Origin of the sequence: Mesorhizobium sp. LSHC412B00, assembly GCF_000503035.1 — a bacterium.
Taxonomy (GTDB): domain Bacteria; phylum Pseudomonadota; class Alphaproteobacteria; order Rhizobiales; family Rhizobiaceae; genus Mesorhizobium.
In genome coordinates this window covers 168577-283919 of sequence record NZ_AYWB01000002.1, presented here as the reverse complement: position 1 = coordinate 283919, position 115343 = coordinate 168577, and the positions used below count along the sequence as shown (strand labels likewise).

Here is a 115343-nt window from a genome sequence, read left to right as displayed (position 1 = left end):
GGGCAAGGCGACGAAGGCGCCGCTGGAGAGTTCGTTGGCGACGACGCCTGTCGATATGATCCAGACCGCGTTGCTTTGGCGCAGGAAGGCACGGCCGAAGGAATCCGAGACGGTCTCGATCTCGGTCGCAGGCGCCGTCATGCCGTTGGTGATGAACAGGCGGTCGACGAACGGGCGGATGACCGATTCCCGCGTCGGCATCAGCACCGGAAATTCATCGAGCCGGGCGAAGATGTCCTGGCCCGGCTGCAGCAGCGGATGGCCGGCCCTCACCACGAACAGCACCGGTTCGGAATAGAGATGCTCGAAGAAGAAGCCGGTCATGTTTTCCGGCGCCGCAAGCCGGCCGACGACGAGATCGAGCGCACCGACGCGCAACTGTTCCAGCAGGACCGCGTTCTCGCCGGTGACGATCTTGATCGCAGCACCGGTATTTTCACTCAGGAACAGGCTTATGGCGCGTGGCATCACCTTGGCCGACACTGTCGGGAGCGCCCCGATGCGGATCGGATGCCGGTTGATGGCGCCGTCCTGGCGGACGGAATCGACGCCGCGCTTCAGTGCCGTGATCGCCGTGCCGGCATGGCCGAGAAAGATTTCGCCAAGCCGCGTCACCCTGATGCCGCGGCCGTCGCGTTCGACGACAGCGATGCCAAGCGCCTCCTCCAGTTCGCGCAGCGTCTTCGTCACGGCCGGTGGGCTGACATGGAGAAAGTCGGCCGCCCTCGCCACGCTGCCTTGCCGCGCTACCTCAAGGAATGCCTGCAGGTGGCGGAACCTTATGCGGCTTTCGGACATGTTCTCATAACCTAGCAGTTAATGAAACGGCGTAAAATATCATTTTACCAAACCAAATGCCTTGTGCAATGTGAACACGGAGGATCGAAATCGTGCCATTCGTCAACATTGGCGGCATCACGCTGCACCATCGCCATATCAAGGCGAAGGGAAATGCGCGGCCGATCGTGTTCATCAATTCGCTGGGCACCGACTTCCGCATCTGGGACGAGGTGTTGTCCGAACTGGGTGGCGAAATGCCTGTGTTGGTCTACGACAAGCGCGGCCATGGCCTGTCCGACATTGGTGGCGTCAGCTCGATCGACGAGCATGTCGATGATCTGTCGGGCCTGATCGATCATTTCGAACTGAACAATGCGGTGCTGTGCGGCCTGTCGGTGGGCGGCCTGATTGCGCAAGGGTTTTATGCCCGGCGCCCCGAAATCGTCGACGGCCTCATCCTGTGCGACACCGCCCACAAGATCGGCACGGCCGACAGCTGGAACACCCGCATCGAAACGGTCGAAAGCAAAGGCATCCAGGCCATCGCCGATGCCGTGCTCAAAATGTGGTTTACGCCTGCCTTCCACGCGGACCGTGTCGCCGAGCTCGACGGCTACTGGAACATGATGACCCGGCAAGCCGTCGCCGGCTATGTCGGCACCTGCGCCGCGGTGCGCGATGCCGATTTTACCGAGGCTGCGCAGGCGATCGCGGTGCCCACGCTTTGCGTCGTTGGCGACCAGGACGGCTCGACGCCGCCGGATCTCGTCCGCTGGATGGCCGATCTGATCCCAGGCGCACATTTCGAAATCATTCGTGACGCCGCGCACATCCCTTGCGTCGAACAGCCCGAGGCGCTGACCACCCTGATCCGCGATTTCGTCGCGGCGCTTCCCCTGAGAAAGCAGACCCATGGATGAACTGCCCAAAAACGAAACCAGATACCGAACCGGGCTGACCGTCAGGCGCTCGGTGCTCGGCGACCCTCATGTCGATCGCAGCGAGGATGCCGTCACCGATTTCGACCGGCCGTTCCAGGAGCTGATCACCGAGGCAGCCTGGGGCACTGTGTGGGCGCGTCCGGGCTTCAGCAGGCGCGAACGCTCGATCGTGACGCTGGCACTGCTGGCCGCCCTTGGCCATGATGAAGAGGTCGCCATGCATGTGCGCGCCACCGCCAACACCGGTGCGTCGCGCGACGATATCTGCGAAGCGTTCCTGCATGTCGCGATCTATGCCGGCGTGCCGGCCGCCAACCGCGCCTTCAGGATCGCCAAGGAGGTGTTTTCGGAAATGGACGGAAGCAGGGCTGGCCATGCCAGCTGATGCCGGCTCGAACCGCAGGCCCGAGAGCGGAGCCTTCTTCCAGCGCGACCGCGGTTGGCACCCGCCGGCGCTGACGCCCGACTACAAGACGTCGGTGCTGCGCTCGCCGCAAAAGGCGCTGCTGGCCTTCGACAACACGGCGTCGGAGATCACCGGTCCGGTGTTCGGCCACGCCGTGCTGGGCGAACTCGACAATGACCTGATCCACAATTTTGCAAAGTCCGGCGAGAGCGCCATCGGCGAGCGTATCATCGTCTATGGCCGCGTGCTCGACGAGCGCGGCCAGGGCGTCTCCGGCGCGCTGCTCGAATTCTGGCAGGCCAATGCGGGCGGCCGCTACCGCCACAAGAAGGACGGCTATCTGGCGCCGCTCGATCCGAATTTCGGCGGCTGCGGCCGCACCATCACCGATGCCGACGGCGGCTATGCCTTTCGCACGGTGAAGCCAGGTCCCTATCCCTGGCCGAACGGGCCCAATGACTGGCGGCCGTCGCACATCCATTTCTCGGTGTTCGGCCACGGCTTCGCACAGCGGCTGATCACCCAGATGTATTTCGAGGGCGACCCGCTGATCTGGCGGTGCCCGATCGTGCGCGGTATCCGCGACAGGGCGGCGATCGAGACGCTGGTCGCGGCGCTCGACATGCAGGCGACGATCCCGTTCGACGCGCGCGCCTACAAGTTCGACATCGTGCTGCGCGGGCGCCGCGCCTCGCTTTTCGGAAACCGGCCGGAGGGCAATTGATGGCGCAGTCGCTCAGCCGGCTGAAGGAGAGCCCGTCGCAGACGGCGGGGCCTTATGTGCATATCGGGCTGACGCCGAATTTCGGCGGTATCGGCGGCGTCTATCCGACAGACCTCGGCGCGACGATGCTCAACGACAAGACCAAGGGCGAGCGCATCGGTTTGCGCATCCGCGTGCTCGACGGCACCGGCACGCCGCTCAAGGACGCGCTGATCGAGATCTGGCAGGCGGATGCCAATGGCTTCTACAATTCGCCGGCCGAATTGCGCGGCGATGCCGATCCGGATTTTCAGGGCTGGGGCCGTCAGCCGACCGACATGGAAACCGGCCTGTGCAGTTTTCAGACGATCAAGCCGGGACGCGTGCCGTATGGCGACGGGCGGCTGATGGCGCCGCATATCAGCTTGTGGATCGTCGCGCGCGGCATCAATATCGGCCTACATACGCGGCTCTATTTCTCAGACGAGGCCAAGGCCAATGCCGAGGATCCGATCCTGGCCCGCATCGAGCACAAGGTGCGCGTGCCGACGCTGATCGCCGAGCGGCAAGGCGACAACTATATTTTCGACGTCCATCTCCAAGGGGAGAAGGAAACGGTCTTCTTCGACAGCTGACGGTCAGGAAACCAATGACATGACCGTATCGCCCTTCGACCATCCGCTGCTCTCCGGCCTGCTCGGCGACGAGGAGGCGGCTCGGCATTTTTCGGTGGATGCGGAAATCGCCGCCATGCTCGATTTCGAGCGCGCGCTGGCGCAAGCGGAAGCCGAAAGCGGGACTATCGGCACGGATGCCGCCGCGGCGATTGTACCTGTCCTGTTGTCATACAAGCCGGACACCGCGCGGCTGCGGGCCGGTGTGGCGAAGGATGGCGTGATCGTGCCCGAACTGGTGCGCCAGTTGAAGGCAGCGGTCGGGGCGCCGCACGACGCCGGCGTGCATTTCGGCGCAACCAGCCAGGACGTCATCGACACTGGCCTGGTGCTTCGGCTGCGCCGGCTCATTGAACATCTCGACCTGCTGCTGACTGAAAACATTCTGCGGCTGGTGGGGCTGGAAGAACGTTTTGGCAGCCGTGCATTGACAGCGATGACGCGCATGCAGCCGGCGATCCCAATTCAGGCGTCGGACCGCGTGGCGGTGTGGCGCACGCCGCTGCAACGGCATCAGCAGAGACTGTCGGAGCAATCCAAGCGTCTGATCGTGGTGCAGTTTGGCGGCGCCGCCGGCACGCTGGAGAAGCTGGGCGACAAAGGACCTGCCGTGCGCGCGGCCCTTGCCGCAAAGCTCGGCCTTGGCGACGCGCCGCAATGGCACAGCCAGCGGGATGCGCTGGCCGAATTCGCCGGGCTGCTATCGCTCATCACCGGCAGCCTCGGCAAGTTCGGCCAGGACATTGCGCTGATGGCTCAAGATAGAACCGACATCAAGCTGTCCGGCGGCGGCGGCTCGTCGGCCATGCCGCACAAGCAGAACCCGGTGAAGGCGGAAGTGCTGGTGACGCTGGCGCGCTTCAACGCCACCCAGCTTTCCGGCATGCATCAGGCGCTGGTGCATGAGCAGGAGCGCTCCGGTGCTGCCTGGACGCTGGAATGGCTGCTCTTGCCGCAGATGGCGGTTGCGACCGCGGCTGCGCTACGGCTCGCCGCCGAACTCGCCGGACAGATCGAAAGCCTGGGACACTGATGCGCACCCGGATTGTCATTGTCGGCTCCGGACCGTCCGGGCTGCTGCTTGGCCAGCTTCTCGGCACCATTGGCGTCGAGACGGTGATCCTCGAACGTTCGAGCCGGGAGCATGTGCTTGGCCGGGTGCGGGCAGGGGTGCTCGAACAAGGCACCGTCGAGTTGCTCGAAGAGGCGGGCGCAGCTGCAAGGCTGCATGCCGAGGGCCTGCTGCATGCCGGCATCTCGCTTGCCTTCGGCGGCGGCCTGCACCGGCTCGACCTCACGGCACTGACTGGGGGAAAGCATGTCACCGTCTATGGCCAGACCGAAGTGACGCACGATCTGATGGACAAGCGCGAGGCGGCCGGGCTGACCACCGTCTATGAGGCGGCCAACGTCGCGCTGCATGGTTTCGATGGCGAAGCGCCTTACGTCACCTATAGCAAGGACGGCGTCGGCCATCGCATCGACTGCGACTTCATCGCCGGCTGCGATGGCTATCACGGCGTCAGCCGCAAATCGGTGCCTGAGCGGGCGCTGAAAACCTTCGAGCGGACCTATCCCTTCGGCTGGCTCGGCGTGCTGGCCGAAGTGCCGCCGGCCGATCACGAACTGGTCTACGCCAACCATGAGCGGGGCTTTGCGCTGTGCTCGATGCGGTCGACGCATCGCAGCCGCTACTATGTGCAGGTCCCGACTGACGAACAGGTCGACGCCTGGAGCGACGGTCGCTTCTGGGACGAATTGCGCAGTCGCCTGCCGGAACAGACCGCAGCCGCCGTCGTTACCGGACCATCCTTCGAAAAGTCCATCGCGCCGCTGCGTTCCTTCGTTGCCGAACCGATGCGCTTTGGCCGGCTGTTCCTGGTCGGCGACGCCGCCCATATCGTGCCGCCGACGGGCGCCAAGGGGCTCAACCTTGCCGCCAGCGACGTGCGCTATCTCTTTGCCGGGCTTCGCGAATTCTATCTGGACAAATCACCAAGCGGGCTCGACGCTTATTCAGCCAAGGCGCTGGCCAGAGTGTGGAAGGCGGTGCGCTTCTCCTGGTGGATGACGACGATGCTGCACCGCTTTCCCGATACGGGCGAGTTCGGCCAGCGCATCCAGGAAGCCGAGCTCGACTATCTCGTGCATTCGCAAGCGGCGTCGACCGCGCTGGCTGAAAACTATGTCGGTTTGCCCTATTAGGGCGGTGCAAACTCAAACCCGTTCGAGCGCCACCGCGATGCCCTGGCCGACGCCGATGCACATGGTGGCCAGCGCATAGCGGGCGCTGCGCTCGCGCAGCTCCAGTGCCGCAGTGCCAGTGATACGCGCGCCCGACATGCCCAAGGGATGACCAAGCGCGATGGCGCCGCCATTCGGATTGACGTGCTCCGCATTCTCGGAGATGCCGAGTTGACGGAGCACGGCGATCCCTTGGGAGGCGAAGGCTTCGTTGAGTTCGATGACATCGAATTGGTGCGGTGTCAGGCCGAGGCGGGCGCAGAGCTTTTGTGTCGCCGGGGCAGGGCCGATGCCCATGATGCGTGGCGCCACGCCGGCAGCAGCGCCGCCGAGGACGCGGGCGATCGGCGTCAGGCCGTATTTTTTCACAGCCGCCTCGGAGGCGATGATCAGCGCTGCCGCGCCGTCATTGACGCCGGACGCGTTGCCGGCGGTGACGGTGCCGCCCTGGCGGAACGGCGTCGGCAATTTGGCCAGCGACTCGACCGTGGTGCCGGCGCGCGGATGCTCATCCTTCGATACGATAATCGCATCGCCCTTTTTCTGCGGGATCGTCACCGGGGTGATCTCCTTCGCCAGCCGGCCATTGGCCTGTGCTACGACGGCCTTGTCCTGGCTGCGCACGGCAAACGCATCCTGGTCGGCGCGCGACACCTGGAAGTCCTCGGCGACGTTCTCGCCGGTCTCCGGCATGGAATCGACGCCATATTGTTTCTTCATCAGCGGGTTGATGAAGCGCCAGCCGATGGTGGTGTCATGGATCTCGGCATGGCGTGAAAAGGCGGTCTCGGCCTTGGGTATGACGAAGGGCGCGCGGCTCATCGATTCGACGCCGCCGGCGATCATCAACTCGGCTTCGCCCGCCTTGATGGCGCGGGCGGCAATGGTGAGCGCGTCCATGCCGGACCCGCAGAGGCGATTGACGGTCGAGCCTGAAATTTCCTTCGGCAGTCCGGCCAGGAGCAGCGACATGCGGGCTACATTGCGGTTGTCCTCGCCGGCCTGATTGGCGCAGCCATAGACGACGTCGTCGACAGCCTGCCAGTCGATGCCGGCATTGCGCTCGACCAGCGCCTTCAGCGGGATGGCGCCAAGATCGTCGGCCCGCACCGACGACAGCGAGCCGCCGAAACGGCCGATCGGGGTGCGGATGTAATCGCAGATGAATGCCTCGGTCATGTCATGCGGCCTTTTCTTTTCCGCTTCCCTCATGCGCCGCCTTGGTGCGGGCCTGCAGGTCGCGCAATGTCGTCAGCTCGAGTTCCGTCGGCGCCGGCGTTTCGTCAAGCGCCTCGGCGAACTTTACGATCCAGCCACAGCTGTCCTGCACCTCAAGCCGCGTTGCGCCGGGATGCAACGACACCACGGTGAATTCCTTGCTCACCGGATCTGGCTTCCAGATGGCAAGGTCGGTGATCAGCAGCGTCGGCCCTGATGTCTCGATGCCGAGGCGCTGGCGATGGTCGCCGCCATCGCCATGGCCGAAGGAGGTGAAGAAGTCGATCTTCTCGACCATGCCGCGCTTGGACTGCGCCATGGTGATGTAGATCTCCTTCGACGAGGTGGCGATCTCCGGCGCGCCGCCGCCGCCGGGCAGGCGGGTCTTGGGATGCGCATAGTCGCCGATGATGGTGGTGTTGATGTTGCCGAACTTGTCGAGCTGGGCGGCACCGAGGAAACCGATCGAAATGCGGCCGCCCTGCAGCCAGTAACGAAACATCTCCGGCACCGAGACGGTCGTGACGGCGGTGTCGCAAAGTTCGCCGTCACCGATCGACAGCGGCAAAACATCGGGCGCGGTGCCGATGGTGCCGCTTTCATAGATCAGCGTGATGTCGGGCGCATGCGTCAGTCGCGCGACGTTGCAGGCGGCCGACGGCGCGCCAATGCCGACGAAGCAGACATCGTCGTTTTTCAGGGCTCGGCTGGCGGCAATCGTCATCATCTCATTGGGAGTAAAGCCGCTCATGCCGCGCTCCTCAGATGCTTTACGCGGCCGGCGAAATCGTCCGCCGTGCGCTCGAGGACATTGGCCTGCATCCAGGCCTGGAATTTTTCACGGTCGGCGGCGATGTCGTCCCATTCGAGATAGGCGGCGTTGTCCCTGGCATAGTAGCCGTGCGTGTAGGAGGGATGCGAACCGCCTGATACCACCGAGATCGCAGCGATGGTCCAGCGCGGCAGCACGGTGAGGTTGGGATGCAGGTCGTCGAAATTGTCGACGACTTCCTCTACCGTCACCACGGCGCGCTTGGCCGCGAGCACCGCTTCCTTCTGGATGCCGATAATGCCTTCGACCAGCACATTGCCTTTTTTGTCGGCCTTCTGAGCGTGGATGAAGGTCACGTCCGGTCGGATGGAAGGAACGGCGGCAAGCACCTCGCCGGTGAACGGGCAGGTGACCGAGCGGATGTTGGGATTGACTGCCGCCAGCCCGGCGCCGCGATAGCCGCGGAACACCGCGCAAGGCAGGCCGGCAGCTCCCGCCTCGTAGGCGTTGGCCATGCCGGCATGGCTGTGCTCCTCGATCTCGATCGACCGGGGGAAGCCGTTCTCGATGGCGTCGCGGGCGCGGCGCAGCAGGCCGACGCCGGGATTGCCGACATAGGAGAAGATGATCTTCTTGGCCATGCCCATGCCGATCATCTGGTCGTAGATCAGGTCGGGGGTCATGCGGATGAGCGTCAGGTCGCGAAAGCCCTGGCGGATGGCCTCATGCGCCGCCGCCGTCGGGATCAGATGCGTGAAGCCTTCGAAGGCGACCGTATCGCCATCATGCAGGTTCTCAGCCACGGCCTGTTTGAGCGGCAGGAAATTGACCATCGCCAAGAACTCCGAAGTTCAAAAAGTTCGTATTGCGAACATTTGTTTTGTATGAGATATTTTTACATCGCGCCGCCGAGACGAGTCAAGGCGGCGCATTGTCTTGCGGAGGCCGCATGGAGGACGAGGCAACGACACGCGACCATGTCGGCTCGCTGGAGCGCGGCCTTGCAGTCATGGAGATACTGGCCCGGCATCCGGCCGGGATGACGCTGACCGAAATGGCGGAGGAGGCGGGGCTGACCCGCGCCGGCGCGCGTCGCTTCCTGCTGACGCTAACCGCGACCGGCTATGCCACGCAATCCGGCCGGCAGTTTTCGCTATCGCCGCGCCTGCTCACCATCGTGCGCTCCTGGCTCGGCGGCGCCTCGCTGTGGACATTCGCCGCACCCATCATGCGCGACGTGGCCGCCCAGTTCGACGAGGCCTGTAACGCGGCGGTGCTGTCGGGCGAGGAAGTCGTCTATGTCGCGCGCATTCCTGGCCGCCGCATCCTCAGCGTTTCGCTCGATGTCGGCACCAGGCTGCCGGCGCATTGCACCTCGATGGGGCGCGTCCTGCTTGCGGGGCTGGGCGCGGATGAGCTGAAGGCCTTGCTTGCAGAGGCGAGGATCGAACGGCGCACGCCGAAGACGATCACCAGCCGCGCCGCGCTGGCCAAGGCCATCGACGCAGCGAGGGCGGATGGCTTTGCCGTCGTCGATGAAGAGCTGGAACTTGGCCTGCGCTCGATAGCGGTGCCGATCTATGACCGCGCCGGCAAGACCGTGGCGGCGATCAACGTCTCGACGCAGTCGGCGCGGTTCTCCGTCGAGGCGATGGAGCGGGATATCCTGCCAGCGCTGCGGACGGCCAAGCAACGGATTGAGGAATTTTTCTTCGTGTGAGCGCAAGGCTAATCGCCTGAGGGAAGCGCTGCCCCCGCTCTGTCTCGGAGACGCGACGCCCTGCGCGGTTAGCGTCGCCATGCGAACAAACGATGCCCGGGGCACCTGAGCACAACGCATATGCGTGAATCCAAATATATCGTTGACGCCGCCCTTCAACTCCAATATCGAACAGGACTATACAGGTTTACTGAACAGGTACCCATATGAAGCGGCGCGCGGTTCAACTTTCTCCCGGCACGGGCAAGCCCGAGCAGATCGCCACCGTTCTCGAACATGAGATCCGCTCCGGCGTGCTTGGCTTCGGCGACCGCCTGCAAAGCGAGAACGAACTCGTCCAGCGCTTTTCCGTCAGCCGCAACACGGTCCGCAAGGGCCTCGAGGAGTTGTCCAGCCGTGGGCTGATCACGACCAAGGTCGGCATCGGCTCCTTCGTCACTTTCGACGGCAAGCCGGTCGATGACAGCATTGGCTGGTCGCGGGCGCTGGCCAATGCCGGCGCCAATGCCGAGACGCGGACGCTGCGGCTTGAAGTGATCGAGGATGCCGATCTTGCCGCGCTGCTTGGCATCGAAAGCCCGTTCTTCATCGCCGTCGACCGGGTGCGCACCAATGCCAGCGACGGCCATGCGATCTCCATCGAACGCAGCCGCCTGCCGCTGTCGCCCGAACTGGAGGACGTGCCGCTGCGCGGTCTGCGCGAAGGCTCGCTGCACCAGACGCTGCGCGGCGCCGGCCTCATCCCAGACCATGGCGAGGAATGGGTCGGCATCGAGATGCTGAATGCCGAAGACGCCGCCATTCTCGGCTGCCCGCAAGGCACGCCGTTCCTGCGCGGACGCCGGCTGACGCGTGCGGCTGACGACCGGCCGATCGAATATGTAACCAGCCTGCTCAACCCGGCGCATTTCGCGCTGCATATGAGGTTTTGAGCGATGCCGGACAGAACCAACGACACGCTCGATCGCGCCATGGGCGCGCTTGTCGGTGGGGCGCTCGGTGATGCGCTGGGCATGCCGACGCAGCTTCTGTCGCCGGCACGGATCGCCGAGCTATACGGCCATGTCGAGGATTTCGTGGCGCCGTTTGCCGATCATCCGGTGTCGAAGGGGCTCGTTGCCGGCACCATCACCGACGATACCGAACAGGCGCTGCTGCTTGGTCGCATTCTCGTCGAGTCCGGCGACCGCTTCGATCATGCGCGCTGGGTGAACGCACTGCTCGACTGGGAGCGCGAGGTCAAGGCGCGCGGCAGCTATGACCTGCTGGGACCATCGACCAAGCGCGCCATCGACGCCATCAATGACGGCGTGCCGGCGGAAGAGGCGGGAAGCCGGGGCGACACCAATGGCGCGGCCATGCGCATCGCGCCGGTCGGCATCATGATGCCGCTGGAACCGCTCGACGCTTTTATCGCCAAGGTGGCGGAGACCTGCCGCGCGACGCACAACACCTCGATCGCCATTGCCACGGCTGCCGCCGTCGCCGCCGCCGTCAGCCGTGGCGTCGCCGGCGGCGACTGGCGTGCCGCTTCCGACAGCGCGGTAGCAGCCGCGCGGCGAGGCGCCAGGCTCGGACATTGGGTGACTGGTGGCGATATCGCCGCGCGTATCGCCTGGGCGCAGGAGCTCGTGCGCGGCAAGACCACGCGGGATGCGATCGGGCTCATCACCGATCTCGTCGGCACCGGTGTGGCCAGCCAGGAGTCCGTGCCGGCAGCTTTCGCCGTGCTTGAAGTCGCGCAGGGCGATCCCTGGCAAGCGGCAATCATCAGCGCCAATCTCGGCGGCGACACCGACACGATCGGCGCGATTGCCTCAGGCATGGCCGGCGCCTGCGTCGGCTTTTCGCAACTGCCGCAACAACACATTGCCGGGCTCGTCGGCATAGATATGGGGGAGGTGCGCTCGCTTGCCGAAGACCTCGTCGCGGCGCGCACGGCAAAGGCCAGCAAGGATGCCGCGGCATGAGTGGGCGTCTGGTCCATATCGGCAGCGCCGTCGTCGACTATGTCTACCGCATCGACGCCTTGCCGGCGCCGGGCTGCGAGAAGACCGCGTCGAGCTTTGCGCAGGTCGCCGCCGGCGGCTTCAACATGATGGTCGCGGCCAGCCGCACCGGCATGACGGTTGTGTTCGGCGGCCAGCTCGGCAGCGGACCGAATGGCGATTTCTTGCGCGCCGCGTTTGCGGCCGAAGGCATCATAACGCTGACGTCGCCATCGCCGGTCATGGACAGCGGCAATTGCGTCGCCATGATCTCCGGGGATGCCGAGCGCACCTTCGTGTCGTGGCCCGGTGCGGAGAGCTTTCTCAGCCTCGAGATGATGAGGCCCGTGGTGGTCGCGCCTGATGATTGGGTGTTCACGTCGGGCTATACGCTGAGCTATTCCGGCAGCCGCGACGCGCTGACCGACTGGATCGAGGCGCTGCCAGAAAACATTCCCTTCGTTTTCGATCCAACGCCGGTCATCGCGGATATCCCACGTCCCATCCTTTCGCGGGTGCTTGCCCGTACGACATGGCTGAGCTGCAACATGACGGAAGCGGTCGAGATCGCTGGGCAAGGCGATGTCGAGGCACTCGCCGCCCGGCTGCTCGCCGACCACTGCCCAAAGGCCGAAGGCGTCGTTATCCGCGCCGGCGCCAAGGGCTGTTTCGTGAGGTTGGTCAATGGCGAGACGCAGACCATTGCCGGCTTCAAGGTCGATGCCATCGACACCAATGGCGCCGGCGACACCCATATCGGCGGTTTCGTCAGTGCACTCTCGCGCGGCGTGCATCCCTTCGAGGCGGCGCGCTATGCCAATGCGGCGGCAGCACTTTCCGTCACCCGCCATGGCGGCTCATCGGCGCCGACCGACAGCGAGATCCAGACTTTCCTGAGCCAGGCCGCCACGGGCGAGCCGGGCCAGAACCAGAAGGCCCATCAGACAGCCTGACCCGCCAAGCGGGCAAACAAGAGAGGAACGAACATGCGCATGCCAAGACTGACTGCCCTGCTGACGGCGACCGCCGTCATCACCTCCGCGCTCACGCTGGCCGCCAGTGCCGCCGAAGTGCATGTGCTCAACTGGAAGGGCTACGGCGCTGACGAGCCGTGGGCGATCGAAGCCTTCGAAAAGGCGACCAGCAACAAGGTCGTCAACGACTTCTTCAATTCCGAACAGGAAATGCTGACCAAGATCCGCACCAATCCGGGCCTCTATGACGTGGTCATGATCAACGCCGCCTTCAACGATCAGGCGATGGCGGAAAAGCTGATCCAGCCGATCGATGTCTCGAAGCTGCCGAACTATGCCGACATCAGCAAGGACAAGGCGCAATCGCCGATGCTCGACCATGACGGCAAGGTCTATGGCGTGCCGTGGGTGTGGGGCCTGACGGCGCTGGCAATCAACGAAAAGTCCTTCGACAAGCCACCGACCTCGATCGCCGAAATGTGGGACCCAGCGCATAAGGGCCGGGTCGTCATTCGCGACGACGCTGTCGAAGCGGTGCAGTTCGGCGCCATCGCCACCGGTCAGAATATCAACGACATCAAGGATATGGAAGCGGTCAAGGCGAAGCTGACCTCGCTGATGCCGCAGATCAAGACGTTCTGGAGTTCGGAGAACGACTGGAACCAGATGGTCGCCTCCAACCAGATCGACATCGGCACCTATTGGAGCGGCTCGGCCGATCGCGCCAAGACCCACTTCAAGCTGCCGGTCTCGCTGGTCGTTCCGCAGGAAGGCGCCGTCGCCTGGCTCGACGCGTTCTCGATCCCGGTGGGCTCGAAGAATGTCGAAGGTGCGCAGGCCTTCATCAACTGGATGATCGATCCGAAATTCTATGTCGAATGGGTCACCAAGGTCGGCGCTCCGGTGTCGGCCAACACCAAGGCGGTGGAAGCGCTGCCTGAAGACTCCTTCAACCGCAAGGTGATGGGCGATCCCGAGGTGGCCAAGCGCATCCAGTTCCAGGCGCCGATCACCGACGCGCAGCGCGAGGCCTATCTGGCGCTGTGGCAGCAGCTCAAAGTCGACGTGAAGTAACGCTCACGTCCGGACCAGCCGGCGGTTGGCGCCGGCTGGCCCTTCAATCCTGGGGAGGAGGGTATCATGGCGGTACAGGGTGCGGTCGCGTCGCGCAGCGGGCTGAGATCGGCCCTGCCGCTGCTGGCGCCGGCCTATCTCTGGCTGACGGTGGCGATCTTCCTGCCGCTCTCGGCCATGGTGTTCTTCTCCTTCATGACCGACCTGCCGCTGTCGGGAAAGCCGTGGGCCTTGACCCTTGGCAATTACGCCGCCTTCTTCTCGCAGAGCCTGTACCTGACGCTGCTGCTCGCTTCGCTGCGGCTCGGCCTCGAAGTGACTTTGTGGTGCGTCGTCATCGGCTACCCCGCCGCCTATGTGCTGGCCAAGGTGCTGAAGGGGCGCAGCCGCGAGGCGATCTTCCTGCTGGTCATCCTGCCGTTCTGGTCGAACGGGCTGGTGCGCATCTTCTCCTGGGCGATGGTGCTGCGCGAGGGCGGCATCCTCGACACGGCGCTCAACGCCGTGCTGCCGTTCAAGATCAACATCGACCTGATGTATTCCTATCCCGCAATCATCATCGGCCTGGTGCACTCCTACGTGCCCTATATGGTGCTGACCTGCTATCTCACGCTGCAGGCAATCGACGACTCGCTGATCGAGGCCGGGCGCTCGCTCGGCGCCTCGCGGCTGCAGGTGCTGAAGCGGGTGATCATCCCGCTGTCTATGCCCGGCCTGGTGGCAGGTGCGGCACTGATCTTCGTGCCGGTCGTCGGCTCGTTCATGGAGCCGCGCATTCTCGGCGGCCGCACCGGCACGTTCTATGGCACGGTGATCGAGGACCAGTTCGTCGCCGTCTTCAACTGGCCGCTGGGGGCGGCGCTTTCCTTCATCCTGCTGGCGGTGGTGCTGGTGATCCTGGCGGTTGCCTCGCCGGTGCTGCGGAGGGCTGCTTGATGATGACGACCCGCATAATCGAAGGACTAGGCCGCTTCTACATCGGACTGCTGCTCGTCTTCCTCTATCTGCCGATCATCATCATGGCGCTGATGTCGTTCAACGTCTCGCCCTTCTACCAATTGCCGTTCGAATGGACGACGGAATGGTATGCCTCGCTCTGGCAGAACGACCAGCTGATCGCGGCGACCTGGAACAGCCTCGAGATCGCGGTCATCACCACGCTCATCTCAGTGGTGCTTGGCTCGGCCGCTTCGCTGGCGCTCTTCCGCTACGACTTCCGCGGCAAGAAAGTGCTGCAGGCGCTGCTGTTTCCGCCGATCGCCATTCCGTGGCTGATCACCGGCACGGCGATGCTGATCTTCTTCTTCGGCGTCGGCATTGGCCGCGGCCTGTTAGCCATCCTGCTCGGCCATGTGGCGCTGGCGCTGCCCTATGTCATCGTCGTCGTCTCGGCCCGGCTGCAGACTTTTGCACCGGAGCTGGAAGAGGCGGCGCGCTCGCTCGGCGCCAACCAGTGGCAGGTGACCGCGCGTGTGACGCTGCCGTGGATCATGCCCGGCGTCATTGCCGGCGGCTTGTTCGCATTTGCCGTGTCGTTCGACCAGTTTGTCGTCTCCTACTTCCTGGCGACGCCGGGGCAGACGACGCTGCCGGTCGAAATCTACGCCGCGATCCGCAAGGGGTTCACGCCCGAGATCAACGCGGTCTCGACCATCATCATTGTCGTGTCGATGGCGCTGATGCTGTTCACGGCGCGCTTCTTCAAATTCGGCGGAGAGAAATAATGGCCGGCGTGCAGGTATCGAACGTCTCCCGCAGTTTTGGCGCGCACAAGGCGCTGGACCACGTCTCCATCGATTTCGCCGATGGCGGTTTCTATGGGCTGCTTGGCCCCTCGGGCAGCGGCAAGACCACGCTGCTCAGGCAAATCGCCGGCTTCGACTTTCCCGACTCCGGCCGCATCGCCATTGGCGGCGAGAGCGTCGAACGGGTGCCGGTCGAAAAGCGGCGCATCGGCATGGTGTTCCAGAACTATGCGCTGTTTCCCAATATGAGCGTCGCCGATAATGTCGCCTTCGGCCTGTCGGTGCGCGGCGAAACGAAAGCGACGATCGCCACCGAAGTGCAGCGCGCGCTCGATCTGGTTCAGCTCGGCAAGCTCGGCGAGCGCCGGCCGCACCAGCTCTCCGGCGGCCAACGCCAGCGTGTGGCGCTGGCGCGCGCCATCGTCACCAAGCCGCGCGTGCTGTTGCTCGACGAGCCGCTCGGCGCGCTCGACAAGGCGCTGCGCGTCGACATGCAGATCGAGCTGAAGCGCATCCAGCGCGAGATCGGCATCACCACCATCTTCGTCACCCACGACCAGGAAGAGGCGCTGACGATGAGCGACCGCATCGGCATATTGCGGGACGGCAGGCTCGTGCAGGAAGGGCCGCCGGAGGAAATCTACGACCGGCCGAAGAGCGAATTCGCCGCCATCTTCCTTGGCGACGCAAACATTTTTCGCGGCGATGCGACCGGCAACGGCATCCGGCTGCCTGACGGCACGGCGATCGCCGCCGGGGTGGGTGATCGGCTTGCCGCCGGTACGAAGGCCAGCTGCGCCGTGCGTCCCGAACGCATTCGCATCGCGACCGATGCCGGGGTTGCGGATGCGGCCAATGCCAACGCTCTGAAGGGCCAGATCTCCAAGCGCATTTTCGCCGGCAACAACAGCACCTATTTCGTCGAGCGTGCCGGCCAGACGCTGAAGGTGATCGTCCAGAACACCGGCAATGACCGGCTGGCGGAAGGCCAGGATGTGGTGCTCAGCTGGTCGCCGGAAAGCACCGTGCTGATTGCTGCAAACTAGTTCGCACCGTCACCCCGTCATGGTTCTGATGGGAATTGATGGAGCGGACCTTGGCTGATGGGCCGGCCATGGCGTTATATCCTGTCGTCCAAGGGAGGAATGGATGGCAGGCCAGGGTTTCGAGCCGGATGTGAGGGTTCGCACCAGCGAATACCGGATCGGTTGCATCGGCGCCGGCATGATCATGGCCGAATGCCATCTTGCCGCCTATGCGCAGGCCGGTTTCCCAGTCGTCGCCATCGCTTCGCGCACCAAGGCCAGNGGCCGAATGCCATCTTGCCGCCTATGCGCAGGCCGGTTTCCCAGTCGTCGCCATCGCTTCGCGCACCAAGGCCAGCGCCGAGAAGGTAGCTGCACGCTGGAGCATTCCGACCATCCACGACACACCGGAACAGCTGATCGAGGATTCTGAGGTCGAAATCGTCGACCTTGCCTTTCCGCCCGATCTGCAGCCGGCGCTGATCCGCCATGCGCTGAAGCAGCCTCACATCAAGGCGATCCTGGCGCAGAAGCCGCTGGCGCTGTCAGTCGATGAAGCCGTGAAGCTGCGCGACGAGGCAGCCAAGTCAGGCAAGATCCTCTCGGTCAACCAGAACATGCGCTACGACCAGTCGATGCGCGTCCTGAAGCAGATCATCGACAGCGGCGCACTGGGCGACATCGTCTTTGCGCAGATCGACATGCATGCGATCCCGCACTGGCAGACTTTCCTTCAGGACTACGACCGGCTGACGCTGGCCAATATGAGCGTGCATCATCTCGACGTGCTGCGCTTCCTGTTCGGCGATCCCTCGGAAATCACCACGCTGACACGCAAGGACCCGCGCACCACATTCGAGCATAGCGACGGCATCACCGTGTCGACGCTGCGCTTTCCCTCCGGCGTGCTCGCCGTGTCGCTGGAGGATGTCTGGTCCGGACCGCGCCAGGAGGGCTATGAGGACGACCAGCACATCAACTGGCGCGTCGACGGCACCAAGGGTGTCGCCAAAGGCACGATCGGCTGGCCGAAAGGTGTGGCCTCGACGCTGACTTATGCGTCGACCGAGACGACGGATGGCAAGTGGGTCAGCCCGAGCTGGGACACGATGTGGTTCCCGCATGCCTTCATCGGCGTGATGGAGCAATTGCAGCATGCGGTGNCTCGACGCTGCGCTTTCCCTCCGGCGTGCTCGCCGTGTCGCTGGAGGATGTCTGGTCCGGACCGCGCCAGGAGGGCTATCTGGACGACCAGCACATCAACTGGCGCGTCGACGGCACCAAGGGTGTCGCCAAAGGCACGATCGGCTGGCCGAAAGGCGTGGCCTCGACGCTGACCTATGGCTCGACCGAGACGACCGGCGGCGAATGGGTCAGCCCGAGCTGGGACACGATGTGGTTCCCGCATGCCTTCATCGGCGTGATGGAGCAATTGCAGCATGCGGTAGAGACAGGCGCGCCGCCGGCGCTCTCCGTCGCCGACAACGTCAAGACAATGGCACTGGTCGAGGCGGGCTACCGCTCGATGGCGCAAGGCCGCACCGTCAAACTGTCCGAGATATCGATCGACTGAACATGCCGCCGAATAGTGTGGCGGCTGAATCGCTTACCGGGAGGAGTTCACATCATGATGCAGGCAGGTATCTTCACCGGCTATTTCCCCTATGAGCTCGCGGAGGCCGCCCGCCGCATCCGTGCACTCGGCTTCAACACGGTGCAGCTCGACATGCATTTCAGGGATGTCGATCTCACGGCCGGGCAGATCACCGGGGACAAGGCGAGGACAGTGCGCGACACGTTTCGCGACCACAATCTGCCGGTCTGCTGCATCTCGGGCTACACCAACATCATTCATCCCGACAAATCCGAGCGCGACAAGCGAGTCGGCTATCTCAAGGAAATCATCCGCAATGCGCGCGCCTTCGGCTCGCCCTACGTGATCTCGGAGACCGGCACCTACAACACCGAATCCGACTGGGTGCATCATCCCAAAAACAAGACCGAGGAAGGCTTCGAGGAATGCCGCAAGGTGATCTCGGATCTTGCCCAGACGGCTTACGACCATGGCGCGGTGTTCCTGCTCGAAACCTATGTCAACAATGTCGTCGGTTCGGTCGAGGAGACGGTCAAGATGTTCGCCCAGGTCGACCATCCGGGCCTCGGCCTGCTGATGGATCCGACCAACTATTTCGAAACCCACAACATCGACCGGATGGACCAGATCCTGAACCAGGTGTTCGATACGCTGACCGACAAGATCAAGATCGCGCATGCCAAGGANCGACCGGATGGACCAGATCCTGAACCAGGTGTTCGATACGCTGACCGACAAGATCAAGATCGCGCATGCCAAGGATGTGAAACGCTCCGGCAGCGACAAGACGGAAAAGCATGCCGATATCGGCGATGCGGATGCGCATGAGGGGCTGACCTTCCGCGGCGTCGGCGAGATCGAATTGCCGGCGCCCGGTCTCGGCTCGCTCAACTACGACCTCTATCTGAAGCGGCTCAGCGAAAAGCACCCGAACATCCCGGTCATCATCGAGCATCTGACCGAGGACGACGTGCCGCGCGCAAAGACATTCCTCGACGGGAAATTCCGCGCCAACGGTCTCTAAGGGCAGGGCGAGACGGTGATGGCGACGGCCAAGACAAAGCGCGATTACGGCCTGGTCGGCGAAAGCACCCGCCGGGCGATCGAGACCGGGCTGGCCTCGGCCGAGTGGTATCACACCGACGTGCCGCGCAAGGCAATGAAGGAAATGATGCAGCGCTCCGACGGGCCGGCGATCCGCGATACCATCATCTGGATCGCAGCCATCCTGGGCTCGGCCGCCGGCATCGTGTGGTTCTGGGGCACGTGGTGGGTGGTGCCGTTCCTGCTCGTCTATGGCGTGCTCTATGGATCGTCGAGCGACTCGCGCTGGCACGAATGCGGCCATGGCACCGCCTTCCGCACACGCTGGATGAACGATGCGATCTACGAAATCGCCAGCTTCATGGTGGTGCGCAATCCGGTGCAATGGCGCTGGAGTCATGCGCGGCATCACACCGACACGATCATCGTCGGCCGTGACGCCGAGATTGCGGTAATGCGGCCGCCAAATCTGGTCAAGGCGGCGCTTGCCTTCACCGGCATTCTCGATTTCCGTTATTCGCTGCCGATCCTGGCGCGCCAGGCGTTGGGCAAGCTGTCGGACGACGAAAAGAGCTACATTCCTGAGACCGAACAGGGCAAGGCCATCACGGCGGCGCGCTGGCATGTCGCCGTGTACGTTGCGACGATCGCCCTCGCGATCGCGCTGGGTTCATGGCTGCCGCTGGTGCTGATCGGCCTGCCGCGTCTTTATGGCAGCTGGCACATGGTTCTGACCGGCCTGCTCCAGCATATCGGGTTGGCCGACAATGTCGTCGACCACCGGCTGAACACGCGCACCGTCTACATGAACCCGGTCAGCCGCTTCATCTACTGGAACATGAATTACCACGTCGAGCATCACATGTTTCCGATGGTGCCCTACCATGCGCTGCCGAGGCTGCACGAGCTGATCAAGCACGACCTGCCGGCGGCGAACCCGTCCATGTGGCATGCCTATCGCGAGGTCTGGCCGGTGCTTTTGAAGCAGCTGCGGTACGAGGATTATTTCCTCAAGCGCGAATTGCCGCCGACGGCGCGGCCCTATCGCGGTGAATTTCACGAGCTCGATATGTCGTCGGCGGCCGAGTAGCGGATAAACCACCCGCCTTCTATCCGACCTGTTACGGGGCCGGTAAGGTGACCGGGAAAATCAACCAGCAAACAGGGACATCCCGATGAGCCGAAAGAGACCGACCGTCGCCGATCTGCGCGCCATGAAGGGCAAGCGCCAGCTGACCATGCTGCGCGTCCTGACCATGGACGAGGCCGAGGCTGCCGAGCGGGCAGGGGTCGATATCGTCTCGGTGCCGCCCGAGCTGGTGCTCAACCCTGAGTATCGCGATGCGGCGCCCAGCCTGTTCACCATGCCGGGCGAGAACTTCTATGAAATCGGCACGGCGGACGATTTCCTGCGCTGGGCGTTCCGGCTCTACAAGGCCGGAGCCGACGCCGTTTATTGCAGCGCCGGTTTCGCCACCGTGAAGCGGCTCGCCGACGACGCGATCCCCGTGATCGGCCATGTCGGCCTCATTCCGTCCCGCGCCACCTGGACCGGCGGCTTCAAGGCCGTCGGCAAGACCGCCGACACCGCCATGCAGATTTTTGAGGCGGTCAAGCAGTATGAGGCCGTTGGAGCGCTTGGCGCCGAGATCGAAGTGGTGCCGGTCGAGGTGGCGAAGGCGATCTCAGAACGGACCTCGCTGATCATGCTGTCGATGGGTGCCGGCACCGGCTGCGACGCGCAGTATCTGTTCGCCGACGATATTCTTGGCCAGAACCGGGGCCACATGCCGCGCCATTCCAAGGTCTACCGCAACTTCGCCGCCGAGTACGATCGCCTGCAGGCCGAACGCGTCGCGGCGTTTTCCGAGTACGTTGCCGACGTCGATAGCGGCGCCTATCCGGAAGACAGGCATGTCGTGCGCATGGATCCGGCCGAGCTCAGCCTGTTCATGAAACGGGTGGACGCAAAGGGCTGACTACTCGGCCTCCTTGCCGATCATCGCTGCACCTTGCCATGTTCCGTCGGCGAGCATGGCATGGAGCACCTCGGCATCCGTTCCCAGCGGCCGGTCCTCCCTGAGCATCGCTACATGCGCGCGCACCGCGGTATGGACCGCTGCTGTGCCGGGCGCCAGCTTAAGACCGTCGCGCAGGTCCACGGCCTGTGCGGCGGCCATCAGTTCGAAGGCGATCAGCCGTCGCCACAGCGCGATCATCCCGGCGCATTTCGACACCGCAAGCGGCGTCTGCGTGGCGTGGTCCTCTACGCCTTCGGACACGGCCAGGAAATCCAGCATCACCGGATTGGCCTTGTGGCGGATGCCGGCCAGGATTGCCGTTGCGGTCTTTTGCAGCGGCACGAAACCGGCCGAGGCGCCGCCGACCGGTGACAAATATTTTGGCAGGCCGTTGCGGCCGGAGCCGGTCAGCTGGATCAGGCGGGCAGCACTTGCGCCGGCGCATTGTGCGATCGCCAGGCCGAGCGTCTCGAAGGCCAGCGCCAGCGATGCGGTGTGGAAATTGCCGGTCGACAGAGCCAGCCCGTCATCGCCCAGCACCAGTGGATTGTCGGCGGCGGCATTGAGTTCGATCTCCAGCGCCAGCCGCGCCTGGTCGATCGCCTGGATCAGCGCGCCATGGATCGACGGCATGCAGCGGATCGACAGCGGGTCCTGCAAGGTGGTCGGCGCCGGCTCCTCGTCGCGGGCAAGCAGGTCGCGCAGGCCCTTGGCCGCGAGTTGCTGGCAGGCTGCCGGCCGCGCCAGATGCAGGCGCGGATCGAGGATGGTGCGGTTGGCGCCAAACCCTTCCATGGTCAGCGCTCCCGCCTGCTGCTGTTGCACAAAGGCAGCCAGCGCGTCGGCCAGCGCCAGCGCACCGCTGCCGGTTGAAACCGCCGAGGCGTTGATCAGCGACAGGCCGTCTTTCGGCGCCAGGCTGATCGGAGCCAACCGCGCCATCATCAACGCCTTGGCCGCCGGCATGCGCCGACCCTGATAGTCAGCTTCGCCGTCGCCGGTCAGCAGACGGGCGAGCGCCGTCATCAGCACGAGATCGCCGGCGCCGATCGAGCCCAGCTGCGGCATTATCGGATGCACGCCGGCATTGAGCGCATCGACAAGGGCGGTGAAAGCCGCCGGCGAAATGCCGGAACCGCCAACAGAGAACATCGCCGCACGGGCAAACATGGTCGCCCGCACCGCTTGTTGCGGCAGCGGCTCGCCGACAGCGCCGCTTCGCCCTTCCAGCAACTGGCGTTGGAAGGCGCTGGCATCGCCCTCGACCGACGTGCCGAGATTGGCGCCGAGCCCGGTGTTGAGGCCGTAAATCTGCTGGCCGGACGCGGCGACCTGGTCGAGCACTTTTCGCGCTTTGTCGAGCCTCTCGATGACTGTCGGTTCAACCTCGACCTTGCGGCCGCCGCGGGCGACCGCCGCGACATCCTCGACGCTGACGCCGGCGCCGGTGAGGACGAGCGCGCTCATGCGAAGCGCAGCCTCTGGCCGATACCTTTATCTCCTGCTTTGGTCAGCATCGCCTTGCCCAGCGCAATGTCGGACAGCGACAGGCCGCGATGCCAGAACAGGATCGTCTCGTCGTCGCTCTGGCGTCCCGGCTTGAGACCGGCAGCGATCTGGCCGAGCTCGGCGTGCAGCGTCGCTTCGCTCAGCCGCCCGGTCTCGACATGGGCGCGCAGCGAGCCGAACTTGCCGCCTTTGCACTGGCCCCAGTCGTCGACGACCATTTTCTGCATGATGTCGGTCAATGACAGCTCCACCGCGCTCATCGTACCATAGGGCACGACCAGCGCACCGGGCTTGATCCATTCGGTCTTGAGCAGCGGCTGCGGCTCCGGCAGCCGCGAGGCCTCGACGACGATGTCGGCGCCCTTGATGCAGCTTTCCCAGTCGGCAACCGCGGTAACTTTCTTGCCGAGATCGGCCGAGAGTTTGGCGGCGAAGCCGTCGCGGCTTTCCGGGCGGCGCGAATGGACGCGGATCTCGTCGAAGTCGAAGAGATGGTCGAGCAGGCGCACATTCCAATAGGCGGTGCCGCGCGCGCCGATATGGGCCAGCACCTTGGAGTTCTTGCGCGCCAGATGTTTGGCGCCAATGGCGGTGACGGCGCCGGTGCGCATGTCGGTGATGACGGTGGCGTCGAGAATGGCGCGCGGCGTGCCGGTGCGCGGATCGAACAGGTTCAAAATGCCAAATTCTGAAGGGAGCCCGTGCAGATAGTTGTCGACATAGTCGCCGACGATTTTCACGCCCGCCGTATCGAGCGGCGCAACGTAGCCGCGCAGAACGTTGAAATGGCCATGGAAGGAAGGGGCGGGTTCAAGATGGACGCGCGGCTCGATCACCGTCTGGCCATTGCCTTGCGCGATAAGCCCGGCTTCGACAGCGGCAATGATTTCGCCGTCGGTCATCTCCAGGGCTTCGATATCGAGGCCATTGAGGTAGTCGATATAGATAGGCTTCATGCAATGTCCTTGGCCGCCCGCCCATCCATAACAGGCTGCGAGCCGACACGGAAGTTTGTTGGATAAGCTCTGGACGGGGCCAGCCATATGCTGTTCAACGCGGTTCGCCATGACTGCCGTTCCCGACACCGAGGCCTCCGCCGTAACCGCCAGCAATGCGCGGCGCGTGGCGTTGATCGTTGCCATCGCCTTTTTCATGCAGCTGCTGGATTCGACGATCATCTCGACCTCGCTGCCGCAGATGGGACAATCCTTCGGCGTGCCGGCGGTGGCGATGAGCATCGGCATCACCGCCTATATGCTGACCATGGCAGTGTTCGTGCCGCTGTCGGGCTGGCTTGCCGACCGCTTCGGCGCGCGCAACATCTTCCTGCTGGCGATCGTACTGTTCACGCTGGCCTCGCTGGCCTGCGGCTTCTCGCAAAGTCTGCCTCAGTTCGTTGCCGCTCGCGTCGTGCAAGGCCTTGGCAGCGCGCTGATGACGCCGGTCGGGCGAATTCTGGTGCTGCGCAATGCGTCGAAATCGGAGCTGCTCAACGCCACGGCGCTGATCACCTGGCCGGCGTTGTTTGCGCCCGTGGTCGGGCCGGTGCTTGGCGGCTTCATTACAACCTATCTCTCCTGGCACTGGAATTTCTTCATCAACGTCCCGCTTGGGCTCGTCGGGCTGGCGCTGGTCGCGCGCTTCATTCCGGGCGACCGCGCGGCCGATCCCAAGCCGCTGGATTGGCCGGGGTTTTTCCTCACGTCGCTGGGGCTCGCGCTGCTGCTCTACGGCCTTGAGCGCATCGCACATCCGGAAGACGGCGCCTTGCCCGCCGTGCTGCTGGTTGCCGCCGGCATCGTCATCGGCTGGCTGGCGGTGCGGCATCTCCGGCGCGCGCCGCATCCGCTGCTCGATCTCAGCGCGTTCAGGGTGCAGACCTTCGCCATCTCTACGCTTGCCGCCGGCACCATTTTTCGCGTGGCGATCAACGCCACGCCGTTCCTTTTGCCGCTGCTGTTTCAGGTCGGCTTTGGCCTTTCGCCGGTCGATGCCGGCTTGATGATCCTGGCCTATTTCCTCGGCAATCTCGGCATGAAGACGGTGACGACGCCGACGCTGCGGCGCTTTGGTTTTCGCACGGTCATGGTCGTCAACGGCCTGATCGCCTCGGCCTCGATCATGGCCTGCGCGGCGATCTCGCCGGAGACGCCGCAGGCGCTGGTGGTAGCGCTGATGCTGATCGCCGGCCTGACGCGCTCGATGCAGTTCACAGCGCTGAATACTCTGGCCTTCGCCGATATCGATGCGGCGCAGCGCAGCTCGGCGGCAACTTTGTCGTCCATGCTGCAGCAGATGTCGATGCTGTTCGGCGTAGCGGTGGCGGCTGCCATTCTGAACCTGTCGCAGATCGTCAGGCACCGGCCGGCGCTCGACCTCGTCGATTTTCGCATCGCCTTCCTGGTCATCGGCGCCATCGGGCTGGCGGCGGCGTTGCGGTTCCTCGTGCTGCCGCCCGGTGCAGGCGCCGAAGTTTCAGGCCACACGTCCAGGACCTGAATTCGCAATTTTCGCCGCTCAGGCGGCAATTAATTCCGCCTTGTGCTTTCGCCTCAGAACGGCACCTTCGCGCATACGCGCAATGGTGCAACCAAATGCCAAAAGCGCAGCCTTTTCCTAGGATTGCGCCAGTTCTAGCAATCGGTGCGTCCACTGGAAGATTATCACTGCCAACGGGTGTTCCGAGCGCGGATTCATTTGACGAAGCGGCGCCGAGCCGATTAGCTTTCTTCGGAAGGGGTGGCAGAGCTGCCATCGGGGCGAATGCAGACATGAACACGATTGGCTGGCCAAATGTCAGGAGCCTGAATCAGGAAGGCATTGTCTTTGCCATCGCCGTGGTGCTGTTCGTCGCCGCTGCCATTGGGCTGCCTGGTTTCATCGCTGCCAACAATCTCGTTGCCATCGTCCGCTCGGTGTCGGTGCTGGGCATTTTGGCGCTCGGCATGGCGGTCGTCATAATCGGCAGGGGCATCGACCTGTCGGCGGTGGCGATCATGGCGATGTCGGTCGCCTGGTATCTACAATTGCTCAACGCCGGAACGCCTGATGGGCTCGCCTTCGCCTATGTGCTGGCAGGCGTGCTCGCCATCGGCCTGCTCAACGGTTTTCTCGTCGCTTATGCCGACGTGCCGGCGATCTTCGTGACGCTGGCGACCGGCTCCTTCGTCTTCGGCTATGTCCGCTCGCAACTGATCACACAGGATGCGGTGCCGGTGCCTCAGGGCCATTGGGTGGAGTTGCTCGGCGGCCTGCGTTTCCTCGACATTCCGATCGAAGTGTTCGTCTTCGCCGGGCTCGCCTTCCTGTTCTTCCTGTTCCTGCGCTACACCAAATGGGGCCGCTACATCTATTTCGCCGGCGACAATCCGGTCGCCGCGCGCAACATCGGCATTCCGGTGCGGCCAATGCTGGTGCTGCGTTATGTGGTTTCGGCCTTCGTCGCGCTGATCGCCGGCCTGCTGACGGCGTCGAGCCTGCACTCGATCAACACCCGCGTCGTCAACTCGACGCTGCTCTATGACATCGTGCTGGTGGCGGTGATCGGCGGCATCGGCCTGTCCGGCGGGCGGGGCGGAGTGCGCAATGTGCTGGTGGGCGCTGCACTGATCGGCATCCTGTCGAACGCGATGACCATCATCGACATTCCGCTGCTCTATCAAAACCTGATCAAGGCGGCGATCCTGCTCGGAGCCATCATCGTCGACGGCATCATCAATCCGCGTGACGAACAGACCGCGCAGCAGGGCGACATCTAAGGGGTACCCGACCGGGTCATGCCGACCGGCCGGCAATAAGTGAAAAACAGAGGATGTGACATGAAACTGATCAGAACACTGATGGCGGCCGCCACGGCGCTTGCCGCTACCGCCTTCGTCGCGCCGACCTTCGCCGCCGACGATCCGGGCCCGGCCGCATACGCGCAGGCGCTCAAGGGCAAGCGCGTCATGCTGGTGCCGCTGGCGATGGGCTTCGACCTTGCGCAGGGCTGGTCGCACTATCTGAAGACGGAAGTCGAGGCCTGGGGCGGCACCTTCGAAACACGCGATCCGAACTGGGTCGTCGATGCCGGTGCACAGGCGATCACCGACGCGATCTCGTCCGACACAAGGCCGGACGTGTTGATCATCCATGCGCCGGACCTCAACTCCTATTCCAAGCTGATGAAGAAGGCACAGGCCGCCGGAACCTACGTCATACTGGTCGACAACCCCGCCAACTTCCCGGCCGACGCCTTTGTCGGCAGCGACTGGGACCGGCTTGGCCAGCTCGAAGCCGAAGCGGCGATCAAGGGCTGCGGCGAGAACTCGTCGAAGAAGATCGGCCTTGTGCAGGGTGATCAGGCCAACTCGTCCAGTCTCTACCAGTATGCCGGCATCATGAAGGTGCTGGAGAAGCACCCCGACTTCAAAGTCGTGGCCAAGCCCGACTCCAACTGGGATCCGACGACGTCGCGCAACGTGACGACGACAATGCTGCAGCAGAACCCCGACATCTGCTCGATCATCGACTTCTGGGATGGTGACGCCACCGGCGCATCCGCCGCCATCCGCGACGCCAAGCTCGACGGCAAGGTCTTTTTGGTCACCACCGGCGGCGGCGAGAAGGCGGCCGATTGCGACAAATTGCAGGACGGAACTTACGGCGCCGTGGTGATGACCGATCTGGCTCGCCAGTCCGGCGACATGAACGCTATCATCAAGTTCCTGCTGCAGAGCGGCCAGCCGGCCGGCACGTCGCACACCTACATCTACACACTGGAGAAGGCTACGACCAAGGCCGACCTCAAGCCCGACAGCTGCTGGGACCTGAAGGCGCTGCAGGCCGAAGCGGCGGCGAAGTAAGCCGCGCTTTTTTCGACTGAAACAAACGAGGTGACTGGACAATCCGGTCACCTCGTTCCCTCATGGAATAGCAGCCGCCGATGTCCTTTCGCGAACGCCTCCAGTCCTGGCGCTACAATCTCGTGCCCGACCATCTGGTCGGCGAGATCCTGACAAAACGCTGGACCGACAACGCCATTCCGTTCCTGGCGCTGGTGGCGACGCTCAGCGTGTTCGGCTCGATCATTCCCGGCTTCTTCAAGCTGACCTCGCTGCAGGAATCGACCCGCCAGCTCGGCGAGTTCTCGATGGTAGTCACCGGCATGACGGTGGTGATGCTGGGCGGCGGCATCGACCTGTCCGTCGGCTCGATCTTCGCGCTGTCCTGTTTCTCCGCCGTCTATGTCTTCTTCATTCTCGAACAGTCTATCTGGCTGGCGCTGGCGGCATCGCTCGCCACCGGCCTGATCTTCGGCGCCGTCAACGGCTACCTCGTCGGCTACCTCAGGCTGCGCGCCTTCCTCACCACCCTGGTGACGTTCATCTTCGGCCGGGCGCTGTTCGATATTCTCGTCACCACCTACGCCGCCGACGTGCAGCTTTCCCAGGCGACATCGGATGTGCTCGACTTCATCGGCGACAGCACCTTCTGGGGGCTTTCGGTCTCGGTGTGGCTGGCGATCATTCTTGCCATCGTCACCCATATCGCGCTGACGCGCTCACGGCCGGGCTGGCATGTGCTGGCGGTCGGCGGCTCCAGGCGCTCGGCGCACAATGCCGGCATTCGCGTGCGCCGCACCGTGTTCATGACCTATGTCTTTTCCGGCTTCTGCGCCTCGATCGGCGGCTTCCTCATCGCTTGCCGCCTGAGTGGGGCAGGGCCGGGCACCGGCCTCAACCTGGAGATCATGGCTCTGACGGCGGCGGTGGTTGGCGGCGTCAGCCTGGGTGGTGGCCGCGGCTCGGTCATCAAGGGGCTGATGGGCGCCATCATCGTGCTGACCATGACCAACGGGCTGATCCGGCTGGGCTATGGCACCGGCACCAACCAGATGGTGCTGGGCATCATGCTGGCGGTGGCGGTGACGATCGACATCCGCTGGCTGAAGAACCGCCATAAGGTGCTCAACGAAGTCTATGTCGCGCCGGTCTATCTCAAGATGGGCGAGACACAGTCTGCGGTGCCGGGCTCAGGCACGCCCTACGCGCTCGACAACCGGCTGTCGGCGGCCGACCATATCGGGCTCGGCGAGTTGGAAGGGCCGGAAGACGTCATCCTCGACCGCGACGATCACCTCTATTGCGGCACGCGCCATGGCGAGATCGTCCGCTTCTTCGCGCCGGATTACGTTAAGTCGGAGGTGTTTGCCCATATCGGTGGTTTTCCGCTAGGCCTGGCCTTCGACAAATCGGGCAATCTGATCAGCTGCGTCGGCGCCATGGGGCTCTATTCCGTCTCACCGGATCGGGAAGTGAAGCGCTTGTCGGCCGAGACGTCACGCTCCTGGACCTCGATCGTAGACGATGCGCGGCTGCGCGACCCCAATGATTGCGACATCGCGCCGGACGGGCGCATCTATTTCACTGACTCCACCAAGCGCTATGACGCGCACGATTGGGCGCTGGACTCGATCGAGAACCGCGCCACCGGCCGGCTGCTGGTCTATGACCCGAAGGACGGTTCGACGAAGACACTGCTCGACGGCTACCGCTACACCAATGGCGTGTGCATGGCGCATGACGGTAAGTCGCTGTTCTTCGCTGAGAGCTGGGCCTGCCGCGTCCACCGCTACTGGCTGGAAGGGCCAAAGGCGGGCGCCGCCGAATGCGTCATCCGCGACATGCCGGGCTATCCCGACAACATCAACCGCGCCTCCGACGGCAATTACTGGATGGCGTGGCTCGGCATGCGCACGCCGAGCTTCGACCTGTCGCTGCGCCATCCCGATATGCGCAAGCGCATGACGCGCCGGCTGCCGCAGGACGAGTGGCTGTTCCCCAACATCAACACCGGCGGCGTGGTGAAATTCAACGACAAGGGCGGCATTGTCGAGGCGATGGGCGACCTCACCGGCGGCGCGCATCCGATGGTCACCTCGATGCGCGAGCACAAGGGTTTCCTGTTCGTCGGCGGCATCCTCAACAACCGCATCGGCCGCTACAAGATTGCGGGCGCGGACCCGACCTGGACCAGCTCCGCTTCTTATTGGGGAACGCAGCCATGATCCTCGATCCTATCTTGGACATGTTTCGCGGCAAGGCCGTCACCATCCCGCCGCTCGACGGCGCCTTCCGGCCCAACACGCGGCTGGACGAGGCGCCAGTGTTCGCCGATTTGACGGAGCCCGACAATCTTCTGGTTGCCGATGGCCGGCTGCTCGTTTCCAGCGGCAATGCGGTATATTCGCTTGCCGCAGGGGTGGAGCCGAAGGTTGTCGGGACCTTTCTTTCCCCCATCACGGCGCTGGCTCTATCACTGTCGGGCGAACTGACGGTGGGGTTGGAAAGCGGCAAGCTGCTGGTTGCCGGCAAGGAGGTTTCGCTGCCGGCCGGCGTCAGCTGCATCACCGCGCTTGCCTATGCAGACGACGGCACGTTGTGGCTGGCCAATGGCTCGGCTGAGCACACGCCGTCGCAATGGGCCGCCGACCTGATGAAGAAGGGCGCGTCCGGTTCGCTTTGGAGGCGGGACGCGGCCGCCGCCGAGTTCCGCAAAGTGGCCGGCGATATCGCCTTTCCCTATGGGCTGCATCCCATTGGGCGGGATGTGCTGGTCAGCGAAAGCTGGCGCCATCAGCTCGTTCGCTTCGATGGTGCGACCGGTAGCCGCTCGACCGTGCTGACGCATCTGCCCGGCTATCCCGCGCGCCTCGCGCCGGCCGGCGATGGCGGCGCGTGGCTGGCTCTGTTCGCGCCACGCAACCGGCTGATCGAATTCGTTCTCCAGGAAACCCACTATCGGCGCGACATGCTAGACCAGGTGGCGCCGGCCTACTGGATCGCGCCGGCTTTGGCCTCCAATCGCAGCTTCCTCGAACCGCTGCAATGCGGCGGCATCCGCACCATGGGCATCCACAAGCCCTGGTCGCCGAGCCGCTCCTATGGGCTGGTGGTCAGGCTCGATCAGAACATGCAGCCGCAATTCAGCCTGCACAGCCGCGCCGACGGCACGCGCCATGGCATCTGCAGCGTGGCGGAAACGGACGGCCGCCTGTTCATCGCCTCCAGGGGCGGCGATTGCGTGCTGGCCATCGACGCAGGAGGTCTCTGATGGAACCGATCGTGCGCCTGGAAAATGTCACCAAGAACTATCGCGGCGTGCCCGCGGTCAGACAAGTCAGCTTCGAACTGCGCAAGGGCGAAATCCACGCGCTGCTCGGCGAGAACGGCGCCGGCAAATCCACGCTGACCAAGATCATCGCCGGCGTCGTCGACGCCACCTCAGGCAAGATGTTCCACAAAGGCCGCGAGATCGCTTATGCGTCGCCGCATGCGGCGCTCGAGGCCGGCATCGCCATGGTGTTCCAGGAGACCAGCCTGGTGCCGTCGATGACGGTGGCGCAAAACCTCTATCTCGGCACCGAAAAATTCCTCAACCGGCTGCGCGGCACCTACATTTCGGCGCAGCAGTTTTTGCAGTCGCTGAACTTTCCGGTCGACCCCAACGCCATAGTGGCGACGCTGGGCGCGGCCAAGCGTCAGATGGTCGAGATCGCGCGCGCCGTTCACCACAATGCCGAGATCATCATCTTCGACGAGCCGACGGCGACGCTGACGCCGGAGGAGAAGCGGCACTTCTTCGCGCTGATCCGGCGGCTGAAGGCGAACGGCGTCTCGATCGTCTTCATCAGCCATGCATTGGAAGAGGCGCTGATGATCGCCGACCGCATCACAATCCTGCGCGATGGCGAGCTGGTCATAACCGACGACACATCGGCCTTCGATCGCGACAAGATCGTCGCCGCCATGGTCGGGCGTACACTGTCGGGACAGATCTATCGCCAGCGCGACGAGGCCAGGCTGCGCAAGGCCGGCAAGAAGGTGCTGTCGGTGCAGGACATTTCGATGAGCAATGTCGTGCGCAACACCTCCTTCTCGATCTTCGAGGGACAGATCACCGGCGTGTTCGGGCTGATCGGCTCCGGCCGCACCGAGACCTTCAAGATCGTCTCCGGCATCTACAAGCGCGATTTTTTGCGCGGTGGCGCGATTGAACTCGACGACAGGCCGGTGCGCTATCTCGTGCCCAGTGAGGCGGTCGCCGACGGCATCGTCTATGTTACCGAGGACCGCAAGAGCGAGGGCATTTTCGAGACGATGGGCATCGCCGAGAACCTGTTCGGCGGGCTGCTGGCGGCGGGCCGCGAAAAGGCCTGGGTGATCAACCAGCAGGAGATGCGCACGCTTTCCGCTGAATGGACGAAGACGCTGAACATCAAGGCGATCAACGACAATGCCCGCGTGGTCGAGCTTTCCGGCGGCAACCAGCAGAAGGTGGTGATCGGCAAGGGGCTGGTGCAGCAGCCGCGTATCGTGATCTTCGACGAGCCGACGCGCGGCGTCGATGTCGGCGCCATCGCCGAGATCCACCAGATCATCAACCGGCTGGCCGATGAGGGGCTGGCCGTGGTCGTTATCTCGTCCTACCTGCCGGAAATCATGAACCTGTCGGACCGGATTCTGGTGTGCCGGCAGGGCCGCATGGTCGAGGAGTTTTCGCCCGCCGAGGCGACGGAGGAGAAGATCATGTATGCGGCGGTTCATTAGGTTTCTGGTCGGTGTTTGAGGGTGCGCATACGTCGCCAATTGGCGAAGGCCTCAGCGCCTTCGTCATCCTCGGGTCTCCGCGACGGCGCTTCGCGCCTGCTTCGCCCGTGAATGACGAAGCTGAGATGCTTCGGCCAATCGCCATGGTTCTGTCAGCATCAAAAACCGAATCGGAATAGCCGGTTAGCCGCCCTTGCTCGAGACCTGATTCAACCCTGATCCACCGATTCAACGAAAGGAAACGCCATGGCCGCCACAAAACTCCTCAGCGATGCTGAGGTCGAAAAAATCCCGGTTGCGAAGGCTGTGTTCGATGACATCCGCGCGACGCGCAAGTCGGACTTCGTCAACAATTTCTGGCGCGGGCTGGCCAACGATCCGGCCTTGCTGAAACGGACATGGGACCAGGTGAAGGTGGTGATGGCTACGGAAAGCGCCATCGACCCGCTGACCAAGGAAATGATCTATATCGCGGTGTCGACCGCCAATGGCTGCTCCTACTGCGTCCACTCGCATACGGCAGCTGCCCGCGCCAAAGGCATGACCGATGCGCAGCATGGCGAGATGGTGTCGATCATCGGGCTGGCCGGGCAGACCAACCATCTGGTGACTGCGATGCAGATTCCGGTCGATCCTGAGTTTGAAGTGAAGTGAGGGGCGGCTTTCGCTTCTCCCCTGTGGGAGAAGGGAAAGGGTGCGCTATGCCGGTCTGTAAACCTTCTCTGCTGTATTCCAAAAGATATCCACTTCCGCCACCGGACCGTGCTTCGCCACGGCTGCACGATGCGCCTTGATCAGTTCGGCGTGGCTGGTCCAGAGTTTTTCGATCGGGAAGTTGGAGCCGAACATCAGGTGGTCAGCGCCCAGAATGTCGATTGCATTGTCGACGATGAAGGCAATCAACGCCGGATCGTTGCGGTGGACGAAGGTGCCGAGGCCCGACAGCTTGGCGTAGAAGTTCGGCGCTGTTGATAGAGTACTCAGGCCGGCTTTCCAGGCCTCGGTGGTTTCCGGCTCCATGCCGGTCAGCATGCCGGCATGGGTGAGGATGAAGTTGGTCTCAGGATTCTCGCCGACCAGCGTCAGCCCATCCTTCATCTGGGCAGGGAAAAGCTGCAGGTCGAAGGACAGGCCATAGTCTTTCAGCCGCGCCACATTAGCGCGTACCTTGGGGTCGATGACTTGATCGGCCGAGGCAGCGAAGCGGAAGGCCGGCGTCTCGTGCCAGTGTAACTGCATGCGCACGCCGCGCAGCAGCGGGTACTTTTTCAATCGATCGATCTGGGGCCGGACATCGTCGACAGTCATATCGGTATAGCCGACGATAGCGTGCGGCCAGCCGGTCTCGTCGGCCGTCTTCTGCAGGAAGGCCACCTCCTTCTCAAAATCCTCCTTGGCCCAGTTGGTCTGGACATAGACGGCCTTTCCGACACCGGAGTCTTTCTGGTCTTGGAGGAATTCCGTAATTGGGTAGTCGCGGCGGATCGGCTCGTAGGGGCCGAAGATGCGCGGCACCATCGGCCCGACCAGCCATGGCTGATCCTGCTGGCGCCAGATGTGGAAATGCGCGTCGATGGCTTTCTGCATCACGATACCCTTTTCCAGATAGCCGACGCCGCCGGGGCAGGGCGGGCGAGCGACAGGATGAAATCGGTGAGACTGCTGAGCGACGAGCCGTCGATGAGATCGTCGAGATCAGGCAGGATGGCGCGGAGTGCTGCCGTGGCTGGGCGAAAGCGCGGATCGCCGGCCAGCGGTGTGGCCAGCGACAGCCGGAAGGCGCGGGCGCTCAGCCGGCGCATTGCGGTCTCGAGATCGGCATGGTCGCCGCGCTCCAGCGCGTCCGACAGGATCACCACCGCGGCACCGCGCGCGAAGGCTGAGAAGCGCGGCACCGAGAGGAAGGCGAGCAGGGTCGGTCCCATGCGCGTGCCGCCGTCCCAGTCGTCTACGAGTGCCGCCGCTCGGGCGAGAGCCTGGTCGCGATCGCGGATACGCAGTGCGGACGTGATTCGGGTGAGCTGCGTGCCGAAGGTGAAGATTTCGGCACGGTCAGCACCTTGTACGGCGGCGTGAGCCAATTTGAGATAATCCGATGTATGCAGCTTCATCGAGCCGGAGACGTCGATCAGGATCAGCAGTTTGCGCGGCACCGTCTGGCGGCGGCGGAGCTGCGGCGAGGGGATATCGCCATCGGCGCTGACGATTTCCCTGAGCGAGCGGCGCAGGTCGAGCTTGCCGCGCGAATGGGTGCGCACGGTGCGGAAGGAGCGGCGCGCGGGGAGGGCTGAAGCGAGCTTGCGGCGGAAGGCGGTCAGCCTGTCATCGTCACGCTGAAAATCGCGCGTGCTCAGTTGCTCCAGGCCCGACGACAGATCGCCGCCTTTCTCCTGGCGCGTGGTCTGTTTCTCCTCCTGGCGCGTGCCGTGATCGTCTTTGATGCGGGTTTCCTCGTCTTCCTCGCCTTCGATCGAGGGTTGGCCATCGCCATGGAAGTGATTGCGAAAATGCGCCTCGAATTCGCCGCGGCGATCGGGCGGGGGGGCAAGCGTTGCGAGCGCCGCCTCGCGGATGTCGGCCATCGAGCGGGGACCGAGCAGGGTGACCGCCTGCATGAAGCTGGAGACCTGCTCGGGGGCGACGGCAAAGGCGTGGCGGCGCAGCAGCCGGGCGAAGTGGAGGAAGGGCGCGGAGGCGAGAGGAAGGGTTCCCTGACGCATCATTCCTTCGCGCCCCCCTCTGTCCTGCCGGACATCTCCCCCNGAGGAAGGGCGCGGAGGCGAGAGGAAGGGTTCCCTGACGCATCATTCCTTCGCGCCCCCCTCTGTCCTGCCGGCGTTGCGCATTGCCGAAGTCCCGGCTCACCCCAGCGCCTCCTCGACAATCTGGCCAAGCTCCGGCGCGATCGCGGACAAATCCTCCTCGTCCTTGATCAGCACGCCGATGGCGCGGCGGAAGGCTTGCGGCCATGGGCTGCCGCCTTTCTCCAGTATGGTGGCGGCGTTGGCCCATTCGACGGCCTCGGAGATGCCGGGCGGCTTGGCCAGCGGGCGGACGCGGATCTCCTGCACGGCATTCGCCACGGCGCGCGCGGTGGTCTCGGCGACATCGCCGGCGCGCAGCATGATGATGGCGGCTTCTCGCTCGGCGTCGGGATAGCCGATCCAGTGATAGACGCAGCGCCGACGCAGCGCCTCCGCCAGTTCGCGGGTGCGGTTCGAGGTCAGGATGACGATCGGCTGCGCTTCGGCGCGGATGGTGCCGCGTTCGGGAATGCTGATCTGGAAGTCGGAGAGGAATTCCAGAAGTAGCGCTTCGAATTCGTGGTCGGAGCGGTCGATCTCGTCGACCAGCAGCACGCGCTGCTCCGGCGCCCGCAGCACCTGCAGCAATGGCCGCGCGATCAGAAAGCGGTCGTCATAGATGTCGATCTCGTGCTCGCCGGCATGGCGGATGGCGAGCAACTGGCGCTGGTAGTTCCATTCATAGAGCGCGTGTGCTGCGTCGATTCCCTCATAGCATTGCAGCCGCACCAGATCGCGGCCCAGCAGCTGCGCGATCGCCTTGGCCGCTTCGGTCTTGCCGACGCCGGGCGCGCCTTCGAGCAGCAACGGCTTGCCCAGCCGTATGGCCAGGAAGATCGCCGTCGCCAGGCTGTCGTCGGCGAGATAGCGCGATCCAGCGAGGTGGCGTGCCACCGCCTCCGGTGAGGTCGCGACAGTCTCGGCGTTCACCTCTGGCATCCTCAGTTCGCCGCTTGCGCTTTCAGCGCGCGCAAGATGCGTTCCGGCGTGATCGGCAGCGTGTCGATGCGCACGCCGACGGCGTCGAAGACGGCATTGGCAACCGCGGGGATCTGCGGGTTCGCGCACATTTCGCCTGGCCCTTTGGCGCCATAAGGCCCGTCGGCCGAAGGCCGCTCCAGCACGATGATCTCGGTTTGGGCGAGATCGCCCGGTCCCGGCATCAGATACTGGTTGAAGTCGGTGCCGCCATGGTCGCGGTTGGGATAATAGGGCTCGGTCGTTTCGTAGAGCGCGTGGCTGATGCCCATCCAGGAACCGCCGACCAGTTGCTGCTCGACCATTTTCGGGTTCAGCGCGCGGCCGATCTCGAAGACGTTCTTGACGGTCAGCACCGTAACCTCGCCCGTCTCGTCATCGACCTCGACCTCGGCCACCGTGCAGGCATGGGCGTAGCAGGTCGACGGCTTCATCGCGCCGGTCTCTTTCTCCGGATAGGAGCGCGGGATCAGGAACATACCGCGGCCTGAGATCGAGCGGCCACGCTTGAAATGAGCCGACAGCGCGACATCGAAGATCGAGATCGACTTTTGCGGCGCGCCCTTGACCAGAATGTTGCCCTCGCCATCAGTTTCGAGATCGGAGGCGTTCACCTCCAGCTCTTCCGCCGCCACTTCCAGCATCACCTGGCGCGCTTCCTTGGCCGCCTGGATGACGGCGTTGCCGGCGCGGTGGGTGCCGCGCGAGGCGAAGGTGCCCATGCAGTGCGGACCGGTGTCGGTGTCGGCGGTGTCGATGGTAACCCGGTCCGTCGGCACGCCGATGGTCTCGGCGCAGATCTGCGCCATGATCTGCTTCAAGCCCTGACCGAGATCGACGCTGGAAAGCGTCACCATGAAATTGCCGGTCGGCGTCGAATGCACCAGCGCCTGCGTCGGGTCGCCGCCAAGGTTCATGCCCGTCGGATAGTTGATCGCGGCGACGCCGCGTCCGCGCCTTAGCGCCATCTCAAGCTCCCTTCTTGTAGGAGGACATCGCCATATACTTCTCCGCCACCGGCCAGTTGGCGGCGCGCGACGCCTCCTGCATACACTCGATCAGCGCCGCTCCTTCGGTCGGCTGGCGATGCGCCTTCATGTCGCCATCGCGATAGGCGTTGATGAAGCGGAATTCGAGCGGGTCCATGCCGATCAGCCGCGCCAGCTTGTCCATCTGCACCTCAAGCGCGAAGTCGCCGATGGTGACGCCGAAGCCGCGCATCGCGGAGGAGGGTGTGCGGTTGGTGTAGACGCAGTAGGTGTCGATCCAGACATTGGGAATGGTGTAGGGGCCGGGATAGTGCGCCGCTCCCTTCTGCGCGCCATAAGGCGAGTGACGCGAATAGGCGCCGGCATCGGTGTAGCCGGTGACCTTGCGCGCAACGATGCGGCCGTCGTTCATCACGCCGTCCTTGATGATTATCTTTTCGGCGGCGCGCGGTGAGGAGATCTGCATCTCCTCCTCGCGGCTGTAGATGAAGGAGACGGCACGTCCTGTGAGCTTGGCGCCAAGAATGGCGATCGGCTCGACGATGACGTCGACCTTGCCGCCAAAGCCGCCGCCGACAGTGCCGCCGACGAAATGCAGTTTTGAGCCGGGCATCTGCAGGATGATCGACGCGTTGTCGAGGGTGAAGAACATCGCCTGGGTGTTGGTGTAGCAGGTGAAGCGGTCATTGCCTTCCGGCACCACGACGCAACCCGTGGTCTCGGTCGGCGCATGCTCGATCGGCGAGGACTGGTAGCTCTGTTCCAGGATGTGGTCGGCGCCGGCGAAGCCCGCCTCGACATCGCCAAAGCGCACCTTGCGGCATTCGCCGCTGTCGTAGAGGTAATAATTCTGGCCGTGATATTCGTTGACCAAAGGCGCGCCGGGCTTCAGCGCTTCTTCCATGTCGAAGACGGCCGGCAGCACCTCATAATCGACCTTGACCTTGGCTGCCGCTTCCTGAGCCGCGCGCTCGGTCTCGGCCAGCACCGCCACCACCGCCTCGCCCTTCCAGCGTACCTTGCCGTCGGCCAGCACCGTTTCGTCTTCCGGTCCGACCTGGATCAGGATCAGGATGGTGTAGACATTGTGCGGCACATCCTTGGCGGTGAGGATTTTCACCACGCCGGGATGCTTCTCCGCTTCGGAAGTGTCGATCGAACGGATGCGGGCATGGTGGTGCGGACTGCGCACCATTTTCAGGTGAAGCATATTCGGGACGTTGCGGTCGGCGAAATAGGCGGTCTTGCCCGTCACATGTCCCGGCGAATCCAGCCGAGGCCGCCCATGGCCGATCTCGTGCAGGCCGTCCTTGCGCTGATCGGCGAAATAGTTTTTGCGCAGTTCCATTCTTTTGGTCCTTAGGCCGCGTTCTGCGAATTGGCTCGGGCCGCGGTCAGCACCGCCTGGATGATCGGCTCGTAGCCGGTGCAGCGGCAGATATTGCCGGACAGCGCCTCGATCACGTCCTCGCGGCTCGGATTAGGCGTGTGGTCGAGCAGCACCTTGGCGGCCATGATCATGCCCGGCGTGCAGAAGCCGCATTGCGTGGCGAAGGCGTCGAGGAAGGCACGCTGCAGCGGATGCAGGACGCCGGCCTCAGCGAGGCCCAAGGTGGTGCGGATGTCGGCGCCGCTGCAGGTCTCGGCCAGCGTCAGGCAAGAGAGCCGGAGTTCGCCGTCGATGATGACCGAACAGGCGCCGCAGGTGCCCTGGTGGCAGCCGCCCTTGGGCGAGGTGTCGCCGATCTTGTCGCGCAGCGCGTGCAGCAGCGTCGTGCCGCTGTCGACAAATTCGGCCTTCTCCGAGCCGTTGAGCGTGAACTGAACCGGAACCTTTGCCATGTTTTCCTCCCAGCGCGCCTGCCCGGTTGATCGGACAGACGCGCGCCCCCCAAGCGGTGGTTAAGTAAGCAGCAGCCGGCCGAGATGGACCGGCAGAACCTCGGCGCGATACCAGGCGCTGGCGATCGGGTCGGTGATTGGCGAGGTGCCTTCACCGGCTGCAGCCAGCGCCGCTGCGACGCCGTCCTGCTCGAGCCTGCTGCCGATCAGTGCCTTTTCCGCAGCACGGGCGCGCATCGGCCGGTCTGCCATGCAGCCGAGCGCGATCCGCGCCGAGGAGACAGTGCCGTCGCCGGCCTGTTCGAGAACGGCGGCGATGCTGAGCACGGAGACGCCCTTCGGCTTGACCCGCGACACTTTCAGGAAGCGGAAATTCTCGGCCTTCGGCAACGCGAAGGCGACTGATGTGACGATGGCGCGGCTGTCGTCCCGCCTGGCCAGAAAATCCTCGATAGGCAATTCCCCATCATCGGTGCCGACCGTCGCATCCAACGCCAGCAGGGCGACAGCGAAATCACCGTAGGGCGCGGGTGCGAACAGATTGCCGCCGACAGTCGCCATATTGCGGATTGCCGGGCCGCCGACGGCGCGTGCGGCCTTGGACAGCGCCGCAAGCTCCGGATGGCGGGCGATAGCCGCCATCGTCACCGAAGCGCCTATGCGGACCTTGCCGCCGGCAACGGTGATCCCGGAGAGGGTCGGATCGGTCGAGCGGACGAGGCCGGTGACGGAGACATCGCCTTCATTGGCGGCGCGCACGACCAGCGTGCCGCCGCCGAGATAGCGGGTGCCGGGCGCCTTCAGCGCCGCGTTGGCATCCCTGACGGCCGAAAAGGTCTGGAGGGCAAGCGCCATGGCAGTCTCCCCTGACTCAGCTCTGGCCAGAAAAATGGCTCTTCAACGCATTGAAGCCACCCTGGAAGACATTGGCGGCCATGCCGGCGGCGATCTTGTCGGCCTCTTCGGGCGCCGCGTCGAAAGTTGCGGTCCATTCAGCATAGGTGCGGTCGCCGTCGGTCACGCGGCGCAATTGCAGCGTTGCCTTGTGATTGGTCAGCGGCTGCGGCGTCTCCAGGATGGAGTAGCTGACGCGGAAATTCGAATCGGAGAAGTCGAGCAGTTTCTCGCGGATACGCGCGCCGCTGGCGAGCTCGAAATTACGCACGCAGCCGATGGTTTCGGCGCTCTTGCCGTCTTCGATATGGCTCTTGACCATGCGCGGATGCCAGCCCGGCAGGCCGTTGAAGTCGCGTATGCGCGCCCAGACCTTTTCGACCGGCGCGTCGATGACGCTGGAGACGGTGACTTCAGCCATATGATCATTCCCCTACGAATTCGATACGCTGCAGGGTAGGGCGGCGGCCGGCGTTGCGCTTATCAATGGGTCTTGCGGCCCTATCAAGGAGTCTGAAAAAGAACGGCCCGTTCAGGCCATGGCACGCGCCGCTTCGCGGTAAAGCGTCGGCGGCACGCCGACATGGTCGCGGAAGAAGCGCGAGAAATTGCCCTGGGTGGTGAAGCCGAGATTGCAGGCGACNCGGCACGCCGACATGGTCGCGGAAGAAGCGCGAGAAATTGCCCTGGGTGGTGAAGCCGAGATTGCAGGCGACCGAGATCAGCGGCTCCTGCGACCACTGCAGCTGCCGCACGGCTTCCTCCATGCGCAGCGTGTTCCAGTAGACATTGGGCGTCAGATTGGTCTGTTCCTTGAATAAAGCAAAGAAGTGCGGCCGCGACAGGCCGACGCTGCGGGCGACGTCGTCGAAGGAGATGCGTTCGCAGACATTGGCCTTCATCAGCTGGATTGCCTTGCGGACGCGGAAATCCTGCATTGTGTTGACCCGGATGCGCGCCTCCCGCGGCGCCGAGGCGTCGGCGGCGTCGAGCAGGCTATCGATGAAGCGCTCGATCTCGTAATTGGCGACGTCGTCGATGCTTTCATTATCGCTCAAATGCTCGAGCAGGTTGGCGGCGGCCTGGTGCAGCCAGGGTTCGAGCGTGATCGCAGCCTGTGCAAACAACGGCGCCGACGAAGGCAGGTCGCGGCGCCGGCGCGCCCAATCCGGATCGATGTAGAAAGCGAGGAACAGGCCGGGCCTGCCGTTCTGCGACAGAATGTGGCTGTGCGGCTGGTAGGAATTGATGCCGGCGGCGGTGCCGGGACCCAGCGGCACCGTCTCGCGGCCGACGGTCATCTCGCCGGCCGTGCCCTCCAGCCAGATGATGATGTGGGCCTCGACATGCGCATGGGTGACGAAGTCGCTGGCGACATTCAGGACAGAAACATGTCCGAACCGGCCCCAATAGAGCCTGATCGCGTCCGTCATGGGTTATACCTCCCGCAGACGACTGGCCTCCCTTCGCCTGCAACGGGATTGTGCGGCTGAGTTCGGGGTCGCGTCAAGGCGCGGGGCGAAAGCCGCTGTGTGCTGCCGGCGGCAGTGGTGGATTTTCAGACTGAGCGATAGGGTTTCCCGTCAAACCGAGGCCGTCATGCCGCCGTCGACATAAAGCGTATGGCCGTTGACGAAGGATGAGGCGTCGGAGGCGAGGAACACGGCGGCGCCGATCAGTTCGTCGACATACCCCCAGCGGCCGGCCGGCGTGCGCTTTTCCAGCCAGGCGGAGAATTCCTGGTTGTCGACCAGCGCCTGGTTCATCTCGGTGCGGAAATAGCCGGGGGCGATGGCATTGATCTGCAAGCCGTATTTCGCCCAGTCGGTGCACATGCCCCTGGTCAAATTGCGGATTGCGCCCTTGGTCGCCGTATAGGGCGCGATGTTGGGCCGGGCGAGTTCGCTCTGCACCGAGCCGATGTTTATGATCTTGCCTTTGCCGCGCGCGATCATATTGCGGGCGACCGCCTTGCCGGCATGGAAGGTGCCGGAGACATTGGTCTTGAACAGCCGCTCCCACTGCTCCTCGGGAAAGTCCTCGAGCGGAGCGCGGAACTGCACGCCGGCATTGTTGATCAGGATGTCGATGGCGCCGATCTCGGCCTCGATGCGGGTGACATCGGCATCGACCGCGCGAAAATCCGTCACGTCGAAGGTCGAGGGGTGCGCTTTGAAGCCGGCGTCGCGCAAGCCGGCGACAGCACCGGCAACCTTGCCGGCATCGCGGCCGTTGAGCACGACACTTGCGCCATGCTCGGCAAGGCCGCGCGCCAGCGCCAGGCCGATGCCCTGGCCGGAGCCGGTGATCAGCGCCAGCCGGCCGTTGAGCTCGAACAGGGATTTCGATGTCAAGGCAACGGTTTCCAGCCGAAAGGTTCAGTCCAAAAACATTCAGTCATTGCGCCTGAAGTTGCGGATCCGGTCGAACAGCACCGCGAGCAGGATGGCGCCGCCGATGAACACGCCTTGCCAGAAAGCATTGATGCCGAGCAGACCAAGGCTGTTGCGGATCACTTCGATGAGCGCGGCACCGACAATGGCGCCGAAGGCGGTGCCGACGCCGCCGGCGAGATTGGCGCCGCCAATGACCGTGGCGGCGATGACCTGCAGTTCCATGCCGGTTCCGAGATTGGTGGTGACGGCGCCCAGCCATCCGGTCTGGATGATGCCGGCAATGCCCGCCGCCAGCGCCGAGATCATATAGACGGCGACCTTGATCTGCTTGACGGGAACGCCGGTCAGCGTCGCCGCGTGCTCATTGCCGCCAATGGCGAAGATGTGGCGGCCAAACTTGGTCCAGCGCAGCGTGAATCCGGTGATCAGCGCCAGAAGGATCATGTAGAGGACCGGATTGGCGATGCCGAACACCCAGGCGCCGCCGCCCAGCGCCAGAAGCTTGTCGTGATCCGGGCCGAACTGGAAGACGACAGTGTTGTTGGAGGCGACCATGGCGAGGCTGCGGGCAATCGACAGCATGCCGAGCGTCACCACGAAGGGTGGAAAGCCGAGATAGGCGATCATGATGCCGTTGAAGGCGCCTATGGCGAGCGCAGTGGCGATCGAGGCGAGGATGCCGACTTCGATGGAGTAGCCGGCATGCATGGTGACGGCCAGCACCATCGACGACAGGCAGAGCACCGAACCGACCGACAGGTCGATGCCGCCGGTGATGATGACGAAGGTCATGCCGAGCGCGATGATGGCGACGAAGGTGATGTTGCGGGTGATGTTGTACAGGTTCTTCGACGTGGCGAAGGCGTCGGTGGCAAAAGACAGGAACAGGCAGGCCAGGATGACCGCGATCACCACCCAGAAGGTCTGGCTGGCAAACAGTCTTGCCGGCAAGGATTGCTGCTTTTGTTCGATCGGCTGGTCAATTGTCAGTGCCATCGTCGACCTTCATGTGCTGTGCGTGGTGAAATTCGCTGAGATCAAACCTGTTCGATGGCGCCGGTGATCAGCCCGGTGACTTCCTCGGGCGAACTTGACGCAATCGTCTTGTCGGCGACCTTGCGGCCGCGCCGCATGACGATGACGCGGTCGGCGACGGTGAACACGTCAGGCATGCGGTGGCTGATCAGCACCACTGCGATGCCTTGGTCGCGCAAATGGCGGATCAGGTTCAGCACTTCGGCGACCTGGCGCACCGAGATCGCGGCCGTCGGTTCGTCCATCAACACGATCTTGGCCTGCGACAGCATGGTGCGGGCAATCGCTACTGCCTGGCGCTGGCCGCCCGACATCTGCTTGACGAGGTCGCGCGGACGGGTCTCGGACTTCAACTCGGCGAAGAGCTGGCCGGCGCGCTTGTACATGGCGGCATAGTCGAGGATGCGTAAAGGGCCGAGGCCCCGGCGCAATTCACGGCCGAGATAGACATTGGCGGCGGCGGTCAGATTGTTGCACAGCGCCAGGTCCTGGTGGACGATCTCGATGCCGTGCTGGCGAGCTTCCGCCGGCTTGTGCAGGATCAACTCCTTGCCGTCCATGCGCATGACGCCATGGCTGGGGCGGAAATTGCCGGCGATCATCTTGACCAGTGTCGACTTGCCGGCGCCGTTGTCGCCCATCAGGCCGACCACCTGTCCGGGCTCGATCGACAGTGATACGTCGTTGACCGCCTGGATGGCGCCGAAATGCCTCGAGATATTGGTGAGTTCGAGAACCGCCACCAGTCTTTGCCTCCCCGTGTTTTGCGACCCGCTGCTGTTCCCGGCGTGAATGCCGGCGCTGCTTTGGCCCCGCTCTCCCCATCTCCTCCCGGAAACAGCGTCAGCGTTCTTTTACGCAAAAGCCGGCGCTCGTCAATCAATTGTCGGACGAATTGAAGCGTTGGTTATCCAAAAATCCGTTTTGTAGGACAAATAGCATTGACGTTGGCCGCAAGCCGATATTAGCTAAGCGTCGGAGGAGATTATGCCGATGCCGCTGGCGGTTAGCCGGGCGGAATCGGCGGAGGTTTATCGGTCGAGGTTGCGGCGCCACCCTTGTGTTGAGCCGGGCCAATGCCGCATCTGGAAATGCTTATCGATCTGTCTTGGCGACACGAGTGCTCGTGAAACGAACCTCGGTCATTAAGCATCCGGTCGATCTGTGTGGCGGGCACGCCGTGTCCGTCTGTTTCAAGGGAGGACTGACATGAGGAAAACACTTTTGCTCGCCGCCGTCGCCGCCATGGCGCTGGGCGCCGGGCCGGCTTTGGCCAAGAAACAGCTCGTCATCGTGGTGAAGGGTCTCGACAATCCATTCTTCGAAGCCATCCACCAGGGCTGCGAGAAATGGAACAAGGAAAATGCCAGCTCGGAATATGAATGCTTCTACACCGGCCCGGCGTCGACCTCGGACGAGGCCGGCGAGGCGCAGATCGTTCAGGACATGCTGAGCAAGGCCGACACGGTGGCAATGGCGATTTCGCCATCCAACGCGCCGCTGATCGCTCAGACGATCAAGACCGCCAATCCGACGATCCCGATCATGACGCTCGACGCCGATCTCAGCAAGGAAGATGCCGCACTGCGCAAGACCTATCTCGGCACCGACAATTATTTGATGGGTCACAAGATCGGCGAGTACATCAAGAAGGGCAAGCCGAACGGCGGCACGATCTGTACCATCGAAGGCAATCCCGCGGCCGACAACATCCTGCGCCGCGCGCAGGGCATGCGTGACGCGCTGTCGGGCAAGGAAGGCCTGGCGGCACTTGCCGGCGAAGGCGGCTGGACCGAAGTTGCCGGTTGCCCGGTGTTCACCAATGACGACGGCGCCAAGGGCGTGCAGGCGATGACCGACATCCTCGCCGCCAACCCCAAGCTCGACGCCTTCGGCATCATGGGCGGCTGGCCGCTGTTTGGCGCACCGCAGCCCTATCGCGACCTGTTCGGGCCGCTCAAGGACCGCATCGCCAGCAACGACTTCGTCATCGGCGCCGCCGACACGATCGGCGATGAAGTGGCGATCGCCCGTGACGGCCTTGTGACCGCTCTGGTCGGTCAGCGGCCGTTCGAAATGGGCTACAAGGCACCATCGGTGATGATCGATCTGGTCGAAGGCAAGGCCGTCGCCGATCCGGTGTTCACCGGCCTCGACGAATGCACCAAGGACACGGTCGACACCTGCATCCAGAAGTAGGTTCTCGATTTCGGGGCGCCCTTTGACGGGCGCCCCGTCTCTTCCCGAACGGACGCAACGGTTGGGGCAGCAGGCTCCGGCTTTGACGCGCCTGTTTTTGGATTTTCGGCAACGAGATCGGCGCGCCGTGCAGGTTCGGACCAGTCCGGGCGCAGACGGCCGACGCATTGGAACGTGAATGCCGGACGAGAAATCAAAGAAGCGAGCCGAGCGGGCCAAGGCACAAACCAGCCTCGGTCCGGCTGTGATGCGCAGGGCCGGTGCCGCGCATTTTCCGGGAGCGAGCGTCCATGTCTCGCTGGCCGGCGAGATCGGCCTCAGAATCGTGCGTGGCGACTATCCGCCCGGCACTATTCTGCCCAACGAGGCCAAATGGGCCGAGACCTTCGATGTCAGTCGTTCGGCGGTGCGCGAAGCCATCAAGATGCTGATGGCCAAAAGCCTGCTGGCTTCACGGCCCAAGATCGGCAGCTGGGTCGAGCCCAGGGAACGCTGGAACCTGCTCGACCGCGATGTGCTGGCCTGGTACGCGACCGGGCCGGACCGGGAGGCCTTCCTGCGCACGGTGCAGGAGTTCCGTCACATCATCGAGCCGGAAGCGTCGGCCTTTGCCGCCACGCGGCGCAGCGACGAGCAGATGGACGAGATCAGCCAGGCCTGTCGTGAGATGGGCGAGGCTCTGAACCTGCAGGAGCGTATCCGCGCCGATACGCGTTTTCACCTCGCCATACTGCGCGCCTCGGGCAACGATCTGCTGGTGCCGCTTGGCGTTCTGATCGAGTCGGCGCTCGATCATCTCTTTGTCTTCGTCACACGCGAGACCAGCGATCAGCGGCGGGCGCAGGCGCTGCATGAGGCGATCGAGAAGAACATCCGCCTGCAGCGCCCTGCGGCCGCGCGCAATGCGGTGCACAAACTGCTCGCCAACACCGACGATGTTATCGGCCGGTCGAGGCGCTGACACAGGCTTTTCGCCACCTCAAATCGTCTGCTTCTTGCCATCCTTGCTGGGCATCAGGTCGACGCCGTTGACCTTGCCGATATACGTCGCCAGCATCGGCACGAATTGCTCGGCCGGGCCGGTGGCATGGGCACCGGCGAAGGAGTTCTTGGTGGCGTTGCCGAGCGGGTTGGCGATGCCGGCCGCGCCCGCCATCGATTCCAGATAGGTCAGGTCCTTGAAGGCGTTGGCGATGGTGAATTTATGTGCGTCGCGGTCGCCCTCCAGCGTCCAGCGCATGAAGGTCTGGTAGAAGCCGCAATCCATGCGGCCGTTGCGGATGACGCTGTCGAAACGCGGTGGCGAGATGCCGACCTTCTTGGCCAGCGCCAGCGCCTCGGAATAGATCGCGGCATAGCCCAGCGAGATGAAGTTGTTGAGCAGCTTCATGCGGTGGCCGTCACCGGTGTCGCCAATATGGACGATGCGGCCGGCCCAGGTCTCGATGACCGGCTTCACACGGGCAAACAGCGCGTCGGGCGCGCCGACCATGGCGTCGAGCGTGCCTTCCCAGGCTTCCTTCGGGGTGCGGCTGAGCGGTGCATCGACGAAGTCGACGCCGATCTCCTTCAGTTCCGCCGCCAGCGCCACCGTCGAGACCGGATCGGCGGTCGAGCAGTCGACGACGACCGNGCCGATCTCCTTCAGTTCCGCCGCCAGCGCCACCGTCGAGACCGGATCGGCGGTCGAGCAGTCGACGACGACCGAACCCTTCTTCAAGCCCTCCTTGAGGCCGCCGGGGCCACGGATGATGGCTTCGACCTCGCGCGAGCCGGTGACGCAGATGAAGACGATATCGGATGCCGCTGCCACCTCACGCGAGGTGGCCACTTCCTTCGCACCGCGGCCAGCCAAGTCTTCCGCCGGCTTGCGGTTCTTGCGGCCGAGGAAGGTCAGGCCATAGCCCTTGTCGACGATGTTCTTGGCAATGCCGTGCCCCATCAGGCCAAGGCCGATAAAGCCGATCTTTTCGCTCGCGGCGGTCGTGGTCATGTCTTGAAGTCCTGTTGCGATGATTGATAGTGGGCGCCGCCGTCTGGCGGGCGAGGGTGGTTGCGGAATGCCATATTGTCTGACAATACACGGAAATCCTAGGCATTGGAGACGAAAATGACGAAGCGGATCATGTTCACCGGCGGCAGCGGCAAGGCCGGTCGCCATGTCGTGCAATATCTGGTCGAACAGGGCTGCCAGGTGCTCAACATCGACACCAGGCCGCTCGACAATCCCAAGGTACGCACGCTGATCACCGACATCACCGACAGCGGCCAGGTGTTCAACGCGCTGTCGAGCTATATGGGCCTGCATGAATTCGACCCGTCGCTGCGGCCGCAGCCGGTCGATGCCGTGGTGCATTTCGCCGCCATACCGCGCATCATGATCACGACCGACAATGAGGTGTTCCGCATCAATGCGATGGGCACCTACAACGTCATCGAGGCGGCGGTGAAGCTTGGCATCCCCAAGGTGGTGATCGCGTCCAGCGAGACCACCTACGGCGTGGTGTTCGCCAATGAACCGCGCGACCCCAAATATTTTCCCCTCGATGAAGAATACGACGTCGATCCGATGGACAGCTATGCTCTGTCCAAGGTCGTCAACGAGCACACGGCGCGCGCCTTTGCGCAGCGCAACGGCACCGATATCTATGCGTTGCGCATCGGCAACGTCATCGAGCCGCACGAATATTCGCTGTTTCCGAAGTGGTTTGCCGATCCGGGCTTTCGCAAGCGCATCGCCTGGAGCTATGTCGACGCGCGCGATCTCGGCCAGATCGCGCTGCGCGCCGTTGAAACGGACGGGCTCGGCTTCCAGGTGTTCAACGCCGCCAATGACGACACCTCGTCCGACCTGCCGACAGCGGAACTGTTGAAGCGGTTTTATCCCGACGTGCCGGTCAAGACGAAGCTCGGCGAATATGAAACGCTGCTTTCCAACCGCAAGGCCAGGGACATGCTCGGCTTCCGCCCCGAGCACAGCTGGCGCAAATACGTCAAATAGGACTGGCAAATTGGGCTTTGGGGCAAGGTTGTAACCTGATCTGTGCACAGGCGCAGGCTTTGCCGCCTGCGCCCGGCACTCTGCTTGACAGCTTTCGAAATCCGGACTTTGTGGACGCATGAGGGACGGAAAGCCGAATAAGGGAACGAAGCCTGAAAAGGGGGCATCCGCCGAGCGCCCGGCGGCCCTTCGCCGGGCTGACGCGACTCGGATGCCCGGCACCAGCGTGCATGCGTCACTGGCCAGCGAAATCGGGCTTCGGATCGTGCGCGGCGACTATCCGCCGGGCACTATCCTGCCCAATGAAGCCAAATGGTCCGAAACCTTCAACGTCAGCCGCTCGGCGGTGCGTGAGGCGATCAAGATGCTGATGGCCAAAAGCCTTCTGGCATCGCGCCCCAAGATCGGCAGCTGGGTGGAGCCCAGGGAGCGCTGGAACCTGCTCGATCGCGATGTGCTCGCCTGGTACGCGACCGCGCCCGACCGTGAGGTGTTCCTGAAGACGGTGCAGGAATTCCGCCATATCATCGAGCCGGAAGCGACTGCCTTCGCCGCCATGCGACGCACCGAAGAGCAGATGGCCGAGATCAGCCAGGCCTGCCGCGAGATGGGCGAGGCGCCGAGCCTGCAGGAGCGCACGCGCGCCGATACGCGTTTCCATCTGGCCATCCTGCGCGCCTCCGGCAACGATCTGCTGGTGCCGCTCGGCGTGCTGATCGAATCCGCCTTCGATCATCTGTTCACCTATACGACGCGCGAACTCGACGATCTGCAGCATGCACAGCAACTGCACGAGGCGATCGAGAAGGCCATCCGCCTGCAGCGGCCGGAGGCGGCCCGCAACGCGGTGCGCAAGCTGCTCGCCAATACCGACGGCGTCATCAACACCCGGTAGGATATGCTGATATTCAGGTGAGGCCGGCCTGCAAACGCCGGCTTTCTGCGCTTCCGATGCTCACTTACTTAAGTACGCTCCGCTCCGGTTCTCGAAATCCAACGTTTTCGGCGCGGCCTGACCTGAATCTCAACACATCCTGCGAGCGCTCAGCCGGCCTGCGAAGTAGCCAGGTGCTGCCTGGTCAGCGCGACCAGCAGCGCCTGGTCGCGGGCGGCGTGCTCGGGGCGGTTGACCACCTCGTCGCCATTGACGATCGCACCCCAGAAGCCGCGCAGTTCCTCGACGAAGGCTTCGCCGTAGCCGGCACGCAGATCCCTTGTCGACAGTGTGTGGCCGTCCGAGGTCTTCACAGTCAGCCGGGTCGGATGATGGTTGAGCCAGGGCGAGGGGAATTCGAGCTCAAGGCTGGCATCGTCGAAGAAGAGCGTGATGCGTTCCTTGTAGTCGGCGAGCTTCGGCACGGTGAGATGCGTCATCGTCCACAGCGCCTGGCCGTCGAGCAGTTTTACCGCGCCCTGGCCGCCATCGCCATTGGCGAAGATCTGCGCGCCGACGACCTCGCCATCCGGCACGCTGAGCGCGTCGAGCAGTCCGTGCACGGCATTCACATCGTGAATCAAGGCGGAGCTGTAAGCGACGGTAAATCCACGGAAAGCCAGATCGTTGAAAGGCTGGCCGATAGCGCGTTCGACCTGTTGTTTCTGCCTGGCTTGCGCGGCGGCAATCAGCTCCTCGGGAATGTCGTTGCCGCGCTTGTAGCGCTGGTGGGCGATGAACGGCCAGGCGTCGGGATCGTTGACCTCGACCGAGACGGACCGCAGCGTCTTTGCCGTGCCGGGCAGCGAGGCCAGCGCCAGCCGGTAGCTCGGATCGAAGCGCTTCATATAGCCGACCTGCATGACCTTGCCGGCCTTGTCGCGCGCGGCGATGATCTCGGCGATTTCCGCCGGGGAATAGCAGAGCGGCTTTTCGCAGAAGACATGCAGGCCGCGCCCGAGTGCGGCCAGTACCTGCTCGTGATGCAGCGGGTCGGGCGAGCCGATGACGACGGCGTCGAGCTTCTGGCCGAACAGTTGCTCCGGCGTTTCGAAATTGGCGATGCCGTGGATTTCGCTGACATATTCCCGCGAAATCCTTGACGGGTCGGCGACGCCGACCAGTTCGAACAGGTCGCCGAGCCGCAACAGATTCGGAACATGCTCGACCTGCGAGATCATGCCGGCGCCGATAACGCCAACCCGTATCCTGCTCATGCTGCTAAAACTCTCTGCAAAGTGTTCCAGGCTCAGGGTGCGGCGGCCGGCCGATTGCCGATCTGCGCCAACAGCCCGGCAATCTCAGCTTCCACCGCCTTCAGATCCTCGCCGCCCGACATGATGGAAATCACCTCGTCGCGCGAGATCTCGGACTTTGCGTATGTGCCGCGATTGCGGCCGCGGTTGAGCAGCGTGAAAGTGTCACCGACAGGGTAGGCGTGGTGGATGTTGTGGCTGATGAAGATCACCGCCAGCCCGCGCATGCGCGCCTCGATGATGAATTTCAGCACCATGGCCGCCTGATGCACGCCGAGCGCCGAGGTCGGCTCGTCAAGGATCAGCACCTTTGCGCCGAAGTGGACTGCGCGCGCGATTGCCACCGATTGGCGCTCGCCGCCCGACAGCGTGCCGACGGCCTGCGTCGGGTCGCGCACGTCGATGCCGATATCGGCCATCGCCTGGCGGGCAATTGTGTTGGCGCGCTCCTTGTCGAAGCGCGAGAAGGGCAGGCGGCTTCTGGTCGGCTCGCGGCCGAGGAAGAAGTTGCGCGTGATCGACATCAGCGAGATCATGCCGAGGTCCTGGAAGACCGTCGCGACGCCGAGGTCCTGCGCGTCGCGCGGGCTGCGGAAGCTGACGGGCTTGCCGTCGACGAAAATCTCGCCCTTGGTCGGCCGGTGCACGCCCGACAGAACCTTGATCAGTGTCGACTTGCCGGCGCCATTGTCGCCGAGCAGGCAGTGCACCTCGCCGGGATAGACCTTGATGTCGATATCCTGCAGCGCGCGCACCGAGCCGAAATTGACCGACACACCACGTAATTCCATGGCTGGCTGAATGGCCGGGGATGGGTTTGGGTAGGTCATTTGCCGCCTCCGCGTCCGAGCGCCTTGAGGCGGATGTAGTTGTTGACCAGCACGGCCATCAAAATGACGATGCCGAGGAAGACCTTGAACCAGTCGGTGTCGATGCCGGTGTAGAAGATGCCCATCTGCACAAGGCCGAAGATCAGCGCGCCGAACAGCACGCCATAGACGGTGCCGTAGCCGCCGGTCAGCAGCACGCCGCCGATGACCGCGGCGATGATCGCCTCGAATTCCTTGAGCAGGCCGCGCGTGGTGTCGGCGGAGCCGGCCTCCATCACCTGGATGGTGGCAAGCAAGGTCGCGGCACAGGCGGTGTAGATGAACAGCGCGATCTTAACCCGGTCGACCGGCACGCCGACATTGCGGGCGGCATTGAGGTCGCCGCCGGTGGCGAAGATCCAGTTGCCGTATTTGGTCTGGGTCAAGACATAGCCGGCAAGCGCTGTCAGTCCGAGCCACCAGACGATCGACATCGGAATGCCGACGACGAAGGGAATGCCGTCGGTGCGGGTGGCGATCCAGCCTTGCGTGCCCATCCATTGGAAGAAGCCGGTCAGGAGGTGGCCGTTGAACAGGCCCGCGGTTGCCGGGTCCGGCGCGCCGTCGAGGATGTAGGGGATCTGCGTGCGGCCGGTAACGGCGCGGGTGATGCCGATCGACAGGCCGCGCAGGATGTAGAGCGACGCCAGCGTCACGATGAAGGAGGGCAGGCGGGTCTTCACCACGATCAGGCCGTTGACGTAGCCGGTGAGGATGGCGACAGCGAAGGCGCAGGCGATGCCGCCCCACAGCGGCAGGCCCCAATATTTCACCGTCAGTCCGATGACGACGCCGGCGAAGCCGACCATCGAGCCGACCGAGAGATCGAACTCGCCGGCGATGATGAGAAGGGCTGCGGCCGTGGCGATGATGCCGAGTTCGGCCGCCAGCGTCAGGAAGGTCATCGACCCCTGCAGCGAATAGAGGTTCGACGCACCCGGCAGCAGGGCGAAGATGATGATGGTGGCGATGAGGCCGCCGGCGGCACCGGCTTCGGGCCGGCGCAGCCATTGAGTCAGCCGGCCGGTGCTGGCCAGCCGCTCGTCAGCGCCGGCCGCCCGTTTCGACGTCATGCCGAAACGGTCCTTGCCCAGTACCCCGGGGGCCGGCGCTTCTGGAGGTATCGCCTTGTCTTCCACAACAGCCATTAGGCTCCCCAATCGCTCACTTCGCAATCTCGACCAGAGACGGGGAGCGCATGGCGGCTCCCCGATCCGTTTTGGTGTTGCCTTAGCGGATGCCGTCCTTGGCGAGCGCCAGGATCGCCTTGGCCTTGTCGGGCGAGTCGATGAACAGCGGGCCGGTGTAGGCGTTGTTCTGCGGCCAGAAGCCATGTGTGGCATGCTCGACCAGATAGATCACCGGCAGGTATCCCATCAGATATTGCTGGGCGTCCATGCCGAAGCCCATTTCGCCGGCGACGACGGAATCCAGGACTTCGGGGCTGATGTCGAAGGTGTAGAGCTTGATCTTGCCGAACAATTCCTTCTGCCGGAAGAACGGGATCAGCGGATTGGCGGCGGTGGCGCCGAGCGCGAAGACGGCCTGGGTGTCGGGATGCGCCGACAGATAGGCCTCGGTGCGGCGCTGGATGTCGGCCGGATCGGGCGACACGGTAAGCACTTCGGTGCCGCCGCCTGACGGCTTCAGCCCATCATTCAACCCCTGGCAGCGCTGGTCGAGGCTGACATTGCCGACCTCGTGGTTGATGCAGACGACTTTGAGCGTGCCTTCCTTGGCCAGCCGCTCGCCGGCCTTCTTGCCGGAATCATATTCGGAGACTGTGCCGACGTAGAGAGAGGTGCCGAGTTCGGCGCCTTCCTTCTCGCCGGAATCCAGGACGACCATCGGAATATTGGCGGCAAGGCCGGCCTTGACCGATTTACCAAGCGCATTGGCGTCGGCAATGGAGACGGCGATGCCGTCTGGATTGGTGGCGATGGCCGCGTCGAGCAGGCGGGCCTGCTCGACCACGTCGAACACTTGCGGCGCATAATATTCGACCTTGGCGCCGGTGAGCGCCGCCGCATCGTCGACGCCGCGCTTGACCACCGACCAGTAGGGATCGGAGGCCGAGCCATGCACCACGAAGGTGATGCGGACATCCTTGGGATCCTTCAGGCCGGCCGCTTGCACGACGCCCGCCAGCATACTCATCGAGACAAGCGCGCCGAGCGCCAGTTTCAGAACAGTCTTCATGTCATTCTCCCATTGTCGTTGCAGTTCCAATTCCCTCTTTGCGCCTCGGCCGACGGATCGGCTTACGGCGCTGACCGGGTGGCCGCTTTGCGGGCCTTTGCCGGTGTCGATGCCCCGAGCCGTGCACGAAGCTCCTCGCGCAGCGGCTTCATGCCGATGATGTCGATGTCCTGCGCGCCGAGCCAGTCGCGAAAAGCCTGGTCGCGGAAGAGTTCATATTCCTCGGTGCGGATATAGGCGGAGCGCGGCTCGATCAGTTCGAGCTCGCCCGGCGCGTTGAAGTGCAGGCAAAAGAAGGTCAGGCCTTCACGGACCCCTTCGACCAATGCCTTGTAGGCTGGCTCTATCGGCTTGGAGCGTGGACGGCCCCAGGTCGTCTGAATGGCGGCGTCGAAGATGACAAAGCCTTTGGCGCGGGCTCCAGTGACGCCGCGCTGGAACGCCGCTTCGGTGACGCCGACCAGATTGTCGTTGGGCGAATAGGCCGACAGCGTTTTGGTCAACAGCACCGGCAGCCGATATTCCAGGCCGAGCTTGATGTAGACGTCGCAAAACTCCGGCGACAGCGCTGCCCCCATATGGGCGTCAAGATGAGTGACGTCGATGCCGGCGCGGTAGGCGGTGTCGATCTGCGCGCGAAGCTCGGTTTCCACCGCTTGCGGTGCTGCCTTGCGGCGGGTGGTCGCTACATCGGGCCAGAAATAGCCGAACTCGTCCGTCAGGCCGGCCGCGCGCGACGGCGACGTCAGCGGCCGCCATTTGTAGTGCTGCTTTTCGCTGTTCAGCGTCAGGTGGACGCCGAGATCGAGCCGGGGATCGGCGGCTGCCGCTTCGGCCATCTCAGGGAACCATGGGCACGGCACCATCACGGCGCCGGAGCTGCAGGCGCCGTGTGCGGTCAGTTCGAGGAAGGCGCTGTTGGCGCCATGGCACATGCCGACATCGTCTTCATGCAGGACGAGCTGTCGCGTCATGGACGGCCACCGTCTTGCCGGCCACCATCTTGCCGGCCACCATCTTGCCGGCCACCATCTTGCCGGCACGCCGGTTTCGAGGGTCTTCCAAAGTGTGTCCCGTGCTGCATGGAACCGACCGTTTGCCCAACTGGACGCGATGGAACGCCCAATGCCGGCTTTCCGACAGGGCCACTTCGACGAATTCGGATGGGTACGATTTTTCCGCGGGCCTGCATTCTGGAATGTCGATTTCATTCGATATGCCCACATTCGGCGTCAAACCCGGCCATCAAGCAACCGGGATGGCTTGGTCAGATCGCAGCGGAGTGGTTCTTTCAAACAGCGGCCGCAGGCGTACTGCTTTCATACCATCAGCGATGTGGAGACTTGCCATGTACACTGCCGGCGAAGAAGAGATCGAAGCCATTGCCAGGGTGATCCGCTCGGGTGCGCTGTTTCGCTATGGCGAGAACAGCGAGTGCAACCGCTTCGAGGCCCGCTATGCCAGGCATCTCGGCGTCGAGCATTTTGCGCTGGCCGCCAGCGGCACCTATGGGCTCGCCGCCGGCCTGATCGGCCTCGGCATCGGCCCGGGCGATGAGGTGCTGGTGCCGGCGCACACCTATATGGCGACCGCAACGGCAGTGCTGTCGGTCGGCGCCATTCCGGTCATTGTCGACATCGACGAGAGCCTGACTATTGACCCGGCCGCTCTGCGCGACGCCATCGGCCCGCGCACCAAGGCGGTCATCCCGGTGCATATGTGGGGTGCGGCCTGCAACATGAACGCGATCATGGATATCGCTAAAAAACGCGGTCTGCTCGTGCTGGAAGATGTCTGCCAGGGCATTGGCGGCGGCTATGAGGGCAAGAAGCTCGGCTCCATCGGCCATGCCGGCGCCTACTCCTTCAACTACTTCAAGAACATCACGTCGGGCGAGGGCGGCGGCATCGCCACCAGCGATCCGAAAGTGGCCGAGCGCGCGCGCTGCGCCATCGACCCCTGCCACTTCTACTGGCAGGGCCGCAGCGACAGCATCAAGCCGTTCGCCGGCATCGGGGCGCGCGCCTCGGAACTGATGGGTGCAATGCTCAATGTCCAGCTCGACCGTCTGGACGGCATCATCGAGGCGATGCGGGCGGAGAAGAAGAAGGTGCTGGCCGGCACGCGCCATCTCGGCAATCTCGGCCTGACGCCGTCGCCGATGAACAGCCCCGACGACGATTGCGCGGCACAGGTAATGTATCTGCTGCCCAGCGAACAGGCGGCGCAGACTTTTTCGAAGACCATTCCGAGCGTCATTGCCGGCAAGACCGGCCGCCACAATTTCACCCAGTGGGACCAGGTGCTGATGCATGAGGGCGCGCATCATCCGGCGCTCAATCCGTACACGCTGCCGGAAAACAAGGGCCTGCGGCTGACCTATGCCGACGACCTCGGCAAGGGTTCTCTCGACATCCTCAACCGCACGGTGATGATCGCGATGAATCCGGCGCATGGCGACGCCGACATCGACGACATGATCCATAACATCGATGCGGCGGCCCGTGTGGCGCTGGAGAATGCCTCGCTGGACGATGTCGAGGTGCGCAAGGCAGCACCGGTGGACCTGCAGAAATTCGACAGCGTGAATTGAAGAGCCGCGTTGGACCGGCTTATTGCCGGTCCAGTCGCATAAAGGCGGCGCGCAGCGCCAGCACTGCGCGCAGGATCTGGCGTTCGTCCATCGCGGCATAGCCGAGCAGCAGGCCGTGTTCCGGCTCGCTCGAATGGTAGTTGATCGAGATGCCCTGCACGTCGAGGCCCTCCTTGACGGCAGCGGCGACGACGTCACTGTCCTTGTAGGGTCGGATAAAACTGGCCAGCAGCTGCATGCCGGAATCGTTCTCGGTCACAGTCAGCCATTCGGCCAGATGCTCCTGGCACAGTTTTACGAAATTGGCCTGCCGGCGCGCATAGAGCCGGCGCATACGCTTCAGATGCGTGGCGAAATAGCCTTGCGTGATGAAGTCGTTGACCGTCGCCTGCAGGATCAGCGGCGCGAACTGGCCGGTGATCGAGACGGCGCGGTCGAAGGGGACCGACAGTTCGCGCGGCACGATGAGATAGCCGATGCGGAGCGCCGGGATCAGCGTCTTGCCGAAGGAGCCGATATAGACGACCCGGTCGGCGTGATCGAGGCCGCGCAGCGCCGGTACCGGCCGGCCACGGTACCGGTACTCGCCGTCATAATCATCCTCGACGATCCAGGCGCCGTGGCGCTCGGCGATGTCGAGCAGCTGCAGCCGTTCCTCGATGCGCATGATGGTGCCGAACGGCCACTGGCAGGATGGCGTCACATAGATCAGGCGCGGCGGCGGCAGCTCTGGGTCTGCGAGATGCCATCCAAGGCGATCGACCTTCAAGGGCGCAAGCTGCGCGCCGCTGGCGAGAAAGGCGCTCTTGGCGCCGAGATAGCCGGGCTCCTCCATCCAGACATGGTCGCCTTCGTCCATCAGCACGCGCGAAGCGAGGTCGAGTGCTGCCTGCGCGCCGGTGACGATGATGACCTGGTCGGCGGTGCAATTGATGCCGCGCGACAGGCTTATGGTCGAGGCGATGGCCTGGCGCAGGCCGGGATGGCCGGCAAAGGAGATATAGCCGAGCAAATTCTCATCGCGGCTGCGCGCATTGCGCACCAGAAGGCTCGACCAGATGGTGAAGGGAAAGGATGCCGATTCCGGCACGCCCGGATGGAAGTTGATGACGCCGGCATTGCGTGGCGGCTGCGGGCCGTTGACGATGGTCTGACCGCGCCGCGAGAGTTTTTGCGGGGCGGCGAGGCCGGCGCGCAGCGCGGCCGGCGGGCGTTTCTGCTGGATCGGCGCCACCCAGGTGCCGGACCCGGCGCGCGCCTCTATAAACCCTTCGGCGAGCAGCTGGTCGTAGGCGGCGATCACCGTGTTGCGGCCGACCTTGAGATCCTCGGCCAGCGAGCGTGTCGATGGCAGCAGCGTGTTCTGCTGGATCTGGCCGTCGAGGATGAAGCGCCGCAAGGCGCCGTAGATCTGCCGGTGCATCGGTTCGTCCGAGCCGCGGTCGACCGACATGATGTCGAGGGAAAGGCGCATATGGTCGGCCAAGCTAGTCTCCGACCAACCTGGCGGCGCGGGCGATCTTCTCTTCGTTAAGCAGGCAGACAGTCTCCAGCACCAGCCGTCTGGTTTCGGGACGGACCTCGCGGCTGTTCTTCAGCGCGCGGTGAACGGTTGCCGCGCCGAGTTCCGCCTTCTCGGCGATCTCACGGATGGTGCAAAGCCGTTCCATGCCGAGTGCCGCCTCGAATGCCATGTCGCTCCTCCATCTGCATCAAGGCATGCCTCGTCCCCAGCCTCAAGCTGGAAACGCCGGGCCGGCAACTCGGGGGCAAAAATTTCGATGCCAAGAACTGTGCGATCCGCGCCGCCAAGGGAGGGCGGCGGCGCGGATCGCCGGGCGCTTTCGCGTCGCTACCCCTACCGAGGCGCGCGCCCAACCGGCCCAACCACCAGCCCCCCGGCGGTGGTTAGGCCATGTCTCGTATTGCCACGTCGAACCCGGCCGCGCAGGCCGTTTTGAGAAGCGAAGCGTAACCTTTCGTGGCATAGGTCAAGGGGTGTGCCTTGGCCGGATCCTGCTCGGCCTCGACGACGATCCAGCCTTCGAAGCCATGGCTGGCCAGAGGCTGCAGCAGCGACAGGAAATCGACGGAGCCATCGCCGGGCACGGTGAAGATTCCTTCCATCACTGCCGCCATGAAACTCATGTCCTCGCGCCGTGCCTTCTCCAGCACGGCCGCGCGGACGTCCTTGCAATGGAAATGCACGATGCGGTCGAGATGCCGGTTCAGGAGGGAGGCCGGGTCGCCGCCTGAGAACAGACAATGGCCGGTATCGAACAGCAGGCCGACGCTCTTGCCGGTTGCGGCTATCAGCCTGTCGACCTCGTCATCGCTCTCGACGATGGTGCCCATATGGTGATGGAAAGCCATGCCGACGCCGAAGGCAGCCATGCGGTCGGCGAGTTCGGTCAGCTTCTCGCCATAGGCGGTCCATTCGCCGTCAGCGAGGCGCGGACGCTGTGAGATCGGCGCGAAAATGCCGTCATGACGGCCGCGCGAGGTGTCGGCATAGACGACGACCTTGGCGCCGAGGTCGCGCAGCAGGGTCAGATGCGAGGTGAGGGCGGCGAATTCCTCGTCGACCGTGCGGTCCAGAATGCGGCCGTCATACCAGCCGGAGACGAGCTCCAGTCCGTAAGAAGACAGGATCGGTCCAAGCTCGTCGCTTCGCCTGGGGAATTTGCCGCCGAGTTCGGTGCCGCGATAGCCGGCCTGCCTGGTTTCCGACAGGCATGTCGCGAGCGGCGTATCGCCGCCGAGTGCGGGAACATCGTCATTGCTCCAGGTGATGGGATTGATGCCGATCTTGACCGTCATGCCGCTACTTCAAAGGGCTCGGGGAAACACAAAGCCGAGGCCGGCAAACTGAGGGGAAAGAGGACCTGTCACTAGGTCCAGTTGAGGTGAATTTGGTAGAGCCAATCGGGAGCGCTAAAGCGCGTCCCGTTTGAACGGACTAAGTCGACGCGCTTAGGTCTTTGCATGTCGTTGTCTCAAAACCGGCGCCACTTTTGAGCGACATGCATTAATCCTGCTGCGGCCTTCCGAAGGCCGCGCGCAGTTCGTCCTTGGCGTCCTCGAGCACTTTCCGGCGCGCCTGCGGCAGGTTCTTGCCGGCGCGGTTGATGTAGAAATTCAGCATCGACATGGCCGACTGAAACGGCTCGGCCTTGCGGCGGTCGCTGTGCTCGGCCGAGCGCTTGAGCGAGGCCGCGATCTTCCTGGCGTCGTCGGCTTCGAAGATGTGGTCCTCGAGGTCCATCGCATCGCTGTGCTCGGTCACCTCGGCCGACCATTTCTTTTTCGCGGTCATGACAAACTCCTTCCTGTCGCAAAAACTCGGGCAGGCCGCCGCCGGTTCCCGAGAAAGTCGCCGGGCCGCTGGAGCCACGGATCATGGCCCTGTGGCGCTGCCCGTCGCGGTGAATGCGCCGATAGTGGCGACACAACGGTCGACTTCCCAGGACCGTAGACAGGAAACGCCTTGACCCCGATCGTCGCCAATCAGGCGGATAGCCCCGGCATCGACAGCAGCTACGCCTGGATGCGGCTTGCCATCTCCATGCTGCTGGCGACGATCGGTGCAGTCGGCATGTGGGCCGTCGTCGTCGTGCTGCCGGCCGTGCAGGCCGAGTTCGGCGTTGACCGCGCCGCGGCATCGATGCCCTACACCGCAACCATGGTCGGCTTCGCCGCCGGCAATGTGCTGGTTGGCCGCGCGGTCGATCGCATGGGGTATTGGATCCCGGCACTGCTATCCTCGGTGGCTCTCGCCGCCGGCCTGCTGCTCGCCGCGCTGTCGACCTCTATCCTGCAATTCACCCTTGCCCAGGGCGTGCTGATTGGTGTCGGCACATCGGTGATCTTCGGGCCGCTGATCGCCGACATCTCGCACTGGTTCAACCATCGGCGCGGCGTCGCCGTCACGGCGGCGGCTGCTGGCAACTATCTCGCCGGAGCGCTCTGGCCAACCATCATGCCGACACTGATCAAGGCGGAAGGCTGGCGCTTCACCTATGCCGGCATCGGTGTCTTCTGCCTGGTCACCATGGTGCCACTGGTGCTGTTGTTGCGGCGCGCTGCTCCGACGGCGGCTGCCGCCGGTTCGCCCGGAAGCCGGCCAGTGCAGTCGATTTCGCTGTCGCCGGCGGCGTTACAGGTGCTGCTGATCGTTGCCGGTCTCGGCTGCTGCGTGGCGATGTCGATGCCGCAGGTGCACATCGTCGCCTATTGCATGGATCTTGGCTACGGCATTGCGCATGGCGCCGACATGCTGTCGATCATGATGGCGGCGGGCGTCGTCAGCCGGCTTGCCTCCGGCTTTGTCGCCGACCGCATCGGCGGCGTGAAAACCCTGCTTATCGGTTCCGTGCTGCAATGCCTGTCGCTTTTGTTTTACATCCCGTTCGACGGGCTTGCCTCGCTCTATGTGGTGTCGCTGGTGTTCGGCCTGTCGCAAGGCGGCATCGTGCCTTGCTATGCCATCATCGTGCGCGAATACCTGCCCGCCAAGGAGGCCGGCCAGCGTATCGGCATCGTCATGATGGCGACCATCTTCGGCATGGCGATCGGTGGCTGGATGTCGGGCTGGATCTACGACCTGACTGGCTCTTACGCCGCCGCGTTCCTCAACGGGATCGCGTGGAACTTGCTGAACATAGTGGCCATCGGGCTGCTGCTGTGGAAAGCAAAACGCAGTGCTGCCCTGATGGCTTAGGAAGGCAGGATTGCCCTGTTGCTTGACAAGGGCGATTGGCTGCGCGACGCCAGCAGGCGAGTGGGTGCGGCAGCAGCCGGTTGGCATGGTGGCAGTGGAAAAGCTGGACATGGTTTCGCAAGGGCGCAGCGGCCGGGGCCCGGCACGTGGAGGATGTCCATGACCAAGCCGCGCTCGCGTCGTGGGGGCGGCCGCCCGACCCTATCAGATGTGGCGCGCAAGGCCGGCGTCGGCGCCATCACCGTGTCGCGGGCGCTGCGCGAACCGGAACGCGTCAGCCAAGATCTGCGGCGCCAGATCCAGGCCGCCGTCGACGAACTCGGTTATGTCCCGGATCCCAATGCACGGGCGCTGGCCTCGGCGCGCGCCGATGTGTTCGGCGTGCTGGTGCCGTCGCTGACCAACAACGTCTTCGCAGAAGTGGTGCGCGGCATCTATGACAGCCTGTCGGACGGCCCGTTCCGCGTCCAGCTCGGCAACACCCATTATTCCGGCCTCGAGGAGGAGCGCCTGCTGCAGGTGTTCGCACCGCAGCGCCCGGCGGCGCTGATCGTGGCCGGCATCGACCAGACGCCGACCTCGCGAAAGCTGCTGGAGAGCGCGGGCTGCCCGGTGGTGCAGGTGATGGAGACCGGGCCCGATCCGGTCGACATGCTGGTCGGCTTCTCGCATTTCGACGGCGGCCGCACCGCGACCGAGCATCTGATCGAGGCGGGCTACCGGCGGATCGGCTTCATCGGCGCACGCATGGACCCGCGCTCGCAGCGGCGGCTTGCCGGCTATCGCGCGGCAATGGAGAAGGCCGGCCTGTTCGACCCGCGGCTGGTCACCACCACGCCGCTACTGTCCAGCGTGACGCTCGGCCGCGAGCTGCTTCGCGATGCGCTGGCCAAGATGCCGGCGCTCGACGGCGTCTTCTGCAACAATGACGACATCGCGCTCGGCGTTTTGTTCGAATGCCATAGCGCCGCGCTCAACGTGCCGAAAACAATCGGCATTGTCGGCTTCAACGACCTCGAAATGATGCAGGCGGCGTTCCCGCCGCTCACCAGTATCCGCACCCCTCGCTATGAAATCGGCCGTCGGTCTGTCGCCATGGCGCTGGCGGCGATCGCAGGACGAAGGCCTGAGCAGCGGGTCGTCGATCTTGGTTTCGAACTCAAGCCCCGCGAGAGCACCGCACGCTGAACACGCTTTGGCCGGCCTCAGCAAATGGTGCTTTACACAACGTCATGGTAGCGCTACCATTTTCGTCGGGCAGACGTTTTGATGAAAGGCCGCCCCTGTTTATTATACATAAGCAACAGCTCATGCTTGTTTATTATGTATAATATGCTAGTTTCGTTTCTCGCCTGTGAAGCGGCGAGGGGGAGGGGATCGGGCCGGCTTCGGCCCTTGAGACGTGGCGCCGGCCAGGCTGGAGGGCCTTCGGCAGGCGTGGAAACACACCACGACAAACAGCATCAAATAAACAAGCAGCAGCAAACAAAACTACAACTGGGAGGAATATCGATGATCAAGTCACTTGTTGGTGGCATCGTTGCCGCCACTGCATTCGTCATGCTGAGTTCGTCGGCCATGGCCGACCCGGAAGTTGTCAAGGGCCCGTCGGCTGAGCCGGATTGCTTTGCGCCCTGGGCGGCCGATACGCAGTTCTTCAAGTTCCCCAAGAAAGACGGCCCATACCGCATCGCGCTCGCCAATGGCTATATCGCCAACACCTGGCGCATCCAGATGGTGCAGACCGCCAAGGCCTATGCGGCCCAGCCGGAGGTCGCCGCTAAACTGAAGGAATTCAAGGTCGTCTCGACCGGCGAGGACGTGCCGGCTCAGATTTCGGCGATCAACAACTTCATCGATTCCGGCTATGACGCGATCGTCGTCAACGCCCAGAACCCGACCGCTTTCGGGCCGGTCATCAAGCGCGCCAAGGAAGCTGGCGTCATCCTCGTCGCCTTCGACAATATTCTCGATACCAAGGACGCCATCAACGTCAATGTCGACCAGAAGGGCCTTGGCGAATTGTGGGGCAAATGGCTGGTCGGCCATGTGCCGAATGGCGGCAAGGTGCTCGAAGTGCGCGGCGTTGCCGGAACTTCCGTGGACACCGACCGTCACAACGGCATCCATGAAGCGCTCGATGCCTCCGGCAAGAAATGGGACGTCACCGAGGTGGTCGGCAAATGGGACGACGGCGTGGCGCAGAAAGCCACGGCCGACGCCATTGCCACCAACGGCCCGTTCGACGGCATCACCGGGCAAGGCGGCGACACCGGCATCGTGCAGGCGATGATCGATGCCAAGCATGCTTTCGTGCCGTTCGGCGGCGAGACCGAGAACGGTTTCCGCAAGTTCTGCGCGGCACATGCCGGCGACGGGCTGAAATGCTCATCGGCCGGCACCGGTCCGGCGCAGGTCGCGGTCGCCATCAAGACGGCGATTGCCGCGCTCGAAGGCAACGTTGTGCCGCAAGCGGTGAAGCTGCCGCTGGCGATCGTCGAGGACCCGAACTTCAAGGCCGGTCAGGATTTCTTCCCCGACCAGTCCGACAATTTCTTCGTCGGCAATTCCTTCCCGACCTGCGGCATCAATTTCACCGCGCAGGAAATTATGGGCCAGACCAAAGCTGACCAATAGGGCTGACCAATAGGCGGCATATCCGGCGCCGCGGGATCTCCGCGGCGCCGGCCACTCGATATCCCTTGAAGTCAAACTGCCTCGGGAGGGCCGATGGACGGTGCGGTTCCGCTCTTCCGGATGGAAGGCATATCCAAGCGCTATGGTGGTGTGCGGGCGCTGGAAAAGGCCGAGCTTTCGGTCTCGTCCGGTAGCATCCACGCCATTCTCGGCGAAAACGGCGCCGGCAAATCGACGCTGATCAAGGTCATGGCGGGCGTCGTCGCGCCCGACGAAGGCCGCATGATGCTGAACGGCAGCGAGGTGACGTTCGCTTCGCCTGCTGCTGCAAACAAGTCCGGCATCGTCTGCATCTTCCAGGAGCTGTCGCTGGTTCCCGAACTCAGCGTTGCCGACAACATCGTCATCTCCGATCCGCCGAAGCGTTTCGGCATGATCGACCGCAAGGCGCAGCGCCGCATTGCCGAGGATGCGCTGGCACGCGCAGGTGCGGCCGACATCCATCCATTGGCGCTGGTCAAGGATCTTCCGCTTTCAAGAAGACAGATGGTCGAGATCGCCAAGGCATTGGCCAGGAAGCCGCGCATCCTGATCCTCGACGAGGCGACCTCGGCCCTGACCGCGACGGACGTCGCCAGGATATTCAGCGTGCTCAAGCGATTGCGCTCGGAAGGGCTGGCGCTGCTTTACATTTCGCACCGCATGAACGAGATCGCCGAGCTTGCCGACCACTGCACGGTGTTTCGCAACGGCCGCAATGTCGCCAGCTACAAGGCAGGCACAAAGAGCGACAACGAAGTCGTCGAACTGATGATCGGGCGCGAATACAGCCATATTTTCCCGCCGAAACCCGCGCGCGCTGCCGCCGCCGCCGTTCCTGTGCTGGAGGCGCGCAAGCTGTCCTGGACGGACCGGCTGGACAATGTCTCGCTGACCGTCGGGGCAGGCGAGGTCGTCGGCCTTGGCGGCCTGGACGGCCAGGGCCAGCGCGAATTGCTGCTTGCCTTTTTCGGTGTGCTGCGCGGCCTCGGCGGCCAGATCCTTATCGACGGCAAGCCTGTTTCGATCGCCAGCCCCCAAGCGGCGCGCGACGACCGCATCGGCATGGCGCTGATCCCGGAGGACCGCAAGACCGAAGGCCTGATGCTGCCGATGACGGTGCGCGAGAACCTCTCCTTTGCCGCCCTAGACCGGCTGTCCAAGGCCGGCATCATCGACCGCGCCGCCGAACAGCGGCTGATCGACGACATGGTCGGGCTGCTGGCGATCAAGACGGCCGGCCTCGACATTCCGGTCGGTGCGCTGTCGGGGGGCAACCAGCAGAAGGTGGTCATCGCCAAATGGCTGATGCGCCAGCCGCGGATCATCCTGCTCAACGATCCGACGCGCGGCATCGACGTCGGCACCAAGCAGGAACTCTATCAACTGATGCGCAAGCTGGCGGATGCGGGGGCGGCGATCCTGTTCTATTCGACCGACTATGACGAACTGATCGGCTGCTGCGACCGCGTGCTGGTGCTCTATGACGGCGCGGTCAAGCGCGAGCTGGTCGGGGCCGAGATCACCGAGCGGGCGCTCATTGCAAGCGCGCTCAACATCCACGGCGATGACGGCGGCGCGAGAGACGATGCCGGCGCAAGACAGGGAGCGGACGCGTGAAAGAGTGGCGCTACTGGCTGGCCGAGCAGCGCGGAACACTGATGGCACTCGGCATATTCATTGTCATGTTCGTCATCTACACCTCGAACCATCCGGCGGGCTTCACCGCCAATGTCGTGCAGACGGCGTCCAACAAGGGCGTGCTGCTCGCCTTCGTCGCCATGGCGCAGACACTGGTCGTGATCACCGCCGGCATCGACCTCTCCGTCGGCATGATCTTCACGCTGACCAATTGCCTCGCCTCCTGGCTGGTCATCGGCACCGGCCTCGAGACCGCTTTCGGCGTCATCGCCGTGCTCGGCACCGGGCTCCTTTGCGGGGCGATCAACGGCGCCATCGTCATCTACGGCCGCCTGCAGCCGATCGTCGCCACGATCGCCACGGGTGCGGTCTATTTCGGCATCGCGCTGCTGCTCAGGCCGTTTCCCGGCGGTTCGGTCAACGAAGGTCTCGCCGACGCGCTGACCGGACGCCTGTTCGGCGTGATGCCGGCGAGCCTGGTCGTGCTGCTCGCCGTCGTGCTCGTGGTCTGGGTACCGTTCAGCCGCTCGGTGCTCGGGCGGGCGGCCTATGCGGCCGGCTCGTCGGAGACGGCGGCCTACATGTCCGGTGTGCCGATAAGGCGCGGCAAGTTCGCTGCCTACGCGCTCGCAGGCCTGTTGGCCGCGATCGGCGGACTGTTCCTGACCTTCTTCACCTATACCGGCGATGCAGCCTATGCCAGCGGCAACGCCTATACGCTGTTTTCGATTGCCGCCGTGGTGCTGGGCGGCGTCTCGCTGTTTGGCGGCAAGGGCAGCGCCATCGGCGCCATCTTCGGCGCGCTGGCCTTCCGCACCATCGGCGACCTGTTGTTCGTTTTCGATTTCGATCCGCTATGGCAGCCGCTGTTCCAGGGCGTTATCCTGCTGGTCGCGGTCAGCCTTGGCGCCTTTGCGCTGTTTCGGGTCCGCAACCGGCTGGAGTGGTTCCTGTGAGCGAAACGACATTGGGCGGTATCGCCGGCCGCATGCCGAAATTCATCCGCCGCGCCGATCCGGCGGTGCTGACGGCCTTCGCCTGCATCGTGCTGTTGCTGTTCCTAGGCAGCCTCTATTCCAGGAGCTTTCTGTCGCCTGAATATCTCTTGCAGCAGCTCAAGGTGGCCTCGTTCCTCGGCGTCATCGCCACAGGCATGATGCTGGTCATCCTGCTAGGCCAGATCGACCTGTCGGTGCCGTGGGCGGTGGCGGCGGGCGCGATGATGGCGTGTGCGGCCGCGGCCTATGGCCCGATCGGTGTGGCGCTGGCCATCCCGTTCGGCATCTTCTGCGGGGTGCTGATCGGCATCGTCAACGGCTTTGGCGTCGCCTATTTGCGCATACCCTCGATGATCATCACGCTCGCCACCAACGCTGTCGCGCAAGGGCTCATGGTCGTTTATACCGGCGGCTACTCGCCACAGGATTCGGCCACCGGCGCCATGCGCTATCTTGCGACAGGTTTTACCATTCCTGGCGTGCCTAACGCCGTCATCATCTGGGCGCTGATTGGTGCCGCGATGGTGTTCGTGCTGTCCCGCACCAGCTTCGGCCGCACCGTCTACGGCATCGGCAACCGCGAGCGTGCCGCCTATCTCTCCGGCATCGATACAAGGCGCGTGGTGATGATCGCCTTCGCTATCTCAGGCGGGCTGTCCGCCTTTGGCGGGGTGCTTCTCGCCGGCTATGCCTCCAAGGCGGCGCAATCGATGGGCGATGCCTATCTCTTGCCGTCGATCGCCGCCGTGGTTCTGGGCGGCACCTCGATCCTGGGTGGCCGCGGCTCCTATCTCGGCACCGTCGCCGGTGTCATCCTGATTACGCTCCTGCAGTCCATCCTCTCGGTCATGCAGATGCCGGAGGCGGGGCGGCAGATCGTCTATGGCCTGGTCATCGTTGCCATGCTCCTGCTCTACGGCCGCGCGCCGGCAAGCCGCTGACCGTGGACGAAAAGACGGCACAGGCGCCAATGGGCGCTACCGGCTCAGTGCCTCGGGCCATTGTGGTGATGGGCGTCGCCGGCTGCGGAAAGTCGGCTGTCGGCAAAGCATTGGCAGCAGAGGAAGGGGCCGTCTTTGTCGAAGGCGACAGGCTGCACCCGCCCGAAAACGTCGCCCGCATGGCGAGCGGTGAGCCGCTCACAGATCAACTGCGTGAGGGCTGGCTCGATGCCATTGGCGAGCGGATCGCGGACCTGACCGGCAGCGGCCAAAGCGTGGTTGCCGCCTGCTCGGCGCTGAAGCGCAGCTACCGCGATCGTCTGAGCGGCTTCCGCCGGGACATCGTTTTCATCTATCTGAAGATCGATCCCGCTACCGCCAAGCAGCGTGTCGCCAGCCGCAAGGGGCATTTCATGCCGGCAAGCCTGGTCGAAAGCCAGTTCGCCATCCTTGAACCGCCTGGCGCCGACGAGCGGGCGCTGACGGCCGACGCCACACTTCCAGTGGCTGAAATCGTCACCGCCGTTGCCAGCCTGCTGGCCGGCGCAAAATCATGAACCACCCTCGTCGGGCAAGGCGGTTTCCGGCCGTTCGGTGAACCGGTCATGGCCTGACCAGACCATCATTTGCTCGGGATAGAGTTTCAGCGCCTCCAGCAAGCGGTCGCGCTTGAGCAATATGTACTCGGCCTGAAGCGCCATGTTCTTGGCGCCGCCGGCTCTGGTCGCGGGCTCGCCGGCCTCTGCCGGGGCCGGCACCAGTTCGGGACTTAGGACGGCGCGGTATTGGCGGAACGGATCGGTCTCGAAGGTCGACATGGAAAACAGCGCCGCCTTGCCTCTGGCAGCGAAATTCGTCGGCGCCGAAGCCAGGTGGGTCCAGCCGCTCTCGCCAAGGCCGACTTCGGTGAATGTCGAGCCGGCATGCACCGTGTTGGTCACCAACACCACGCCGTTGCTGCCAAGGATCTTCTGGATCCGGCCGGTGACCTGGTAGGCGTCACTGCGGTCGAACACGATCCGGCTTTTCAGGAAACGGTTCTCGACCCGAACCATCGGCGGGTTCAGGAAGCGCAAGCCGAAGGTCGAATCGGATATGCCGTGAGCCCTGACGCTGAGCTGGTGTGTCTCGATGCCGGCTTCATGGAGAGCGCGTTTGCCGATGATGGTCTGGGTCGTGAACTGATCGCACCAGATGATAGCGCCGTGGCCGCGCTTCAGCGCCGCTTGCAGGCCTTCCAGGCCCTCCAGCCGGATATCAGGTGACCAGCGGCGGCCGATGAGATGCGCGGCAAGTAGCAAACGCCGGCGGTGGTTGGCGCAGAGCAAGGCCCTGAACTGCCTTTGCGCATCGATGCCATTGCCGAGCACGGCGCGCGTCGCGGCAGCGTAGCGCACGAAATCCTTGCGGATATGGCGCTTGAGGCGCAGCCCCGATACGCGGCTGCAGATCGCAGCCCACCAATTGACCGGTAGCAATGCCGCGACCCCGAGATAAAAGGCGGCCAGCAGCAGCTCGCGGAGATCCCTGTTGTTGAAGGTGCGCAACTTGCCGGCGCGGACCTGCTTGCGGCTGAAGAAGCGAACATTCTCGGCGCGTTCGGGCACCAGGATGTCGGCGATGATTTCCGTATGATAAATGACGGCGGAAGATGGTGTCCGGTCGGCTTTCCGGGATTTTCCCAACCACGGCAGCCTCATCCGATCGGTGTCCACCTGTTCTTGCGTGCGTCCGGAAATCGCTTTACTGCGTCTGCCACGGGCGCGCAATCGGCGCCGACAAGGCCATGGTGAACGCCATTCAGGGTTCGAACTTGAAACAGGCCCTATCGGTAGCACTTCCCCAACTGGCGCCCTGGCGGCCGGCTGCGGTGGCGCTGATGGCGCCGGACCGGCCATCCCTGAGCTTTGCCGGCCTCGCCAATCTTGTCGACAAGCTCTGCGGCGATCTCGCCAGGCGTGGCGTTGCCCGCGGCACGGCCGTCGGCATCGTCTTGCCCAACGGCCCGGAAATGGCGGCCTGTTTCCTGGCGGTCTCGGCGTTGGCGACGGCGGCGCCGCTCAATCCGGCTTACGGCGAAGACGAATTCCGCTTCTATCTCGGCGATCTCGATGTGAAGCTGCTGCTGTGCGGACAAGGCATGGGCGATGCGGCGCGCAACGCCGCAAAGGGGCTCGGCATTGCGGTGCTCGACGTCGTCGTGACTGACGGCGCCAAGGCCGGCGAGTTTCTGCTGGCGGGCGACGCCGAGGTGGAGGCTGCCAGCGAGGCTCGCCTCGACGATATGCAGCTCAACGGGCCGGACGATTTCGCGCTTGTCCTGCACACATCGGGAACCACGGCGCGGCCGAAGATCGTCGGCTTGCGGCAGCGCAATCTGCTGGCATCAATGGCCAACATCGCCCGCACCTTGGCGCTTTCGGCAGACGATATCTGTCTCAACGTGATGCCGCTGTTCCACATTCACGGGCTGATGGCGGCGCTCAGCGCACAGCTGGCAGTCGGCGGCGCTGTTGTCTGCACGCCGGGCTTCAACCCGCTAAAATTCTACGGCTGGCTGGGCGACTTCAGGCCGAGCTGGTACAGCGCGGTGCCGACCATGCATCAGGCGATCCTGGCGCGCGCCGCCCGCAATGGCGAAACCATCGCGGCTGCGCGGCTGCGCTTCATCCGCTCGTCTTCGGCAGCGCTTCCCGACACCGTGTTCCGCGACCTCGAGCGCGTCCTCGGCTGTCCGGTGGTCGAGGCCTATGGCATGACCGAGGCGGCGCACCAGATGACATCCAATGGCCTGCCGCCTGCGCGCCGCAAGCCAGGCTCGGTCGGCCTGCCTGCGGGTCCGCAGGTGACGATCCTGGACGACAAGGGGACGATCCTTCCGGCGGGTGAAAAGGGCGAGATCGCGGTGCGCGGCGCCAACATCCATGATGGCTATCTCAACAATCCGGTGGCCAATGAAGCTGCCTTCAGCGATGGCTGGTTCCGCACCGGCGACCAGGGCCTGATCGACGAGGATGGCGATCTGAAGATCACCGGGCGGCTGAAGGAGATCATCAATCGCGGCGGCGAAAAGATCTCGCCGCTCGAAGTCGACAATGTCCTGCTCGATCATCCGCTGGTGGCGCAGGCGGTGACCTTTGCCGTGCCGCACGCCATGCTCGGCGAAGAGGTGGGTGCGGCCATCGTGCTGGCCGAGGGCGCCACCGCCGATGCCGAGCAGATACGCGATTTCGCGCGCAGCCGGATCGTCGAGTTCAAGGTGCCGCGCCACATCCTGTTTCTTCAGGAGATACCCAAGGGTCCCACAGGCAAGATCCAGCGCGTCGGCCTGGCCGGCAAGCTCGGCCTGGTCTGAGGACTCTCATTTGAGCATGATCTTGTCCGAAAACCGGTTCCCACTTTTCGGGACTATGCTCTAATTTAGATCTGCGATGTCAGCTCGACCGGAAAATCATCATTGTCGGCGTCGCGCATGGCGGCGAGGCTGCGATTGTCCAGCACTTCGGCGATCGCCTGGCGCACTTCCAGCATCATGTGCCGGACCTGACAGGTCGCCTCGTCGCAATCCTCGCAGCGCTGGTATTGCGTGCGGCTGGCGCAGGGTATGGGAGCGAGCGGGCCGTCCAGCACGCGCACGACGTGGCCGATCTTGATTTCGGAAGCCGGCCGGGCGAGGCGATAACCGCCTTCCTTGCCCTTGCGGCTGAGGACGAAGCCGGCATTGCGCAGCTCGCCCAGAATGGCATCCAGGAATTTCTTCGGGATGTTGTTGGCGATCGCGATGTCGTTGACGAATGCAAGCTGGCCGACCGGCAGGCCGGAAAGATGCACGAGGGCCTTGAGGCCGTATTTGCCTTTTTTGGTAAGCATGCCCGCTTCAGTTCATGAAAACCCCAACCACCCGCATCTGGCGGTTGTTTGTGTGCAAATCATGACGTTTCGCCTGAACAACCCGGTTTCGCGTAGAACAAGCCGCCCGGTTGAGACGTTAGGCACAAAGGCGTTGATTCTTTGTAACGTTTTTCGCCGATCGCGACAGATTCCGCATGAAAGCCGTTTGTCGGCGCGCGAAATCAAAAAAGCCGGCAAAGCGCCGGCTTTCTTGTGAGGTGAGGTCGAACGCTGCTGATATCAGCGGCTGCCATAGGTCTGGTCGAGCAGACCGCCGGCGGCGAAGTGCTCCTTCTGTACCTTGTCCCAGCCGCCGAAGACGTCTTCCACAGTCAGCAGGCGGACATCGGGGAAGTCGGCCTTGTATTTTGCCGCGACTTCAGCGTTGCGGGCGCGCAGGCCATTTTCAGCCGCGATGGTCTGGCCCTCGGGCGTGTAGAGGAAATCGAGATAGGTCTTGGCGAGGTCACGGCTGCCGTGCTCGTCGGCGACCTTGTCGACGATCGCCACCGGGAATTCGGCGAGCAGGCTGACCGTTGGCGTGACCTGTTCGAACTTGTCGTTGCCATACTCCTTGCGGATGCCGCGCGTTTCCGACTCGAAGGTGATCAGCACGTCGCCGATCTCGCGCTGCACGAAGGTGGTGGTGGCGGCGCGCCCGCCGGTGTCGAAGATCGGCACGTTGTTGAACAGCTTGGTGACGAACTCCTTCACCTTGGCGTCGTCGCCCTTGAAGGCTTCCTTGGCGTAGGCGGTTGCGGCCAGATAGGTGTAGCGCGCATTGCCCGAGGTCTTGGGGTTGGGGAAGATCACCTGCACGTCGTCGCGCACGAGGTCGTTCCAGTCCTTGATGCGCTTGGGGTTGCCCGCGCGGACGAGAAAGGATGGGAGCGAATAGAAGGGCGAGGCGTTGTCGGGGAAATCCTTCTGCCAGTCGGCGGAGACGAGGCCTTTCTTGACCAGAAAGTCGATGTCGGTGACCTGGTTGAAGGTGACGACATCGGCGCCGAGGCCTTCGGCAATGGCGCGCGCCTGCGCCGAGGTGCCGGCATGCGACTGGTCGACGGTGACGCCCGGATGGCCGGCGACGAAAGCCTTGTTCACCTGGGCGAACAATTCGCGGCCGACATCATAGGAAGCGTTGAGCAATTTGTCGGCCGACCAGGCCGGCGAAGAGGCGAGGACCAGGCCGGTGGCGACGCTTAGCAAAAAACGCTTCATGAAAACAGGCTCCGATGTGCAATGCGTTGCCAGAACATAGCCGGGCCGGAGGGTGTACTGCGAGGCACACGGGGCAGACGTATGGCGTTGCAGCGAAAAAGAAATCGCTGAAGCAGGTTATCGGCGAAAATTCATTCCAGGCGAAATGCCGGTTCGTTGGGGTTTTCTGTGGTTTGCAATTCGAAGCCGAATGGCATATACAAATGGCATATACAAGTGGAACAGACAGGGGAGGCTGCCATGCCGCAGCACCGTCACTCGATACCACCGCCCAGGGAGGCGAAGTTGTTTCGCAACAACCGCAGTCAGGCGGTTCGCATCCCTGTCGAATTCGAGCTGCCTGGCGAGAAGGTCCTGATCAGCCGCGATGGCGACCGGCTGATCATCGAGCCGGTCCGCAAACCCGGCCTCGTCGCGCTCCTTGCCCAATGGGCGAAAGAGCCGCCGCTTGGTCCTGAAGACGACTTTCCCGAGATTCATGATGCGCCCGTGGGGCCCGAGGACATCTTCTGATGCGGTTCATGCTGGACACGAACATCATCAGCGACATGATCCGAAATCCGGCCGGCAAAGCCGCCAGTACGGCGGTTCGCGCGGGAGACGGTGCCCTGTGCACCAGCATCGTTGTCGCCTCGGAGCTGCGTTATGGCTGCGCCCGCAAGGGATCGGCCAAGCTGCTCGCCAAGGTCGAGCAATTGCTCGCCGAGTTACCTGTGCTGCCGCTCGATGTGCCGATGGATAACGAATACGGAGCACTTCGTGCCGAGCTGGAGGCCAGAGGCCAGCCAATCGGCCACAATGATCTTTTCATCGCTGCCCATGCCTGTGTGTTGGGGACGACACTGGTGACGGCCAACACCGCTGAGTTCCGTCGGATCAAGGGCCTGACGCTCGAGAACTGGCTGGAGTAGCGCCGGATCGATGTCTATGCCGCCGGGAAAAGCTTCCAGCGCCTTGGCCTGAACGCCACCCGGCTCTTCTGCGCCGCAGGATGGTCCACAGGCAGTTCGATCTCGACGCGCTGGCGCTCGCCGCCGATTTCCAGTTCGACGCGTCTTGTGCCGGCGACGCGGCGGCTGGCGGCGACCGTGCCGGCGATGCAGCCGCTGCAGCCGTCGAGCAGTTCGATATCGTGCGGGCGGAAATACAGCGTCGCATCGCCCTCGGGTGCGTGCGGCGCCGACACGCCGATCGGACGGTCGGCGAGCCAGATTTCGCCATTCTCAACCTTGACCGGCAGCATGCTCGATTCGCCGATGAAGGAGTAGACGAAGGGCGAGTTCGGCGTGTCGTAGATCTCGTCGGCGGAGCCGACCTGCTCGATGCGGCCCTGGCTCATCACCACGACGCGGTCGGCAAGCTCGAGCGCCTCTTCCTGGTCGTGGGTGACGAAGACGGTGGTGTGGCCGGTACGGTCATGGATCTCGCGCAGCCAGCGGCGGAGTTCCCGGCGCACCTGCGCATCGAGCGCGCCGAACGGCTCGTCGAGCAACAGCACCTTGGGCTCGATGGCCATGGCCCGGGCGAGCGCCACGCGCTGGCGCTGGCCACCGGAAAGTTGCGCCGGATAGCGCTTTTCCAGGCCGGAAAGCTGAACGAGATCGAGCAGTTCGGAGGCGCGTCGGCGGATTTCGGCCGCCGGTGGTCGCGACGGTCCATGCCGCACCTTGAGGCCGAAGCCGATATTGTCGGCGACCGTCATGTGCCGGAAGAGCGCATAGTGCTGGAAGACGAAGCCGACATTGCGCTCCTGGATCGAGCGGTGCGAGGCGTCCTCGTCGCCGAAGAAGATCTTTCCGCGCGTCGGCCGCTCCAGGCCGGCGATAAGCCTCAGCAGCGTCGTCTTGCCGGAGCCGGATGGCCCAAGCAGCGCGATCAGCTCACCCGATTTGATGTCAAGCGATACGTCATGGAGGGCCGGAAACCGGTCAAACTCCTTGCGTACGTTGGCAACGCGAACTTCCATCAAATGTCCCTTTTTAGTGGATGCATGTCGTTATCCCAAAACCGCTTCACACTTTTGGGCGACATGCATCTAATGTCCGCGCGTCGCGGCGATCTCGGCGCCGTAGCGCATCTCGAGAAGTGTTTTCAAGACCAGCGTGACCAGCGCCAGGCCGGCAAGCAGCGAAGCGACGGCAAAAGCGCCGACGGCGTTGTACTCGTTGTAGAGGATTTCGACATGCAACGGCATGGTGTTGGTCAGCCCGCGTATGTGGCCCGACACGACCGAGACCGCGCCGAATTCGCCCATCGAGCGGGCGTTGCACAGAAGCACGCCGTAGAGCAATCCCCATTTGACGTTGGGCAGCGTCACGTACCAAAAGGTCTGCCAGCCATTGGCGCCCAGAGAGAGCGCGGCTTCCTCGTCGCCGTTGCCCTGTTCCTGCATCAGCGGGATCAGTTCGCGGGCAACGAAGGGGAAGGTAACGAAGATGGTCGCGAGCACGATGCCGGGCACGGCGAACAGGATCTGGATGCCGTGCGCCTTCAGCCATTCACCGAACAGTCCCTGAGCGCCAAACAAAAGCACATAGACCAGGCCGGAAATGACCGGCGAGACCGAGAAGGGCAGGTCGATCAGCGTGGTTAGAAAAGCCTTGCCCTTGAACTCGAACTTGGCGATCGCCCAGGCAGCCGAAATGCCGAAGACGACGTTGAGCGGAACGGCGATCACCGCCACCAGCAGCGTCAGCCGGATCGCCGAGCGCGTATCGGGATTGGAGAGCGATTCCGTGTAGGCGCCAATGCCTTTCGCCAGCGCCTCGTGGAAGACGATGATCAGCGGCAGCAGCAGGAAGATGGCGAGGAAGGCGAAGGCCACCGCCATCAGCAGCAGCCGCACCGGCCGGCTTTCGGTCACCGCCGCCGACCGGCTCTCGTGATGCGGTTCGTAGGATTTGATCTCGGGGTCAGCCATAGCGCTTGCGACTCCATGACTGCGCCAGGTTGATGACCAGCAGCATCACGAACGACAGCAAAAGCATGATCGCCGCGATCGCGGTGGCCGCCGGATAATTGTACTCCTCGAGCCGGATGACGATCAGAAGCGGTGCGATCTCCGACTTGTAGGGAAGGTTGCCGGCGATGAAGATGACCGAGCCGTATTCGCCGACGCCGCGCGCGAAGGCGAGTGAGAAGCCGGTGATGATGGCCGGCGCCAGGCCGGGAAACAGGATGCGGGTGATGATCTGGAAGCGGTTGGCGCCGAGCGTCGCGGCGGCTTCCTCCACTTCCTTGTCGATCTCCTCCATGATCGGCTGCACCGTGCGCACGACAAACGGCAGGCCGATGAAGACAAGCGCCACGACAATGCCGAGCGGCGTGTAGGCGACCTTGATGCCGAGCGGCGCCAGGAGATGGCCGATCCAGCCATTAGGCGCATAAAGAGTGGTCAGCGCGATACCGGCCACTGCCGTCGGCAGCGCGAAGGGCAGGTCGACCATGGCGTCGACGACGCGGCGGCCGGGGAAGCGGTAGCGCACCAGCACCCAGGCGACGAGCGTGCCGAAGACGACGTTGACGGCGGCTGCGATGAAGGCTGTGCCGAAGCTGATTTCGAGTGCGTTGATGGTCCGGCGGTCGGTGGCGATCGCCCAGAAATCGGTCCAGCCGAGGGCTGCCGAGCGCCAGATCAGGCCCGACAGGGGGATGAGGATGATGAGCGTGAGGTAGGCAAGCGAGAAGCCGAGCGTCAATCCGAAACCCGGAATGACACTCGGCTGTCTGAATCGCCACCCCGCCTTGGCGGGTGCTATGGTCATGTCGTCCTGATCTAAATCCTACTGGGCCGGCTTGTAGATCTGGTCGAATATACCACCATCGCCGAAATGATAAGGCTGTGCCTTCTTCCAGCCGCCAAAAAGCGGATCGTCGATGGAGATCAGCTTGATTTCGGGCGTCTTCGGAATGTCAGCCGCATCCACCAGCTCGGGCTTGGCCGGACGATAGTGGTTCTTGGCGATGATCGTCTGGGCTTCCTTGGAATAGAGCCAGCCGAGATAGGCTTCGGCGACCTTGCGGGTGCCCTTGGCATCGACATTGGCGTCGACGATCGCCACCGGCGGCTCGGCCAGGATCGAGGTCGGGGGATAGACGATCTCGAAATTGTCGGCTCCGAATTCATTGAGCGCCAGATAGGCGTCGTTTTCCCAGCCGATCAGCACGTCGCCGATGCCCTTTTGCGCGAAGGTGACCGTCGAGCCGCGCGCACCGGTGTCGAGCACCGGCGCATTGGCGTAGAGCTTGCCGACGAATTCCTTGTTCTTGGCCTCGTCGCCGCCATCATTGGCATTGGCATAGGCCCAGGCGGCAAGGTAGTTCCAGCGGGCGCCACCCGACGTCTTCGGGTTCGGCGTGATCACCTGGACGCCGTCCTTGACCAGATCGCTCCAGTCGTGGATGCCCTTCGGGTTGCCCTTGCGGACCAGGAAGATGATGGTCGAGGTGTAAGGCGCCGAATTGTTTTCGAATTTCTTGCGCCAGTCCGGATTGATCTTCTTCGACTTGGTGACGATGGCGTTGATGTCGCCCTCCAGCGCCAGCGTGACCACATCGGCATCGAGGCCGTCGATCACGGCGCGGGCCTGGGCGCCGGAGCCGCCATGCGATTGCTGGATGGTGACCGTCTCGCCGGTCTCGGCCTTCCAGTGTGCGACGAAGGCTTCGTCATAGGCCTTGTAGAGTTCGCGTGTCGGGTCGTAGGACACGTTCAGAATGGTCGTATCGGCAAACGCGAAACCGAGCGTGCCGAACTGGATCGATGTGGCGACCAGTGCGCCGAGCAGTTTCTTGAAATGAGGTTTGGTCATTCCCGCCTCCGTTGATGACGGCTGAACTCTATCGATTTGATAGAAATTAGATGCATTCAACGTTGCCTTTTTTGTCTGCTCGAAGGAAATTTTCGCCGATATTGGGTCTCGGAAGGAAATATTTTCCTCATATTGGTCTAACCCAATTCCGGCCGGTTTGACGCTATCTAGGAGCTGACAGCGCAGAAGCAAGGCCGAGCGAGGGAAGGCTCGGTGTAGCACCGGGCGGTTCAGCCCGCAGTGATGGGAAAATCGAAGCGCAGCTTTGGATACGGCTCATCCCGAAGCGTGTAGTGCCACCACTCGCGCGCATAATTCTTGAAGCCGCCGGCGCGCATGGCGTCGAGCAGCCTTTTGCGGTTTGCCGCCGCTTCTGCCGCCAATGGGCGATGGGCGGTTTCGCTTGCCGGGTCGAAACAGTCGAAGCTGGTGCCGAAACCGAGCGTGCCGGCGCCGGCCGCGCCGCAAGCGGCGGATGACTTGTTCTTGCCGTCGCTGCGGGCGATGGCTACATCGACGGTCGAGCCGCGCGAATGGGTGGACAATTCGCCGATATAGCCCTTGGCGATGAGGTCGCCGCGCTGCACCTGAGGGTACCATTGCGGATCGGGCGGGCCGCCCTCTCTGGTCCATTTGCCCATGTCGGCAACGGCGCGGGCCGGGCGGTAGCAGTCGAAGACGACCAGCGTCAGGCCATCGGCGGCGAGCGCTTTCTGCACACCGGACAGCGCTTGCGCAGCTTGCTTCGTGAGTATGCAGACCGGCGCGTCATAGCCGTCGGCCTTGCGATGCAGGAAGTTTTCCAGGCCGGCATAGCGGATGTCCTGGCGGATCGAAGGATCGACATCGGCCAGGCGGACGAAGCCGGCGGGCAGGGGATCGGCGGCGGCGGGGGAGCAAGTCGAAACGAACATGGATACGGCTAAGGCCAATCCTCGATGCAAGCGCTTCGGCACACCCCCCTCTGGCCTGCCGGCCATTGGCCGGCAGGCCAGAGGGGGGTGCCTCGCGCCGGGTCTCGGGCGAAGAAGCCCAATCCCCTGAATCGCTTGGCGCCATCTATTCAACGAACACCTTCACGCTTGCCGCGCGTCCCACGGCGTCGATGACGGTGAGCGTCGAATAGCCGGCGCCGTCGGGCAGCCAGGTCGCAGTGCGGCGGCGGTCGATGCCGACGAGCGGCTTGCCATTGGCCAGCCAGCGGAACGGCGCGCGGCCGCCTTGCAGTTTCAGCACCAGCGGCGAGGCCTCGGCGGAATTGGTGGCGAGATCGACGCGGGCGCCGTTGGGCGGGAAAATGATCGTCGGCGCCGGTTCCGTCGGGCCTGCCTGCACCAGTCCGTCGGCGCCGGCGCCGAAGCGCCCCAATGTCACCGGCAGGTCTTCGCGCCTGGCCTTGAGGACACCGGCCGGCTGGCTGGGCAACGGGACGGCGGTGAGGCCGGAGCGGACGAAGCCCTCGAACAGGATGGGGGCGGCCGAGACATAGCCGGACAGGCCGGGCACCGCACCGGCATCGGCGCGGCCGACCCACACACCCAGCACGTAGCGGCCGTCGAAGCCGACCGACCAGGCATCGCGATAGCCGTAGGACGTGCCGGTCTTGTAGGCGATGCCACGCTGCAAGGCGCCCTCGGGCGGCTTTACGCCCGACAATATGTCGGTGATCTGCCAGTTCGCCTGGGCGTCGAGGATGGTGGCGGTGGCGCGCTCGTCGTTGGCCGGCTCGGTGCCGTCATGGAGCGTGTTTGCCTTGCCGCCATTGGCGAGGCCGGTATAGAGCTGGACGAGATCGCGCAGCGTTACGCCGACGCCTCCGAGGCCGATGGCGAGGCCCGGCGCCTCGTTGACCGGTAGCACCGGGCTGACGCCGGCCTGGCGGAAGCGCGCCATCAGCCGTGCCGGGCCGACAGAGTCGAGCACGCGGATTGCCGGCACGTTGAGCGACAGCTGCAGCGCCTGGCGGATCGAGACATCCCCCTGATAGCCCATGTCGAAATTCTTCGGCCGGTAGCCGCCGAAATCGACCGGGCTGTCCTCGATCAGCATTTCCTGCGCCACCAGCCCCTGCTCGAAGGCGAGGCCATAGATGAACGGCTTAAGCGTAGAGCCGGGCGACCGCACGATCCTGGTCATGTCGATCCAGCCGGAACGGCTGGCGTCGAAGAAATCGGCAGAGCCGACTTCGCCGAGGATGTCACCGGTGCGGGCATCGGCCATCACCATGGCGACGGAGAGGCGCGGACCAAGCTTGATCGCGGCATCGCGCGCCACCTGCTCCAGCCCTTGCTGGACGCTTTTGCGGATCGTCAGCTGCAATGGCTTGCCGGGTACGGCCTTGGGAAGCATGGCATAGGCGGCATGCGGCGCCAGCGCCGGCAGTTTGCGGCGCAAGCCCGAGACATCATCGAGCGCTGCGCGCGCGGCCTCGCGCTCGCCAAGCAGGTCAGCCGACACCATGCGGGTCAGCACGCGGTCGCGGGCGGCATGAGCGATGGTGAGATTGCGGTCGGGCCGGCGCTTTTCCGGCAATTGCGGCAGCGCAACCAGCAGGGCGGCTTCCGAGACCGTCAGCCGCTTCGGCTCCTTGCCGAAATAGGCGAGCGAGGCGGCGCGCACGCCTTCGAGATTGCCGCCATAGGGCGCCAAGGTCAGGTAGCGTTCGAGGATCTCCTGCTTGGACAGGCGCCGCTCGATCTGGATGGCACGCAGCATCTGTTTGATCTTGGAGCCGAGGCTGCGGCTTTCGCGCGGCTCGATCAGTCGGGCAAGCTGCATCGACAAAGTCGAGCCGCCGGAGACGATATGGCCGCTGGTGGCGAACTGGCCGGCGGCGCGCGCCAGCGCCAGCACATCGACGCCATCATGGTCCCAGAAGCGCTTGTCTTCATAGGTGACCAGCATGTCGACGAACTGCTTGTCGACCTGGTCGAGATCAGTGTCGAGCCGCCAGTAACCGTCCGGCGTGGCGAAGGCGCGCAACAGCTGGCCGTCGCGGTCCTGGACCTCGGTGGAGACGGTGAGCCTTCCGGGCAGGGGTGGCGGGAAGGCGCGGTCGAGCTCCCAGAGAGAAGCGGCAGCGATCGCCGCAAAGCCGACGAGGGAGGCGGCGGCGATGCCTGTTCGACGGAGAAATTTTCTGGAGAGCATGGTGGTGCCCTTCATCCGCCTGCCGGCTCCTTCTCTCCGCATAGCGGGGAGAAGGAGATGGTCGCGGACATCGGCGTGTTCATCTTCGTCAAGGCGCCTTACGGCGCCTTGATCTCCATCATGCCGGTGGCGGTGCGGGCCGAATATTGCGGCCGGTACATGTCCTCCACCGTGGCTGCCGGATGGGCATAGGTGCCCGGCGTTACCGCACGCACGACGTAGGCCAGCATGATGTTGCGGTCGCCATCGCCGTCATTGGGATTGAATGCCGCGACGAAACGGTCGTCGCGGAATTCGAGATGGGCTGCGTCCGTTTGCGCCAGCCAGGTGAAGTTCGACAATTGGGCGCTGGAGACAAGGCCCGGATTGTCGATCTCGAAGCCGGCCGGCAACAGGTCGGTGATCAGCAGGCGCGAAGGCCAGCGGTTCTGCTCGTAAACCTTGAGCACGACCACGTAGCGTTCGTTCTGCGTCGCCTCGGTGACGTTGGCTTCGGTGCCATCGAGCTTGTAGTAGGTGCGGTCGATGGTGAAGCCGTCGCCGCCGGCCGGCAAGGGCTCTACCGGCGAGGCGACCGTGGTGACGACCGCCTGCAGCGGCGTGGCGCCGGTGTTGGCGATGGTCAGCGGGCTGTCGGCAATGTCGGTGCCGCTGAGGTGGTTGGAATATCCACCTGCATGCGGCGCGCCGTTGACCGAGAGCGTGATCGAGTCGTTGCCCGACTTCAGCGCGCGGGCCGCCAGAAGCATCCAGGACTCGTCCTGCGTGCTGGTCCAGCGGGCATCGGCGCGTTCCCTTGCCACCAGCCGGATCAGCTCCGGCACGATGGTCGGCACCGGCTTCGATTCGGCGGCGAGCGCCAGGATCGCGGCGCCATCACGCAGCCGCGAGCCATAGTCGGACCGGTAGTAGTCGTATTCGGTGGTCGACTTGGCCAGCTGCAGCGCCGTCTGGAAGGTTGCTTCCGAACGCTGCGCGTCGCCGTAGAGCGCCAGGCTCGCCGCCAACTGGGCGACGGCCATCGGGCTCGAGAAGGCTTCGAGCTTGGTGTCGGCGTAGTAGCGCAGATCGCCGACCGAGGCCTTCTTGTTGCGGGCCAGAACATAGAGCGCGTAGGCGATTTCGCTGCCGCGATCCTGGACGTCCTGGTCGTAACCGACCGAGTTTTGCAGATTGCTCAGCGCCTGGCTCATCGCCAGCGCCGGCACGTCGTAGTTCTGCTCGCGCGCCCGGGTCAGGAAGTCGGTGACGTAAGAGTCAAGCCACAGATCGCCGGAGCCCGGACCCCACAGGCCGAAGCTGCCGGCCGAAGCCTGGTAGCTCAGCACCTTGTAGATGGCGGCCTGCACGCGGCCGTGCAGTTCGGGATCGCTTTGCATGCCAACGCCGGACGCCAGATCGTTGACGTAGAGAAGCGGCATGGCGCGGCTGGNCAGTTCGGGATCGCTTTGCATGCCAACGCCGGACGCCAGATCGTTGACGTAGAGAAGCGGCATGGCGCGGCTGGTGGTCTGCTCGGCGCAACCATAGGGGTAGCGGTCGAGCGTCATCAGCAGCGACGGCACGTCGAAGGCGGCAGCCTGCGAAACGCCGACACTGATCGAGGCGCCGTCGAGCAGGCTTGCCGCGAGCAGCTCCTTGTCGACGCGCAGCGAGCCGCCATTGCCCTTGAGGTCGACGACCAGACGGGTGGTGACCGGCAATTGCGCCGGACGCACCGGAACATACAGCGTCTGCTCGACGGCGGTGCCGTCGCCATGGGCGAGCTTGATGGTGATCGAGGCATTGCCCGCCGTCTGTGCAATCAGCGGCACGCTCAGCGTCTGGCGCTTGCCCTTGGCCAGCGTCAGCTTTTCGGGCAAGGGCTTGTCGCCGGTCGAGAGGTCGCCGGTCGTGGCGATCGACAGGGCATAGTCGCCCTCCGGACCGTCGGTGTCGGCGACGTCGAGCCGCATGATAGCTGCATCTCCAGGCGCCAGGAAGCGGGGCAGGCCGGCAGTGATCACCACCGGATCGCGCACGATGACATCGGTCGTGGCATGGCCGACGGCCTCCTTGGTCCAGGCGACGGCCATGACGCGCACGGTGCCGTTGAACTGCGGGATGTCGAAGTCGATCCTTGCCTTGCCGTCGGCGTCGAGCTGGACCGGGCCGGAGAAGAAGGCGACCAGCTTTTCGGTCGGCGGACTGCCTTGCGGCTGCATCGAGGCGCCGTCGCCGCCGGTCCTGAGCTTGCCGGTGGTGCCGAGCGAGCCGTCGATGAGACGGCCATAGATGTCGCGGACTTCGAGCCCGAGCATGCGCTGGCCGAAATACCAGCCCTCCGGATCCGGCGCCTTGTAGTTGGTGAGGTTCAAAATGCCGACATCGACGGCAGCGACCGTGACATAGGCATTGCTGCCCGGCGCTACGCCGGCGACCGAAACCGGGATCGACAGCTGCTGGCGCGGCATCGTCTTGTCCGGCGGCGTCAGGGTAACGGCGAGCTTTTTCGAGCCCGGGTCGACCGTCAGCCATTTTACGCCGATGGCGCGCGCCGGCATGCGGGTTTCCTGCGCATCGCCGGGCCGGAACAGGGTTGCAGTGATGTAGGCGCCGGCGCCCCAGTCGTCACCGACCGGGATGTCGACCGTGCTGCCGCCGGCCGGCACGGTTGCCGTGACGGTCTTGAGCAGCTTGTCGGCGCCGATGGTGACCAGCAGTTCGCCGGCAAAATGCGGCGACACCTTCAGCTTGGCCACGTCGCCGACGGCATAGCTGTCCTTGTCGAGAGCGATCTCGAGCCCATCAGGCGTTTCGGTGGAGGTCGAGGAGACATACCAGCCGGCGTCGAACTCATAGCTGGTCGCCGGGCCCTCGGGATCGGCAGTCTCGATCTCGAGCCGGTACTGGCCCCAGTCGACCGGCATCGTCACGGTCGCCTCGGCATCGGCGCTGAGATCGACCTGGCCGTTGGCGATCGACTTGGTGAAGGTGACCGGTTCGTAGTTCCACGAGTTGTTGTTGCGGTACCACTGGTAATTGCGTTCGACCTTGACCAGCGACCACTGCGCGCCCTTCAGCGTCTCGCGCTTGCCGTCGGGGTCGACCGCGATGAGGCTGAACTTGGCGGTGCCGCCCTGCGGCACCTCATTGTCGGCGAAATCCGGACGAATGCCGATCATGTGGCCTTGCGGTTGGATGCCGATGTTGAGCGAGCGTTCGATGGCGCGGCCGCCGGTTTCACGCATGCGAACCGTGACCTTGGCGTCGACCAGCTTGGTGGTCGCGGGCAACTGGTCGACCGTGACCGGGAAGGTCGCCTTGCCGTCGTCGCCGACCACCGGCAGACCGGTGAACGGGGTGACCGAAGGCTCGGCCGACTGCTCGTCGGCAAGGCCGAACGAATAGCCGGCGAAACGGTCCCAGTCGCGCGCCGTCGACAGCGTCAGCTCGCCTTCGAGCGCGAGGCCGGCGGCCGGCGCGCCATAGAGGAAGCGGCCGTCAATGTCGATGTTGGCGGTTTCGCCCTGGGCGATCTCCTGCTTGTCGGACTTCATGTCGAACTCGATGCGATCCGGCACGAAGTCTTCGACCAGGAACATCTGGCTGGAAACGGCCGCCTGCTTGGGATCGGTATAGATCGACACCGTCCAGGTGCCGCGCATGGCGTTGGCTTCCAGCGGCAGGTCGACGGCATAGCCGCCGGCCGAGACGCCATCGGCAACGATGCGGCGGTTCTCGACGCCGTCGGGACGGGTGAAGATGAAGGTCAGCGGCAGGTTTTCCACCGCTTTGGAGGCGCCGTCGCGGGCAAGGGCTGCGACATGCACATCCTCGCCGGCGCGGTAGATGCCGCGTTCGGTCCAGGCATAGACATCGAGCGCGCCCGGTGCGGCGCGTCCGGCGACGCCGCGATCGGACAGATCGAAGCCGGCGCGGCCCATGTCGAGGAAGACGAAATCGTTGTCGCCCTGCTTGGCCATCAGAACGGCCGGCACCATGCCGCCGTCGCCGCGCGTCAGGCCGGGGTTGAAGACAGCATGGCCTTCGGCGTCCGACGTGGCTGTGCCGAGGATTTCATTGTTCCTGGCCAGCAGCGTCAGTTCGGCGCCGGCCATCGGCTTGGCGGTTCCGAGCGAGCGGGCAAAGACATTGAGGCCATCCTGGCCGGTATAGGTCGACAGGCCGATGTCCGAGACGACGAACCACTGCGTGGCAAGCGAATTGTAATTGTCCTCGTCATTTTCATTTACCGCTTGCGCGGTCAGCACGTAGACGCCGGGCTTGCGCTGCGGCAAGGCTTCGTCGACCGGGAACGAAGTCGTGACGTCCTTGTTGAGGTCGTTGGCGATATCGAGCTGCCCCTGCCAGACCGGCTCACCCATCTGGTCGGAAATGCTGGAGATATCATAGCCGTCGAGCTGCTTTAGGAACTGATAGCCGGACAGAAGCTGCGCCAGCGAACGATCGCCGATGCGGTAGAGCTTCATCTGCGCGGCATTCATGTTGACGGTGACGACCGGGATGCCGCGGCGGGCGCCGGCGGGCAGCACGAAGCTGTCGCCGGTGAAGCGGGCGGACGGCGCGCGGTCCTGCACATAGATCGACAGCACGACCGGAGCGGCGGTGACCTCGCCAATGGCGGCCGGCAGGCCGGCGCGGAAGGTCACTTCGTAATGTTGGCCGTGCTCCAGGCCTTCGACGCAGATCTGCTTGTCCTTTGCCTCGACGCCCTTGGGCGGCTGGTTGTCGACGGTGACGAACTGGGCGTAGTCGACGCCGGTCTTGACCAGCTCCTCGGAAAACTGCGCGCAAATGCGCGGCGCGCTGGTGTCGGCGTCGATCGAGTGATCGATGACGCGGAAGCCCTTGCGGGCCTTGAGATCCTCATATTCGGCCTTGACCGCCGGCGAACTGACCAGCGCGAGGCTGGCTTCATAAGCCTGCAGGGCTGGACGGTAGAGATCGCGGCGGTCGAGGCCGTTGCCGAGCAGCGCCAGCACTTCGGCGCGGGTCTTGGTGGTGCGCAGCAACTTGTAGGCGTTGATGGCGGCGGAGGTGCCTTTGACCGGCAGATTGTAGGATTCGGAGGTGCCGCTGGCCGGCTGTATGGCAAGCGTTTCACGCGCCAGACCGAGCCAAAGCTGACCGTCGTCAGGCAGGACCGAGACCGCGGCCTCGTATTTGTTCATGGCCTGCCCATGGTCGCCGGTCAGTGCAGCCTGTTCGGCGGCGGCGCGGAGTGATTCCAGCCCGTCGGTCGGCTTGTCATAGGCCGGATCGGTCAGCTTGTTGCGGTATTGCTGGGCCTGGTCGGCCATCCAGTTGGGGAAGAAGGCGAGTTCCGGCGGGGCGCCGATATCGGGGTCGCCATCGACATTGACGACCTTGCCCGCGACCGCGCCGCTGAANGAGTTCCGGCGGGGCGCCGATATCGGGGTCGCCATCGACATTGACGACCTTGCCCGCGACCGCGCCGCTGAAGGGTTTCAACTGGTTATAGTCGGACTTTAGGAAGCACCATTTGGCCTTGTTGTTGTAAGTAAAGGCGCGGCAGGCGGCGTCGCCGAGGCATGTCGTCTTGCACTGATCGAGGCTGACATTCTGGTCCGATCTGAGATCGAAGCCGAAATAGTCGGAATTATTTGAGGTCACCACCCGGCGGGCTTCGGCCGCTTGCGCTACAGACCCCCAGGCGAAAATGAGAAGAATCAAGATCGACAGACCACGAGCCGCCGCGCGCATCGCCATAACACCCTCCAGACACTGCTACGTCCGCGGCATGTTCAAGCTTCAGTCAAGCTTGTCAACACGAGGACGGGCAGGTTTCCGCCCGCCAACGGTTCCCAAACCGGCCAATGACCGGTATGCCGATAGTTCATCCACGGGAAAGGGATCACGCTTTCTTGCGAAAACGCAGAAGGTGTGAATTCCAAGCCCTGCCTATTTCAGACAATTGGATTGTGGCCCCTTTACGAGCGCTTCAAAACTTCATTCCAATTTTAGTTTTGTAACCTAGGTTGTCCTGATGCCGGCGTATGAAGCGCAGATGTCGAAGGTAAGTGCGCCACGGCGCACGCTTTCGCGTGCGCTGATTGTGGCGTTGGCGTGCTCGACCGTGCTCGTTGCCGAATCGGGGTCGGCGGCCGCCTTCGAGCTCTTCGGCATCAAATTGTGGGGCTCTTCGAATGACGAGGACGCCGATATCGTCGACCCGCTGCGCTATGTGGTGACCATCGAAGCGCCCGATGCCGACAAGGACCTAGTCAAGAAGCTCGAAAACGCCTCGTCGCTGAAATCCGACGAAGACCGCCCGGTTTCCGGCTCGCTCGGCCTTTTGGCAAAGGCGCGTAGCGACCGCGAACAGCTGGTCGCCGCGCTTTATGCCGACGCCCGTTATGAAGGCGTCGTCACCATCACCATCCAGGGCAAGGCGCTCGACGATTTGCCGCCCGATGCCGAATTTACGGGTCCGCAGCCGATCCCGGTGGTGATCAGCATCTCGAGCGGGCCCAAATTCACGCTCGGCAATATTCGGCTGGAGGGCGATGCCGCCGGGCTGGCGAGCGCCGATTTCGGCCTGATAGCCGGCGGCGATGCCGGCTCGGGCGCCGTGCTCAAGGCCGAGGCGCTGATCGTGCGGGCGCTGAAGCAGGAGGGCCGGCCGCTGGCCCGGATCACCGACAGGCAGGTCGTGGCCGAGCACACCACCTCGACGCTCGACGTGACGCTGACGGTGGCCGCCGGGCCGGTTGCCGGTTATGGCGACACCACCGTCGATGGCACCGAGAAGGTCAATCGCGAGTTCACCGAATATATGACCGGGCTGAAACGCGGCCGGCAATATTCGCCCGACGAGATCGACGATGCCCGCGACCGGCTGCTGAGGCTCGAAGTGTTCAACAGCGTGACGCTGAAGGAAGCCGACAGTCTCGACGCCGACGGCAACATTCCGATCGGCGTTCAGGTCAGCGAGCGCAAACCGCGCTATTTCGGCGTCGGCGGCACTTTCTCCAACACCGAAGGGCTAGGCCTGGAAGGCTATTGGGGCCACCGAAATCTGTTCGGCCGGGCCGAAAAGCTGCGCATCGAGGGCAAGATCAGCGGCATCGGCAGCAACGATCTCAGCGAGCTCAACTACAATGCCGGCATCATGTTCGAGAAGCCGGGCGTGATCGGGCCGGCTTCGAAATTCATCGCCAGCGTCAAGACCGTCCTCGAACATCCCGATGCCTACGACCATTTCTCGGTCAAGGGCAGCACCGGCCTGTCCTATGAGATCGACAAGAAGCAGACGGTTTCGGCTGAAATCGCGCTGGACTATTCCAGGATCACCGACGCCTTCGGCAAGCACAAATACCTGATCGCCAGCATTCCGCTGCAATATGTCTATGACAACAGGGACAACCGGCTCAATCCGACCAGCGGCTTCAGGGTTCTGGCCTATGCCGAACCGAGCTACGACATTCTGAGCGGCGCCGCCTTCCTCAAGCTCAGGGGCGAGGGGTCGGCCTATCAGTCGCTCGACACGGCCTCGAAATTCGTGCTTGCCGAACGCGTCGCGCTGGGTTCGATCGTCGGCACCGGCCTTCAGAACGTTCCAGCCGACAGGCGCTTCTATTCCGGCGGTGGCGGCTCGGTGCGGGGCTATGCCTATCAGGGCATCGGACCGAAGGACATCGACAATCAGCCGATCGGCGGGCTTTCCTTCTTCGAAACATCGGTCGAAATGCGCATTGCGCTGACCGACACGATCGGCATCGTGCCGTTCGTCGACGCCGGCACTGTCTCGACCACAGCGACGCCGGACTTTTCCGACGTGAAGGTCGGCGCGGGCGTTGGCCTGCGCTACATCACGCCGTTCGGGCCGCTGCGCATCGACGCCGCCGTGCCGCTCAACCGCGACCGTGGCGACCCGCGTTTCGGCATCTATGCCGGGATCGGACAGGCGTTCTGACGATGAAGATTTTGAAACGCATCCTTCGCCTGTTTTTCTACACGCTGCTGATCGTGGCGGCGGCGGGCATCGGCGCGCTGGTCGTGCTGACCAAGACCGAGCGCGGCCGCGAAAATCTCGCCGGCATCATCTCTGACATGGCCTCGTCAAGGGACAGCAAAGTCACGGTCAGCGGCATTAACGGTATCTGGTCCGGCGCGCTGACGGTCGACCATGTCGTGCTGGAAGACCGCGAGGGCGCCTGGCTGGTGGCCCGCAAGGTGGCCATCGACTGGTCGCCGCTGGCGCTGCTGTCGAAGAATTTCAGCGCCGACCGCATAGCGGCCGAACGGATAGAATTGGCACGGCTGCCTGTGGCGAGCACCGAGCCGAGCAAGAGCGGGTCGGGCGGCCTGCCGGTTTCGCTTGATATCAGAGCGATCGATTTGCCGGAGATCGCGTTCGGCCAGCAACTTGCCGGCAGCGGCATTGCCGAACTTGCGGCCAAGGGATCGGCCAAGGTCGATGCGTCGCCACTGGCGATCCAGACGGTGCTCAACGTTACCCGCCATGACGGCAAGCAAGGCAATGTCGACGCCAACATCCACTTCGCGCCGGATGAAAACAAGCTTGACCTCGATCTCAAGGCTTCCGAGCCGGCCGGCGGCATCATCGCCAACCTCCTCAAACTGCCCGGCGCGCCGCCGGTCAACATCATCGTCTCAGGCACCGGGCCGCTGGCCAACTGGAGCGGCATCGGCACCTTTATGGTCGACGGTCAGATCGTTACCCAGCTCACCGGCCGGCACCAGCTCACCGACAAGGGCAACCGGATCGAGGCCAAGGGCGACGGTTCGTTCGAAGGCTTCCTGCCGGAACGGTTCAAGTCGCTGTTTGCCGGCAAGACCAGCTTCGACCTAGCCGGCACGGCGACCGCGGCCGGCGGCGTCGACATCGAGCGCGCTGCAATCGAGAGCGACGCAGTTCATGGTACCGCTGCCGGCATGGTCGACCCCAACGGCGCCAGCGACCTTTCGGTCGAACTCGTGGCCAAAGCCAAGCCGGTCACGGTCAATGTCGGTACCCAGGCGCAGCCGATCATGGTGGCCATCAACAATGTGACCGCGCGCGCCTTCGGTGACGGCAAGGCGCCGATGATTGACGCCAGCGCTTCACTGGTCCCGGTGGTGGCGGGCGGCTCTCAGGTGAACAATCTGGATGCGCGGATCCATTCCGACGGTTTCGACATCGAGAACCGCAGCGGCCCGCTCAGCGTGTCGCTGGCGGCGGCCGGGCTGAAGACCGACGTCGCGACACTGGCCCCGCTGGTCACCGGCAAGCTGACGGCCTCTCTTTCCGGCTCGATCAGCAAGGATGAGATATCGCTCGATGAGGGTACGCTGCGCAGCGATGCGCTCAATGCCGGGCTGACGGCCAAGGTGGCGCTGGCCGACCTCGCCATGACGCTCAAGATGAATGCCGATGCTGTGTCGACGGCGCTGCCGCCGCAGATCAGTTCGCTGCTTGGCGAACGGGTCAAATTCTCGGCGACCGCGACGCGCGATCCGCAGGGCTCTTTCGCCGCCAACTCGATCGAACTCACTTCCGGTTCGCTGAGCGCCAGCGGCACCGCCAGCGCGCAAGGCAGCGATATCCAGGCCGACATCAAGGGCAAGCTCGGCGACGTCTCGGTGCTGTCTTCGCTGGTCGGCGTGCCGGTCGCCGGCGGGGTCGATTTCGCGCTGACGGCAAGCGGCGCGCGCAACGCACCGGATTTCTCGGTTTCGGCCGACAGTGCCAGCCTGACGGCCTCCGGCCGCACGGTCAAGGACATCAAGCTGACCGCATCGGGCAAGGCTGACATTGTGAGCCCGGCCGCAGATATCTCGCTGACCGGCGCGGTCGACGAACAGCCGCTCGCCATCAAGGCGGCGCTGGTGACGAGCGATGGCAAGCGCTCCATCAAGGGGCTCAGCGTAGCGCTGGGCGACAACAAGGTGTCGGGCGACCTCACGCTCGATGAAAAATTCCTGCCGCTGGGGACGCTGACGATCTCCGCCCCCGATATCGCGCCGCTGGCGTCGCTGGCCGGGCAGACGGCGGCCGGCGATATCGGCGGCACCGTGGTGTTCGCCAAAGACGGCGAGGCTCCCACTGTCACCATCAATGCAGCCAGCGTGTCGATCGCGCGCGGTGATGTGGCAGCCAAGGCAGTCACCGTCAGCGCACTGATCGCCAACTATCTCAACAGCCCTGCGATCTCCGGCACGATCAAGGCCGAGAGCGTGACCTCGGGAACGACCGTCGTCAGTGGCATCGGCGTCGACCTCAAGCGTGACGGCGACTGGACGAATTTCACCGGCGGCGCAACCATATCAGGCATTCCGGCGACAGCTGCCGGGCGGGCGAAGATTGCCGGCGGCGCGACCAGCGTCGAGATCGCGTCCGGCGAGGCGACGGTGCGCGGCATCAAGGTGGCGATCGCCGAGCCGTCGAGCCTGACCATTGCCGATGGCATAACCAACATTCAAAGGCTGGTAGTCGATCTCGGCGGCGGCTCGGTGACGCTGTCGGGCACGGCGGGCCAGACGCTCGATCTGGCGGCGACCTTCTCGGCGCTGCCGGCTGCGCTTGCCAATGGCTTTTCACCCGGCCTCGATGCCGGGGGCACGCTCGACGGCACGGCGCAAATCACCGGGCCATCGGCAAATCCCGACATCCACTTCGATGCAAAGCTGGCCGGCGCCGAGACCAGCCAGACCCGTCAGGCCGGGCTCGGGCCGCTCGATGTCGATGCGGCCGGCAGCTATTCCGCGGCCGGCGGCGTCGTGCTCGACCAGGCGACGCTTTCGGGTGAGAAAATCTCCGGCAACGCGGCCGGCACCCTCAACCCGAACGGCGCCAGCGATTTTGCGCTCGACCTGACCTCTTCCGGTCCGAGCCTGCCGCTGGCGTTCGGGAGCGTGGAAGGCCCGATCAAGCTCGAACTGCAGGCGCTGTCTGTGAAGGCGGCGGGGCAGGCTGCGCAAGCCAAGCTCGATATCTCGGCGGTGTTGCCGTCGGTGGCGACGAATTTCACCAAGGTCGAGGGCATCTCGCTGGCGCTGCATTCCGACGCGTTCGATGTGAGAAGCCGCACCGGTCCGATCTCGGGCACGATGACGGCGGACAAGATCGGTCTGGACAATCCGACCATCGCGCCGCTGATCGCCGGCAAGATCACCGCCAAGATCGCCGGCACCCTGGCGGCGGACGCGATCACCATCGACAGCGGCTCGGTGCAGGCCGATGCGCTGGGCAGCGCCTTCAATGGCCGTGTCGGCTTTGCCGATGGAGCAATCGACCTCAACCTCAACGCCGACGTGCTGTCGGCGGCGTTGCCGGCGGCGGCGCGCAGCGTGCTGGCAGAGCGCACGCAGCTCAGCGCCACGCTGAAGCGGGATGGCAATGGCAATGTCAGCGCCAATCCGGTCAAGCTGGCGTCGGGCGCACTGACCGCGGACGGTCAGGCCAGTCTCGCCGACAACAAGCTCAGCGCAGATATCAAGGGTGCACTGGCCGACATCTCACTGTTGTCGAAAGATGCCAAAGGCGCGATCAGCTTCGCACTCAGCGCGCAGGGGCCTAGCCTGGCGCCGGACCTGTCGCTGACAGTCAACAGCGACCGGCTGCTGGTGGCGGAACGCGAAATCACCGGGTTGAAGCTGACCGCCACCGGCAAGGCCGACGCCGCCAATCCGGCGGCCAATGTGCAACTGACCGGCAATGTCGCAGGGCAGGCGCTGCAAGGCAGCGCGGTGCTGGCGACGGCCGACGGCAAGAGCGCCATCAACGGCCTGCTGTTGTCACTCGGCAAGAACAGGATTTCCGGCGACCTCGCCCTCGACGAGGCTTTCGTGCCGGTCGGCACCATCGCGCTCGACCTGCCGGATATCGGGCCGCTGGCGGCGCTGGCGCTGGAAAAGGCCGAAGGCGATGTGCGCGGCACTATTGCATTCTCCAAGACCGCGGATGGCCCGAACGTCGCGGTCAAGGCTGCGACCGCTTCGATCACGCGCGGCGACCTGCAGGCGAAGACGGTGTCAATCGATGCGCTGGTCGCCAACTATCTCGCCGCGCCGGTCATCTCGGGCAAAATTCGCGCCGACAGCGTCATTTCCGGCGGCACCGCCATCAGCGGCATCGATGTCGATTTGAAGCGCGACGGCGAATGGACCGGGTTTTCCGGCGGCGCCACCGTCAAGGGCATTCCGGCGAAGGCTGCGGGCAGGGTAAAGGTGGCTGGCGGCACCACCACCATCGAACTCGCTTCCGGCCAGGCCACGGTGCAGGGCATCAAGGCGGCCATCGCCCAGGCCTCGACCGTCAGCATCGCGAACGGCACCACGACGCTGGACAAGCTGGTGCTCAATCTCGGTGGCGGCACGGCGACGGTGACCGGCAAGGTCGGGCAGGCACTCGACATCAGCGCCGCGCTGTCGAAGGTGCCGGCCTCACTCGCCAACAGTTTTTCGCCGGGCCTCCAGGCCGCCGGTTCGATTTCGGGAACAGTCAAGGTAACCGGCGCGCCGGGCAATCCGACTGTCGCTTTCGATATCGATGCTGGTGGGGTGCAGACCTCGCAGACGCGCAGCGCCGGTCTTGGCGGCATGAATATCTCTTCGTCGGGAACATTCGCCGGCAAGAAGCTCACCTTCAACGCCGGCATCAGCGACGGCGCCGGGCTTGGCCTCAAGGGCGGCGGTACGGTGACGACGGCCGGCACACCAGCGCTGGTGCTCGACTTCAACGGCAAGGTGCCATTTTCCTTCCTGGCCGCCAAGCTTGCGGCGCAAGGGCTGTCGCTCAGCGGCACCGCCAACGTCAATATCCAGATGCGCGGCCCGGCGGCGTCGCCGGTGATCGGCGGCACGGTCAGCACGTCGGGCGCCCGCCTGGTCGACGCGCGTTCCGGCCTTGCCGTCAACGACATTGCCGCCGACATTTCGATCGGCAACGGCGTTGCCCGGATCAACCGGCTGACCGGCACGCTGTCGACACGCGGCAGCCTGTCGGCCTCCGGCACCCTCGGCATCAATCCGGCGCAAGGTTTCCCAGCCGATTTGTCGATCAAGCTGGTCGACGGCCGCTATACCGACGGCAGGGTGGTGACAGCCAATCTCGGCGGCGACCTGACCATCAAGGGGCCGCTCACCTCGGCGCCGGTGATTTCGGGCACCGTCAACCTGGCCAAGACCGTCATCACCGTTCCCGATAAGCTGCCGGGCTCGCTGGCAGCGCTCGGTGTCAAGCACAAGAACGCGCCCGCCTCCGTGCGGGCGCAGGACAAGGCCTTGCGACCGGCGGCGGCCAGCGGGGGTGGCGGCAGTGGACTTGTCCTCGACGTCACGGTCAATGCGCCGAACCAGATCTTCATCCAGGGCAGGGGGGTCGATGCCGAGTTCGGCGGTTCGCTGAGGCTGACCGGCCCGGCGGCTTCGCCGCAGGCGGTCGGCACCTTCACCTTGCAGCGTGGGCGGCTGTCGATCCTCGGCAAGCGGCTGACCTTTACCGAAGGCACGGTCGGCTTTTCGGGCTCGCTGGTGCCCTACCTCAACTTGACCGCGACATCGACCACGACCAGCGCCACCGTCACCATCGTCGTCTCGGGCGAAGCGACCAATCCGAAATTCGACTTCTCATCGGTGCCGGCGCTGCCCGAGGACGAGGTGCTGGCGCAGCTGATTTTCGGCCGCTCTATGTCGAACCTGTCGCCGCTGCAGATCGCGCAGCTGGCCGAGGCCGCCGGCCAACTGGCCGGCGTCGGCGGCTCGACCTCGCTGCTCGAAAACCTGCGCAGTGCAATCGGCGTCGACGACCTGGATGTGACCACCGATGACCAGGGCGGGACGGCCGTGTCGGCGGGCAAGTATCTCAATGACCGCACCTATGTGACGATCCAGAAAGGCGACAGGCCAGGATCGGGCAAGGCGACGATCGACCTCAATGTCGGGCGCGGCGTCAAGCTGCGTGGCGAGGCTAACGATGGCGGCGAGGCCAAGGGCGGCATATTCTACGAAAAGGAATATTGAGTTCCTGGCGCTTACCGCCGCCGGAACTGGCGCTGTCTCAACCCGCCCAAATGTATCAGTTACTCGCCTAAGCAGATTCCGGCGGAATCTGGGCGCGCTAGCACTTTTGCGCCAAGTCTGTCGTTATCACGCGAACCGCTCCCTTTTCAAAGTTGCACATTCCCTAACAGGTTCCGTAGCCATGCCGTCTTTGACATCACGGCAGGGATGCGGAATGTTAAAAGGCGGAAAGCCAACAATGGGAGTTAAGGTATGACAAATTACAAGAGTAATGGCGATCGCGTTCCCGATCACATCCTGGCCATGGCCGAAGAAGCCAAGGCAGGCAAAGTCGATCGCCGCGAGTTCCTCGCCATGGCCAGCGTGTTCGGCGCGTCGACTGCGATGGCCTACGGCATGCTCGGCGTAGCCGTGCCGACCCAAGCCAGGGCCGAAGAGGTGCAGGGCAAGAAGGGCGGCATCCTGAAAGTCGCGCAATGGGTCAAGGATCCCAAGGATCCACGCAAGGCCGATTGGTCGGAAATCGCCAATGCCGAGCGCCAGGCGCTTGAGCCGCTGGTCAAGTACACCAGCGAATACACGTTCCGCCCGTACCTTCTGGAGAGCTGGGAGGTCAACGACGACGCCACCGAGTACACGCTGCATGTGCGCAAGGGTGTGACCTGGTCGAATGGCGATGCCTTCACCGCCGATGACGTCATCTTCAATCTCAAGCGCTGGGCCGACAAGAAGGCCGAGGGCAATTCCATGCCTGGCCGTCTCGGCACGCTGGTCAAGGACGACAAGCTCGACGAAAGCGCCGTGACCAAGGTTGACGACCACACCGTCAAGCTGAAGCTCGGCAAGGCCGACATCGCGCTCATTCCGAACATGTGCGACTATCCCGGCCTCATCGTGCACAAGAGCTTCGACGAGAAGGGCGGCGACTTCAAAGCCTGCCCGATCGGTACCGGCCCGTTCGAGCTCGTCTCCTACGATGTCGGCCAGAAGGTGGTCTACAAGCGCCGCGAGGACAACAAGTGGTGGGACGGCGAGGTGTTCCTCGACGGCATCGAATTCGTCGACTACGGCACCGATCCGGCAGCCATGGTCAGTGCCTTCGAGGCCGGCGAAGTCCATACGAATTTCGAGACCTCGGCCGACTATGTGTCGATCCTCGACGGACTGGACCTTGTCAAGTCCGAAATCGTCACCGCGTCGACCATCGTGTGCCGCACCAACATCAACAACAAGCCTTACGGCGATCAGAAAGTGCGCAACGCGCTGCAGTTGGCGGTCGACAACAATGTCGTTCTGCAGCTTGGCTACGGAAATGCCGGCACGGTGGCTGAAAACCACCATGTCTGCCAAATCCACCCGGAATATTACGAGCTGCCCAAAGTCGCTCGCGATCCGGCCAAGGCCAAGGCGCTGATGGCGGAAGCCGGCCAGGCCGACTTCGAGCATGAGCTGATCACGGTCGACGAAGACTGGCACAAGAATACCGGCGACGCCATCGCCGCGCAGATGCGCGACGCCGGCCTCAAGGTAAAGCGCACGGTGCTGCCGGGCTCGACGTTCTGGAACGACTGGACCAAGTACCCGCTGTCGATGACCAACTGGAACATGCGCCCGCTCGGTGTTCAGGTTCTGGCGATCGGCTATCGCACTGGCGAGGCGTGGAACGAGTCGGCCTATTCCAACCCCGAATGGGATGCCAAGCTCAATGCAGCATTGGCCGTCGCCGATGCGGCCAAGCGCAAGGAAATGATGAAGGACATCGAGCAGATCCTGCAGGATTCCGGCATCATGATCCAGCCATACTGGCGCAAGCTCTACAGCCACTCGGTCAAGGCGGTGCAGAATTACAAGATGCATCCGACCTTCGAGCGCGACTACGGCAAGGTCTGGCTCGACCAGGCGTGATTGAACGTCAGGGAAGGGGCGCTTCGCTCCTTCCCGTCACGCCTTGCATCGTCCAGAACCGGAAGCCGCCGCAGCAAAAAGTTGCGGACTCTCCTGAAAGACCGTTCAATAAAACTGGGTTGATTGCATCCGAGTGCCGATTTGACGGCCAACTCTGCCGGCAACGGCAAAGCTGGTTTTTCGAACTGGCTCCAACCCCAACCAGACCGGCAGGGGACCGCCATGCTTTCTTTCGTAATCCGGCGTCTCGGCACCATGGCATTGACGATGCTGTGCCTGACGATGATCGTCTTCTTCCTGATCAACCTCGAGCCGAATTTGAAGAAGCTGGCGATCAGCCAGACCGAAATGCACACATCGGCCGAACAGCTCGAAAGCTGGCTAGTCAACCATGGCTACCGGCAGAACTTCTTCGTGCGCTACGGGCAATGGCTGGGCGTCGTCCCGAAGCAACCGGTGACCGATCCGGCGACCGGCAAGCCGACGCAGCGTTTCTCCTTCTGCAACGATCCGCTGGAGCCGAAATTCTCCGGCATCCTGGAAGGTGATTTCGGCTGCTCGACCAAGTTCAAAACCTCCGTTGCGTCAAAGCTCTTCCCCGCACTCGCCGCCACCGGTATCCTGATGCTCTGTGTGCTGTTGGTGATGGTGCCAATTTCGCTGCTGATTGGCATCCTGGCCGGCATGCGCGAGGGCTCGCGAACGGACCGAACGCTGTCCGTCGCATCGATCGCGTCGACGGCGACGCCCGAATATGTGTCCGGCGTCATCTTCACCGTCATCTTCGCCTCCTGGCTCGGCTGGCTGAACGGTTCGGCCGCCTCGGCAAGCCAGGGCATCACCTTCTACAATTTCACCCTGCCGGTGATGACGCTGGCGATCTACGGCATCGGCTACATCGCCCGCATGACACGCGCCTCGATGGTCGAGGTGATGACGCAGCAATATATCCGCACCGCCCGGCTGAAAGGGCTTTCCTTCGGCAGCGTCGTCGTCAAGCACGCGCTGCGCAATGCGCTGATTGCGCCCTTCACCGTCATCATGCTGCAATTTCCCTGGCTGCTTACCGGCGTCGTCATCGTCGAGGTGATGTTCCGCTACCAGGGCTTTGGCTACACGCTGGTCGAGGCCGCCGGCAACAACGACATCGATCTGCTGCTTGGCTGTTCACTGGTCTCGGTGTTCATCGTGCTGATCACGCAGCTCATTTCGGATGTCGGCTACGCGTTCCTCAATCCGCGTATCAGAGTTCAATAGGGGGCTGGGGCAGATGCAGGTCGAATATATCGGTGCCTTCAATGTCGTGCTCGGCGTGATTGGGCGTTTCTGGCCAGTCTGGTTAGGGCTTGCCCTGGTGATGGGGGTGAGCTTCACCTACAAGAAAAGGCTCGGCCTCTACGGCCAGTTGTTCGATAGCGGCGTCGGCATAGTCGGTGTCGGCATCTGCCTGTTCTGGCTGTTCACGGCAATCTTCGCGTCGACCGTCGCGCCCTTCGATCCGCTCGCCCAGGTCCCGATCATGAAGGATGCGCTGCCGGGCGCGCTCGAGCCGGTATCGAAACTCATCTACTATTTCGGCGGCGACAAGCTCGCCCGCGATGTCTTTTCGCGCATGGTCTATGGCAGCCAGATCGTGCTGATCATCGCACCGGCTGCGACCGGTTTCGCGCTGATGGTCGGCATTACGCTCGGTCTGCCCGCCGGCTACTATGGCGGCCGGATCGACACCGTGCTGTCCTTCCTGGCCAATCTGGTGCTGGCCTTCCCGGTGATCCTGCTGTTTTACCTGCTGGTGACGCCGGGCATCATGGATACGCCGATCCCATACGCCATGGCCGGGCTGTTCTTCCTGTTCCCGATCATCTTCTTTTCGGTGCTGTTCTGGACCCGCTACAAGAACCGGCCGGACCGCCTCTATATATTGCTCGGGCTGACGCTGATCATCGGCGGCTGGGTCTATGCCGGCCTGGTGTTCGACGCCGATCCGTTCAAGATCATCCACATCGATCCCAACCAGCTCAACATCTTCGTGGCGGTGGTGTTCGCCTCCAGCCCCGGCGTATTCCGCATCGTGCGCGGCCTGGTGATGGACATCAAGACGCGCGACTATGTGGCGGCGGCGCAGACGCGCGGTGAATCGCCCTGGTACATCATGCTGTGGGAGATCCTGCCCAATGCGCGCGGACCGCTGATCGTCGATGCCTGCCTGCGCATCGGCTACACCACGATCCTGCTCGGCACGCTCGGCTATTTCGGGCTGGGCCTGGCGCCGGAGAGCCCGGATTGGGGCACCGCGATCAAGGACGCCAGCCGCCTGCTGCGCTCGTTCATCCACCCGGCGCTGCCGCCGACGATCGCGCTGATGTCGTTCGTGCTGGGCTTGAACCTGCTTGCCGACTCGCTGCGCGAACAATCGATGAAAGACTGATCTGCGGGTTTCGGCCCCGCGAGCATGAAAATAGGATTGGAGCGACCCATGAATGAGGCAGTTCGAAATCCCGGCAACCCGACCCTTGGGCCAAGCGCTGCGCCGATCATCGAGATCGAGAACCTGTCGATCTCCTTCTTCACCCGCAAGGGCGAGATCCCTGCCGTCATGGACTTTTCCTGCACGGTGATGCCGGGCGAAGCCATGGGCATCGTCGGCGAGTCCGGCTGCGGCAAGTCGACCGTGTCGCTCGGCATCATGCGCGACCTCTCCAACATCGGAAAGATCGTCGGCGGCAAGATCAAGTTCCAGGGCAAGGACATGGGCGAGCTGTCCGACGAGGAGTTGCGCTCCATCCGCGGCAACAAGATCGCCATGATCTACCAGGAGCCGATGGCGAGCCTCAATCCGGCGATGAAGGTCGGCCAGCAATTGATGGAAGTGCCGCTGATCCACGATAAGGTGTCGAAGGAAGAGGCTTACAAAAGGGCGCTCGAAATGGTGCGCTCGGTGAGATTGCCGGATCCCGAACGCATGATGCGTTCCTATCCGCACCAGCTGTCCGGCGGTCAGCAGCAGCGCATCGTCATTGCCATGGCGCTGCTGTCGAAGCCGGCGCTGCTTCTGCTCGACGAACCGACGACGGCGCTCGACGTGACGGTGGAGGCCGGCATCGTCGAACTGGTCAAGGGGCTGGGCGAGAAGTTCGGCACGTCGATGATCTTCGTGTCGCACAATCTCGGCCTCATCCTCGAGACCTGCGACCGCATCACGGTGATGTATTCGGGCGAAGCGGTCGAGACCGGCAAGATCAAGGACGTGTTCGACCGGATGCGTCACCCCTATACGCAAGGGCTGTTCCGCTCGATTCCGCTGCCGGGCGCCGACAAGAATTCACGGCCGCTGATCTCTATCCCCGGCCAGTTGCCGCTGCCGCATGAGCGGCCCAAGGGCTGCAATTTCGGGCCGCGCTGCCACCATTTCGTCGAGGGCGTCTGCAATGCCGCCGAAATCCCGATGATCGAAGTCGCCGGTCACGAAGGGCATTTCTCGCGCTGCGTGCGCTTCAACGAGATCGACTGGGAAGCGCTGCCGCCCGGCGCCAAGAAGGTCAATGAGAAGGTTGTGCCCGGCGCGCCGGTGCTCAAGATCGAGGATTTGAGAAAATACTACAAGGTCGGCGGCAGCGAAGTGTTCGGCTCCAGCGAAGGCCGCGTCGTCAAGGCCAATGAGACGATCTCGTTTATGGCCCGCGAATCCGAGACCGTCGCCATCGTCGGCGAGTCCGGCTGCGGAAAGTCGACACTGGCCAAGGTCCTGCTGGGGCTGGAGACGGCAAGTGCCGGCACAGTGACGCTGGGCAACAAGGAGATCCAGTCGACCGGCATCGAGAAGCGCAGCGTCGAAACGGTGTCGTCGATCCAGATGGTGTTCCAGAACCCGTTCGATACACTCAATCCCAGCCACTCCGTCGGTTCGCAGATCATCCGCACGCTGGAAAAATTCAAAGTCGGCAACAATGTCGCCGAGCGGCGCAAGCGCATGCTGGAGCTGCTCGACCTGGTGAAGCTGCCGCGGGCCTTCGAGACGCGCAAGCCGCGTCAGCTCTCAGGCGGCCAGAAGCAGCGCATCGGCGTGGCGCGTGCCTTTGCCGGCGATGCCAAGGTGGTGGTGGCCGACGAGCCGGTGTCGGCACTCGACGTCTCGGTGCAGGCGGCGGTGACCGAGCTGCTGATGGACATCCAGCGCAAGAACAAGACGACGATGCTGTTCATCAGCCACGATCTGTCCGTCGTGCGCTACATCGCTGACCGGGTCGTCGTCATGTATCTCGGCTACATCGTCGAGCAGGGCACGACCGACCAGATCTTCGCGCCACCCTATCACCCCTACACCGAGGCGCTTCTGTCGGCTATCCCGATCGCCGACACCAGCGTGGTCAAACGGCACATCGTGCTCGAAGGCGATATCCCGTCGGCGATGAACCCGCCGAGCGGCTGCCCGTTCCAGACGCGCTGCGGCTACAAGAGGCTGGTGCCGGACAATCTGTGCGAGACCAAGGTGCCGCCGGTGAAGCATCTCGGCGATGGCCATGTGAGCCTGTGCTGGCTGTCGGACGATGTGCTGGCGACGATGGAGCCGGTGATCAAGTTCGACAGGGAACACGCAGCGCATGAGGGCGTGCCGGAAGACGCACCGGATGGGATCGGCCCCGGTTTCGCCGGCGAACCGCCGAAGCGCCCGCATGGCAAGAAGCCGAGCTGACCAGCCATAGAGGCAATGCCGCTCGTTGGCGCATTGCCGCAGCGTCGCCATAGCTCAAGGAACGACAGCTACGTTCGCTTGAATATTGCTGTCCATTGCTTTATGTGATGCGTGATGTTTGATGCGCGGTAGGGAGCATGTTGTGAGAACCACACTTGCAATCGATGACGATGTCCTACTTGCGGCCAAGGCCATGGCGCGACAGCAGGATCGCAGCGTTGGCGACGTCATTTCCGATCTGGCTCGCCGCTCACTGCGCAGGCCCCCGACCGGCGGTGAACGCAACGGCATCCCCTTGCTTGCATCGCGGCCCGACGGCCCGATGGTCGATCTCGAAATGGTCAATGCGCTTCGCGACGAATTGCCGTGACCTTCCTGCTCGACGTCAATGTGTTGATTGCGTTGATCGATCCGGCTCACGTCGCGCATGAAGATGCCCATCGGTGGTTCCAATCCACCGGGCATTTATCATGGGCAACATGTCCCATTACCGAGAATGGCGTCATCAGGATTGTAAGCAACCCGAAATACCCCAATTCTCCGGGTTCGCCCGCCGTGGTGGCGCAGATTGTCGGCAAGCTGCATGCCCTTTCAGGACATCAGTTCTGGCCTGACGAGATCAGCCTTGTCGGTTCCAACGACATCGATGCAGCCAGGATCCTCACCCCGGCACAGGTAACGGATAGCTATCTGTTGGGACTCGCCAAGGCGCGTGACGGCCAATTGGCGACGTTTGACCTAAAGCTGTCGACGGCAGCGGTAAAGGGAGGGAGGTCGATCCTCCACCTGATCCCAAGCGAATGAATGGCTGAGTTCCGCTTCGATCGCAAACTGCGTGGCTGCAAGACCGCTTGGCAACGTCAGCTGCCGCATTGCTGCAGCTGTTCGGCATAGTCGCGGGCCATCTTTTCGGTCGCCCTGGCATAGCCCTGCACGCCGGCGTCACCACGGTTGCCACGGCCGTAGGCCGTCCAGCCGAGATAGTAGGCGAGGTAGAGATTGTAGGTGTCGTTGCGGGCGACGCCGAACGTGCCTGATGTCTTGGAATGATACCAGCCGACGAAATCGACGGCATCGGCAAACTTGGTCCGCCTCGCCGCCCAACTGCCGGTTTCGCTCTGATATTGCGACCAGGTGCCGTCGAGCGCCTGCGAGAAACCGGTGGCTGACGAGACATGTTTCCACGGAATGAAGCCGAGCAGTTTGGTACGCGGCGGCCTGGCATTGCTCTTGAAACCGGATTCCTTGCGTACCGTCGCCATCAGCACGGGGACAGGGACGCCGTATTTCTGCGAGGCGCGCTCGGCGGCCGACTGCCAGTTGTCGAACCAGCCGTCGTTCTGGTCGAAGACGGCGCAGACATTGTTGATATGGTTGGGCGGCGTCGCGCAGGCCGGCAAAGCCAGCAGCACGCCAACCGCTACAATTTTACTCAAACTCGAACTACGCATTGGAAAACGAATAGGCCGAAATCATAAAGGGAATCTTGCGGCGTTTCTTAACGGCTTGCCGGCCTGGCTGCGCTCGGTGGGCCTGTATCATTATTCCGACCTTTTGCGTCGCCTCTGTCTCCATACGAATTCAAAAATGCCGCCTTGGCTAAAATCACGCCCGCGAAGGGCGGATTTCTGACAGCGATATCCGGATGCCGGCGCTCTGATGCCAGGCATGAATGAACCAAGACGAAAGCGCGGCGCGGAGCGAACCAGCAACCGGGGGCCCGCCGCCATCCCGCAACTTCCACTGCGGCGGGTGACCAATCCCTATCCGCCGATGGCGATGCTCTCAGTCGACCAGGTCGAAGCGATCCACCAGGCGTCGATGCACATTCTGGAAAATTTCGGCATCGAGGTGATGTCTCAGCGGGCGCTGGCGCTGTTCGAGAAGGCGGGCGCAAAAGTCGACCATGCGACCGCGAATGTCCGCATCGACCGGGGCCTTGTCGCCGAGGCGCTGAAGACCACGCAGTCCAGCTACCGGCTGACGCCGCGCAACTCCGCCAACACCATTCATCTCGGCGGCAACACGATCAATTTCACCCTCGTCGCCGGGCCGCCCAATGTGCACGACATGGAGCGCGGCCGGCGCGCTGGAAACTTGCACGACTATGCCGATCTGACCCGGCTGGCTCAGCATTTCAACTGCATCCACATGCTCGGCAACCAGGTCTGCGCGCCGGTGGAACTGCCGGCGAACACCAGGCACATGGATACTTATTTCACCAATCTGACGCTGACCGACAAATCCTTCCATGTCTCGGCGATCGGACGAGGCCGGGCGCTGGACGGCATCGAGATGATGGCGATCGCGCGCGGGCTGACGCTGGACGAGATGCGCGATGATCCCGGCATCGCCACCATCATCTCGGTCAACTCGCCGCGCCGTTTCGACGAGATGATGGCCGAAGGGCTGATGACCATGGCCGAGTTCGGCCAGTCGGTCGCGGTGACGCCGTTCACGCTGATGGGCGCGATGAGCCCGGTGACGCTCGCCGGCGCCCTGGCGCAGCAGAATGCCGAGGCGCTGTTCGGCGTGGTGCTGACGCAACTGGTGCGCCCCGGCGCGCCGGTGATGTACGGCGCCTTCACCTCCAACGTCGACATGAAGTCGGGCGCGCCGGCCTTCGGCACGCCGGAGAACACCAAGGCCAATATCGCCTCGGGGCAATTGGCGCGGCGCTATTGTCTGCCCTACCGCACGACGCCGGGGTCGGCATCGAATGCGGCGGACGCGCAAGGCGCCTACGAGACGCTGATGGCGCTGTGGGGCGCTGTGCTCGGCCACGGCAACCTCGTCTACCACGCCGCCGGCTGGCAGGAGGGCGGGCTGACGGCATCGTTCGAAAAGCTCATCATCGATGTCGAGATGATCCAGCACATGATGGAATTCCTGCGCCCGATCGTCGTCGACGAGGCGGAGCTTGCTGTCGAGGCGCTGGGCGCGGTGCCGACCGGCGGCCATTTCTTCGGCGAACCGCACACGCTGGAACGCTATGCCACCGCCTTCTACCAGCCGATGCTGTCCAACTGGCAGAATTACGAGGCCTGGCAGGAAGCCGGCGGCCTCGACACCACGGCGCGCGCGACGCGGCTGTGGAAGAAGGCGCTGGAAGATTATGTCGAGCCGGTGATGGACATCGCCGTGCGCGAGGCGCTGGAGGCGTATGTGGCCAGGCGCAAGGAAGCGATCGGGCAGGGCGACCCGTGACTTTAGCGTCGGCGCGCGGCGCTGCCTTTCTGATTCACCTTATCTCCTCAACTCATTGATAACAGAGCAAAACTCATGAAATCGCATGCAAAGGTCGTGGTCATTGGCGGTGGCGTCGTCGGGTGCTCCGTGCTGTTCCATCTGGCGCGTCATGGCTGGACCGATGTCGTGCTTTTGGAGCGCGACGAGCTGACCTCCGGCTCGACCTGGCATGCGGCCGGCGGCATGCACACGATCAATGGCGACCCCAACGTCGCCAAGCTGCAGAAATACACGATCTCGCTCTACAAGGAGATCGAGGAGCTGTCGGGACAGGCGACCGGCGTGCATCTGACGGGCGGCGTGCTTCTGGCGGCGACCGAGGCGCGGCTCGACTGGCTGCGCGGCGTCGTCGCCAAAGGGCGTTACCTCGGCATCGAGCTCGAAGAAATATCGGCCAATGAAGCGGCCGAGCTGATGCCGCTGCTCGACCCGAAACAATTCGTCGGCGCCGTCCGCAACAAGGAGGACGGCCATCTCGATCCCTCCGGCGTTACGCATGCCTATGCCAAGGCCGCGCGGAAACTGGGCGCCGAGGTCGAGCGCTTCACCAAGGTCGAGGACATTGTGCGCCGGCCCGACGGCATGTGGCGCGTCATCACCAACAAGGGCGAAGTGGTGGCCGAGCATGTCGTCAATGCCGGCGGGTTATGGGCGCGCGAGGTCGGCCGCATGGTCGGGCTGGAACTGCCGGTGCTGGCCATGGAGCACATGTACCTGATCACCGAGGATATGCCCGAGGTTGCGGCGTGGAACGCCAAGACCGGCACCGAGATCATCCACGCCGTCGATTTCGATGGCGAGCTTTATCTGCGCCAGGAGCGCGGCGGCATGCTGATGGGCACGTATGAGAAGGCCAACAAGGTGTGGTCCGAATTCCAGACACCGTGGAATTTCGGCCATGAACTGCTGGAGCCGGATATCGACCGCATCGCGCCGTCGCTCGAAGTCGGCTTCAGGCATTTCCCGGCCTTCGAGAGGACAGGCATCAAGCAGATCATCAACGGGCCCTTCACCTTCGCGCCGGACGGCAATCCGCTGGTCGGGCCGGTGCGCGGCCTCCCGGGCTTCTGGGTCGCCTGCGGGGTCATGGCGGGCTTTTCACAAGGCGGCGGCGTCGGTCTGGCGTTGTCCAACTGGATGATCGAGGGCGATCCAGGAGCCGACATCTGGGCCATGGATGTGGCGCGCTACGGCGACTGGGCGACGATGGCCTACACCAACGCCAAGGTGCGCGAGAATTATTCGCGCCGCTTCTCGATCCGCTTCCCCAATGAGGAGCTGCCCGCCGGACGGCTACTGAAGACGACGCCGATCTACGATCTGCTCTCGGCCAAGGGCGCGCAATGGGGTGTGTCCTATGGGCTGGAAGTGCCGCTCTGGTATGCGCCCGCGGGTGTCAAGGACGAGTTCTCGTGGCGGCGGTCCAGCGATTTTTCCCATGTCGCCAATGAGGTAGCGACGGTTCGTGAGAGCGTCGGCATGGCGGAGATTTCGAACTTCGCCAAGTACAAGATGACGGGCGAGGGGGCGGCCGCCTGGCTCGATCGGATTTTCGCCTGCAAGCTGCCCAAGCCCGGCCGCATGACGCTGGCGCCGATGCTGAAGGATGACGGCAAACTGATCGGCGATTTCACGCTTGCCAATATCGGCGACGGCGAATGGTTCATCGCCGGCTCCGGCATTGCCGAGCAGTATCATATGCGGTGGTTCGAGGCGCATCTGCCTGCGGATAGCTCGGTTCGTTTAGAGGCGCTGGGGCAGAAGCTGACCGGCCTCGCAATCGCCGGCCCGAAGGCGCGGGATGTCTTGGCGAAAGTCAGCCGCGCGGATGTCTCCAATGCCGGGTTCCCGTTCATGGCGGTCGCGAAAATGGACATCGGCACGGCGCCATGCCTGGTCGGCCGCGTCAGCTACACCGGCGATCTCGGTTACGAGATCTGGGTGGCGCCGGAATATCAGCGCGCTGCCTTCCGGGCATTGATGGCGGCAGGCGAGGAATTCGGCCTCGGCCTGTTCGGCTCGCGCGCGCTCAATGCGCTGCGGCTGGAGAAAAACTACGGCTCATGGGCGCGCGAATACCGGCCGGTCTACGGGCCGCTGGAGGCCGGGCTCGACCGTTTCGTCGCCTATGGCAAGGATGCCGATTTCATCGGCAAAACCGGCGCTCTTGCCGAGCGCAAGCAGGGCGGCAAGCTCAGGCTGCGCACATTTATCCTCGATGCCGACGATGCCGATGTCATCGGCGACGAGCCGATCTGGTACGATGGCGCGGTGCGCGGCTGGGTGACGTCGGGCGGCTATGCGCATCATTCAAAAAAATCCGTCGCCATCGGCTATGTGCCGAAGGAGATCGCAGACAAGAGCGACGGCTTCGAAATCGAAGTTTTGGGCAAGCGCCACGCGGCGCGCGTTCAGGCAGCGCCGCTCTTTGACGCGAACTTCGAGCGAATGCGCGCCTGAAGCGCTTCGGCTTCGCCGAGGCGCTTCAGATTCTTGTTTTGTGCAAGTCGTTTTTGTGCAAGTCGTTATCCCAAAACCGCTGCGCACCTTTGGGCGACATGCATTGCGCGTCAGGCGTTGCGGCGGTTGTCGAGCGCGAAGGCGCCGGCGCCGGCAAACACCAGATAGAGGAAGATGAAGCAGAAGGAGATTGCCGCGTCGCCGCTGTTGTTGACCGGGAAGAAGTCGCGCGGGTAGTGCGCCATGAAATAGGCGATGGCCATCTCGCCGGCCAGCAGGAACGCGACCGGGCGGGTGAACAGACCGAGCGCCAGCAGGATGCCACCGGCGAACTCCAGGATGCCTGCCGTCGCCGTCAGGCCGGTAAGAGCGTGAGGCTCGGCGCTGACCGGAAAATTGAACAGTTTCTGCGAGCCATGCTCGATGAACTGCAGGGCTGTGATGACGCGCAGGAGGCCGAGCGCCTGCGGCTGAAATCTGGCGAGACCATCAAAAAGCTTCATCTAAACTCCATTTTTCCAACCCTGCGGCCCGGCCATAAATTATCACCCGGCGCTGGACCATTCACTTCGCGTGGCCTGTCATCAACAATCGGTGATTAGAAATCACTTCCAGTCTGGACTTCGAAATTTGTTCTCGTTATGGTTGCATACAGCTCGTTTAAGTTGTATGTCTGCGTGTAGACACTCCAAACCAAACGGGTTCCTAGCCATGAAAAAAGTCGCCGTCAGCCTGTTCGCAATTCTCGCCAGCACCAGTTTCGCCGTGGCCGCTGATGCTGGCTGCGATGCCTTCAAATGGCCGGTGACACGCGAGCAGGAACTGTTTCCGGCTGCGCCCGCCGCGCAGTCAGGTGCCTCTCTTGCTTTCGGCGAAGCCGCGGATATGGCGCTGGAGCCGGTCGATGCGGTCAGCTTCACGGTCTCACCGCAACGCGCGCCGGCAGCCGGCACGTTCGGCGCGACGGCAAACGTGGCCGTGCCAACGGAAGGAGAGCTCCAGATCAGCCTGTCCGATGAGGCCTGGGTCGACGTCATTCAGGATGGCCAGGCCGTGAAATCAGCCGGTTTCAGCGGCGTGAAGACCTGCCCCGGCATCCGCAAGAGCGTGCGCTTCAAGCTGACGCCTGGCGCAGCCACGATCCAGCTCAGCGGCGCCAGGAAAGAGAACCTCAAGGTCGCGGTGCTGGCGCCGGAGTGACCGCGCCCGGACGCGCCTCTCATCGCACCGGCAGTGCGATGAGAGCAGTTTCCGTGCAGGCGAGTACCGGAGGGGATCAGCGGCCCGGCGCGATCAGCGCGAAATAGGCGCCTTGCGGATCGGTGAACTGGGCAATCCATTGGCCGGTCGGCACCGGCATCGGACCCATGACAATCTTGCCGCCATTGTCGGTGACGCGTTTGGCGGCTGCGTCGATGGCGTCGACATTGAAGTAGAACAGCCAGACCGGCACCGGCAGCTGTTGCGGCTTGTTCATGATGCCGCCGCCGGATTCAGGGCCGGCTGAGAAGGTCTGATAGATGCCCATCTCGCCGACGTCCATGCTACCGGCATCAGTCCAGCCGAACTGGCTTGAATAGAAATCGAAGGCCTTCTGGCGGTCGGCCGCATAAAGCTCGTGCCAGCCGACATGGCCCGGCGTCGTTGCCGGAAGGACGGGCTGGTCGGGGCCATTGGGCTGCAGGAACATGAAGGCGGCGCCTTGCGGGTCGGCGACGACGGAGAAACGGCCGACGCCGGGAATGTCGTCGGGTTCGCGGTGAACAGCCCCGCCGGCGGCTTTCAGTGCCTCGGTCGAGGCATCGGTATCGCTGGTGTGGATATAGCCGAACCAGGCCGGCTTCAGACCCGTCCTGGCTGCTTCCTCGGGCAGGGTCATCAGCCCGCCGACGCCACGCTCGGCGGAGTTCACCACGATATAGCGCGGCATGCCGGGCGCCTTGTCGAAGGGCTCGGCCCGCCAGCCGACCACGCTGGTGTAGAACGCTTGCGCCGCATCGAGGTCGCTGGTCATCAACTCGTACCAGAAGAAGGGCATTGGGGATTTCGGCATTTTCGGTCTCCTCACCTTCATGCATAGATCGTCGTCCGATCCATCAAAGGACGTTTCAGCGACGCGAATCCGACAGCGAAGCGGAGAAAGTTCAACGGCTGCGTTGACACATCGTTCCGCACTTCGTCCCGCTCGACGCCTTGCACGTGCGGCGGTTTTCGACTTTCCTTGGGCAAACGAGGGGTAGTCGTTTCATGCGCCTTATGTCGCTCACGCCTGAGCTTGTGTCACTGTGTCATCGCGAAGAGGTCGATCCCGGGCCGGACGGCAGCTGGACGCAGCTGAACGACGAGGATTTTCGCACGCTTGCCTTACAGCTCTCCGACGAAGCCGATGCGGGGCCGTTATGGGTGTTCGCCTATGGCTCGCTGATCTGGAAGCCGGCTTTCGAGTCCGTCGAACGCCAGCGCGCCACTGCGTTTGGCTGGCATCGCTCCTTCTGCCTCGACATGGTGCGCTGGCGCGGCAGCGTCGCGCAGCCGGGGCTGATGATGGCGCTCGAACGCGGCGGCCGATGCGACGGCGTCATCTACCGCCTGCCCGACGGCGACAAGCCGCAGCAGATCGAAAGACTGCTGCGGCGCGAGATCGACGACCATGAGAGTGTCAGCTCGGTCCGGTGGGTTCCCGTGCGCACGGAGCAGGGCCGGATACGGGCGCTCGGCTTCTGGGTCGGGGTGACCGGCAGGGGAACGTCGCTCGGGCAGCCGCTGGACACGGTGGCGGGGGTGCTTGCCAGAGCCTGCGGCCATGTCGGCTCGGGCGCGGAATATCTCTACAACACCGTCAGCCACCTCGAGGAATTCGGCATCCGCGACCGCAATCTGTGGCGGCTGCAGCAACTGGTTGCCGACGAGATCAGGTCGATCCATGGCGGCCGCTCAGATGCCAGCCTACAGCTGGCACCTTCGTAGCGAACAGCCACCAATCTTGGCCTGTGCCGGAGCGTATGCGGTTTCAAGGCGTTTCGCTCCCCGGGTGATCAGATCCAAGAAGGAGTGGCTTCACGAGCAATGACCTCAACCGTGCATTCGAGACTGAGCAGCAGAAAATGCGTACAGTCTTCTGTCGGGCCAAGTGTCGATCGCAACCAGTGCGAGTTCTCCACTCGCAGGATCGGCCACCTGTAGGAGGCTTGCCTGCCAGATCCAATCAATGGGATCGAGGTGTCCGCACGGATTTTGGTCAGTCCCAGCATGTCATCATGGGCAGCCAGGGCTACTACCCCTTGAAAATCGATCTTGAGAGTTCGTTCCGATGTCCCGAAGTCGCCTTCGACGGTCAGCTCAAAGTTATTGTCGGATTCTAGACGCCACACCTGACAGGCAGCCAGAGGTAAATCTCCCACGGGCTCCCACCGGTGAGCCGTCTCCCTATCATCGGTCATCGCCTTCTCCGTTGAATGAAAGCCGCGCATCGTGCTCAAGCGCCCTATCATTTCGCGCTGGCCTGGAACAGCTTGCCGCGACTTGGAGCTTGTCGCGCTCCCCTCTTTGAGGACGCAACCGTCACTCATAACATGAGCAACTAAATCATATTATCAGCTAATCTTTTCAGCGGCTTGGGTCGAAAATTGACCAATTGATAAAAAAATAAAACGTGCTAGCCTTCCCCAAAACGAAAACAGGGGAACTGACGATGCCAGAAGGCCAGTTCAAGGACGGCATTGCCGGCGGCCGGCTTGCCGCCGACCAGTACGCCGAGAATTTTTCCGATCTGCATCCGCCGCTCGATCACCACGAAGCGCTGGTCGAATCCGATCGCTGCTATTTCTGCTACGACGCGCCGTGCATGAATGCATGCCCGACCTCGATCGACATTCCGCTGTTCATCCGCCAGATATCGACCGGCAACCCGATCGGTTCGGCCAAGACGATTTTCGACCAGAACATACTGGGTGGCATGTGCGCCCGCGTCTGCCCGACCGAGACGCTTTGCGAAGAGGTCTGCGTGCGCGAGGTGGCGGAAGGCAAGCCGGTGCAGATCGGCCGCCTGCAACGCTACGCCACCGATGTCGCCATGGCCGAGCACAAGCAGTTTTATCCGCGCGCTGAATCGACCGGCAAGTCGGTCGCCGTCGTGGGCGCCGGACCGGCCGGTCTTGCCGCGGCCCACCGGCTCGCCCGCCAGGGCCATGACGTCACCATTCTGGAAGCCCGCCCGAAGGCCGGCGGCCTCAATGAGTATGGTATCGCCGCCTACAAAAGCATCGACAATTTCGCCCAGGCCGAGGTCGACTATGTCACGGGGATCGGCGGCATCGATATCCATAACGGCAAGGCGCTCGGCCGCGACTACCAGCTGTCGGACCTGATCCTGAATTACGATGCCGTCTTCCTCGGCATGGGGCTTGGCGGCGTGAATGCGTTGCGCACGGATGGCGAGGACGCCGATGGCGTTGTCAATGCGGTCGAGTTCATCGCCGAGCTACGCCAGGCCAGCGATTTCGCGAGCCTGCCGGTCGGCCGGCGCGTCGTCGTCATCGGCGGCGGCATGACGGCGATAGATGCCGCCGTGCAATCGAAGCTGCTCGGCGCCGAGGAGGTGACGATCTGCTACCGGCGCGGCCAGGAACACATGAACGCTTCCGAGTTCGAGCAGGATCTGGCTGCCGCCAACGGCGTCACCATCCGCCACTGGCTGCAGCCGAAGCGGGTCATTGCCGAAGGTGGCAAAGTGTCGGGCATCGAGCTCGAATACACCGCGATGAACGGCGACAGTCTTGTCGGCACCGGCGAGCGGCTGACGCTGACCGCCGACCAGGTGTTCAAGGCAATCGGCCAGAGCTTTGTGCCGGCAGCCCTCAACGGAAGCGGTGCCTCGATCGACCTCGAAGCCGGCCGCATCAAGGTCGATGCGGAAGGGCGAACCTCGCTCGCCAATGTCTGGGCCGGCGGCGACTGCATTTTTGGCGGCGATGACTTGACGGTATCGGCCGTCGCGCAAGGCCGCGACGCGGCGGAGAGCATCAACCGGAGTCTGGCACAGGGATAGAGATCATGGCCTCAGTGGAATCAGGCATCGCGCGTCACTACGACGTCTCGGATCTTGAGCAGCACATTCTTGCCGTGCTCGCCGATACCGGCGTGGAAATTGCCCATCTACGCGCTGGCGATCTCGAAGCGGTCGACGAGTTCCACATTGGCGGTATCGCCGCCACCAGGGAACTCATCGGCCAGATGGGTTTGAAGCCGGGGGCCAGGCTGCTCGACATTGGTTCCGGCGTGGGTGGTCCAGCCCGCTTCGCCGCCAACAATGCCGGCGCCGATGTCACCGGCATTGATCTGACGCAAAGCTATGTCGACATCGCGACCAGCCTGTCGAAGCGGGTGGGAATGGCCGACAAAGTCCGGTTCGTGCAGGGCAGCGCGCTGGACATGCCGTTCAGCAACAAAAGCTTTGATACGGCCATGATCCTGCATGTCGGCATGAATCTTCCCGACAAAAAAAAGCTGATGAGCGAGGCGGCGCGTGTGCTCAAGCCGGGCGGCGTCTTTGCCGTCTACGATGTGATGCGGCTCAAGGCAGGTGCGCTGACCTATCCGCTGCCATGGGCATCCGACGAGAGCATGTCCTTCGTTGCCACGCCCGACGACTATCGTTCGGCTGCCGCCGCCGCGGGGTTCTCTGTAACCGCCGAGCGCCCTCGTGGCGCCTTCGCCATCGAATTTTTCGACACGATACGGGCGCGCATGGCTGCGGCGCAGGCGGAAGGAAAAAAGCCGCCGCCTGGCGTTAATCTTATCATGGGCGAGAACGCCGGCACCAAGATCGCCAATCTCACCCCCGCGCTTAAAGGCGGCATTCTCGCACCCGTGGAAATGCTCCTTCGTCTCGGTTGAAAGGGACCTGTCATGGCAGACATCCGCAACAATTTCGTCGGCATCAAATCGCCCAATCCGTTCTGGCTGGCTTCGGCGCCGCCGACCGACAAGGCCTACAATGTCATCCGCGCCTTCAAGGCGGGCTGGGGCGGCGTCGTGTGGAAGACGCTGGGCGAAGAAGGTCCGCCGGTGGTCAACGTCAACGGCCCGCGTTATGGCGCGATCTGGGGGGCCGACCGGCGCCTGCTCGGCCTCAACAATATCGAGCTGATCACCGACCGCGATTTGCAGGTCAATCTGCGCGAGATCAAGCAGGTCAAGAAGGACTGGCCCGACCGCGCCATCGTCGTCTCACTGATGGTGCCATGCGTCGAGGAAAGCTGGAAGGCGATCCTGCCGGTGGTCGAGGAGACCGAAGCCGACGGCATCGAGCTCAATTTCGGCTGCCCGCACGGCATGTCGGAACGCGGCATGGGCGCGGCTGTCGGCCAGGTGCCGGAATACATCGAAATGGTGGTGCGCTGGTGCAAGGCCAACACCCGCATGCCTGTCATCACCAAGCTGACGCCGAATATCACCGATGTGCGCAAGCCGGCGCGCGCCGCACTCTCCGGCGGAACCGACGCGGTGTCGCTGATCAACACCATCAACTCGATCACCGGCGTCGACCTAGACAGTTTCGCGCCGCAGCCGACCATCGACGGCAAAGGCTCGCATGGCGGCTATTGCGGCCCGGCGGTGAAGCCGATTGCCATGAACATGGTGGCCGAGATCGCCCGCGATCCGGAAACGCGCGGCCTGCCGATCTCCGGCATTGGCGGCATCACCACCTGGCGCGATGCGGCTGAATTCATGGCGCTCGGCGCCGGCAATGTGCAGGTGTGCACGGCGGCGATGACATACGGCTTCAAGATCGTGCAGGAGATGATCGCCGGTCTCGAAAACTGGATGGACGAGAAAGGCCACGCCTCGCTCAACGACATTGTCGGCCGCGCCACGCCCAACGTCACCGACTGGCAGTATCTCAACCTCAATTACATCGCCAAGGCGCATATCGACCAGGACGCCTGCATCAAATGCGGCCGCTGCCACATCGCCTGCGAGGACACTTCGCACCAGGCAATCACCAACATGGTCGACGGCGTCAGGCATTTCGAGGTGATCGAGGCCGAATGCGTCGGCTGCAATCTGTGCGTCAATGTCTGCCCGGTCGAGAACTGCATCACCATGGAGCCGCTGGCCGCCGGCGTCATGGACCAGCGCACCGGCAAGCCGGTGTCGCCGGTCTATGCCAACTGGACGACGCACCCGAACAACCCGATGGCCAAGGTGGCCGCAGAGTAGGGAACGGGTCGAAGAAAAAAGCGGCGCTTTCGAGCGCCGTTTTTCATTTTCCTATTGCAGATAAAAATTATCCACGATATAAGATATCCATGAATCGGAGATCAACATCATGAAGCTGGGCGAGGGCGTTGAAGCGGCCATCCATTGCGCGGCCACACTGGCCAGCGTGGAGGGCAACAGCACGATGCCGGGTGCTGCTTTGGCAGAGTCCTTCGGCCTGTCGCCGAGCTATCTGCTGAAACATCTGAACCAGCTGACTGCTGCGCGCATCCTGGAATCGGTGCCGGGACCGGCGGGCGGCTACCGGCTGGCGCGTCCGGCCGAGCGCATCACGCTGCTCGATATCGTGCTTGCGGTCGAGGGTCGCGAGCCGGCCTTCCGCTGCGGCGAGATCCGCCAGCGCGGCCCGGTCAAGATCGATGCTTCGGCCTATGTGAAGCCGTGCGGCATCAATGCCGCGATGCTGAAGGCCGAGCGCGCCTATCGCGCGGCCCTCGCGGAAACCCGGTTGTCCGACATCGTGGCTGATTACAAGGCCGAAGGCGATCCGCGATCGTTTGCCGCCAGCTGTGCCTTTGTCGCGCGCCATCAGCGGCCGCAGAAACCCGCTTCGACCAAACAGATTTAATCCCCCGCCAAACAGATGTGAAAGGAAAGACGATGAAACAGAGACTGCAATTCTTCGCCAAGGCGCCTGAGATCATGAAAGCCGTGTCGGCGCTCAACAAGGCGGTCGACGAATGCGGGCTTGAAGTGAGCCTGCTGCATTTGATCAAGCTCCGCGCCTCGCAGATCAATGGCTGCTCCTACTGCGTCGAGATGCATAGCCGCGAGGCGAGGCGCGATGGCGAAACCGAGACACGGCTCTATCTGGTTTCGGCTTGGAAGGAATCGCCGCTGTTTTCCGAGCGCGAACGCGCGGCGCTTGCTTGGACCGAGGCAACGACCCTGATCGCCAACAATGGCGTTTCGGACGAACTCTATGCCCGCACGCTAGAGCACTTCTCGGAAGAGGAACTGGTCAAGCTGTCGGTCGCGATCGGAATGATCAACACCTGGAACCGGCTCTGCATCCCCTTCCATGCCATCCATCCGATGCCGGCGGCCAAAGCAGCCTGACCGTCCGGTTTAGTCATGGAGCGCCGTCGGAGAGGGCGGCGCTCCAACTATTTTTCAAAGAGGAGGATTTCATGCCTGTCGATTTGCCTTCGAGCTTGTTGTTGCTGGGCCGCCTGTTGCTTGGCGGCGCCTTCGTTTTCGCCGGCCTACGCAACGTCCAGAACGATGCCTTCCTGACCGGGCTGATCGCTGCGCGCGGCGTGCCGCAGGCGAGATTGGCGTTGTGGGCCGGCATCGTCCTGCAGACCATTGCCGGCGCGCTGTTGATGGCCGGCCTGTGGACTGCGACCGCCTGCGCCGTGCTGCTGCTGTTTCTCATCGTCGCCACGCCGATGTTCCACAATTTCTGGGACCATCAGGGCCCTGACCGGGCCTCGCGCATCAACGGCTTCGTCGGCAACGTCGCACTGGCCGGAGGATTCCTGACGCTGATCGCGCAGTCGCTGTAAGGTCACGCCGCGTAGCGCAGGCCGCCGTCGCAGGTCAGCACCTGGCCGGTCATGAAGCCGTTGGAGACGAGAAAGGCGATTGCGCCGGCGACGTCTTCGGCGCGGCCGATCCTGCCCACCGGGGTTTTGCCGGCATATTCGCTGAACACCGCCTGCCGCTGGTCTTCGGCCAGGAAATCCCACCACGGCGTGTCGATG

At 63.7% G+C, this 115343-nt stretch carries 102 protein-coding genes and 2 pseudogenes (2 of these 104 only partly in view); 60 read left to right on the top strand and 44 right to left on the bottom strand.

Features of this window, described 5'->3' with window-relative positions:
* A protein-coding gene (pcaQ, locus tag X757_RS158960; RefSeq protein ID WP_023685275.1) for a pca operon transcription factor PcaQ crosses the window boundary here: on the bottom strand, positions 1 to 798 show its 5' portion. Its footprint begins 120 nt before the window's first position; only the first 798 of its 918 coding nucleotides appear in the window; it begins with the start codon at positions 796 to 798; the stop codon falls past the left edge of the window.
* Between the two features lie 92 nt (positions 799 to 890).
* On the opposite strand from pcaQ, the gene pcaD reads away from it, so the two are divergent.
* The 6 genes from pcaD to pobA are packed head-to-tail and all read left to right on the top strand — an operon-like array spanning position 891 to position 5709.
* Positions 891 to 1700, top strand: a complete 810-nt coding sequence (gene pcaD / locus X757_RS158965) for a 3-oxoadipate enol-lactonase (RefSeq protein ID WP_023725448.1) — start codon at positions 891 to 893, stop codon at positions 1698 to 1700.
* Complete coding sequence (pcaC, locus tag X757_RS158970) at positions 1693 to 2106, top strand: 4-carboxymuconolactone decarboxylase (protein ID WP_023668153.1); 414 nt, start codon at positions 1693 to 1695, stop codon at positions 2104 to 2106. The genes pcaD and pcaC overlap by 8 nt, the downstream gene beginning before the upstream one ends.
* Positions 2096 to 2851 (top strand): protocatechuate 3,4-dioxygenase subunit beta, encoded by a 756-nt coding sequence (gene pcaH, locus X757_RS158975; protein WP_023725447.1) that lies wholly within the window; start codon positions 2096 to 2098, stop codon positions 2849 to 2851. Before pcaC ends, pcaH begins: the two co-directional genes overlap by 11 nt.
* Complete coding sequence (gene pcaG / locus X757_RS158980) at positions 2851 to 3465, top strand: protocatechuate 3,4-dioxygenase subunit alpha (RefSeq protein ID WP_023725446.1); 615 nt, start codon at positions 2851 to 2853, stop codon at positions 3463 to 3465. Before pcaH ends, pcaG begins: the two co-directional genes overlap by 1 nt.
* A 19-nt stretch (positions 3466 to 3484) precedes the next feature.
* Entirely contained in the window at positions 3485 to 4537 is a 1053-nt protein-coding gene (locus X757_RS158985; protein ID WP_023725445.1) for a 3-carboxy-cis,cis-muconate cycloisomerase, read from the top strand.
* A complete protein-coding gene (pobA, locus tag X757_RS158990) occupies positions 4537 to 5709 on the top strand; it encodes a 4-hydroxybenzoate 3-monooxygenase (protein WP_023725444.1) in 1173 nt (390 codons plus the stop codon). The genes X757_RS158985 and pobA overlap by 1 nt, the downstream gene beginning before the upstream one ends.
* 12 nt (positions 5710 to 5721) lie before the next feature.
* Here the strand turns inward: pobA and pcaF are convergent, their stop codons facing one another.
* From pcaF to X757_RS159005, 3 genes are read right to left on the bottom strand one after another with little or no spacing between them, the layout of a single operon-like run.
* Positions 5722 to 6927 (bottom strand): 3-oxoadipyl-CoA thiolase, encoded by a 1206-nt coding sequence (pcaF, locus tag X757_RS158995; protein ID WP_023725443.1) that lies wholly within the window; start codon positions 6925 to 6927, stop codon positions 5722 to 5724.
* A gap of 1 nt (position 6928) precedes the next feature.
* On the bottom strand, positions 6929 to 7717 hold the full coding sequence (locus X757_RS159000; RefSeq protein ID WP_023725442.1) for a CoA-transferase subunit beta: 789 nt from the start codon (positions 7715 to 7717) through the stop codon (positions 6929 to 6931).
* On the bottom strand, positions 7714 to 8571 hold the full coding sequence (locus X757_RS159005; protein WP_023702154.1) for a CoA transferase subunit A: 858 nt from the start codon (positions 8569 to 8571) through the stop codon (positions 7714 to 7716). Before X757_RS159005 ends, X757_RS159000 begins: the two co-directional genes overlap by 4 nt.
* A gap of 116 nt (positions 8572 to 8687) precedes the next feature.
* Between X757_RS159005 and X757_RS159010 the strand changes: the two genes are divergently transcribed.
* From X757_RS159010 to X757_RS159055, 14 genes and pseudogenes are all read left to right on the top strand, one after another.
* Entirely contained in the window at positions 8688 to 9458 is a 771-nt protein-coding gene (locus X757_RS159010; RefSeq protein ID WP_023714833.1) for an IclR family transcriptional regulator C-terminal domain-containing protein, read from the top strand.
* A gap of 206 nt (positions 9459 to 9664) precedes the next feature.
* Complete coding sequence (locus X757_RS159015; RefSeq protein WP_023687928.1) at positions 9665 to 10390, top strand: GntR family transcriptional regulator; 726 nt, start codon at positions 9665 to 9667, stop codon at positions 10388 to 10390.
* Positions 10391 to 10393: 3 nt separating this feature from the next.
* Positions 10394 to 11428, top strand: a complete 1035-nt coding sequence (locus X757_RS159020; protein WP_023714832.1) for an ADP-ribosylglycohydrolase family protein — start codon at positions 10394 to 10396, stop codon at positions 11426 to 11428.
* Positions 11425 to 12399, top strand: a complete 975-nt coding sequence (locus X757_RS159025; protein ID WP_023668164.1) for a PfkB family carbohydrate kinase — start codon at positions 11425 to 11427, stop codon at positions 12397 to 12399. The genes X757_RS159020 and X757_RS159025 overlap by 4 nt, the downstream gene beginning before the upstream one ends.
* Before the next feature lie 33 nt (positions 12400 to 12432).
* A complete protein-coding gene (locus X757_RS159030) occupies positions 12433 to 13494 on the top strand; it encodes an ABC transporter substrate-binding protein (protein WP_023668165.1) in 1062 nt (353 codons plus the stop codon).
* A gap of 66 nt (positions 13495 to 13560) precedes the next feature.
* Positions 13561 to 14430: an ABC transporter permease gene (locus X757_RS159035; protein WP_023725441.1), complete on the top strand. Its 870-nt coding sequence runs from the start codon at positions 13561 to 13563 to the stop codon at positions 14428 to 14430.
* Positions 14430 to 15218 (top strand): ABC transporter permease, encoded by a 789-nt coding sequence (locus X757_RS159040; protein WP_023712104.1) that lies wholly within the window; start codon positions 14430 to 14432, stop codon positions 15216 to 15218. Before X757_RS159035 ends, X757_RS159040 begins: the two co-directional genes overlap by 1 nt.
* Positions 15218 to 16285: an ABC transporter ATP-binding protein gene (locus X757_RS159045; protein WP_023725439.1), complete on the top strand. Its 1068-nt coding sequence runs from the start codon at positions 15218 to 15220 to the stop codon at positions 16283 to 16285. The genes X757_RS159040 and X757_RS159045 overlap by 1 nt, the downstream gene beginning before the upstream one ends.
* 103 nt (positions 16286 to 16388) lie before the next feature.
* Positions 16389 to 17460, top strand: a pseudogene (locus tag X757_RS01000000164570) (Gfo/Idh/MocA family protein); the annotation flags it as partial.
* A 125-nt stretch (positions 17461 to 17585) separates the two neighbouring features.
* A complete protein-coding gene (locus X757_RS0133470; protein WP_031251102.1) occupies positions 17586 to 17837 on the top strand; it encodes a hypothetical protein in 252 nt (83 codons plus the stop codon).
* 54 nt (positions 17838 to 17891) lie between these two features.
* A complete protein-coding gene (locus X757_RS01000000164565) occupies positions 17892 to 18686 on the top strand; it encodes a sugar phosphate isomerase/epimerase family protein (protein WP_198024391.1) in 795 nt (264 codons plus the stop codon).
* On the top strand, positions 18622 to 18882 hold the full coding sequence (locus tag X757_RS1000000169650) for a hypothetical protein (protein ID WP_198024390.1): 261 nt from the start codon (positions 18622 to 18624) through the stop codon (positions 18880 to 18882). Before X757_RS01000000164565 ends, X757_RS1000000169650 begins: the two co-directional genes overlap by 65 nt.
* Before the next feature lie 18 nt (positions 18883 to 18900).
* Positions 18901 to 19992, top strand: coding sequence for a fatty acid desaturase family protein (locus X757_RS159050; RefSeq protein WP_023725438.1), 1092 nt, complete (start codon positions 18901 to 18903; stop codon positions 19990 to 19992).
* A gap of 85 nt (positions 19993 to 20077) precedes the next feature.
* Positions 20078 to 20881, top strand: coding sequence for a 3-methyl-2-oxobutanoate hydroxymethyltransferase (locus X757_RS159055; RefSeq protein WP_023725437.1), 804 nt, complete (start codon positions 20078 to 20080; stop codon positions 20879 to 20881).
* On the opposite strand, the gene hutH is transcribed toward X757_RS159055, so the two are convergent.
* Together hutH and X757_RS159065 are read right to left on the bottom strand one after the other, a co-directional pair.
* Entirely contained in the window at positions 20882 to 22390 is a 1509-nt protein-coding gene (gene hutH / locus X757_RS159060; protein ID WP_023725436.1) for a histidine ammonia-lyase, read from the bottom strand. It abuts the gene before it with no gap.
* Complete coding sequence (locus tag X757_RS159065; RefSeq protein WP_023725435.1) at positions 22387 to 23388, bottom strand: ornithine cyclodeaminase family protein; 1002 nt, start codon at positions 23386 to 23388, stop codon at positions 22387 to 22389. The genes hutH and X757_RS159065 overlap by 4 nt, the downstream gene beginning before the upstream one ends.
* Before the next feature lie 109 nt (positions 23389 to 23497).
* Between X757_RS159065 and X757_RS159070 the strand changes: the two genes are divergently transcribed.
* The 7 genes from X757_RS159070 (at position 23498) to X757_RS159100 (ending at position 32676) form a co-directional block, all read left to right on the top strand.
* Positions 23498 to 24931, top strand: coding sequence for a DHA2 family efflux MFS transporter permease subunit (locus X757_RS159070; RefSeq protein ID WP_023725434.1), 1434 nt, complete (start codon positions 23498 to 23500; stop codon positions 24929 to 24931).
* A 272-nt stretch (positions 24932 to 25203) separates the two neighbouring features.
* Positions 25204 to 26190, top strand: coding sequence for an ABC transporter permease (locus tag X757_RS159075; protein ID WP_023668176.1), 987 nt, complete (start codon positions 25204 to 25206; stop codon positions 26188 to 26190).
* Positions 26191 to 26250: 60 nt separating this feature from the next.
* Positions 26251 to 27276, top strand: a complete 1026-nt coding sequence (locus X757_RS159080) for a sugar ABC transporter substrate-binding protein (RefSeq protein ID WP_023668177.1) — start codon at positions 26251 to 26253, stop codon at positions 27274 to 27276.
* Between the two features lie 80 nt (positions 27277 to 27356).
* Positions 27357 to 29480: an SMP-30/gluconolactonase/LRE family protein gene (locus X757_RS159085; RefSeq protein WP_023699679.1), complete on the top strand. Its 2124-nt coding sequence runs from the start codon at positions 27357 to 27359 to the stop codon at positions 29478 to 29480.
* Positions 29477 to 30526, top strand: coding sequence for a hypothetical protein (locus X757_RS159090; protein WP_023725433.1), 1050 nt, complete (start codon positions 29477 to 29479; stop codon positions 30524 to 30526). The genes X757_RS159085 and X757_RS159090 overlap by 4 nt, the downstream gene beginning before the upstream one ends.
* Entirely contained in the window at positions 30526 to 32022 is a 1497-nt protein-coding gene (locus X757_RS159095) for a sugar ABC transporter ATP-binding protein (protein ID WP_023725432.1), read from the top strand. The genes X757_RS159090 and X757_RS159095 overlap by 1 nt, the downstream gene beginning before the upstream one ends.
* A gap of 246 nt (positions 32023 to 32268) precedes the next feature.
* The gene (locus X757_RS159100) at positions 32269 to 32676 is read left to right on the top strand and encodes a carboxymuconolactone decarboxylase family protein (protein WP_023725431.1); all 408 of its coding nucleotides are present in this window, start codon (positions 32269 to 32271) and stop codon (positions 32674 to 32676) included.
* 45 nt (positions 32677 to 32721) lie between these two features.
* Here X757_RS159100 and X757_RS159105 read toward each other — a convergent pair whose 3' ends face one another.
* From X757_RS159105 to X757_RS159155, 12 genes are all read right to left on the bottom strand, one after another.
* On the bottom strand, positions 32722 to 33609 hold the full coding sequence (locus tag X757_RS159105) for an amidohydrolase (protein WP_023725430.1): 888 nt from the start codon (positions 33607 to 33609) through the stop codon (positions 32722 to 32724).
* Entirely contained in the window at positions 33609 to 34745 is a 1137-nt protein-coding gene (locus X757_RS159110) for a VWA domain-containing protein (RefSeq protein ID WP_023725429.1), read from the bottom strand. Before X757_RS159110 ends, X757_RS159105 begins: the two co-directional genes overlap by 1 nt.
* A 138-nt stretch (positions 34746 to 34883) precedes the next feature.
* Entirely contained in the window at positions 34884 to 35765 is an 882-nt protein-coding gene (locus X757_RS159115) for a MoxR family ATPase (RefSeq protein WP_023725428.1), read from the bottom strand.
* 2 nt (positions 35766 to 35767) lie between these two features.
* Complete coding sequence (locus X757_RS1000000169365) at positions 35768 to 36772, bottom strand: xanthine dehydrogenase family protein molybdopterin-binding subunit (protein ID WP_023696212.1); 1005 nt, start codon at positions 36770 to 36772, stop codon at positions 35768 to 35770.
* 1 nt (position 36773) lies between these two features.
* A complete protein-coding gene (locus X757_RS1000000169360) occupies positions 36774 to 38141 on the bottom strand; it encodes a xanthine dehydrogenase family protein molybdopterin-binding subunit (protein ID WP_023725427.1) in 1368 nt (455 codons plus the stop codon).
* 11 nt (positions 38142 to 38152) lie between these two features.
* Positions 38153 to 38635, bottom strand: a complete 483-nt coding sequence (locus tag X757_RS159130; RefSeq protein WP_023725426.1) for a (2Fe-2S)-binding protein — start codon at positions 38633 to 38635, stop codon at positions 38153 to 38155.
* A gap of 60 nt (positions 38636 to 38695) precedes the next feature.
* On the bottom strand, positions 38696 to 39490 hold the full coding sequence (locus X757_RS159135) for a xanthine dehydrogenase family protein subunit M (RefSeq protein WP_023687950.1): 795 nt from the start codon (positions 39488 to 39490) through the stop codon (positions 38696 to 38698).
* Between the two features lie 16 nt (positions 39491 to 39506).
* Positions 39507 to 39950 carry an SRPBCC family protein gene (locus X757_RS159140; RefSeq protein WP_023687951.1) on the bottom strand — a complete coding sequence of 148 codons (444 nt, stop codon included), beginning with the start codon at positions 39948 to 39950 and terminating at the stop codon, positions 39507 to 39509.
* Between the two features lie 4 nt (positions 39951 to 39954).
* Positions 39955 to 40962 (bottom strand): AraC family transcriptional regulator, encoded by a 1008-nt coding sequence (locus X757_RS01000000164560; protein ID WP_084629438.1) that lies wholly within the window; start codon positions 40960 to 40962, stop codon positions 39955 to 39957.
* 150 nt (positions 40963 to 41112) lie between these two features.
* Positions 41113 to 41883 (bottom strand): SDR family oxidoreductase, encoded by a 771-nt coding sequence (locus X757_RS159145; RefSeq protein WP_031251101.1) that lies wholly within the window; start codon positions 41881 to 41883, stop codon positions 41113 to 41115.
* Between the two features lie 39 nt (positions 41884 to 41922).
* Positions 41923 to 42921: an ABC transporter permease gene (locus tag X757_RS159150; protein ID WP_023673048.1), complete on the bottom strand. Its 999-nt coding sequence runs from the start codon at positions 42919 to 42921 to the stop codon at positions 41923 to 41925.
* Positions 42922 to 42962: 41 nt separating this feature from the next.
* Entirely contained in the window at positions 42963 to 43703 is a 741-nt protein-coding gene (locus X757_RS159155) for an ATP-binding cassette domain-containing protein (RefSeq protein ID WP_023682237.1), read from the bottom strand.
* Between the two features lie 466 nt (positions 43704 to 44169).
* On the opposite strand from X757_RS159155, the gene X757_RS159160 reads away from it, so the two are divergent.
* A complete protein-coding gene (locus X757_RS159160; protein ID WP_023673050.1) occupies positions 44170 to 45159 on the top strand; it encodes a sugar-binding protein in 990 nt (329 codons plus the stop codon).
* Between the two features lie 178 nt (positions 45160 to 45337).
* Positions 45338 to 46120, top strand: coding sequence for a FadR/GntR family transcriptional regulator (locus X757_RS159165; RefSeq protein WP_023682236.1), 783 nt, complete (start codon positions 45338 to 45340; stop codon positions 46118 to 46120).
* An 18-nt stretch (positions 46121 to 46138) separates the two neighbouring features.
* On the opposite strand, the gene X757_RS159170 is transcribed toward X757_RS159165, so the two are convergent.
* The gene (locus tag X757_RS159170; RefSeq protein WP_023725424.1) at positions 46139 to 47152 is read right to left on the bottom strand and encodes an NAD(P)-dependent oxidoreductase; all 1014 of its coding nucleotides are present in this window, start codon (positions 47150 to 47152) and stop codon (positions 46139 to 46141) included.
* A 117-nt stretch (positions 47153 to 47269) separates the two neighbouring features.
* Between X757_RS159170 and X757_RS159175 the strand changes: the two genes are divergently transcribed.
* Together X757_RS159175 and X757_RS159180 are read left to right on the top strand one after the other, a co-directional pair.
* Complete coding sequence (locus X757_RS159175) at positions 47270 to 48160, top strand: NAD(P)-dependent oxidoreductase (protein ID WP_023712090.1); 891 nt, start codon at positions 47270 to 47272, stop codon at positions 48158 to 48160.
* Positions 48161 to 48278: 118 nt separating this feature from the next.
* Positions 48279 to 49055, top strand: coding sequence for a FadR/GntR family transcriptional regulator (locus X757_RS159180; protein WP_023725423.1), 777 nt, complete (start codon positions 48279 to 48281; stop codon positions 49053 to 49055).
* A gap of 149 nt (positions 49056 to 49204) precedes the next feature.
* Here X757_RS159180 and X757_RS159185 read toward each other — a convergent pair whose 3' ends face one another.
* The 6 genes from X757_RS159185 to X757_RS0133450 form a co-directional block, all read right to left on the bottom strand.
* On the bottom strand, positions 49205 to 50311 hold the full coding sequence (locus tag X757_RS159185; RefSeq protein WP_023725422.1) for a Gfo/Idh/MocA family protein: 1107 nt from the start codon (positions 50309 to 50311) through the stop codon (positions 49205 to 49207).
* A gap of 32 nt (positions 50312 to 50343) precedes the next feature.
* Entirely contained in the window at positions 50344 to 51180 is an 837-nt protein-coding gene (locus X757_RS159190) for an ATP-binding cassette domain-containing protein (RefSeq protein ID WP_050593919.1), read from the bottom strand.
* Positions 51177 to 52292 (bottom strand): ABC transporter permease, encoded by a 1116-nt coding sequence (locus tag X757_RS159195; protein ID WP_023725420.1) that lies wholly within the window; start codon positions 52290 to 52292, stop codon positions 51177 to 51179. Before X757_RS159195 ends, X757_RS159190 begins: the two co-directional genes overlap by 4 nt.
* Positions 52293 to 52449: 157 nt before the next feature.
* The gene (locus X757_RS159200; protein WP_023687959.1) at positions 52450 to 53418 is read right to left on the bottom strand and encodes a sugar ABC transporter substrate-binding protein; all 969 of its coding nucleotides are present in this window, start codon (positions 53416 to 53418) and stop codon (positions 52450 to 52452) included.
* Between the two features lie 62 nt (positions 53419 to 53480).
* A complete protein-coding gene (locus X757_RS23860; protein ID WP_023673060.1) occupies positions 53481 to 54392 on the bottom strand; it encodes a polysaccharide deacetylase family protein in 912 nt (303 codons plus the stop codon).
* Positions 54367 to 54654, bottom strand: coding sequence for a hypothetical protein (locus X757_RS0133450; RefSeq protein ID WP_031251098.1), 288 nt, complete (start codon positions 54652 to 54654; stop codon positions 54367 to 54369). Before X757_RS0133450 ends, X757_RS23860 begins: the two co-directional genes overlap by 26 nt.
* Before the next feature lie 112 nt (positions 54655 to 54766).
* Between X757_RS0133450 and X757_RS159205 the strand changes: the two genes are divergently transcribed.
* Positions 54767 to 56011, top strand: coding sequence for a DegT/DnrJ/EryC1/StrS aminotransferase family protein (locus tag X757_RS159205; protein WP_023673061.1), 1245 nt, complete (start codon positions 54767 to 54769; stop codon positions 56009 to 56011).
* Positions 56012 to 56030: 19 nt separating this feature from the next.
* Here X757_RS159205 and X757_RS159210 read toward each other — a convergent pair whose 3' ends face one another.
* The 4 genes from X757_RS159210 to X757_RS159225 form a co-directional block, all read right to left on the bottom strand.
* Positions 56031 to 57497: a PLP-dependent aminotransferase family protein gene (locus X757_RS159210; protein ID WP_023673062.1), complete on the bottom strand. Its 1467-nt coding sequence runs from the start codon at positions 57495 to 57497 to the stop codon at positions 56031 to 56033.
* Position 57498: 1 nt separating this feature from the next.
* Positions 57499 to 57705 carry a LacI family DNA-binding transcriptional regulator gene (locus X757_RS159215; RefSeq protein ID WP_023673063.1) on the bottom strand — a complete coding sequence of 69 codons (207 nt, stop codon included), beginning with the start codon at positions 57703 to 57705 and terminating at the stop codon, positions 57499 to 57501.
* Between the two features lie 214 nt (positions 57706 to 57919).
* The gene (gene iolE / locus X757_RS159220; RefSeq protein WP_023725419.1) at positions 57920 to 58831 is read right to left on the bottom strand and encodes a myo-inosose-2 dehydratase; all 912 of its coding nucleotides are present in this window, start codon (positions 58829 to 58831) and stop codon (positions 57920 to 57922) included.
* 208 nt (positions 58832 to 59039) lie between these two features.
* The gene (locus X757_RS159225; protein ID WP_023673065.1) at positions 59040 to 59327 is read right to left on the bottom strand and encodes a DUF3175 domain-containing protein; all 288 of its coding nucleotides are present in this window, start codon (positions 59325 to 59327) and stop codon (positions 59040 to 59042) included.
* Positions 59328 to 59558: 231 nt separating this feature from the next.
* Here X757_RS159225 and X757_RS159230 point away from each other — a divergent pair, with 231 nt between their 5' ends.
* The 7 genes from X757_RS159230 to X757_RS159260 all read left to right on the top strand — a co-directional run bounded on the left by X757_RS159230 (position 59559) and on the right by X757_RS159260 (position 67544).
* Entirely contained in the window at positions 59559 to 60731 is a 1173-nt protein-coding gene (locus tag X757_RS159230; protein WP_050589864.1) for an MFS transporter, read from the top strand.
* Positions 60732 to 60890: 159 nt separating this feature from the next.
* Positions 60891 to 61919, top strand: coding sequence for a LacI family DNA-binding transcriptional regulator (locus tag X757_RS159235; RefSeq protein ID WP_023682222.1), 1029 nt, complete (start codon positions 60891 to 60893; stop codon positions 61917 to 61919).
* A gap of 324 nt (positions 61920 to 62243) precedes the next feature.
* Positions 62244 to 63368 carry a sugar ABC transporter substrate-binding protein gene (locus tag X757_RS159240; protein ID WP_023682221.1) on the top strand — a complete coding sequence of 375 codons (1125 nt, stop codon included), beginning with the start codon at positions 62244 to 62246 and terminating at the stop codon, positions 63366 to 63368.
* Positions 63369 to 63461: 93 nt separating this feature from the next.
* Positions 63462 to 65027, top strand: a complete 1566-nt coding sequence (locus tag X757_RS159245) for a sugar ABC transporter ATP-binding protein (RefSeq protein ID WP_023714808.1) — start codon at positions 63462 to 63464, stop codon at positions 65025 to 65027.
* Positions 65024 to 66004 carry an ABC transporter permease gene (locus tag X757_RS159250; RefSeq protein WP_023725417.1) on the top strand — a complete coding sequence of 327 codons (981 nt, stop codon included), beginning with the start codon at positions 65024 to 65026 and terminating at the stop codon, positions 66002 to 66004. The genes X757_RS159245 and X757_RS159250 overlap by 4 nt, the downstream gene beginning before the upstream one ends.
* Positions 66001 to 66987, top strand: a complete 987-nt coding sequence (locus X757_RS159255; RefSeq protein WP_023673071.1) for an ABC transporter permease — start codon at positions 66001 to 66003, stop codon at positions 66985 to 66987. Before X757_RS159250 ends, X757_RS159255 begins: the two co-directional genes overlap by 4 nt.
* A gap of 2 nt (positions 66988 to 66989) precedes the next feature.
* A complete protein-coding gene (locus X757_RS159260; RefSeq protein WP_023725416.1) occupies positions 66990 to 67544 on the top strand; it encodes a gluconokinase in 555 nt (184 codons plus the stop codon).
* Here X757_RS159260 and X757_RS159265 read toward each other — a convergent pair.
* Positions 67539 to 68687, bottom strand: coding sequence for a hypothetical protein (locus tag X757_RS159265; protein WP_023725415.1), 1149 nt, complete (start codon positions 68685 to 68687; stop codon positions 67539 to 67541). The two genes, X757_RS159260 and X757_RS159265, sit on opposite strands and share 6 nt — an antisense overlap.
* A gap of 113 nt (positions 68688 to 68800) precedes the next feature.
* Between X757_RS159265 and X757_RS159270 the strand changes: the two genes are divergently transcribed.
* Positions 68801 to 70342 (top strand): acyl--CoA ligase, encoded by a 1542-nt coding sequence (locus X757_RS159270; RefSeq protein WP_373432826.1) that lies wholly within the window; start codon positions 68801 to 68803, stop codon positions 70340 to 70342.
* Positions 70343 to 70407: 65 nt separating this feature from the next.
* Here X757_RS159270 and X757_RS0133445 read toward each other — a convergent pair whose 3' ends face one another.
* Complete coding sequence (locus X757_RS0133445) at positions 70408 to 70857, bottom strand: Rrf2 family transcriptional regulator (RefSeq protein WP_023673075.1); 450 nt, start codon at positions 70855 to 70857, stop codon at positions 70408 to 70410.
* A gap of 261 nt (positions 70858 to 71118) precedes the next feature.
* Entirely contained in the window at positions 71119 to 72099 is a 981-nt protein-coding gene (locus X757_RS159275) for a sulfate ABC transporter substrate-binding protein (protein WP_023725413.1), read from the bottom strand.
* A 240-nt stretch (positions 72100 to 72339) separates the two neighbouring features.
* Between X757_RS159275 and X757_RS159280 the strand changes: the two genes are divergently transcribed.
* A complete protein-coding gene (locus X757_RS159280) occupies positions 72340 to 72612 on the top strand; it encodes an AbrB/MazE/SpoVT family DNA-binding domain-containing protein (RefSeq protein ID WP_023687970.1) in 273 nt (90 codons plus the stop codon).
* Positions 72612 to 73010 carry a type II toxin-antitoxin system VapC family toxin gene (locus X757_RS159285; protein WP_023725412.1) on the top strand — a complete coding sequence of 133 codons (399 nt, stop codon included), beginning with the start codon at positions 72612 to 72614 and terminating at the stop codon, positions 73008 to 73010. Before X757_RS159280 ends, X757_RS159285 begins: the two co-directional genes overlap by 1 nt.
* A gap of 14 nt (positions 73011 to 73024) precedes the next feature.
* Here X757_RS159285 and X757_RS159290 read toward each other — a convergent pair whose 3' ends face one another.
* From X757_RS159290 to X757_RS01000000164555, 7 genes and pseudogenes are all read right to left on the bottom strand, one after another.
* The gene (locus tag X757_RS159290; protein ID WP_023673079.1) at positions 73025 to 74065 is read right to left on the bottom strand and encodes a sulfate/molybdate ABC transporter ATP-binding protein; all 1041 of its coding nucleotides are present in this window, start codon (positions 74063 to 74065) and stop codon (positions 73025 to 73027) included.
* Positions 74066 to 74134: 69 nt separating this feature from the next.
* Positions 74135 to 75019 carry a sulfate ABC transporter permease subunit CysW gene (cysW, locus tag X757_RS159295; RefSeq protein ID WP_023690809.1) on the bottom strand — a complete coding sequence of 295 codons (885 nt, stop codon included), beginning with the start codon at positions 75017 to 75019 and terminating at the stop codon, positions 74135 to 74137.
* Complete coding sequence (gene cysT / locus X757_RS159300) at positions 75012 to 75863, bottom strand: sulfate ABC transporter permease subunit CysT (RefSeq protein ID WP_023687973.1); 852 nt, start codon at positions 75861 to 75863, stop codon at positions 75012 to 75014. Before cysT ends, cysW begins: the two co-directional genes overlap by 8 nt.
* Before the next feature lie 18 nt (positions 75864 to 75881).
* Positions 75882 to 76910 (bottom strand): sulfate ABC transporter substrate-binding protein, encoded by a 1029-nt coding sequence (locus tag X757_RS159305; RefSeq protein WP_023673082.1) that lies wholly within the window; start codon positions 76908 to 76910, stop codon positions 75882 to 75884.
* A gap of 230 nt (positions 76911 to 77140) precedes the next feature.
* The gene (locus tag X757_RS159310) at positions 77141 to 77824 is read right to left on the bottom strand and encodes a M15 family metallopeptidase (RefSeq protein WP_023725411.1); all 684 of its coding nucleotides are present in this window, start codon (positions 77822 to 77824) and stop codon (positions 77141 to 77143) included.
* A 145-nt stretch (positions 77825 to 77969) separates the two neighbouring features.
* Positions 77970 to 80075 carry a penicillin-binding protein 1C gene (gene pbpC, locus X757_RS159315; protein ID WP_031251095.1) on the bottom strand — a complete coding sequence of 702 codons (2106 nt, stop codon included), beginning with the start codon at positions 80073 to 80075 and terminating at the stop codon, positions 77970 to 77972.
* 83 nt (positions 80076 to 80158) lie between these two features.
* Positions 80159 to 85793 (bottom strand): annotated as a pseudogene (locus X757_RS01000000164555) (alpha-2-macroglobulin family protein).
* A 277-nt stretch (positions 85794 to 86070) separates the two neighbouring features.
* Here X757_RS01000000164555 and X757_RS159320 point away from each other — a divergent pair.
* From X757_RS159320 to X757_RS159355, 8 genes are all read left to right on the top strand, one after another.
* Positions 86071 to 87999 carry an autotransporter assembly complex family protein gene (locus tag X757_RS159320; RefSeq protein ID WP_023725409.1) on the top strand — a complete coding sequence of 643 codons (1929 nt, stop codon included), beginning with the start codon at positions 86071 to 86073 and terminating at the stop codon, positions 87997 to 87999.
* Between the two features lie 2 nt (positions 88000 to 88001).
* Positions 88002 to 94049 carry a translocation/assembly module TamB domain-containing protein gene (locus X757_RS159325; RefSeq protein ID WP_023725408.1) on the top strand — a complete coding sequence of 2016 codons (6048 nt, stop codon included), beginning with the start codon at positions 88002 to 88004 and terminating at the stop codon, positions 94047 to 94049.
* A 252-nt stretch (positions 94050 to 94301) separates the two neighbouring features.
* Positions 94302 to 95954, top strand: a complete 1653-nt coding sequence (locus X757_RS159330) for an ABC transporter substrate-binding protein (protein WP_023668187.1) — start codon at positions 94302 to 94304, stop codon at positions 95952 to 95954.
* Positions 95955 to 96176: 222 nt separating this feature from the next.
* Positions 96177 to 97211 carry an ABC transporter permease gene (locus X757_RS159335; RefSeq protein WP_023668188.1) on the top strand — a complete coding sequence of 345 codons (1035 nt, stop codon included), beginning with the start codon at positions 96177 to 96179 and terminating at the stop codon, positions 97209 to 97211.
* A gap of 13 nt (positions 97212 to 97224) precedes the next feature.
* Positions 97225 to 98382: an ABC transporter permease gene (locus X757_RS159340; RefSeq protein WP_023690814.1), complete on the top strand. Its 1158-nt coding sequence runs from the start codon at positions 97225 to 97227 to the stop codon at positions 98380 to 98382.
* Between the two features lie 48 nt (positions 98383 to 98430).
* Positions 98431 to 100647, top strand: a complete 2217-nt coding sequence (locus tag X757_RS159345; protein ID WP_023725407.1) for an ABC transporter ATP-binding protein — start codon at positions 98431 to 98433, stop codon at positions 100645 to 100647.
* Positions 100648 to 100789: 142 nt separating this feature from the next.
* Complete coding sequence (locus X757_RS159350) at positions 100790 to 101017, top strand: hypothetical protein (protein WP_023668191.1); 228 nt, start codon at positions 100790 to 100792, stop codon at positions 101015 to 101017.
* Positions 101014 to 101451 carry a TA system VapC family ribonuclease toxin gene (locus X757_RS159355; protein ID WP_023725406.1) on the top strand — a complete coding sequence of 146 codons (438 nt, stop codon included), beginning with the start codon at positions 101014 to 101016 and terminating at the stop codon, positions 101449 to 101451. The genes X757_RS159350 and X757_RS159355 overlap by 4 nt, the downstream gene beginning before the upstream one ends.
* Positions 101452 to 101507: 56 nt before the next feature.
* On the opposite strand, the gene X757_RS159360 is transcribed toward X757_RS159355, so the two are convergent.
* Entirely contained in the window at positions 101508 to 102098 is a 591-nt protein-coding gene (locus tag X757_RS159360; RefSeq protein WP_023725405.1) for a transglycosylase SLT domain-containing protein, read from the bottom strand.
* A gap of 217 nt (positions 102099 to 102315) precedes the next feature.
* On the opposite strand from X757_RS159360, the gene X757_RS159365 reads away from it, so the two are divergent.
* Both X757_RS159365 and X757_RS159370 read left to right on the top strand, forming a co-directional pair.
* The gene (locus X757_RS159365; protein ID WP_023725404.1) at positions 102316 to 103854 is read left to right on the top strand and encodes a trimethylamine methyltransferase family protein; all 1539 of its coding nucleotides are present in this window, start codon (positions 102316 to 102318) and stop codon (positions 103852 to 103854) included.
* Between the two features lie 75 nt (positions 103855 to 103929).
* Positions 103930 to 106356: an FAD-dependent oxidoreductase gene (locus tag X757_RS159370; protein ID WP_023725403.1), complete on the top strand. Its 2427-nt coding sequence runs from the start codon at positions 103930 to 103932 to the stop codon at positions 106354 to 106356.
* Positions 106357 to 106466: 110 nt separating this feature from the next.
* On the opposite strand, the gene X757_RS159375 is transcribed toward X757_RS159370, so the two are convergent.
* On the bottom strand, positions 106467 to 106859 hold the full coding sequence (locus X757_RS159375) for a DoxX family protein (RefSeq protein WP_023725402.1): 393 nt from the start codon (positions 106857 to 106859) through the stop codon (positions 106467 to 106469).
* Positions 106860 to 107067: 208 nt separating this feature from the next.
* On the opposite strand from X757_RS159375, the gene X757_RS159380 reads away from it, so the two are divergent.
* The gene (locus X757_RS159380) at positions 107068 to 107556 is read left to right on the top strand and encodes a hypothetical protein (RefSeq protein WP_023725401.1); all 489 of its coding nucleotides are present in this window, start codon (positions 107068 to 107070) and stop codon (positions 107554 to 107556) included.
* A gap of 76 nt (positions 107557 to 107632) precedes the next feature.
* Here X757_RS159380 and X757_RS159385 read toward each other — a convergent pair whose 3' ends face one another.
* Complete coding sequence (locus X757_RS159385; RefSeq protein WP_023699644.1) at positions 107633 to 108409, bottom strand: VOC family protein; 777 nt, start codon at positions 108407 to 108409, stop codon at positions 107633 to 107635.
* 194 nt (positions 108410 to 108603) lie between these two features.
* Between X757_RS159385 and X757_RS159390 the strand changes: the two genes are divergently transcribed.
* Entirely contained in the window at positions 108604 to 109323 is a 720-nt protein-coding gene (locus tag X757_RS159390; protein WP_023699643.1) for a gamma-glutamylcyclotransferase, read from the top strand.
* Positions 109324 to 109391: 68 nt separating this feature from the next.
* On the opposite strand, the gene X757_RS159395 is transcribed toward X757_RS159390, so the two are convergent.
* Positions 109392 to 109835, bottom strand: a complete 444-nt coding sequence (locus X757_RS159395; protein WP_156933406.1) for a hypothetical protein — start codon at positions 109833 to 109835, stop codon at positions 109392 to 109394.
* Between the two features lie 212 nt (positions 109836 to 110047).
* On the opposite strand from X757_RS159395, the gene X757_RS159400 reads away from it, so the two are divergent.
* From X757_RS159400 to X757_RS159425, 6 genes are all read left to right on the top strand, one after another.
* Complete coding sequence (locus X757_RS159400) at positions 110048 to 111403, top strand: NAD(P)-dependent oxidoreductase (RefSeq protein ID WP_023725399.1); 1356 nt, start codon at positions 110048 to 110050, stop codon at positions 111401 to 111403.
* A gap of 5 nt (positions 111404 to 111408) precedes the next feature.
* The gene (locus tag X757_RS159405) at positions 111409 to 112251 is read left to right on the top strand and encodes a class I SAM-dependent methyltransferase (protein ID WP_023690824.1); all 843 of its coding nucleotides are present in this window, start codon (positions 111409 to 111411) and stop codon (positions 112249 to 112251) included.
* Positions 112252 to 112263: 12 nt separating this feature from the next.
* Positions 112264 to 113577, top strand: a complete 1314-nt coding sequence (gene preA, locus X757_RS159410; RefSeq protein WP_023699020.1) for an NAD-dependent dihydropyrimidine dehydrogenase subunit PreA — start codon at positions 112264 to 112266, stop codon at positions 113575 to 113577.
* A gap of 109 nt (positions 113578 to 113686) precedes the next feature.
* Entirely contained in the window at positions 113687 to 114205 is a 519-nt protein-coding gene (locus tag X757_RS159415; protein ID WP_023697058.1) for an Rrf2 family transcriptional regulator, read from the top strand.
* A gap of 32 nt (positions 114206 to 114237) precedes the next feature.
* Positions 114238 to 114696, top strand: coding sequence for a carboxymuconolactone decarboxylase family protein (locus X757_RS159420; RefSeq protein ID WP_023668206.1), 459 nt, complete (start codon positions 114238 to 114240; stop codon positions 114694 to 114696).
* Positions 114697 to 114767: 71 nt separating this feature from the next.
* A complete protein-coding gene (locus X757_RS159425; RefSeq protein ID WP_023725398.1) occupies positions 114768 to 115145 on the top strand; it encodes a DoxX family protein in 378 nt (125 codons plus the stop codon).
* Between the two features lie 2 nt (positions 115146 to 115147).
* Here the strand turns inward: X757_RS159425 and X757_RS159430 are convergent, their stop codons facing one another.
* Positions 115148 to 115343, bottom strand: the final stretch of a protein-coding gene (locus X757_RS159430; protein ID WP_023725397.1) for an SDR family oxidoreductase. It continues 527 nt past the right edge of the window; only the last 196 of its 723 coding nucleotides appear in the window; the start codon falls outside the window, past its right edge; it ends in the stop codon at positions 115148 to 115150.

What these genes read in the sequence shown, in the direction of transcription:
- X757_RS159180 (WP_023725423.1), top strand. Translation starts at nt 48,279, where the DNA reads ATGAGGGACGGAAAGCCGAATAAGGGAACGAAGCCTGAAAAGGGGGCA.
- X757_RS159320 (WP_023725409.1), top strand. Translation starts at nt 86,071, where the DNA reads ATGCCGGCGTATGAAGCGCAGATGTCGAAGGTAAGTGCGCCACGGCGC.
- X757_RS159215 (WP_023673063.1), bottom strand. Translation starts at nt 57,705, where the DNA reads ATGGCATTCGAGGCGGCACTCGGCATGGAACGGCTTTGCACCATCCGT.
- X757_RS159040 (WP_023712104.1), top strand. Translation starts at nt 14,430, where the DNA reads ATGATGACGACCCGCATAATCGAAGGACTAGGCCGCTTCTACATCGGA.
- X757_RS159195 (WP_023725420.1), bottom strand. Translation starts at nt 52,292, where the DNA reads ATGACGTCGAAACGGGCGGCCGGCGCTGACGAGCGGCTGGCCAGCACC.
- X757_RS159185 (WP_023725422.1), bottom strand. Translation starts at nt 50,311, where the DNA reads ATGAGCAGGATACGGGTTGGCGTTATCGGCGCCGGCATGATCTCGCAG.
- X757_RS159305 (WP_023673082.1), bottom strand. Translation starts at nt 76,910, where the DNA reads ATGACCAAACCTCATTTCAAGAAACTGCTCGGCGCACTGGTCGCCACA.
- X757_RS159055 (WP_023725437.1), top strand. Translation starts at nt 20,078, where the DNA reads ATGAGCCGAAAGAGACCGACCGTCGCCGATCTGCGCGCCATGAAGGGC.
- X757_RS159100 (WP_023725431.1), top strand. Translation starts at nt 32,269, where the DNA reads ATGGCCGCCACAAAACTCCTCAGCGATGCTGAGGTCGAAAAAATCCCG.
- X757_RS159010 (WP_023714833.1), top strand. Translation starts at nt 8,688, where the DNA reads ATGGAGGACGAGGCAACGACACGCGACCATGTCGGCTCGCTGGAGCGC.
- X757_RS159000 (WP_023725442.1), bottom strand. Translation starts at nt 7,717, where the DNA reads ATGAGCGGCTTTACTCCCAATGAGATGATGACGATTGCCGCCAGCCGA.
- X757_RS159140 (WP_023687951.1), bottom strand. Translation starts at nt 39,950, where the DNA reads ATGGCTGAAGTCACCGTCTCCAGCGTCATCGACGCGCCGGTCGAAAAG.
- X757_RS159345 (WP_023725407.1), top strand. Translation starts at nt 98,431, where the DNA reads ATGAATGAGGCAGTTCGAAATCCCGGCAACCCGACCCTTGGGCCAAGC.
- X757_RS159015 (WP_023687928.1), top strand. Translation starts at nt 9,665, where the DNA reads ATGAAGCGGCGCGCGGTTCAACTTTCTCCCGGCACGGGCAAGCCCGAG.
- X757_RS159035 (WP_023725441.1), top strand. Translation starts at nt 13,561, where the DNA reads ATGGCGGTACAGGGTGCGGTCGCGTCGCGCAGCGGGCTGAGATCGGCC.
- X757_RS159070 (WP_023725434.1), top strand. Translation starts at nt 23,498, where the DNA reads ATGACTGCCGTTCCCGACACCGAGGCCTCCGCCGTAACCGCCAGCAAT.
- iolE (WP_023725419.1), bottom strand. Translation starts at nt 58,831, where the DNA reads ATGACGGTCAAGATCGGCATCAATCCCATCACCTGGAGCAATGACGAT.
- X757_RS159365 (WP_023725404.1), top strand. Translation starts at nt 102,316, where the DNA reads ATGAATGAACCAAGACGAAAGCGCGGCGCGGAGCGAACCAGCAACCGG.
- X757_RS159370 (WP_023725403.1), top strand. Translation starts at nt 103,930, where the DNA reads ATGAAATCGCATGCAAAGGTCGTGGTCATTGGCGGTGGCGTCGTCGGG.
- X757_RS0133445 (WP_023673075.1), bottom strand. Translation starts at nt 70,857, where the DNA reads ATGCTTACCAAAAAAGGCAAATACGGCCTCAAGGCCCTCGTGCATCTT.
- X757_RS159385 (WP_023699644.1), bottom strand. Translation starts at nt 108,409, where the DNA reads ATGCCGAAATCCCCAATGCCCTTCTTCTGGTACGAGTTGATGACCAGC.
- X757_RS159280 (WP_023687970.1), top strand. Translation starts at nt 72,340, where the DNA reads ATGCCGCAGCACCGTCACTCGATACCACCGCCCAGGGAGGCGAAGTTG.
- X757_RS159405 (WP_023690824.1), top strand. Translation starts at nt 111,409, where the DNA reads ATGGCCTCAGTGGAATCAGGCATCGCGCGTCACTACGACGTCTCGGAT.
- X757_RS159065 (WP_023725435.1), bottom strand. Translation starts at nt 23,388, where the DNA reads ATGAAGCCTATCTATATCGACTACCTCAATGGCCTCGATATCGAAGCC.
- preA (WP_023699020.1), top strand. Translation starts at nt 112,264, where the DNA reads ATGGCAGACATCCGCAACAATTTCGTCGGCATCAAATCGCCCAATCCG.
- X757_RS159115 (WP_023725428.1), bottom strand. Translation starts at nt 35,765, where the DNA reads ATGCCAGAGGTGAACGCCGAGACTGTCGCGACCTCACCGGAGGCGGTG.
- X757_RS159045 (WP_023725439.1), top strand. Translation starts at nt 15,218, where the DNA reads ATGGCCGGCGTGCAGGTATCGAACGTCTCCCGCAGTTTTGGCGCGCAC.
- X757_RS159375 (WP_023725402.1), bottom strand. Translation starts at nt 106,859, where the DNA reads ATGAAGCTTTTTGATGGTCTCGCCAGATTTCAGCCGCAGGCGCTCGGC.
- X757_RS159110 (WP_023725429.1), bottom strand. Translation starts at nt 34,745, where the DNA reads ATGATGCGTCAGGGAACCCTTCCTCTCGCCTCCGCGCCCTTCCTCCAC.
- X757_RS159330 (WP_023668187.1), top strand. Translation starts at nt 94,302, where the DNA reads ATGACAAATTACAAGAGTAATGGCGATCGCGTTCCCGATCACATCCTG.
- X757_RS159095 (WP_023725432.1), top strand. Translation starts at nt 30,526, where the DNA reads ATGGAACCGATCGTGCGCCTGGAAAATGTCACCAAGAACTATCGCGGC.
- X757_RS159240 (WP_023682221.1), top strand. Translation starts at nt 62,244, where the DNA reads ATGATCAAGTCACTTGTTGGTGGCATCGTTGCCGCCACTGCATTCGTC.
- pcaF (WP_023725443.1), bottom strand. Translation starts at nt 6,927, where the DNA reads ATGACCGAGGCATTCATCTGCGATTACATCCGCACCCCGATCGGCCGT.
- X757_RS159225 (WP_023673065.1), bottom strand. Translation starts at nt 59,327, where the DNA reads ATGACCGCGAAAAAGAAATGGTCGGCCGAGGTGACCGAGCACAGCGAT.
- X757_RS159150 (WP_023673048.1), bottom strand. Translation starts at nt 42,921, where the DNA reads ATGGCACTGACAATTGACCAGCCGATCGAACAAAAGCAGCAATCCTTG.
- X757_RS23860 (WP_023673060.1), bottom strand. Translation starts at nt 54,392, where the DNA reads ATGACGCGACAGCTCGTCCTGCATGAAGACGATGTCGGCATGTGCCAT.
- X757_RS1000000169365 (WP_023696212.1), bottom strand. Translation starts at nt 36,772, where the DNA reads ATGGCGCTAAGGCGCGGACGCGGCGTCGCCGCGATCAACTATCCGACG.
- X757_RS159415 (WP_023697058.1), top strand. Translation starts at nt 113,687, where the DNA reads ATGAAGCTGGGCGAGGGCGTTGAAGCGGCCATCCATTGCGCGGCCACA.
- X757_RS159190 (WP_050593919.1), bottom strand. Translation starts at nt 51,180, where the DNA reads ATGACCTACCCAAACCCATCCCCGGCCATTCAGCCAGCCATGGAATTA.
- X757_RS159360 (WP_023725405.1), bottom strand. Translation starts at nt 102,098, where the DNA reads ATGCGTAGTTCGAGTTTGAGTAAAATTGTAGCGGTTGGCGTGCTGCTG.
- X757_RS159200 (WP_023687959.1), bottom strand. Translation starts at nt 53,418, where the DNA reads ATGAAGACTGTTCTGAAACTGGCGCTCGGCGCGCTTGTCTCGATGAGT.
- cysW (WP_023690809.1), bottom strand. Translation starts at nt 75,019, where the DNA reads ATGGCTGACCCCGAGATCAAATCCTACGAACCGCATCACGAGAGCCGG.
- X757_RS159075 (WP_023668176.1), top strand. Translation starts at nt 25,204, where the DNA reads ATGAACACGATTGGCTGGCCAAATGTCAGGAGCCTGAATCAGGAAGGC.
- X757_RS159165 (WP_023682236.1), top strand. Translation starts at nt 45,338, where the DNA reads ATGCCGGACGAGAAATCAAAGAAGCGAGCCGAGCGGGCCAAGGCACAA.
- pbpC (WP_031251095.1), bottom strand. Translation starts at nt 80,075, where the DNA reads ATGAAGGGCACCACCATGCTCTCCAGAAAATTTCTCCGTCGAACAGGC.
- X757_RS159205 (WP_023673061.1), top strand. Translation starts at nt 54,767, where the DNA reads ATGTACACTGCCGGCGAAGAAGAGATCGAAGCCATTGCCAGGGTGATC.
- X757_RS158985 (WP_023725445.1), top strand. Translation starts at nt 3,485, where the DNA reads ATGACCGTATCGCCCTTCGACCATCCGCTGCTCTCCGGCCTGCTCGGC.
- X757_RS159380 (WP_023725401.1), top strand. Translation starts at nt 107,068, where the DNA reads ATGAAAAAAGTCGCCGTCAGCCTGTTCGCAATTCTCGCCAGCACCAGT.
- X757_RS159135 (WP_023687950.1), bottom strand. Translation starts at nt 39,490, where the DNA reads ATGGCGCTTGCCCTCCAGACCTTTTCGGCCGTCAGGGATGCCAACGCG.
- X757_RS159420 (WP_023668206.1), top strand. Translation starts at nt 114,238, where the DNA reads ATGAAACAGAGACTGCAATTCTTCGCCAAGGCGCCTGAGATCATGAAA.
- X757_RS159425 (WP_023725398.1), top strand. Translation starts at nt 114,768, where the DNA reads ATGCCTGTCGATTTGCCTTCGAGCTTGTTGTTGCTGGGCCGCCTGTTG.
- X757_RS159285 (WP_023725412.1), top strand. Translation starts at nt 72,612, where the DNA reads ATGCGGTTCATGCTGGACACGAACATCATCAGCGACATGATCCGAAAT.
- X757_RS159020 (WP_023714832.1), top strand. Translation starts at nt 10,394, where the DNA reads ATGCCGGACAGAACCAACGACACGCTCGATCGCGCCATGGGCGCGCTT.
- pobA (WP_023725444.1), top strand. Translation starts at nt 4,537, where the DNA reads ATGCGCACCCGGATTGTCATTGTCGGCTCCGGACCGTCCGGGCTGCTG.
- X757_RS159025 (WP_023668164.1), top strand. Translation starts at nt 11,425, where the DNA reads ATGAGTGGGCGTCTGGTCCATATCGGCAGCGCCGTCGTCGACTATGTC.
- X757_RS159390 (WP_023699643.1), top strand. Translation starts at nt 108,604, where the DNA reads ATGCGCCTTATGTCGCTCACGCCTGAGCTTGTGTCACTGTGTCATCGC.
- X757_RS159130 (WP_023725426.1), bottom strand. Translation starts at nt 38,635, where the DNA reads ATGGCAAAGGTTCCGGTTCAGTTCACGCTCAACGGCTCGGAGAAGGCC.
- hutH (WP_023725436.1), bottom strand. Translation starts at nt 22,390, where the DNA reads ATGAGCGCGCTCGTCCTCACCGGCGCCGGCGTCAGCGTCGAGGATGTC.
- X757_RS159080 (WP_023668177.1), top strand. Translation starts at nt 26,251, where the DNA reads ATGAAACTGATCAGAACACTGATGGCGGCCGCCACGGCGCTTGCCGCT.
- X757_RS159340 (WP_023690814.1), top strand. Translation starts at nt 97,225, where the DNA reads ATGCAGGTCGAATATATCGGTGCCTTCAATGTCGTGCTCGGCGTGATT.
- cysT (WP_023687973.1), bottom strand. Translation starts at nt 75,863, where the DNA reads ATGACCATAGCACCCGCCAAGGCGGGGTGGCGATTCAGACAGCCGAGT.
- pcaC (WP_023668153.1), top strand. Translation starts at nt 1,693, where the DNA reads ATGGATGAACTGCCCAAAAACGAAACCAGATACCGAACCGGGCTGACC.
- X757_RS159235 (WP_023682222.1), top strand. Translation starts at nt 60,891, where the DNA reads ATGACCAAGCCGCGCTCGCGTCGTGGGGGCGGCCGCCCGACCCTATCA.
- X757_RS159085 (WP_023699679.1), top strand. Translation starts at nt 27,357, where the DNA reads ATGTCCTTTCGCGAACGCCTCCAGTCCTGGCGCTACAATCTCGTGCCC.
- X757_RS159105 (WP_023725430.1), bottom strand. Translation starts at nt 33,609, where the DNA reads ATGCAGAAAGCCATCGACGCGCATTTCCACATCTGGCGCCAGCAGGAT.
- X757_RS1000000169360 (WP_023725427.1), bottom strand. Translation starts at nt 38,141, where the DNA reads ATGGAACTGCGCAAAAACTATTTCGCCGATCAGCGCAAGGACGGCCTG.
- X757_RS159175 (WP_023712090.1), top strand. Translation starts at nt 47,270, where the DNA reads ATGACGAAGCGGATCATGTTCACCGGCGGCAGCGGCAAGGCCGGTCGC.
- X757_RS159310 (WP_023725411.1), bottom strand. Translation starts at nt 77,824, where the DNA reads ATGTTCGTTTCGACTTGCTCCCCCGCCGCCGCCGATCCCCTGCCCGCC.
- X757_RS159325 (WP_023725408.1), top strand. Translation starts at nt 88,002, where the DNA reads ATGAAGATTTTGAAACGCATCCTTCGCCTGTTTTTCTACACGCTGCTG.
- X757_RS159030 (WP_023668165.1), top strand. Translation starts at nt 12,433, where the DNA reads ATGCGCATGCCAAGACTGACTGCCCTGCTGACGGCGACCGCCGTCATC.
- X757_RS159265 (WP_023725415.1), bottom strand. Translation starts at nt 68,687, where the DNA reads ATGAGGCTGCCGTGGTTGGGAAAATCCCGGAAAGCCGACCGGACACCA.
- pcaG (WP_023725446.1), top strand. Translation starts at nt 2,851, where the DNA reads ATGGCGCAGTCGCTCAGCCGGCTGAAGGAGAGCCCGTCGCAGACGGCG.
- X757_RS159230 (WP_050589864.1), top strand. Translation starts at nt 59,559, where the DNA reads ATGCGGCTTGCCATCTCCATGCTGCTGGCGACGATCGGTGCAGTCGGC.
- pcaH (WP_023725447.1), top strand. Translation starts at nt 2,096, where the DNA reads ATGCCAGCTGATGCCGGCTCGAACCGCAGGCCCGAGAGCGGAGCCTTC.
- X757_RS159275 (WP_023725413.1), bottom strand. Translation starts at nt 72,099, where the DNA reads ATGAAGCGTTTTTTGCTAAGCGTCGCCACCGGCCTGGTCCTCGCCTCT.
- X757_RS159245 (WP_023714808.1), top strand. Translation starts at nt 63,462, where the DNA reads ATGGACGGTGCGGTTCCGCTCTTCCGGATGGAAGGCATATCCAAGCGC.
- X757_RS159335 (WP_023668188.1), top strand. Translation starts at nt 96,177, where the DNA reads ATGCTTTCTTTCGTAATCCGGCGTCTCGGCACCATGGCATTGACGATG.
- X757_RS159160 (WP_023673050.1), top strand. Translation starts at nt 44,170, where the DNA reads ATGAGGAAAACACTTTTGCTCGCCGCCGTCGCCGCCATGGCGCTGGGC.
- X757_RS159090 (WP_023725433.1), top strand. Translation starts at nt 29,477, where the DNA reads ATGATCCTCGATCCTATCTTGGACATGTTTCGCGGCAAGGCCGTCACC.
- X757_RS159050 (WP_023725438.1), top strand. Translation starts at nt 18,901, where the DNA reads ATGGCGACGGCCAAGACAAAGCGCGATTACGGCCTGGTCGGCGAAAGC.
- X757_RS159400 (WP_023725399.1), top strand. Translation starts at nt 110,048, where the DNA reads ATGCCAGAAGGCCAGTTCAAGGACGGCATTGCCGGCGGCCGGCTTGCC.
- X757_RS159005 (WP_023702154.1), bottom strand. Translation starts at nt 8,571, where the DNA reads ATGGTCAATTTCCTGCCGCTCAAACAGGCCGTGGCTGAGAACCTGCAT.
- X757_RS159290 (WP_023673079.1), bottom strand. Translation starts at nt 74,065, where the DNA reads ATGGAAGTTCGCGTTGCCAACGTACGCAAGGAGTTTGACCGGTTTCCG.